Genomic DNA, 115,343 nt, shown 5'->3' on the forward strand with positions numbered 1-115,343 from the left:
GATGGTGACGTCGTCGACGATCGAGCGGTTCTGCACGACCTGAAGGTTGATGGTGCCGCTCTGCGCCGCCCAGGTCTGGACGACGATATTGAGACCGCCACGGCCAATCGTCGGGCCTTGAATTCTCCATTCCTGCAGTTGCGCATCGAGATCGCTGCACAGCTGCTGGCTCTGCTGTTCGGTGATTCCGGCTGCGCCAGAGGGGGAGGTGGCAGTGGTGGGTGTGTCCGTTGGGGTCAGGGTCGACGACGAACCGGTGGTCGTCGAATCCGTTCCGCAAGCGCCGGTAGCAGCGAACACTGCTACCGCGCCCGCAACAGAAACGACGACTCGGGTAACTCGACGAAACCTGGACTGGGCCTTTGTAGCTGAGTTCATGGCAACGAGTGTGCCATCTCGTCGGCTCCCGCAATCAGCTCACGCCACCCGAGGTGGCTCAGTAGCTGTGTTCGGGTCCCGGGAAGACACCGGAGCGCACCTCGGACAGGTACGACGAGGCTGCAGATCGCAGTTCGTCTCCGACATGGCCGAACTTCTTGACGAACTTCGCCGTCTTTCCATTGGTGTAACCGGCCATGTCCTGCCACACGAGAACTTGTGCGTCACACTCGTTGCCCGCGCCGATTCCGACGGTGGGGATGGTCAACTTGCGGGACACCTGACCGGCGATGTCGGCCGGAACCATCTCCATGACGACAGAGAAGGCACCCGCCTCTTGGACGGCGATGGCGTCGGCGACCAGTGCGTCTGCGGCATCGCCTCGTCCTTGGACGCGGAATCCGCCGAGGCCGTTCACGCTTTGCGGGGTGAATCCGATGTGTGCCATGACTGGTATACCCGCGGCAGTGATGGCAGCGATCTGATCTGTGACGCGCTCTCCGCCTTCGAGTTTGACGGCGTTGGCGAGTCCTTCCTTCATGAATCTGGTGGCCGTGGCCAGCGCCTGTTGCGGGGAGGACTCGTAGCTGCCGAAGGGGAGGTCCGCGACGACGAGTGCGTTGGGGGCTCCACGCACGACCCCGCGAACGAGGGGGAGGAGTTCGTCGATGGTGATGGGAACGGTGGTGTCGTAGCCGTAGACGACGTTGGCTGCGGAGTCACCGACGAGCAGAACCGGAATGCCGGCCTCCTCGAAGATACGAGCGCTGGAGTAGTCGTAAGCGGTGAGCATTGCCCAGCGCTCACCCTCGGCCTTCATCTGCAGAAGGTGGTGGGTGCGGGTCTTGCGAGTGAGGCCGGATACGGATGCGTCGGATCCACCGTAAATCGTGTTGTCGGACATCTTTGTCCCTTTCGGTTCCTCGAGGCCCGATTTCGGGTCCCCGGGATGGGGTTGATGACGCCCTCAGTCTGCCACCTGCGTCTACCCGACCGAAGGGAGTCGGCAGTGCAATCCGTCACACCGTGAGGCTCAGGCCACGAGTCGTGCACGGCAGACGCTTGGTTCGCCGCTGTCCTGCGTGAGCAGCGCACACGTGAAGTTCTGGCACCATCGTGGGAATGAGAACGAGTCGCACTCCGCTGGTCCGGATGGTAGCCCTGGGCGCGGCGGGATTGATGGCCGCGGCGGGATGTGCGCAGAGCTCGACGACCGAGGGCACCCCGGAAGCAGAGGGGCTTTCATCCTCCGTCGAATCTTTCGAGCCCGGGGCTGGAATCGTCCCCGACGGCCTCGCCGAGTTCTACACCCAGTCGCCCGAGTGGGGGCCCTGCGATTCCTACGACACCGACGGAACGAATTTTCGTAGCGATATGGAGTGCTCGAAGGTCACGGTTCCGCTGGACTACGAGGAGCCGACTGGAGAGAAGGCCGAGATCGCCATTTCGCGGACGCAGGCGAGCGGGGACAAGATCGGCTCGATCTTGTTCAACCCAGGTGGTCCGGGGGCGTCAGGGCTGTACACGGCCACGCAGGCGGACGGTTCCGAGTTGTCCGAACGCTTCGATCGAATCGGTTTCGACCCGCGCGGAATCGGTGCATCGACTCCGGCGGTGCGCTGCCTGACCACGCAAGAGATCGAAGAGGAGCGACGCGAGCCGGATGTCGACGTGTCGCCGGAGGGTATTGCGAAATCGGAAGCGGAACATCAGGACTACGCCGCCAAGTGTGCAGCGCGGAGCGGTAAGGATCTTCTCGAGCACGTGGGGACACGCGAGGTGGTCCAGGACATGGACGTGATCAGGTCCGTGCTTGGGGACGCGAAGCTGACCTACGTCGGCTACTCGTACGGCACCCGGATCGGCACCGCGTATGCCGAGGCGTTTCCCGGCAACGTGCGGGCGATGGTGCTCGACGGTGCGCTCGATCCAGAGCAGAGCCCCGTCGATGAGGCAGTCGCGCAGGGAGCAGCCTTCCAGGGCGCATTCGACGGCTTCGCTGCTGATTGCGCGCGAACACCGACCTGTCCGCTCGGCACCGACGTCGCCGACGCGAACCGACAGTTCCGTGCCCTTGTCGACCCACTCATCGAGCGTCCCGCCGAGACCACGGACCCGCGTGGACTGAGCTACGACGACGCTCTGACGGGGACTCAACAGGCGCTCTACTCCGAAAGCCTGTGGCGCCTACTTCGAGCAGGACTGAGCGAACTTCGGGACGGTCGCGGTGACACGCTCCTCCGATTGGCCGACTCCTACAGCGGACGGCTCGAGGACGGGTCGTACGCGAATCTCGACGACGCGTTCAATGCAATCCGGTGCGTCGATGATCCACCGGTCATCGACCGAGCCGAGGCCGACGAGGCCGACACGCGGTATCGAGAGGCCGCCCCGTTCCTCGACGACGGCCGTGGCACCGGCAACGCGCCTCTCGACCTGTGCGCGTTCTGGCCGGTACCGAACACCGGGAGTCCGCACACGATCTCGGCGGCGGGGCTACCGAAGCTCGTGGTCGTGTCCACGACTTTCGACCCGGCCACGCCGTACCAGGCAGGGGTCGATCTTGCCCGCCAGCTCGGCGCGGACCTGGTCACGTACGAGGGGACCCAACATACGGTCGCCTTCTCCGGTGAGGAATGCGTCGATGATCCGTTGATCGACTATCTCGTCGATCTGGTTCCGACAGGTAACGATCTGGTGTGCTGACGCGTGCTTCACGTCGCAGGTGTGGCCGCTGAGAAATGTCCGACGTGAGACCGAGATCACGATGTAACACAGATTTAACGCGGTTTGCTTAGTCTCGCGGACATGGATCGCCAAAAGGAATTCGTGCTTCGGACCCTGGAGGAGCGCGACATCCGCTTCGTCCGCCTATGGTTCACCGATGTTCTTGGCTATCTGAAATCGGTCGCCATCGCCCCGGCGGAACTCGAAGGTGCCTTCGACGAAGGCATCGGCTTCGACGGAAGCGCTATCGAGGGATTCGCCCGCGTCTCCGAAGCAGATACTGTCGCCAAGCCCGATCCGTCGACTTTCCAGATTCTGCCCTGGTCGAGCAGCAAGGGACATCAGCATTCGGCGCGGATGTTCTGCGACATCGCGATGCCCGACGGCTCGCCGTCCTGGGCTGATTCGCGCCACGTGCTGCGTCGCCAATTGAGCAAGGCCGCAGATCTCGGGTTCAGCTGCTACGTGCATCCGGAGATCGAGTTCTTCCTGCTCAAGGACTCTCCAGAGGACGGGTCGCCGCCCACGCCCGCCGACAACGGTGGATATTTCGATCAGGCCGTGCACGACTCGGCGCCGAACTTTCGCCGTCACGCCATCGATGCGCTCGAGTCGATGGGCATCTCCGTCGAGTTCAGCCATCACGAAGCCGCGCCCGGTCAGCAGGAAATCGACCTCCGCTACGCCGACGCACTGTCGATGGCCGACAACATCATGACCTTCCGATACCTGGTCAAGGAAGTTGCGATCGCCGAGGGCGTCCGCGCAACGTTCATGCCCAAGCCGTTCAGTGATCAGGCCGGCTCGGCGATGCACACGCACATGAGCCTGTTCGAGGGCGACACCAACGCGTTTCACAATCCGGACGACCCGATGCAGCTCTCGGAGACCGGCAAGTCGTTCATCGCCGGAATCCTCGAACATGCCAACGAGATCAGCGCCGTCACGAACCAGTGGGTCAACTCCTACAAGCGGTTGATCCGCGGTGGTGAAGCACCGACGGCAGCGTCCTGGGGACCCTCCAACCGCTCGGCACTCATTCGGGTGCCGATGTACACGCCGAACAAGGCATCCTCGCGTCGCGTCGAGATTCGTAGCCCCGACTCCGCCTGCAACCCCTACCTTGCGTTCGCAGTCCTGCTCGCTGCAGGCCTGCGCGGCATCGAAAAGGGCTACACGCTGCCACCAGAGGCCGAAGAGGACGTGTGGGCGTTGACGTCCGCCGAGCGTCGCGCCATGGGGTACAAGGAGCTTCCAGGCAACCTCGATCAGGCCCTGAACGCCATGGAAGGCTCCGAGCTCGTCGCCGAAGCCCTCGGCGAGCATGTCTTCGACTTCTTCCTGCGCAACAAGCGTCGGGAGTGGGAGGAATACCGCTCGCATGTCACGCCGTTCGAGCTGAAGGCCTACCTGGGATTGTGATCTGCGCACTGTCATCGGATGCCGGTGGAATGGGTTAGATTTTACTTCGTTCGAGTAAGAGCTAGTTCCCGCCCGCGGTGAGGTGAACCTGTGTCACGCCAGAGTCGAGGTGTTCGCTGATGGTGCGTCCACCCACATCACGTTCGATCGTCCCAGGGCCAGGACGTCTGGGTCTGGTCGAGGCCACTGCGCCCGCTGATCTACAGAAGCTCGGGTGGGTCGACGAGAACAGTCTCGAACTACTGTGGTCGTTGTCGCGTGCGGCCAACGCGGATCTTGCACTGCGAACCCTGACAAGGCTGCAGGATTTGCTCGGCGACGGCTTCTCCGAAGTCGATCAGGCCTTGCGGTCGGACAAGGGCCTTCGCGGTCGATTGTTGGGTCTCTGCGGTGCCTCGAGCGCGCTTGCAGATCACCTTGTTTCCGATCCGGATACCTGGCGTCTGCTCAGCACACCCACAGGCCGCGCCACGGGTCCGTCCGCACGAGTGGAACTACCCAGCAAGCAGCAGCTCACCGACGAACTTCTGGCCGCTGTCGACGCAAAGCCCGAGACCGGTCCGAATGCATCACCGGAGTTGTACAGGGCGGGTCTGACCGGACCCGATGCCGTTGTCGCACTCCGTAAAACCTACCGTGACCAAGTGATGGTTCTCGCGGCAGCGGATCTCGCTGCAACCGTGGAGAACGAACCTGTCGTGCCGTATCAGCTCGTCGGAAATCAGCTCTCCGACATGGCCGACGCTGCCTTGACCGCAGCGCTGGCCGTCGCTGTTGCGACAGTCTGCCCGGACGATCCGATGCCCATCCGACTCGCTGTGATCGCAATGGGCAAATGCGGTGCGCGAGAGCTCAATTACGTTTCCGACGTCGACGTCGTATTCGTGGCGGAACCAGCGGATGCGGTAGCCAGTCGGATCGCGGGCGAAATGATGCGGATCGGCTCCTCGGCGTTCTTCGAAGTCGATGCAGCGCTTCGACCGGAGGGGAAGCGTGGCGAACTGGTTCGCACCCTCGATTCGCATGTCGCCTACTACAAGCGGTGGGCCAAGACATGGGAGTTCCAGGCGCTGCTCAAAGCACGTCCGATGACCGGGGACCTCGAGGTCGGTCACAGCTACGTCGCCGCACTCAACCCGATGGTGTGGTTGGCCTCGCAGCGAGAGGACTTCGTTCCCGAGGTCCGCGCGATGCGCCGTCGCGTCGAGGAGATGGTCCCACCCGAGCTCCGTGAACGTGAGATCAAACTCGGTCGCGGAGGCCTGCGGGATGTCGAGTTCGCAGTACAGCTACTGCAACTGGTCCACGGCCGCACCGACGAAACTCTCCGAGTTCTCGGCACTGTGGACGCCCTGGTCGCGCTCAGCGACGGGGGATACGTCGGGCGCGACGACGCCGCGAATCTGACCGCGTCCTACGAGTTCCTGCGATTACTCGAACACCGTCTGCAGCTTCAGCGGATGAAACGAACCCACACTCTGCCGCCGCCGGACGACGAGGAAGCGCTGCGCTGGCTCGCCCGAGCAGCGCACATGCGTCCCGACGGCAATCGTGACGCGCTCGGAGTGCTGACCGCCGAGATCAAACGTAACGCGCTCCGGATTCGCAGGTTGCACGCGAAACTGTTTTATCGACCCCTGCTCGATTCCGTCGTACGGTTCGATTCCGACACTGTCAGGTTGACTCCGGAAGCCGCCGTCCGCCAACTCTCCGCCCTGGGTTTCGCCGCGCCTCAGAACGCGATCGGGCACCTGCGCGCGCTCGTCGGTTCGGGCTCTCGGCGTGGCCAGATTCAAGCGGTGCTGCTGCCGACACTTCTCGAATGGCTGGCCGATACCCCGGACTCGGACGCCGGTCTACTCAACTACCGCCGACTCTGCGAGGCCACCCAGGACCAAACCTGGTTTCTGCGGATACTGCGCGACGAAGGTGCCGTCGCTCAGCGTTTGATGATCGTGCTCGGATCTTCGGCATACGTGCCGGATCTGCTCATCAAAGCTCCCGAGGTCATCAGACTCTTCGCTGACGGCCCGACCGGCCCAAGGCTTCTCGACGTCGAACCCGAGGAAACGTATCGAGCGATCCTGTCTTCTTCGGGTCGGTACGATGATCCGGTTCGTGCCATCGACGCCGCGCGGGCTCTGCGTAGACACGAGCTTGCGCGGGTGGCGTCGGCCGACATCCTCGGCATGCTCGATGTGCCACAGGTGTGCACCGCTTTGTCCTCGGTATGGGCCGCTGTGATCAACGCTGCACTGGCAGCTGCCATTCGGGCGAGCGAAGCCGAACGCGGGGAGCCGGCTCCTGCCAGCCTGGCTGTGATCGGTATGGGCCGACTCGGCGGCGGAGAACTCGGCTACGGCAGCGATGCAGATGTGTTGTTCGTATGCGAACCCGTCGAGGGCTCCGACGACAGTGTCGCAGTCAAGTGGGCCAACGGTATTGCCGATCGGATTCGCAAGCTACTCGGTGCGCCGAGCACCGACCCACCGTTGGAGGTGGACACCGGTTTGCGGCCGGAAGGCCGAAACGGGCCGGTGGTCAGGACTCTCGCGTCGTACAAGGCGTACTACGCGCAGTGGGCTCAGGCCTGGGAGGTCCAGGCGCTGCTGCGGGCCCACCAGGTTGCCGGCGATCAGGATCTCGGCATCAAGTTTCTGCTCATGGTCGACAAGGTGCGATACCCAGAAGGCGGCGTCTCGCAGGAGGCCGTACGAGAGATCCGCCGTATCAAGGCGCGAATCGACTCCGAGCGTCTGCCGAAGGGCGCCGACCCCGCCACCCACACCAAGCTGGGCAGAGGCGGGCTCGCCGACATCGAGTGGACAGTGCAGCTCATCCAACTCAGGCATGCGCATGACGTGCCGTCGCTGCACAACACCTCGACCCTGCAAACTCTCGACGCAATCGGCGCGGCTGAGTTGATGAGCGAGACCGACGTCGAATTGCTGCGTGAAGCATGGATTCTCGCAACGAAGGCGCGCAACGCACTCGTACTCGTGCGTGGAAAGCCGACGGACCAACTTCCTGCACCGGGGCATGTTCTGTCCGCCGTCGCGAAGGTAGCCGGGTGGAAGAACGCCGATGCAGGGGAGTTCCTCGACAACTACCTCCGTGTGACGCGTCGCGCAAAGGCTGTGGTGGAGCGGACCTTCGGGGCCTGACCACTCCACCGCCGTTCAGCCGGTGGTGACAAAACCCTCCGAGACGAGCCAGTCGCGTGCGACGTCGGCGGGCTCTCTGCCCTCGACGTCCACCTGGCGGTTCAATTCGGTCATGACCTTGTCGTCGAGCTTCGCGGTGATCGGTGCCATGACTTCCTGCACCTCGGGATGAGCGGCTGCGAAGTCTTTCCTCATGATCAGTGACGGGTTGTACTTGGGAAAGAAGGCTCGATCATCTTCGAGCAGAATGAGATCGAGCGCGATGATGCGACCGTCGGTAGTGAACACCTCACCGAACTTGCACTGGGTTCCGTCGGCGGTGGCCTGATAGATGATGCCGGTCTGCAGTATCTGCCGAGGCGCGAGGTTCGGATCGAACTCGTACTTGGCGGCCAGTCCGGGGTAGCCGTCCTGACGAACGTTGAACTCGGTTTCGACGCAGGTCGTCGCCGCGGACGGGTCGGTTCGAACGAGGTTGGCGTAGTCCGGCAGCGTCTTGACTCCCGTTTCCTCCGCAGTCTGCTGGTTCATCGCGAGCGCGTAGGTGTTGTTCATCGGGGCCGGAGGCTCCCACACCATGTCGTTTGCTGCGAGGTCGGCGTCGCGCACTGCTTCGTACTGCTCGGTCGAGTCCGGTAGCGGTGTCTCGTTGCCGAGATAGTTGATCCACCCGGTGCCGGTGTACTCGTATGTGAGATCGATCTGACCGTTCAACTGGGCGTCACGTGTGCTGTTGGAGCCCTGAATGTTGGTCAGATCTCGGACCTCGGCACCGGCGGCGGCCATTGCGAACTCGATTATGTAGCCGAGCGTGATTTGTTCGGTGAAGTCCTTGGAACCGACGGTCATCTTGACGCCCTCGAGTTCGGGGACCGGCTGGATGCTCGCCGGCCCGACCGAAAGCGGAACCGCGCCCCCCGATTCGAGCCCGCAGCCGGCTAGAAGTGCCCCCGCCATGGCGAGAGCGAATACGGTCGTCGTCTTCTTCATCGTAATCCTTTGGGGCCCAGGAACTGCTCGGCCAAGGCGCCGAGCCAATCGACGAACAGTGCCAGGGACACAGCAAGTACGGCACCGGTTACGAGGGTGACGTTGTCGCGCAACTTGTATCCGGTGTCGATGAGAATGCCGAGTCCACCCGCACTTACCAGGAAGCACAGCGTCGCCGTTCCGACCGCGAGGACCAGGGAGGTGCGTAGGCCGGCGAGAATGTACGGCACTGCCATCGGGAACTCGAGCCTTCGGAGCACTGTCAGCGAGGACATCCCTTGACCGCGGCCGGCATCGATGAGTGTCTTGTCGACCTCCTGGTATCCCAGAATCGTATTGCGCAACACCGGAAGCAGCGAGTAGAAGGCGATGGGCAGTACGCCTATCCAGAAACCCGTCTGACGCGTTGCCAGGTAGAAGAGGACCAGCAAACCCACTGCAGGTGCAGCCGCGCCGATGTTGGCGATGCCTACGAAAAATGGTGCGAGACGGGTGTATCCGGGTCGGGTGAGCAGAGTTCCGAGCGGGACGGCGATGATCACGACGATGATCACGACCGCCGCGGTGAGCAAGATGTGCTGCCATGTGAGCGTGGCGAGGTTGCTGGCAGTAATGCTGCCCTGTTGAGTCGCGGTCAGATCACGACTGAAGGCCCAGACAAGTACGCCGACAACCAGAATCAGAACGACGGCGGGTTGCACCAGCAGGCGTAGGCGATCAGCGCGTTTGACAGCATCTCGCTCCGAGGCACCTTCGTCAGGTGCCGCGTCCATCTCGGCCGCTAGGAGACTGTCCACGGATGCGGTCATGCGGGCAACTCCCCACTGACTCCATCGGCATCGGCGTCATCGTCGTCGTGATCGTGCTCGTGGGCTTCGCGCATCTGCTGCAGATGGCCGACGAGAACATCGATCGAGATCAACCCGACGTACTCACCGCGAAGGCCGGTGACGACCGTCGACGCGGTGCTCTCGGCGAGAAGCGCTTCCAACCCATCTTGAAGCGTTGACTGAATGGATACGAGCTCGCCGATCGGTAGACCGACTCCTCGCAGCGAGGATGCGTGTGCCAAATGAGCGGGACCGACCCAACGCAGCGGCCTGTTTCGATCGTCCAGAATCAATCCCCACGGCCACTTGCGGGTCGCGATCTTCGCGCGGATCGCGTCCACAGGATCGCTTTCCTTGGCGGTCGGACACTGAATCAGGCGAACATCACGAATTCGGGTGAGCGTGAGCTGTTTCAGCGACGCATCCGCGCCCACGAATCCAGCCACCATGTCGCTGGCAGGGTTCGCCAGGATCGCCTCCGGGGTGTCGTATTGCTCGATCGTCGAGCGGTCACCCAGGACGGCAATGCGGTCACCGAGCTTGACGGCCTCGTTGAAGTCGTGCGTGACGAAGACGATCGTCTTGCCGAGTTCGGATTGCAGCCGCATCAATTCGTCCTGCAATAGGCCTCGGGTGATCGGGTCCACCGCGCCGAAGGGCTCGTCCATCAACAGCACTGGCGGATCCGCAGCGAGCGCTCGGGCAACACCGACGCGTTGTTGCTGACCGCCGGACAGCTGACGCGGATAGCGGTCTCGATAGGTATCCGGATCCAGCCCCACGAGGTCGAGCATCTCGTCCGTCCGAGCCGCGATCCGCTTCTTGTCCCACCCGATCAGCCCAGGCACTGTCCCGACGTTCTTTGCGATCGTCAGGTGCGGAAACAGCCCTGCCTGCTGAATCGAGTATCCGATTCCCCGTCGCAACTCGTCCGGGTCGATCGACAAAGCGTCTTTGCCGTCGATGGTGATTTTTCCCGACGAAGGCTCGATGAGTCGGTTGATCATGCGCATCGTGGTGGTCTTGCCGCAGCCGGAAGGCCCCACGAAGACAACGATCTCACCTGCAGGAACGGTCAACGAGACGTTCTCCACCGCTGCAGCCTTCTGGCCGGGATAGCGCTTGCTGACGGACTCGAGCACGATATCGACGCCCGAGACGTTCTGATTTTTCGCTGTTGGGGTCACGCGATGCCCTTCGAGGTTGTAAGACGGCCGACGAGAACGAGGATGCCGTCGACAATCAAGGCGAGAATGACGATCAGAACGGTGCCGACCAGTGCTTGAGGAACAGCCGTGGGGCTACCGACGCGGGACAGGCCCGAAAAGATGAGGTTCCCGAGTCCGGGGCCCTTCGCGTATGCCGCAATGGCGAGGATGCCGAAGATCATCTGCGTACTGACCCGCATGCCTGCCAAGATCGACGGCCACGCCAACGGCATTTCTATCCGAGCGAGAATACGGGCACGGTTCAAACCGACTCCGCGAGCAGCATCGGTGACGGCGGGATCGACCGCGGCGAGTCCGATGATCGTGTTTCTGACGATGGGCAAGAGTGCATACAGGACCAGTGCCGTGATGGTCGGAGCCACACCCAACCCGAGGATCGGAATCAGCAACCCGAGCAGGGCGAAGGAGGGGATGGTAAGAATCGTGCTTGCCAGGGCCGTCGCGATCGCGGATCCCGCGGGGGAGCGGTAGACAGCAATTCCCACGATGACCGCGATGATCGTGGCGATGATGATCGATTGGATGACGGCAGAGACGTGGAGATACGAATCTGTCAGCAACTGTTGTCGTCGTCCGGAGACGAAATTCCAGAGTGCGTCCATTGAAGGTAAACCCACCAACTTCCCGTATACACGGTTTCTTTGGAGAATCCGTGCCAGTCTTTCTGTTCGAGAATGGCTGATGTCACCCAGATTCAAACCCGTTTTACGCAAGTCGTTACCGTGCGTACACACAACCATGCCCACGAACAGAGCCACCCGCCCTGCTTTATTGCAAGGGCGGGTGGCTCTGGTGAAGCGAACGCTACCGGTGGATCACACGTCGTAGTACAGGTTGAACTCGTACGGGTGCGGCCGCAGGTTGATCGGAGCAATCTCCTGCTCGCGCTTGAGCGAGATCCAGGTCTCGATCAGGTCCGTGGTGAAGACGCCACCCTCGGTCAGGTACTCGTGATCGGCCTCGAGGCGGTTGATGACAGTCTCCAGCGACGTCGGTGCCTGAGGAATGTTCTTGGCTTCCTCGGGCGGCAACTCGTAGAGATCCTTGTCGACCGGAGCCAGCGGCTCGATCTTGTTCTTGATCCCGTCCAGGCCGGCCATCATCTGGGCGGCGAAGTTGAGGTACGGGTTGCCCGAGGAGTCCGGTGCGCGGAATTCTGCGCGCTTGGCCTTCGGGTTGTTTCCGGTGATTGGGATTCGGACTGCGGCAGAACGGTTCCGCTGGCTGTACACGAGGTTGATGGGGGCTTCGTAGCCCGGCACCAGACGGTGGTACGAGTTGACGGTCGGGTTGGTGAACGCCAGCAGCGACGGTGCGTGATGGAGAATGCCGCCGATATAGTGGCGAGCCAGATCCGACAGTCCGGCATATCCGGCCTCGTCGTGGAAGAGCGGCTTACCGTCCTTCCACAGCGACTGGTGCACGTGCATGCCCGAGCCGTTGTCGCCGAACAGGGGCTTCGGCATGAAGGTCGCCGATTTGCCGTTCTTCCAAGCGGTGTTCTTCACGATGTACTTGAACAGCTGCAGGTCGTCCGCGGCAGCGAGCAGCGTGTTGAACTTGTAGTTGATCTCCTGCTGACCGCCGGTGCCGACCTCGGAATGCCCGCGCTCGAGCTCGAAGCCCGCATTGGTGAGGTTCGTGGAGATTTCGTCGCGCAGATCCACGAAGTGGTCGTACGGAGCCACTGGGAAGTATCCGCCCTTGGCGCGGACCTTGTAACCAAGGTTGGGGCTGCCGTCGGCGTTCGTCTTCTTACCGGTGTTCCATGAACCCGCAATGGAGTCGAGTTCGTAGTAGGCGCCATTGATGCTCGAGTCGTAATTGACCGAGTCGAAGATGTAGAACTCGGCTTCGGCGCCGAAGAACGCGGTATCCGCGATGCCGGTGGAGAGCAAGTACTCCTCGGCCTTACGCGCGACGTTGCGCGGGTCGCGGCTGTAGGACTCGCGGGTGAACGGATCGTGAACGAAGAAGTTCATATTCAACGTCTTCGCGGCCCGGAAGGGGTCGACCTGCGCCGTCGACACGTCTGGCAGGAGCATCATGTCGGATTCGTGAATCGACTGGAAGCCACGTACGGACGAACCGTCGAACGCGAGGCCGTCTTCGAAGACATCCTGCGTGAATGCAGAAGCCGGGATCGAGAAGTGCTGCTGAATACCTGGCAGATCCGTGAAACGGATGTCGACGTATTCAATACTTTCGTCGGCGATGAATTTGATGACCTCTTCGGCCGTGCTGAACGCCACGCTGTTGCTCCTTTGTTGAGTCCGTCGACCAAACGTTATGGACCTGGTGTTGCCCGCCGATAAAGCTTGTGTTTCGCCCGTGTTACACGTTGGTTTGATCATTGCGTGCACTCGAGTGAGCCACGACACTCTCCAGGCGGGCAGAAGAAAAAGAATCGTACTCACCGCACACACTACGGTGACGGCCGATCCGCGTATTCACCTCGACGCCTATCCTGGTGTCCATGGCGCGAATGACAGGTTCTTGGTTGTCCGGACCCTCGGCTGCTCGATCCGAGGACGGAACCGAGCAAAAGTTTCCAGGAGAGCGACTCGGACTCCCAGCGGACGGCCCGGGCGCGATAGCAGGGCTCGGCCGTCGGTCCGGCGCATTGTTGCTCGACTGGTTGATGTCGATGGGAGTCTCGGCACTGATTGTCGGCGCGACCGGGGTTGCGGTTCAGGTCTCCAGCTTGACCTTGCTGGTCTGGTTCGTTCTCGGGGTCGGCTCGGTGAGTATCTTTTCGTTCACGCCAGGCCAACTGGTAGCCGGAATTCAGGTGGCGCGTGTGGATGCGCAGGCCCGCGTCGGATTTGTGCGAGCACTGGTGCGAACGTTTTTCATCATCTTTGTCGTCCCGGCCGTGATCTCGGACCACGACGGTCGCGGTATGCACGACCGGGCGACGGGCACCGCGATGGTGCGGGTTCGCTAGCGATCAGCGACGTTTGATTGCCCGCTGAACGCCCTTCATCTTGGCGCCGCCGGGGAGCGGTCCCTTCGGCATAGCGGGACCGCTCTTGGTGCCGAGTGCCGAGAGTCTGGACTCGATGGTGTCCATGCGCTTGCTGTCGATGTTCTTGGGCAGCTTCGTCAGATACTTCTGGAGACCGGACAGCGGAACCTGGTTCTCCCCGTTGCCGACGACGATGTCGTAGATCGGGGTATCGCCGACGATCCGCGCAGTCTTCTTCTTCTCTTGGGCGAGAAGTGATTTCACACGCTGCGGCGCGCCTTCCGCGACGAGAATGATCCCGGGTTTGCCGATGACGCGGTGCACTGCGTCGAGCTGAGTCGTTCCGGCAATCGCGTTGGTCACGCGCCAGGATCCCTGCAGGTTGTCCAGAGCCCACGCAGCTGCGCCCGCCTGCCCATCCGCCTTGGTGTACACCGACTTCTGGACCCGACGGCCGAAGATGATGAAGGCCACGAGCACTCCGACGAGAAGTCCGATGGGCAGTAGGAACCACTGCAGACCGAAGATCAAGCCGATGAGAAACAGCACCAGACCGATACCGACGATGGCGCCGATCATCAGCGGCAGAAGAAGCTTGTCTTCCTTGCGCTGCATGTTGAACGCCTGCCACAACTGGCCGCGACGCTCTTTCGATGCCTGCTTACGGGCAGCTTTCGCTGCCGCTTTTGCTTCTTTGCTGGGCTTACCTGCTTTGCCCGCTTTACTGCCGTTCGCCATGCTTCACAGGATACGTGTCGGCAGTGAAGTCACGTGCATCGCTAGCCGGTTCGATGCCTAGCGAGCAGCGAGACGTGCAATCAACGAACTTGCCTCCTGAGAAGCTTCGCCGCCGTTCACCAAGTGACTCATGCTCTCGGGGAGTTCGCGACCGTGATGCTGCATCGCTTGTGCGTACAGCCGCCCTGCCCGGTACGAAGAGCGGACCAACGGCCCCGCCAGAACCCCGGCGAAGCCGACCTCGGTGGCGTAGTCGGAATGCTCGACGAACTCTTCGGGCTTGACCCACCGCTCCACGGGGTGGTGGCGCGGCGACGGGCGCAGGTACTGGGTAATGGTGAGAATGTCGCAGCCTGCCTCGTGCAGGTCGCGAATTGCCTCCTGTACCTCTTCCGGCGTCTCGCCCATACCGAGGATCAAGTTGGACTTGGTTACCAGGCCGTCGTCTCGAGCTGCAGTGATGACGTCCATGGATCGCTGGTAGCGGAAAGCCGGGCGGATTCGCTTGAAGATACGTGGAACCGTTTCGACATTGTGCGCGAGAACTTCCGGTCGCGAAGAGAAGACCTCGGCCAACTGATCGGGCTTGGCATTGAAGTCGGGAATCAACAATTCGACGCCGGTGTTGGGGTTCAACTTCTTGATGTAGCGGACCGTTTCGGCGTACAGCCAAGCGCCGCCGTCTTCGAGGTCGTCGCGCGCAACTCCGGTGATCGTCGAGTAGCGCAGGCCCATGGCCTGAACGCTTTCGGCGACTCGACGGGGCTCGTCGCGGTCGAGGTCCTCGGGCTTGCCGGTATCGATCTGGCAGAAATCGCAACGGCGAGTGCACTGTTCACCGCCGATGAGGAACGTCGCCTCACGGTCTTCCCAGCACTCGTAGATGTTGGGGCAGCCGGCCTCTTCGCAGACGGTGTGCAGACCCTCGCGCTTGACCAAACTCTTGAGTTCGGTGTATTCCGGACCCATCTTGGCCTTGGTCTTGATCCAGTTGGGCTTACGTTCGATCGGTGTCTCCGCGTTTCGGATTTCGAGGCGAAGCAATTTGCGTCCGGGTGGGGCGAGTGGAGTGCTGGAGGTGAGCGAAGTGTCGGGGGATGACCCGAGGGACCGCGCAGCGTTCGAGGGGGTTTCTGGAGCCACAGTCACACGTCCGATGCTACGCGCCGAACTTCGTGGTGGTGAAGTGCGGGTTACTGGTGACTGACTCCAGCAAGGGGCGCACGACGTCGTGCTCGGTCACCGGCAATCCGCCGTCCAGAGCAGCCAGGACGGCCTCGGTGACGGCGGGTTCGACCTCCTCGACAGTGACGTCTCGTCCGAGTTCTGCGGACAATGAGGTCACACCCGCGTCGGCGATTCCACAGGGCACGATCGCGTCGAAGCCGGCCATGGACGCATTGCAGTTGAGTGAGAAACCATGCAGAGTCACACCTCGCTGAACCCGTACTCCTATGGCTGCGATCTTCCGCTCCGGCAACCACGGCCCGTCATTCGAATCGTCCGCGACACTGTGTCCTGCGGCCAACCACACACCGGAGCGGCCGTCGATGCGGCCACAAGTGATACCCATCTCGGTGCATACGAAAATCAACGCTTCTTCGATCCGGCGCACATACTTCACGACGTCGATGGGCTGTGCGAGGCGAATGATCGGGTATCCGACGAGCTGTCCCGGACCGTGCCAGGTGATCTTGCCGCCGCGATCGACCTCGATGACAGGCGCGCCGTCGCGCGGACGGTCCTCGGGCGCCGTACGCCTGCCGGCAGTGAATACCGGCGGATGCTCGAGCACAAGTAGCGTGTCGAGCCCCCGCCCCTCGGCACGCATGTCGGCGAGTTCGCGCTGACGTGCCCAAGCCTCGAGGTAGTCGATGCGACCGAGTCTTCGGATGTCGACCGGATCCGAACTCTCCCGTGCGGAGATTCCCGCGTTTGTCATGCCAGGCACGCTACGCCGAGTCAGCGACCGACAGCTACTCGCAGTGCCTCGCCGATCGTGTTGTGCGCAAAAACGAATCCGGTGTCTTCCAACACCTTCGGGATAGCGCGAGGTCCGGTCAGAATTGCTTCCTGGGCAAATTCGCCGATGACCGCTCTCAATGCGAATCCCGGTACAGCCCAGGGCGCAGGCCTATGCAGTGCACGGGCCATGGCGCTGTTGAACTGAGCGTTGGTAACGGGAGTAGGACCGACCATGTTGACCGGGCCTGATACCGACTCGTTCTCGATGCCATGGATGGTCGCCGCGATCTCGTCCTCGAGTGAGATCCAGGGAAAGTACTGTCGGCCGCTGCCGAGGCGTCCACCGAGTGCCATCAGATAGAGAGGCCTCAGCTTGTCCAGCATTCCGCCGCGTTGCGACAAGACCACGCCACTGCGCAACATGATTGCTCGGACTCCGCCGGCCGTAGCGGCCGAAGTCGCGTTCTCCCAGTCTCGACACACTTCCGCGAGAAACCCCTCGCCGACAGGTGCCGTTTCGTCGACCACCCGGTCGCCGGTATCGCCGTAGAAGTTGATCCCGCTCGCATTGACCAGCGTCGGAACCTGAAACTTTGCGCAGTTCTCCGCCAGCACCTCGGTGGGAGTTATCCGACTGTCCCGCACCTTCTGCTTGTAGGCGCCCGACCATCGCTTGTCTCCGATGCCTACCCCACAAAGGTTGACCACAGCGTCTGCACCACGCAAGGCGCGATCGTTCAACGAACCCTGCGGCGGGTCCCACTCGAACTCGTCCGGACCGACAGGTGCTCTACGAACCAATCTGGAAACCTCGTGCCCCTTGCCTCGCAACGAGGCGACCAGCGCGGTACCGATCAATCCGGAAGAACCAGCAATGACTACACGCATGAATTCGAAAGCCTCCTCGACAGAACCGGGGCATCATCCGCCAAGCGGATGATGCCCCGACACTGTTAGTTCGGTTCCCCGTTGATCCGAGGATCGGCCGAGCGCTGAACCTAGGCTCACCTGCAGTCCACAGTACAGACTGCTCGGCTTTCGACCCGGTCTAGAGTCCTAGGTCCGCTTCGAACGATGCCATCTCGAGCCGCTGCTTGATGGTGCTCAGGAAACGGCCTGCGTCCGCGCCGTCGACCAGCCGATGGTCATAGGTCAGCGGCAGGTAGCACATCGACCGGACACCGATGGACTCGTTGCCTGCGTCGTCCTTCACCACGACGGGACGCTTGACGATCGCGCCCGTGCCGAGCATGGCTGCCTGTGGCGGTACCAGGATCGGGGTATCGAACAACGCGCCCTGACTGCCGATGTTGGTGATCGTGAACGTGCCACCGGACAACTCGTCGGGCTTCAGGCCACCTGATCGAGCGCGAGTGGCGATGTCGTTGATCGCCCGGGCAAGACCAGCCAAGGAGAGATCGCCCGCGTTGTGGATGACAGGGGACAGCAAGCCCTGCTCGGTGTCCACAGCGATACCGAGGTGAACCTCGGCGTGATAAGTGATCTCCTTGGCTTCTTCGTTGATGCTGGCGTTGACATTCGGGTGGGCCTTGAGAGCCTCGACGACTGCCTTCGCGAAGAACGGCAGGTACGTCAGATTGACGCCTTCGTTCTCCTGGAACTTGGCCTTGGCCTTGGCACGCAGACCTGCTACCCGGGTGACATCGACCTCGAAGGTCTGAGTCAGCTGAGCAGAGGACTGAAGAGACTCGCGCGTCTTCTTCGCCGTGATCTGGCGAATGCGGTTCATCTTCTGCGTGGTTCCGCGTAGATGCGCCAGTTCTGGTCGCACTCCGGCAGTAGCCGGTGCAGCAGGCTTCGACTCGGCTGCCGGAGCAGCAGCGGGAGCTGCCGGAGCCTTCTTCGCCTCGGCCGCTGCAAGGACGTCCTGCTTACGGACCCGTCCACCGACACCGGTGCCCTTGACCGTGGACAAGTCCACGTCGTTGTCCGTCGCGAGCTTACGAACCAGAGGCGTGACGTAAGGGGATGCGTCTGCGGAGGGAGCCTTCGCAGCTTCCTGCTTGGGAGCTTCCTGCTTGGGAGCTTCCTGCTTGGGTGCCTCCTGCTTGGGTGCTTCCTGCTTGGGTGCTTCCTGCTTGGGTGCCTCCTGCTTGGGAGCTTCCTGCTTGGGAGCAGGCTTTGCCGGCTCCGGAGCCTTGGCAGCAGGGGCGCCCGTGCCGATCACGGCCAACTGGCCGCCGATTTCGACGGTGTCGTCTTCTTCGGCGCTGATCTCGAGGAGCGTTCCCGCCACCGGGGAGGGAATCTCGGTGTCGACCTTGTCGGTGGACACCTCCAGCAGAGGCTCGTCCACGGCGACCTCGTCGCCTACGGCCTTCAGCCAGCGCGTGACAGTGCCTTCGGTGACCGACTCACCCAGCTCCGGCATCTTGATCGGGGTACCCGAAGAACTGGAGTCGGAGCTCGCGGCCGGAGCACTCTGTGCCGGTGCTTCTTCCTCCGCCTGCGGCTCCGGTTCTGCAGCAGCCACAGGTTCGGCGGCGGGCTCTGGCTCGGCGGCGGGTTCTTCGGCAGCAGGCTCGGGCTCGGAAGAGGACCCGGAAGCCTCACCGGCTTCGCCGATCTGTGCGAGCTCGGCGCCGATTTCGACGGTGTCGTCTTCCTGAGCCACGATCTTCGTCAGAACACCAGCAGCGGGGGACGGGATTTCAGTGTCGACCTTGTCGGTCGACACTTCGAGCAACGGCTCGTCGACCTCGACGGTGTCGCCCTCCTGTTTGAGCCACCTGGTGACAGTTCCCTCGGTGACGCTCTCACCAAGAGCTGGCATCTGGACGGAGAAGGCCATGTCTGTTGACTCCTCGACAGTTGTGTGCGGGTAATTTAGTTCTTACGACTTGTGGTCGTAGACCATTGTGCTGGCGTTGCAAGGTTCGCGGACGATACTTGCGGTAATTGCGATCTTCGGCGCTGTCTGTGTCCGCGCCGAATCGAAGAAAACGTCTTTCCACGATCCACGGACTTTTACTGCAGACACGTAGACGCCCTTTCGACGAGACCGGAAATCGTTCTCTACAACGAGAGAGTTGAACCCTCTATCTTCATCCTTCCATCCTTGGAGTTCCCACGTTCCCCGAGGGGCTGCCCTCGCGCTGGCAAACTCATGAGTAACAAGGCTTGTGCGAACGCGAAGGTCGATCTTCACGCACCCGAGACAGGAGTGGTTCAGTGAGCTTGTTCGATCGTCTCACTCGACGCAGTGGCAAAGGTAGAGGCCCTCGAGAGGGGTCGGTAGCGCAGTATCTCGCGGACTGGACGGCGGCGAGAATCGGCGTCGAAGCATTCGTGGAGCCGAAGACGACAGTGACTCCTGTCACCGTCGTTCTGGTGGCAAACGATGGTGAGTGGACTCGGCGCGTCGTGGATGAGAAACACATCAGAAAGCTTGGACCCGACCTGAAGATCCCCGTCTACGACGTCCGAAAGACGGGCTATCCCCAGCGGATGCGAGATCACGATGCTCGACAGCGAATCCTCAAGCGCAGGGCCACCGAATAGCGGTGGATGATCCGAGCGCCCCCCGGCGCACTCGGATCATCCACATGGTGTGACGCGTCTAACCGTTCTCGACGATGTCTTCGAGAACGGCGAACATCGTGCGGACCGGTACTCCGGTTCCGCCCTTGCCGATATAGCCGAAAGGGCCTCCGGTGTTGAATGCCGGACCGGCGACGTCGATGTGCGCCCACTGAACGCCGTCTGCGACGAACTCCTTCAGGAACAATGCCGCGGCCAGCATCCCGCCCGCACGTCCGTTGGTGACGTTGGCGAGATCGGCGACTCGCGAGTCCAACTCGCGTCGAATCTCACCTGGGAGAGGCATGGCCCAAGCGTCTTCGCCCACGGCCTGCGAAATCGCGGCGACGCGGTCGCGGAACTCGTCGGTGCCCATGACTCCCGGCGTCCTGTTGCCGAGTGCGACGACCTGCGCACCCGTCAGCGTTGCGGTATCGATCAGGTAGTCGGGATCGTCTTCGCATGCACGCACGATGGCGTCGGCGAGTACCAGTCGTCCTTCGGCGTCGGTGTTGATGACCTCGACCGTGATGCCGCCGTACTGCGTCAGTACGTCGCCCGGCCGTTGTGCAGTGCCGGACGGCATGTTCTCCGCCATGGGAACCGTGGCGACGACATCGAGTTCGAGACCCACCTTGGCAGCGAGAATCACGGTCGCGATCACGGCTGCCGCACCGGCCATGTCGGAGGTCATGTTTTCCATGCCGGCAGCAGGCTTGATCGAGATGCCGCCGGTGTCGAAGGTGATTCCCTTCCCGACCAACGCCACCTTTTTGGACTTCCGTCTACCACCGGAGTGCGTCAGACGCACCAACCTGGGCAGACGTGAGGAGCCCTTGCCGACGCCGTGGATTCCGCCGTAGCCGCCCTTCTCCAAAGCCTTGTCGTCGAGAATTTCGACCTTCAGTCCGGCATCGGTGCCCAGTGCCTTCGCGCGTGCGGCGAATTCCTCCGGGTACAGGTGGCTGGGTGGGGTGTTCACGAAGTCGCGGGCGATCGCGACGGACTCGGCAATGGCAACCGAACGGGTCAGCTCGTCCTTGGTCTCACGTGCGCGTGGGTCCGCTACGAGCAGTTCTACGCGCCCGAGGGGTCCGGCTTCCGGAGCAGGTGCCGACAGTGCAGATCTGAACTCGGTGAAGGTATAGGCACCGAGGAAGAATCCTTCTGCCGCGGCGCCCAAGTCGAGGGCAGAGAGCGTCGTCGCCGCGATCGCAGTTCCCGACAGCGCGCGAGCTGCAGTTCCGGCGGACCGGCGGATGCGTTCGGTGTCGATGTCGGCCGACTTGCCCAGCCCGACTGCGAGGACACTCGTCACGTCCAGCGCTGAAGGGGCGGGAATGCGGGTGATCTCGTCAGCCTTGCCTGTTGCACCGACAGCCTCGAAGGCATCGAGCAACTCGGCGGCGAGCGCATCTCCGGAGATGTCGTCGGTGATGACGAGTTCCAGTCCGTCTTCACTTGTACTGAGTGCGACGACGAGAACGTCGACATCTTTTCCGAGGCGGCCGGCCAGCACCAGCTCGGGTCCGAGAGTGCGGGGTGAAGTCGATGGCACGTGGCAGCTCCTGAAGGATTGATTGTTCTCGGTCGTACACGATCGTAGTGACTCGGGCCCGACGGGCGGCCGTCCGCTAGCGTTGGCCGCTATGAGTGCAGAAGAACTTGCTCGCGGACCCGTACACGCCGTCCACGCCGAACTGGGAGCGACGTTCGCGCCTTTCGGTGGATGGGAGATGCCTGTCTCCTACGTCGGTGTCGTAGCGGAGCACAAGGCGGTCCGTGCCTCCGTCGGCGTCTTCGACGTCAGTCATCTCGGGAAGGCGTTGGTCGAGGGACCCGGTGCGGCGGACTTCGTCAACTCCACGCTGACCAACGACCTCACCCGGGTGGGCCCAGGGAAGGCGCAATACACGTTGTGTTGCAACGCGTCAGGGGGAGTGGTGGACGATTTGATCGCCTACTTCGTCTCGCCCGAAGAGGTCTTCCTGATTCCGAACGCCGCCAACACTGCGTCGGTCGTTGCAGCGTTGACCGCCGAGGCTCCCGAAGGCGTCGTCGTTCGCGACCAGCATCGTGATTTCGGCGTGTTCGCGGTGCAAGGGCCTGACTCTCGAGCTGTGGTCGAGCAGTTGGGTCTCCCAGTGGATTTGGAGTACATGGCTTTCGTCGACGCGCAGTGGTCCGACGCCGAAGGCAACGAGGTGCCGGTGCGGGTGTGCCGCACGGGTTACACCGGTGAGCACGGATACGAACTGGTCTGCTCCTGGAACGACGCCGAGGCGCTGTTCCGTACCCTCGTCGACGTCGTGAAGCTTTACGACGGTCAGGTAGCCGGCCTCGGTGCGCGAGATACCCTGCGTACCGAGATGGGTTACCCACTCCACGGTCATGAGCTCTCGCTGGACATCTCGCCGCTCCAAGCCCGATGTGGTTGGGCTATCGGATGGAAGAAGGACCGATTCTGGGGCAGGGACGCTCTGCTTGCAGAAAAGGCGGCGGGTCCGGCGCGAGTGCTCCGTGGCGTCAAGGCTCTCGACCGCGGGGTACTGCGGCAGGGACAGAACGTAGTGGTGGACGGCGGCGTGGTCGGCGTCACGACGTCAGGGACGTTCTCGCCCACGCTCGGGGTCGGAATTGCGCTTGCACTAGTGGACGCCACAGCGGGGGTGGCGCCGGGTGACATCGTCGAGGTCGATGTCCGTGGCCGGGCACTGCGATGTGAGATCGTCGCCCCGCCTTTCGTTGCAGCGAACACCAAGTGAGCGGGCTTCGACGCGTTCGATAAGCTCAGTGCATGACAGGCTTTCCCGAATTCACCCGTGTGCAGCATCCTTCTCCGGCTCCTTCGGAGGTCAGAGAAGAAGTATTGGCTGCGCCCGGGTTCGGGAAGTTCTTCACCGATCACATGGCAGTGATCGACTACACCTCGGAGAAGGGCTGGTACGGCGCGACCATCGCGCCGTACGGGCCGATCGAGTTGGATCCGGCTGCGATGGTCCTGCACTACGGACAGGCGATTTTCGAAGGGTTGAAAATTTACCGTCAGCCCAACGGGGATCTCTCCTCGTTCCGCGTCAATGCCAACGCCGAGCGGTTCAAATCCTCGGCACGGCGGTTGGCGATGCCAGAGCTTCCCACGGAGCTGTTCATCTCCTCGATCGAGGAGCTGCTTGCCGTGGATCGCGAGTGGATCCCGGCGGCCGGTGGCGAGGACGCCCTCTACCTTCGCCCGTTTATGTTCTCTACCGAGGCGGGGCTCGGTGTCCGGCCCGCCGACGCTTACCGGTACATGCTCATTGCCTCCCCTGCCGGGGCGTACTTCCCTCGTGGTGTCAAACCGGTCAGCGTGTGGCTTTCGACCGAATATGTACGCGCCGCTCCCGGTGGTACCGGAGCGGCCAAATTTGCCGGCAACTACGCGGCATCGCTGCTTGCGCAGGCGCAGGCCAGCGATCAGGGCTGTGACCAGGTTGTCTGGCTGGACGCGATCGAGCGTCGCTTCGTCGAGGAAATGGGTGGCATGAACCTGTTCTTCGTCTTCGGCTCCGGTTCCGACGCACGTTTGGTCACCCCCTCGCTCTCCGGGTCCTTGCTCCCTGGAATAACCCGCGATTCACTCCTGGCGTTGGCGACCGACTCCGGAATCCCGGTGGAGGAGCGACGAATTTCGACCGATGAGTGGCAGAAGAAAGCCGAGTCCGGCGACATCACCGAGGTATTCGCCTGCGGAACCGCGGCAGTCATCACTCCCGTCGGCAGCGTCAAATCAGCGGACGGTGAGTTCACGATCGCCGACGGCGAACCGGGCAACATCACGCTCGCCCTGCGCGATACCTTGACGGGCATTCAGCGCGGCACCTTCGCCGACACTCATGGGTGGATGACCAAGCTCGGCTGAGTTCAGGATCCGATCAGCAAACCCACCACGGTGAGGGTGGTGGTGATTTCCAGAGCTGCGCCCAGCACGTCGCCGCTGAGACCGCCGAACCGTCGGACACAGTGGCGCACGAGAACTACGCCGATCGTCAACACAGCTGCTACGACTGCGGGGCCTTGCCACCAACGACCGTCCACGCAGCCGGTCGCTGCGACAAGCGCTGCGGCACACCAGAGACCGACCACCATGCGGCCTTGGGTGCCGGCAACGAGTGCGCCGAACCCATGGTCGACGGCTGGAAGCGTCCCACGTCGGCACGCGAGTACGACAGCGACACGACCTACCGCGACGGCCAGCACTATCGAGGAGAAAGCCTGCTGCTCCGCCAGCAGACCGAAGCCGGTGGCCTGAATTGCGAGGGTGAGGACGAGTGCAGCGACTCCGAACGGCCCGGCGCTTCCACTCTGCATGACTTCACGAGCTCGCTCGGGCGGGCCGTAGCAACCGAGACCGTCCGCCGTATCGGCAAGCCCGTCGATATGCATTCCGCGTGTCAGCAGGGCAAGCGCGCCGACGCCGAGCAGTCCGCCGAGCAGTCCGCCGAGCGAGAGCGCGTCCGCACACCAGACGGCGCCTGCCGCGAACACCCCGAGCAACAATCCGACGACAGGGGCGGACGACATGGCTTTGCGGGCAGCATCCCGATCGATGTGGTGCGGCCCCCGAACTGGAAGGACTGTCAACCAGGACAGGGCCAGGCGAGGGCCCACCCATATCGAATGCACTTTTCAGGCCTCGGACGGCGCTTCGGGCTTGGCGGCTCGGGTACTCACACCTGCATCTGCAAAGGTCGACATGTCCTTCAGCGCGGCGATGGCCGCGTGCACCAACGGTAGTGCGGCGAGAGCGCCCGAGCCCTCGCCGAGTCGCATGTCGAGCTCGAGCAGGGGTTCGATTCTCAAGTGGCGCAACGCAATCGAGTGCCCAGGTTCGGACGAGCGATGTCCGGCGATCCACCATTCGCGGGCCCCTCGCGCCGACTCCTCCGCAACCAACGCGGCCGCCGTGACGACGAGCCCATCGAGAATCACAGGCGTACGACGGTGTGCAGCTTGGGCGAGAAACCCGGCCATGGCGGCAAGATCCGCTCCACCGGCAACGCGAAGCAGCGCAACGGAATCCTTCACGACCGGACGGGCACGCCGCATGGCATCACGAATCGCCGCCGTCTTGCGGATCCAACCGGCATCGTCGACGCCGGTGCCGCGACCTACTGCGGCCACCGGTTCGGTGTCGGTGAGTACTGCGATCAATGTCGTTGCCGGAGTAGTATTTCCGATTCCCATGTCACCGGCGATCAGCAAGTCGGCACCGCTGTCGATTTCCTCGTCGGCAATTGCACGACCGGCCTCGATCGCAGCCAGAACCTCGGACTCCGACAACGCATCCTCACGGTCGATCGAACCACTCGACCGTCGGACCTTGTATCGGCTGATCGTGATATCGGTATCCGCGTCGACAGCGATATCGACGACACGGACCGTTGCGCCCGCCCCTGCGGCCAGTGCATTGACCGCCGCGCCACCGGCCGCGATGTTGGCCACCATCTGAATGGTCACCTCGGCGGGATAGGCCGAAACCCCGTGCGCCGCAACACCGTGGTCTCCGGCAAACACAACTACCCTGGGTCGGACCAGCGCGTGGGGCGGACATTGATCTTGGCACGCCGAAATCCACTCACCGATCTCCTCGAGTCGACCGAGACTGCCGGCAGGTTTGGTCAACGACTTCTGTCGTTCCGACGCCGCAGAGCGGGTCTGCGGCGACGGCGGAGCGACCGGGCGCAAAGGCGTCGAGTTCTCGGTTGTTTCGGACGTCACGGTTGCTGCTCAGCCTTTCGGAAAGGTGGAACCCCGGCACACTTGAGTGCGAGGGGAAGGCCGGCCACGACGAGTACGACGTCGTCGCAGACCTCGGCAAGCCGGGAATTGAGTATGCCGATCTCGTCTTGGAACAGTCTGCCCGCCCGAGTGTGTGGGATCACCGACAACCCCACTTCGGGAGTGACCAGCAAAAGGGTGCCCGTGCACTGCGCGACGGCGTCGACGAGCGCGTCGATCTCCGCCGCGATCGTGCCGCGCGGGCTGTCCCAGGCCGACCGGTCGTCGATGGTGTGGGTCAGCCAGGTGCCGAGATCGTCGACGAGCGTGACACCCGGTGTCTCGTCGACGATCAGCTGGGGCAGGTTCGTGGTCGCTTCCACGGTCATCCATGTTGCCGGCCGTCGAACTCGATGTTCTTCTATCCGCGCGTCCCAATCGGCGTCACCAGGGCGTCTTCGGCCGGTTGCGACGTATCTGACCGGTCCTGTCGTAGCCGCGAGGTGTTCTGCGTGGCTGGACTTGCCCGATCGCGCGCCACCGAGCAGCAGTGTGCGCTTGGGCAGCGTCATATTGTCAGACAGCTGCGCCGCGGTTGACGCGTGGCTGAGGGGCACGCATCTTGCGGATTTGCGAAGCACGAACGAACGCGTACCAGCCGAGCTTGAATCCGCCGTCGGTGGTGTCGGGGAAGCGAGCGCGAACGCGATTGTTGATCTGGCGGCCGATGAAGATTCCCTCGCCGACCATGAACAGCATCATCACGAACATCGCCAGCGTGACATACGCCTGAACGGCCGGATCGAGGAAGAGCGCGAAGATCAACAGAAGCGCGAGCGGCATGAACAAACCGACCAGATTCCGGCGGGCATCCACGAGATCACGGGCGTATGCCCGAACGGGGCCCTTGTCCCGCGGAAGTAGGAACTTGTCCTCGCCTGCGAGCATCCGCGCGCGGCGGTCGGCTGAGGATGCTCTGCGCTCCTCGGATGCCTTCTTGCGGTCGACTTTGGTTCCCTTATTCGCCTTACGACGCTCGCGGGCCTCTTTGCTCGTCATCGGCGGCGGCGCGACCGGACCGCGGCGTCGGGCTTCGGCCTCACGCCGTTTCGGCGTGGGGCGACCTTTGCCGACGATCTCGTTCGGCGGCGACACATCCGTCGCTGCCGACTCGACCGAGGCCGAATCGTGCTTGTCCGAATTGTCAGAGTTCCCGCGGCGTAGCAACTTCACTCACCCAGGCTATGGGATGGAACCGAATAGGTGAACATCGGCCACACCAACCCACGTCCTCGAAGCCTCCTCGAGCACGGCGGCCTCCACATGCAGCATCTCCACTGTCGACCTAGACTTTCGACGATGCGAGTGATGATTGCGCCTGATTCGTTCGGAAACACACTGAGCGCGAACGAGGCGGCCGACGCAATCGCCAGGGGTTGGCGACTCGGACGTCCGGGGGACGAGCTCGTGTTGGCGCCCCAATCGGACGGCGGTCCGGGATTCGTCGATGTGTTGGCCGTCAATCGTGGCGAAGTGCGCGAACTCGACGTGGACGGACCACTCGGGAAGCGGGTCAGGGCGCGGTGGCTGCTCGACGGCCGGACAGCGTTCATCGAAGCCGCCCAAGCATGTGGCTCGAGCCTCATCGATGGTCCACCGACCAATCGCAGTGCATTGCGGGCAAGTAGCGAGGGCGTCGGCCAGCTGATCGTTGCCGCCCTGGGTGTCGACGGCATCGAGAGGGTGTTCGTCGGTCTCGGCGGCAGTAGTTGTACCGACGGCGGACGGGGGATGGTCCGTGCACTCGGTGGACTGGCCGATGCCGCCGCACGACTGCAGTCGGTCGAACTGGTCGCGGCCACCGACGTCGAGAACCCGCTACTGGGCGAGCACGGCGCGGCACATGTCTTCGGGCCACAGAAAGGCGCGGATGGCGCGACGGTCGATGTTCTCGAAGAGCTCAACAGCGAGTGGGCCGCGACGTTGAAACGCGAGGCAGGAGCCGACGTCGCCGAGCTGCCGGGTGCGGGCGCTGCCGGAGGCATCGGTGCGGCACTGTTTGCGCTGGGCGGGCGGCGCGAGTCCGGTGCGGCCGTGGTGGCCGAACTCACCGACCAGACCGATCTACTGGAGTCGGTCGATCTCGTCATCACCGGTGAAGGCAAGTTCGACAGTCAGTCCCTTCGGGGCAAGCTCGTCACCGAACTTGCATCCGCAGGCGTGCGATCCGGAGCGCCGACGATAGTCCTTGCAGGTCAAATAGCTCTCGAGACCGCACAGTGGAAAGCCGCAGGTGTTTCCCGGGCGTATTCCGTAGCCGAATTCGCGGGTTCGGTGGACAAGGCGATGACCGATGCCGGGCCACAACTCGAGCTTTTGGCAGAGTACGCAGCACAACAGTTCGATCAAGGTACTGGAACATTACGCGGCGGGCTGTGAGGAATACATGTGTGCGGAGTACGGTTGAGTCGTTCACGGGTTGAGTACGACTGATAGGGAGAGCCCATGACCGTCTCGAACGAAACCATCACGCACAAGGTCACGATGACTGAAGCTGCATCATCGAAGGCCAAGGCGCTGCTGGACCAAGAAGGACGCGACGACCTCGCGCTTCGCGTTGCTGTGCAGCCCGGTGGCTGTGCGGGCCTGCGCTATCAGCTCTTCTTCGACGATCGCAGCCTCGACGGCGACCTCGCAGTGGACTTCAACGGAGTCACGCTGGCTGTCGACCGGATGAGCGCTCCATACGTCGAGGGTGCATCCATCGACTTCGTGGACACCATCGAGAAGCAGGGCTTCACGATCGACAATCCGAACGCAACGGGCTCATGCGCCTGCGGCGATTCGTTCAACTGATCTGAACCACCAACTCTGACCGGTACTGCATTTGCAGGTACCGGTCATAGTTGTGTTTGCACCAAGTTCTGGGGCGCCGCGCATTAGCATGGATCTCGCTCCGACCACCATCGAAAGGCTCAAGCACGTGACTCTCGCGGTATCGGGATCGATAGCCACCGATCATCTGATGCGGTTCCCGGGCAAGTTCGCCGAGCAGTTGGTTGCAGACCAGCTCTCCAACATCTCGCTGAGCTTCCTCGTCGACGATCTGGTAATCAGAAAAGGTGGAGTCGGCGGCAACATCGCCTACGCACTGGGTGTGTTGGGCGGATCCCCGCTCCTGGTGGGTGCCGTAGGGCCGGACTTCGGTGAGTATCGGTCTTGGCTGGAGTCCAACGGAGTCGATTGCACCGCAGTACGCGTGTCGGCGACGGCCCACACTGCGCGCTTCGTCTGCACCACCGACGTGGACATGGCTCAAATTGCGTCGTTCTACCCAGGTGCAATGAGCGAAGCGCGCGAAATCTCGATCGAAGAGCTGTCCGCAGAACGAACGCTGGAACTGGTATTGGTCGGCGCCAACGATCCTGACGCGATGATCGCCCACACTCAGCAGTGCCGATCGCTGAACATTCCTTTCGCCGCAGATCCGTCACAGCAACTCGCGCGCCTGACCGGTGAACAAGCGGTCGATCTCATCGAGGGTGCGGCATACCTCTTCACCAACGAATACGAGTGGGGACTGCTGCGTCAGAAGTCGGGCCTGTCCGAGACGGAGATCGCGGCCAAGGTGGGAATTCGGGTCACGACGCTAGGCAAGTCCGGCGTCGAGATCGTCACTCCCGACGGCGTGCGCACGCACGTGGATGTGGTTCCCGAGAACAGCAAAGTGGATCCGACCGGAGTGGGCGACGGCTTCCGGGCCGGCTTCCTCATGGCACATCTCGCCGGCGCTTCCGTCGAGCGGGCAGCGCAGCTGGGCTCCTATGTGGCGGTCCTCGTCCTCGAGACCACCGGCACTCAAGAGTGGACTTTCGTTCGAGACGACGCACTCAAGCGTCTGAGCTCCGCCTACGGAGCTACCGCGGCCGAGCAGATCGGCGCGCTGCTCCCGGCTTAGCCTGGCGTTGATCGCACAGAAAGGGACCGTCACAACCGTCTGCACGGTTGTGACGGTCCCTTTCTGTAATCCAGCGGAACCTGTGTCCCGAGAGATCAGATTTCGACCGGGTAGGTCGGTTCGCTGATCTTCGGAACGATGCGCTTCTCCACGAAAATCCCGTGCCAGATCATGAAGATGAGAACGGTCCACAGCCGACGGCTGTGATCGGACCTGCCGTCGCGATGTTCGTTCAGCATTGCGGTGATCGCAGCCTTGTTCAGGATGTGATCCGTCTCGGACTCGGCGATTTGTTGGTGCGCCCAGTCGAACAATTCGGGACCCCGAAGCCAATGCCGGAGCGGAACAGGGAACCCCAGCTTGGCGCGATTGAGAACATGCCCCGGGACAATGCCCTGCAACGACTTGCGCAGTGCGTACTTCGTCGTGTCCTTGGTGATCTTCTGATCGAGCGGCAACCTCTCGGCTACGGCAAAAACCTCGGAGTCCAAGAATGGGACGCGCAATTCCAGCGAGTTGGCCATCGTGATCTTGTCGGCCTTGACCAAAATGTCGCCACGTAGCCAAGTGAACAGATCAAGATGCTGCATACGCGCAACCGGATCCCAGCCTCGGGTCTGCGCGTAGATCGGTGCCGTCACATCGGTGTGGGTCCACTCCGGACGGAAATCCCGCAGAACTGCACGGAGCTGAGCGTCGCCGAAGCTTCGGGCATTCCCGTAATAACGATCCTCGAGCGTCATGGATCCGCGATGAAGCAAACTCTTGCCGCGCGTACCGTCGGGAATCTTCTCGCTGAGAGCGCCTGCCGCGCGACGCAATCCGCGTGGAAGATACTCGAAAGGCTTGAGGGACAGTGGCTCTCGATAGATGGTGTAGCCGCCGAACAATTCGTCCGCGCCCTCACCGGAGAGTACGACCTTCACATGCTTTCGGGCTTCCTTGGCCACGAAGTAGAGCGGCACCAGTGCAGGATCGGCCACCGGATCGTCGAGGTACCAGACGATCTCGGGAATAGACGATGCGAACTCTTCCGGTCCGACGACCTTCACGACGTGTTTGGCACCGATCGCCGCAGCGGACTCGGCGGCTACATCTACCTCGGAATAGCCGTCGCGCTCGAATCCGGTGGTGAAGGTGATCAGATTCGGATTGTGGCGGATCGCCAGTGCTGCGATCGCTGTCGAGTCGATCCCGCCGGACAGGAAAGCGCCGACCGTGACATCCGCGCGCATGTGCTTGGCAACGGAGTCCTCGAGTGCGTCGGTGATCTCTTGATACCTCGCCGTCTCCGAACCGGCCACGAACGGCTTCACCGGGAACTTCGGAGTGAAGTAACGAGTGATCTTCGGCTGTGTGCCGGGGGAGAGGGTAGCCGAGCAGCCCGATTCGAGTCGCCGGATCTCTCGATGCAAAGTCTCGGGCTCCGGAACGTACTGGAGGACGGTGTAGTGCTGGATCGCTCGCGGGTCGAGTTCGGTACCGATACCGATCAGATCGGTCAGTTCGAGAAGACTCTTCTTCTCGCTCCCGAAGGCAGTACCGCCGGGCCCGGTGGCGATGAACAGTGGCTTGATGCCGAACGGATCTCTGGCCAGGAACATCGTGCGAGTCTCGGTGTCCCAGATCGCGAAGGCGAACATTCCGCGCAATCGGCGCAGCGCGTCGTGACCCCAGTAGTGGAATGCTGCGACGATCGACTCGCCGTCGCCCTCGGTGAAGAAGACAGCGTCGTGCTCGCGCGTCAACTCCTCACGTAGTTCCAGGTAGTTGTAGATCTCCCCGTTGAACGTCATCGCATAGCGAGTCGGATTTTCGGCGGGCCCCCAGCGAAGTGGCTGATGCGAATGCTCGATATCGATGATCGACAGTCGGTTGAATCCGAAAATTACGTCTTCGTCGTGCCAAGTGCCAGGTTCGTCAGGCCCGCGGTGACGCATGCAATGCATGGCGGAACCGACGAGGTCGACTCCTGCGTCGTCCGTGCCGGCCGACGTGAGCAGGCCTAGTAGTCCACACACAGAGTCCACTACCTCTTTTCCAATTAGGGATCGGATCAACCGACACTCGCCCGACGGGGGTCGGTAGTCGTAAGGCGAGCGCCCGGTCCGAGTATGCCGCAGACGCGACGCGCTCGAAGGAAGTGACCCAACAGTGGTCTTGCGCCAGCTTTGGTCTACGCTGCGTAGTACTAGGGCATCTCCATGTGGAAGCCCTTATTCTTCAGTGGTGGGCGATCAGGAAGGCGTGAACGTGGCGCAGAGTCGGATCCTTCGGCGAGCCGGGCTGACAACAGTTCTTGGCTTAGCCGCTGTGCTCTTGTCGGGGTGTTCCATCGACAGTGAAGTCTTGCGCTTCGGTTTTCCGTCGGGCATCACTCCTCAGAGCACACGTATTCGTGAATTGTGGACTTGGTCCGTGGTCGCGGCGCTTGTCATGGGCATCATTGTCTGGGCATTGATCTTTTGGGTGGTCATCTTCCACCGTAAGAAGAAGGACTCTCCGGAGTTCCCTCGGCAGACGGCGTACAACGTGCCATTGGAGCTGTTCTACACAGCCGTGCCGTTCGTCATCATCGCCGTGCTCTTCTACTTCACCGTGGTCGTGCAGAACTACGTCGGTGACAAGCAGTCGGATCCCGACGTCACCGTCGACGTGACCGCATTCCAGTGGAACTGGAAGTTCGGATACCAGACCATCGACCTCAAGGACGGCGTCGTCAAGTACGAGGGTACCGACCTCGAGTCGCAGGCGGCCGCGGAAGCTGCAGCCTCCCCGCCCGAGGGCGAAGCCCAAGGCAGCGAAGACGGCGAGATCGTTCCGGGAGCCATCCACGGTGTGAGCCCGCAGGATCTGTCGTACCTGCACTACAACAAGATCGAGACAGTCGGCACCAGCGACGAGATCCCTGTTCTCGTGCTTCCGACCGGCAAGCGTATCGAATTCGTATTGGCCTCGTCCGATGTCATTCACGGCTTCTGGGTCCCCGAGTTCCTGTTCAAGCGCGACGTGATGCCGAACCCGAAGGAAAACCACTCCGATAACGTCTTCCAGATCTCGGAGATCGAACGAGAAGGATCCTTCGTCGGTCGATGCACCGAAATGTGCGGCACCTACCACGCCATGATGAACTTCGAAGTCCGTGCGGTATCCCCGGACGACTTCCAGCAGTACATCGAGTCGCGTAAGCCGAAGAGCGAAGGCGGTAAGGCTTTGACGAACGCGCAGGCGCTGGAGGCAATCGGGCAGTCACCGGTCTCCACCAGCACCATCCCGTTCACTACCGACCGTACGCAGAAGTCTGAATCCGTTGCCGACGGCAAGTGACCAAGGAAGAATGCTGATATGAAAATCGAAGCCAAGATCTTTGAGATCCTGACTGTCTTCTTCCTTCTCGTCGGGATTGTGTACGCGGTCTTCACCGGGTTCTCCCGCACCGGCGTCGAGTGGGCAGGTGTCACCGCAATTGCTCTGTCGTTCGGCCTGACCCTCATCATCGGTACGTACTTCCGATTCGTCGCTCGACGCTTGGACACACGTCCGGAGGACTTCGACGACGCGGAGATCAGCGACGGCGCCGGCGACTTGGGCTTCTTCAGCCCGGGTAGTTTCTGGCCGATCGTCCTTGCAGGCGCTGCAGCAGTCACGGCCGTCGGCTTTGCGTTTTTTATTGCGTGGCTCATGGCGTTGGGCGTCGCACTGGTTATCGCCGCAGCGGCCGGACTGGTATTCGAGTACCACATCGGACCAGAGAAGCACTGACCAGTATTTAGTCACTCACGCGACTCCAGCCAAGGCGCTGATCGTCCCTACCGGGGCGGTCGGCGCCTTGCTTTGTGTCGACCCACAGACGAATCTGGTGCGTGGTTCCGGTGAATACGAGGGACGCCACCCAGCGGCTCGTCCGCCAGTCGGCGAAACACTGTAGTACGAAGCCCTGTTATACGAAGCTCGCCAGCTTGATGAGCCCCACCGCACTCCGTCAAGTCTGCGAGATCATTCATTGCGGCGCCGGGCCCGGGTGTTCCTACCGTCCTGTCACGAGTAAGGCGAGCGACCCCCCGGTTCGGGCGGATATTCAGGCATCGACGTCGACGGAGGTGTGCTGGTCCGCGGGGCCGGGATTCTGTCGGAGTTGCTGGCTAGGTTGTCTGCCATGACAGAGACCACAGACAACGACACCGGACCGGATGAGACGATGACGGCTATCGCCGTGGCGATGCAGACCGCGGGAGTGGTCGAGCAGCGCGACCGGCTTGTCGCGCTGTGGGAGCGCGTCGGTGCCGGCGGGGACCCGTTGCATCGCTGCACGATCGGCCACTACGTGGCCGACTTGTGCGAAGACGCCGCTGAGGCGCTGACCTGGGATATCCGTGCGTTGGATGCCGCGGTTATGTTGACCGACGAACGCGTCAAGGCGCACCATGCGTCGTTGAGTGTGGCCGGGTTCTATCCCTCACTGCACCTCAGTGTGGCCGATAACTATCGCCGGCTCAGTTCGTTTGCCGCTGCCGCTCTGCACTTGGAGGAGGCGAAGCGTCGGCTGGGCGTGCTGCCCGACGACGGCTACGGCCGGACCGTGAGGGATGGTATCGACCACTTCGCGGCTGCCTTGGTCACTGGTTCGACCGAACGGTTGCCGAGTCACTGACTACCTCTAGCATCGAAGTGACTCGAACAGGGTGTAGTCGGCGCTCGAGCAGCTGGAGCAACGACGGCGGGTGCGCGGTATAGCTTCCTGGCTTTGCAGCGTTTCGTCGAGCACATCGCGGCGGCGCAGGGTGAGGCAGATGAGTGCGGCGTTGCAGTTTTCAGAACCCGATAACGCCGTGGGAACTCGATGTTTCGGGTGTGCAGATGGATCTACGCCCGGCGGGGGAGGGGAGGGGTGCGTCTGATCAGGTCTGCACGGACTTGCGACTTGCACACCGGTATATGACGCGAAAAAGGGCGGCACCCGATGGGTGCCGCCCTTTTAATATTCGTCGAGAACCCTTAGGTCTCGCTCTCACTGTCTTCGCGGTCTACAGCATGTTTCGCGGAACTGTTGCCGTTTCCGTTGGCATGACCGTTCGAATGACCGTTGGTTCCGTTGCCGTTGGTTCCATTGCCGTTCGAATGACCATTGAGCTGGAGCTGATAGTTCTTCAGCATGTTCAGCTGCTCGACCTCGCCGTGGTGGAGAGCTTCTTCCAGAGCCTTGCTCTCGGCAACCGGATCTGGTCGGAACAGTGAACCTGATCCTGGCTTTCCAGCAGAGCCGAGCTTGTTCATCTTCTTCGGAATTGCTGCACCCTGGTACTCGAGCGGAATCGGGTGTCCGTGGCTGTCGACCGGTCCGAGTGGCTGGTGAACCTCGACGTACTGGCCATGAGGCAGACGCTTGATGATGCCGGTCTCGATGCCGTGATCGAGAACAGTGCGGTCACTGCGCTGCAGCCCGATGCAGAACCGGTATGCAACGAAGTAAGCGATCGGAGGCAGGATCAGCATCCCAATTCGCCCGATCCACGTCATCGCGTTGAGCGAGATGTCGAACTTGTAAGCGATGATGTCGTTGACGCACGAGATGGTCAGAACGAGATAGAACGCCAGGACCATCGCGCCGATCGCAGTACGGACCGGCACGTCGCGCGGACGCTGAAGCAGGTTGTGGTGTGCCCGATCGCCGGTGAGACGCTTTTCGATCCACGGATACATGATCATCACAGTGAAGACCAGACCCATGATCAGCGCGACAGCGAAGACTGCGGGAATCGTGTAGCGGCCTGCAATGTAGATGTCCCACGCGGGCCATAGTCGTGCCAAGCCGTCTGTCCACATCATGTAGAAGTCGGGCTGAGAGCCGGCCGAGACCTGAGATGGGTTGTACGGTCCGATATTCCAGACCGGGTTCACCTGGACGAGGCCACCCATGAGTGCAAGTACACCGAACGTGACGGCGAAGAACGCACCGGACTTGACGGCGAAGACCGGCAGGATCCGGACGCCGACGACGTTGGTCTCGGTACGGCCGGGTCCGGGGAACTGCGTGTGCTTCTGGTACCAGACGAGAGCCAGGTGAGCTGCGATCAGCGCCAAGATGATGGCGGGGAGCAACAGAACGTGCGCTACATACAGGCGAGGAATGATGATCGTGCCGGGGAAGTCTCCGTCGAACACCAACCAGTGCAACCACGTTCCGATGACAGGGACACTCATCGAAATACCGGAGAACGCGGCACGAAGGCCGGTGCCGGACAACAGGTCGTCGGGAAGCGTGTAACCGAAGAAGCCCTCGAACATCGCCAAGATGAGAAGCAAGCAGCCGATGACCCAGTTGGCCTCACGCGGCCTGCGGAACGCACCGGTGAAGAAGATGCGCATCATGTGAACGATGATCGAAGCTGCGAACATCAGTGCTGCCCAGTGGTGAATCTGCCGCATGAACAGACCGCCGCGGACCTCGAACGAGATGTTCAACGCTGTTTCGTATGCCCGAGACATCGTGACGCCACGGAGCGGCTCGTAGATGCCGTTGTACTCGACCTCGCTCATCGACGGGTCGAAGAACAACGTCAAGAACGTGCCCGAGATCAACAGGATCACGAAGCTGTAGAGCGCGATCTCGCCGAGAAGGAATGACCAGTGAGTCGGAAAGACTTTGTTGATCTGACGACGTATGCCCGGTGCCAGGTGGTAACGACTGTCGACGTCGTCGGCCTGCTTGGCAGCGAGGGCTTGCAGTGAAGGACTCATGAATCAGTCTCCGGTCTACGCTCCCAGAAGGCGGGTCCGAGGGCTTCGATGTAATCCCCGTCCGCTACTAAGAAACCTTCTTCGTTAACGGTGATTGGCAGCTGCGGCAGAGCGCGAGCAGCCGGTCCGAAGATCGGCTTGGCATACTCGAGTGCGTCGAACTGCGACTGGTGGCACGGGCACAGAATCCGATTGGTCTGCTGCTCGTACAGCGACGTCGGGCAACCCAGGTGGGTACAGATCTTCGAGTAGGCGAAGTAATCGCCGTAGTTGAAGCTTTCCTGGTTCTTGCGCTTGATGACCTTGGCCGTGTCCTCGGAGCGGAGACGGATAAGCATGGTCGCGTTGCGGATTCCACGAAGCGATTTGAGCAAGGCGTGATCGTCATCGCGGTCGGCCTCACGGAACGGAAATACTGTCTCCATGGCTCCGGCATCCATATCCTCTGGGCGGACCAGAACGACGTCATGAGGACGACCGGTATCGCGCCGAAGGTAAATCGTTTCTCCAGGGTAGCGCGGAGTCCAACCGGACACCCATAGAGGAGATTTGTCACCCTCGGCCCACGGGTTCTTGACCAGGCCACCGAGGGGAAGAATGGCCATGATTCCGAGCGCGCCGCCGCCGAAGAACAACGAGCGCTTGATCACCTTGCGTCGACCGATGGTCGACGTATCGAGCGAATCACTCAGCTGGGCAACGACAGTCTGTCGATCCACCTCGGAAGAAGATCCGTCGTGGCGATCCTGAATAGACACCTCTTCAGGAATGAACTTCTTGGTGAACTGGACCGCACCGACACCTACACCGAGGATCGCGAGACCCATGGTCAGTCCGATCAGCGGGGTGTAGAGCGTGTACTTCCAGTAGCTCTCTTCACCGAGTCCGGCATATTCCCAAGGCCAGAACAGATAGATCGCGATAAAAGCGACAGCAGAAACGCCCGAAAGCGCAAACCAGAACGCAACATTGCGTTCAGCGCGCTTCTCGGCGCGTGTGCCCTGTACTGCCCAACGATCTCTACGGAATGCAACATCGACGTGGTCGAGATTGGTACCCAGCGTCACCAGCTGGTCACGCGTCATTCCGGCGAGTTCCTCGTCGGTGTACTTCTTGTTCACGTCCACTTTGTTCCCGCCGGTCTGCCCGGCGTCCGCGCGTCCGGAATCACCGTCACTCATGACCTTGCTCCGATCCACAACGTTGCGCCGACGACGGCACCGATTCCGATGATCCAGATTGCCAGTGCCTCGGTACCCGGGCCGAAGCCGCCGAGTCCCCAGCCACCTGGCGCAGTCGTATCCTGCGCTGACTTCACGTAAGAGATGATGTCGATCTTTTCTTCTTGCGTCAGTTGACGGTCCGAGAACTTAGGCATGTTCTGCGGGCCCGTGACCATGGCCGTGTAGATCTCCTGCTCAGAAGCTGGTCCGAGGGAAGGTGCGTACTTGCCCGAGGACAAAGCGCCGCCCTGACCGGTGAAGTTGTGGCACGACGCGCAGTTGAGCCGGAATAGCTCGCTGCCGCGGGCAATATCACCGCCGGAAAGCGAAGACTGTGCTACTTCACCGTTGCTGTCGAGGAGCAGGGTGGGGCCGCCACCGTTGGCCTGGATATATGAGCCCAGCGCGTCGATCTGCTTGTCGTCGAACTTTGCCGGCTTGCGTTCAGCCTGCGCTTCGTTGCGAACCGCTGGCATCCGACCTGTCGATACCTGGAAGTAGACAGCGGCTTCGCCGACACCGATCAGGCTGGGTCCACGGTCCTGAACACCCTGCAGGTTCACTCCGTGGCAGGTGACACAGGACGTGTCGTACAACTGCTTACCTTCGCGGATCAATGCGGCTGAATCCTGATCGGCCGTCGCCACCTGTGGGGTGGGAGTCAAAGCCGACGCAAGAAAGCCCGCGCTGATGAGACCCATCATGAGTACTACTGCGCCTGTCACACGGCGGCGAACCTTGCGCTGCCGCCGACTCTTCACTGCTGAAGGAGAACCGGCTGACGTCGTATCTGTGTTGTCGCCGGGTGATGCTGGGGGAGATGAGCTCATCTTCTATCCCTTGTCGTGTCGGGACGGACTGAACGCCTGGGGCTGATTCCCGACGTTCATTGTTGTCGACGAAATCGAAACACTTGCTTCAACGATATTCATCAGCGGATGAAGTAGATGGTGGCGAACAGCGCAATCCAGACGATGTCGACGAAGTGCCAGTAGTACGACACGACGATCGCAGCTGTTGCCTGAGCGGGCGTGAACTTACTGACCAGCGTTCGCGTGATCAGGAATACGAAGGCGATGAGTCCACCGATCACATGGAGGCCATGGAATCCGGTCGTTATGTAGAAGACCGAGCCATAGACGCTCGAAGAGATCGTGGTGCCCTCTTCCACCAGGTGGTAGTACTCGTATCCCTGGCCGGCGACGAACAACGTCCCCATGATCAACGTGATGATGTACCAGCGTCGCAGTCCGAAGACGTCACCACGCTCAGCGGCGAATACGCCTAGCTGGCAGGTGAAGGAGGACGCGATCAGAACGGTTGTCACCGGTACCGCGAGACCGAGGTTCAGCTCGGTCGGTTCCGGTGGCCAGATGCCGTTTGCCTGCGCCCTCGCGACGAAGTACATCGCAAAAAGTCCAGCGAAAAACATTAGTTCGCTCGACAACCACACTATGGTGCCGACGCTGACCATATTAGGACGGTTCAGCGAGTGCACGCGTTGGGTGATTGCCGATCCTTGTGTCCCTACAGCGCTCGTCACAAAGAGAAGTATGACTGCCCGTAGTACCGATTGCCTACCCGGGTCCTGTGTTGGCGCGTCGCGACCATCGGCGCAGGCTCTTTCCCCAGTAGAGGCGCTGGTCGGCGGCACCGGTCACGCTCAGGTGAGGGCGTCGTGGAAGGGTTGCCTCATGTCAACGAACGGTAAGACGGGTTGGTTCCGACGGTGGTTTTCTCGGGCTCGGTCGATCCCACTCGACCCCGCCAGAACCGATTTGCTCGTCGTGGCATCTTCCTTCGACGACGCCGAGCCATGTTCTGCGGCGTTGGAACGCGGTACACAACAGAATGCCTGGGTGGAGGACGAGGAAATCGTCCTTCGGCACCACCTGATGCTGCCGCCGGACACGATCGACGACGCGGCGGCGATCGCTGCCCAAGACGGGTACGAGCGGGCCCCCGGCTCGATGACGATGGAGTCGCCCGAGATCAACGGCTACCAGCCCGCCGTCTATGGAGGCGTTCCGATCATCCTGCAGCGCGTACAAGTGCTGGACGCGCTGCATTGCTCACAAGAGCGTTCTCGCATGGCTGGGCTCGCGCAACGCCGCGGTGGAATCGTGCTGGGCTGGGACGCCTTACAGCCTGCTTCCGACGCAGGCCGTGTCGCTGACTAAGCTTTCGCCACATTACGACCTATGACGTAGTGCAACCGCGTCTTAGGTTCGGTCGGGCCACACCGGTGCCGAAGATACGGCCGTCAGTTCAGGAAGGCACGGGAAAAGATGACCGCACCGATCAACGACGAGTCGAGCAGGACCTGGAAGAGCATTCTGGGGGCCTTGACGTCGTGGGTCGATTTGTCGAGTGCCGATACGGCCTGGGCGATGGACGAGATCATGTCCGACCACGCCACTGCCGCGCAGATTGCCGCCTTCGGGGTGGCCCTCAAGATGAAGGGGCCCACTCCTGCGGAGGTGGGAGGACTCGCCGACTCGATGCTCGCGCATGCTTCCCTCGTCGACAGTGAACCGAATTCGGTGGACGTCGTCGGTACCGGTGGCGACGGCGCAGACACGGTGAACATCTCGACTATGGCCGCGATCGTGGCGGCGGCAGCTGGTGCTCCAGTGGTCAAGCATGGGAATCGAGCGGCATCGTCACAGAGCGGTACGACCGATGTTCTGGAAGCACTGGGAGTCAAGTTCGGTCTGGGACCGAGTGGAGTTGCCGAAAGCGTTCGCGATGTCGGTATCGGGTTCTGTTTCGCCCCGGTATTTCATCCCGCCCTGCGATTCGCGGGCCCGCCGCGCAAAGAGATCGGCATTCCGACGGTTTTCAATATCCTCGGCCCACTCACCAATCCCGGTCGGCCACGATCAGGGTTGATCGGGTGCGCATTCGAGGCACTGGTGCCGGTTGTCGCGGGGGTGTTCGCCGGCCGTGGCACGAGCGCTCTCGTGGTTCGAGGTGACGACGGCCTCGACGAGATAACGATGTCCACCACTACCAGCGTGCACGTCGTCTCCGGAGGCACGGTCACTGCAACGACGATCGATCCGAAGGACTTCGGGTTCGACTACGTACCGCTGTCGGCGCTCAAAGGCGGTGACGCCGCGTTCAACGCGAAAGTGGTGCACGCTGTTCTAGCCGGAGAGACCGGCCCGGTGCGCGACGCAGTTCTATTGAACGCGGCGGCCGCGCTGACTGCTTATGCCGGAATATCCGAAGGAATCGATGCCGGCGACATCATCGGTGCTCTCTCTGCAGGGTTGTTGCGCGCAACGAAGGCAGTCGACTCCGGTGCGGCAGCCACACTGCTGGCTCGATGGGTGAGCCGGTCGAACGAGCTGGATTGATCCGACCGGCTTCGGCGCGGAAGTGCTTTACTCTCCGATCGAAAACCCGGCGTCGATATCGGCGCTCGAATACGACTGGAACGCAATGTGCGTCGCGGTATTCAGGACGCCGGCCACCTTGTTGATCCGTTGTGTCACAACCTCGGCGATCTGCTGATGATCGCGGACCTTGACGATGGCGATCAGGTCGACATCTCCGGCGCACGAATAGACCTCGGACACACCGTCGACGTCCGCCACTGCTTGCGCGGTCTCGGGGATGGCGCTTGCCTCGGCGTCGATCATGACAATGGCGTGGATCATGGGTCTCCCTCATTCGATGCGCGAACACGCGTACGTTGCGACTCCCCGCGAGCTTAGAGGGCGTACCGGTCGGAGAACGGCGACGCGCTGTACTCGTGGCGGGATGCGGCGCGAGAAATGCTGCACCATTTTTTCCACGCCCCCGCGCCGTATGCCGGTTCGGCGTACCCGTCGGTGGTCCTCACTATGCGGACGCCCTCGGAGTCCAGCCACCGGGCAATGAGACCTACCTCCTCTGGCGATGCGCCGCGCAGCGGAGTGGTGTCCGGGATGACGGTCTCGGCGGCGGCGGTGATGGCCTCCACGGCCGGCATCGGGTGTACGCGACGCGCAGTGGTAGCCGCCCCCGCCAGCCGACCGTTGCGAATCACTGCGAGTTCCCACCCTCCGTCCGTAGTTTTCCTGGCGGCCACGAGTTCGGTGATGGCTGCGATCGCGGCGAGACGGTGCATTCTTCGGACCATGTCGGCGAGAACGGTGAGTCGATCACGCAGACGGGCTGCCGATTCGAAAAGCTCGGCGTCGGCGAGTTGTGTGACCCGTACTCGCGCCGCATCCAACATGGAGTTGTCGACGCCGTCGATCAAAGCGTGGAATCGCGCGGGATAAACCGAGTAGTCGTCGGGCGAGAGCACACCTGCCGTCGCCGCCGCGCAACCGCCCACCGCGGTCGGTAGGCAATTCTGTCCGTGTGTGCCGGTGCGCGGGATGCGATTGGAGCAGGTGCGAATCGAACCGAATTCGGAGATGAGCGCCGCGGCGTCCGCGGCATCACTTCGCGCTGTGAAGGGCCCGAGTGAGTTGGTCGTCGGTGTCCTGACGACGGAAAGCCGTGGAAACGCTTCGACTGTCGTGGTGATCCACCATCCTTTTTTGGGGAACTTCGATCGGCGGTTGTACGGCGGGATGTGCGCGCTCAACAACCGGAGTTCGCGTACACCTGCTTCGAGACCGTGAGCACACTCGACGTAGTCGACATCGACAGCAAGGCCGACCATCTCCTTCATCCGGCCGCGAGTTTCCGAACCGGTGAAGTAGTTCCGGACTCGACGTTGCAGATTGGTCGAGGTACCGACGTACAGAACCTCCTTGCCCGGACCCTTGAACAGGTATACCCCCGGGGTCCGGGGGAGGTGGGCGGCGAGGGATCGCTTCGCGCGCTGTCCGGCTGAGACATTTGGGAGATAGTCGACGAGTTCGGCGTAGCTGTGCACACCCTGATTTCCGACACGCTCGATCAGCGCGTGCAGTACATCTACCGTCGCGCGAGCGTCGTCCAAGGCGCGGTGAGTCGGTGTCGTGCCGACGTCGAACAACGATGCGAGTGCCGACAATTTCACTGATGGGGCCTCGTCACGGGTGAGTACACGCCGCGCCAGTTTGACGGTGCACAAAACTTGGAACTTGGGCCAGGCGATGTCCAGTCGGCTGGCGGCGGCCCGGAGAAAACCGGTGTCGAACCCCGCATTGTGGGCGACGAGTACTGCGCCCCGAGCGAATTCCAGGAAGCCGGGAAGTACACGCTCGATGCGCGGTGCGTCGATCAGCATCGCGGAGGTGATTCCGGTCAGTTCGACGATGAAAGGCGGAATCGATCGGCCTGGATCGACGAGTGTGGCGAACTCTCCGATCACCTCACCTCCGCGGACTTTGACCGCCCCGATCTCGGTGATCGCTTCGGTATCGGCGCTGCCGCCCGTCGTCTCCAAATCGACGACCACGAAAGTCGTCTGATGTAACGGGGTGTCCAGTTCATCGAAAGTCAGCTGGATCGGAAGGGTCACAGGACAGGACGGTAGATGGCGGTACCGACATAATCCTGTGTTGCCGTTTTCGTGGAAGGCGTGTCGTACCTTGCCGATAAGTTCGCCCGAAACGAGTCGGAATTTCGGGCTGAAACACAAAAGAGACGAGGATCACATGATTGTGGATTGCAGTGATTGCAGGGTTAGAGACATCGCGTGCGGAGACTGTGTCGTGACCGTCCTTCTGGGGGCTCCGGGAATGGCAGGTTCGGCGGGTGTAGACGTCGGGTCTGCAGCGTCGAAAATAGACATCGACCAGGCGGAACTAGGTGCTATCGGGGTTCTGGCGGAGGTCGGTCTCGTCCCACATTTGCGTTTGGTCGTGGAGAACAACGACGCCCCCCGGACTGCTTCGTTACCGTCCTGTGATTCAAGCGCGGATCTACGTGCGATGTAGTCCGGTTTCCAGATATTCGAGCCTCTTCGGCGCGTCGGGGTCGACACGGAGGGATGCCATTTCGTAACCTTCCTGAGACCTTGCGGAGTCTCGCCAGTCCAGACAGGAGTGGCGTCGCAAGTCACCGCCTAATCGGGCACTCGTCAGAGTGGCCGTACCGGGAACCCGATTTCTACTGGGGTGAATCCCGCCGGATCGCTTTATGCGAACGGTGGGTAGGGCTGATCTTCCCAGCCCGAACCCGTCAGCTAACTCGGTCGGCGGATGAGTGGAAGAAACGGAGCACAACCTCTCGTGGCGTCACATACTTCAACCCGCCAATTGCGTCGAATCCTCGTAGCCGGTGCGATTACTGCCGGCGCGGTCATTTTGCCCGCTGCCCCCGCAATGGCGGCTCCCATCACGATCCCGGGTGTCGGTACGTTCGAAATACCAGAGATCCCGGGCTTGCCCCCGCTGCCGGCCGTCCCCGGACTCCCCGGCGCGCCGGCACCCATAGCTCCCCAGGTCACTCCGGCTGCGAAGGCCGTGCAGGCCGCCGAGTCCAAGGTCGGGTCCCCGTACGTCTACGGTGCATCCGGTCCTGACTCGTTCGATTGCTCCGGTCTGGTGCAGTGGGCATACAAGCAAGCCGGTGTCAGCTTGCCCCGTACGAGCTACGACCAGGCGTCCGCTGGTGTTCCGGTATCCCAGTCCGATCTCCAGCCGGGAGATGTCGTCTCCTTCTACGGTGGATCGCATTCGGGTATCTACGCAGGCGGCGGCAACGTAATCCACGCATCCACCTCAGGTGTTCCCGTCAAGGTTGCACCGGTGTCGTCGATGCCGTTCGACGGAGCTCGTCGATACTGACTCGTGTGATCGGTACGCAAACAGCATCAGGGCCCGGTCGTATCGGCCGCGGACCTGGTGCTGTTTCGTCGTTTCGCCGGGCCGAGGCGTGCGTGTCCGCCCCTCGATCCGGTCCTGGTTGGACACTGGCGTGACGATTCCGTAATCTTTCCAAGTCTTGATGGGACAAATATTCCAGTCGCTCGGATAAATCCGAATTATCCGACGCGATTTCCGACCATTGGCTGATACTCATGGGTAGAGTTTGTTTTCAACCCTGCACTGATGCAGCGATATCGCAGCGAAGGTCCACTGCGTCGTAGCTCCATCGACACACCTGCAAGAACGGAGAGTCACCTTCTGTGGCGACACCGACAGTCAAGAACGTTGCTCGATCCAAACGCAGCGTCCTCGCCGCTGCAGCTTGTGCGCTGTGTCTTCTCGTGGCTCCGGCCGCAACAGCCCAGGCGCAGCCGGGAATAGATAGTGCATCCGATGCGCAGACGCGGTTGGCGGACCTCGCTCGTGAGTCCGAGCAAACGACCGAGGCTTTGCACAACGCGCAAATAGATCTCGATGCCAAGACCGCAGTGCAGCGCGAAGCAGAGTCCGCCGTCGAGGCTCATCAGAGCGCTCTCGCGGTCGCCGAGGCGGCATTGGCCGAGCTGAAGCCCGCCGTGGACAAAGTGGCCAACGTCAACTATCAGGGTGGTCGAACGAACAGGCTGTTCGCCGTGATGGTCAGCGATTCACCCCAGCAACTGTTGGACCAGATGTCGGCCCTCGACATCATTTCTGCGGAGACTTCCAGGCAGGTGGGGCAGTTCAAGCAGGCAACGACCGATGCCGCTGCGGCCGAGGAAGCGTCCCGTAGCGCTGCAGACGCGGCGCGCGCGGCTGCAGATCAAGCCAAAATGGTCAGCGACGATCTGCAGGCCAAGCAGAGCGAACTTCAAGGGCAAACGGCAGAAGTGATGGCGGCGTTCAGCGCGCTGTCCGGCGCCGAACGGAGTGACTACGCAGGCAGTCCGCTACCTCCAGGATTCGACCTGTCGAAGATCATCGCAGGATTGGTTCCGGGATCGGGGTCCGGTGCTCTGCAGGCAGGTTTGACACAGATAGGTAAACCGTACGTGTGGGGCGCTACAGGGCCCGATGGCTTCGACTGCTCAGGGCTGGTCGTGTGGGCCTACAAGCAGGTCGGCAAGACGCTCCCGCGGTCCAGCCAGGCGCAGGCTGCCGGCGGAACCCCAGTCGATCAGAAGAGCCTCCAGCCAGGCGACGTCGTTCTCTTCTATCCGGATGCCTCGCATGTCGGCCTGTATGCCGGTAACGGAAACGTGCTGCATGCTTCGACGTTCGGGGTGCCGGTGAAGGTTCAGTCGATGGCGTCGTTCCCGTTCTACGGTGCGCGCCGGTACTGATAGCTCCAGCTTGGTTCACTCGATGACTGCCCGCCGCTCTTCAACGGCGGCAGTTCTCGTCGGCGCTCTGGTATGGGTGTCGGGATGTACAGCGTCCGGCCCGCTGGTCGAGTCGACGACACCGATGCCCTCGAATCCGTACGAGGACCAGCGCAGGGCGGGCGTCGAACAGCTTCTCGTGGATTGGGCGGATGCGGTCTCCTCCAACGACGATGCTGAACTGGCGGCTCTGGTCGACCCGGCAGCGTCGCCCGAATTCCTGCAATCGCTGATCAGCACCGCATCGAACCTCACGGATGTGCCGCTGTCCGAGTGGGGCTACGAGATCGTGGACGAGCCTGAAACGCCCGTTTCTTCCGAAATTGCCGAACGTGTGGGGGCCGCAGACGTGTGGGCGCCGTCGGTGGTTCTTCGGTATGGCATCGACGGGCCGGATGACCTACCGACCCGCAGACCGATCTCGTTGCTCGTGGCCGAGCGTGACGATAGATGGCGACTGGTGTCCGACACGGACTTACCAGGTATCGACCGACATACCTGGCGGGGACCGTGGGACTTCGGGCCGGTAACGGCCACGCCGATCACGACGGCCGGGGGAACATCGATGGTGCTGGGCAAACGAGAGCAGGACCTGCTCACCTCTCGGCTTTCCACCGAGTTGCCGGCCGCGGTCGAGGCAGTTGCGGACTTCGTGGGTGACGACTGGCCGCGCAAGACGCTGATAGTGACGACAAGTTCCACAGATGAGTTCCTCGCGTCGGCAGGGGGAGTTGCAGGCCCGGACGTGGCGGCTGTGTCCGTCTCTGATGTCGTTGTACCCGGCGATCCGGTGACTGGGCAGCGTGTCGTCTTCTCTCCCTCCGCTGCTGAGCGATTGACCGAGTTCACTACTCGCTCGGTCCTGCGTCACGAACTTACGCACATTGCTGCTCGCGCGAACACCGTCGACGGATCGCCGACATGGATGCTCGAGGGGTTCGCGGATTATTCGGGATACCGCGGATCGGGTGTCGACTTCGCCACGCTGGCTCCGACCCTGAGTCGTGCAGTCGGGGTGGGCGGGCCGCCGACGGTTCTCCCGGCAGACTCGGATTTTTCGGCAGGCGGGCTCCGTTCCACCCTCGCGTATGAATCTGCATGGTCCCTCGCAGCGTTCATCGCTGAGCGATACGGTGAGTCGGTGCTGCGAGATCTTTACGCGCAGTTGGCAACCGGTCCGCAAACAGACGCCGAGATCAGTGCGGGTCTCGAAGCGACTGTCGGGTCGAGAACCGACACATTCATCGCGGACTGGGGGGCTTGGGTTGCGCAGAATGCGAGCTGACCTACGGTAGTGCAATGGGTCGGACGCTCTTGGTAACGAATGACTTTCCCCCGCGTCCCGGAGGTATCCAGTCCTATCTCCAGAGCATCGCGGATAGATTCCCACCCGAAGAGTTGGTGGTATATGCCCCCCGGTGGCGGGGCGATAGTCATCTCGCGTTCGATGCACGCCAGTCGTATGAAGTGGTCCGGCACCCCACGACGCTGATGCTACCGACACCGCTGGTGGCGCGAAGAGCTGCGCGGCTTGTGAAGTCGCACGATTGCGACAGTGTGTGGTTCGGTGCGGCAGCGCCGCTCGCTGTGATGGCTCCAGTGGTCAGACGTGCAGGGGCAGAGACGATCATCGCCAGCACCCATGGACACGAAGTGGGATGGTCGATGATTCCAGGTGGTCGCGGAACGCTGCGAGCGATCGGCAACTCCGTCGACACAGTGACGTACGTAAGCAAGTACACGCGAGGACGGTTCGCGTCGGCCTTCGGTCCACAGGCCGCGCTCGAGCATGTGCCGCCGGGTGTCGACACCGATAAGTTCAAGCCGGATTCCGGCGCGCGAGCAGAACTTCGGGCCCGCTACGGGTTGGGGGATCGACCGACGATTCTGTGTCTGTCGCGCTTGGTACCGCGGAAGGGACAGGATTTTCTCATCCGGTCGATGCAGGGGATCAGAGAAGCGATCGACGGTGCGATTCTGGTTATCGTCGGTGGCGGGCCGTACGAGGGCACCTTACGCGCGCTGGCCCGCAGCTGCGGCGTGGAAGATCACGTGATTTTCACTGGCACAGTCCGTTCGGCGGAGCTGGCCGCGCATCACACGATCGCGGACGTCTTCGCGATGCCGAGCAGAACTCGCGGCTGGGGGCTCGACGTCGAGGGTCTGGGGATCGTCTACCTCGAAGCGTCGGCGTGCGGCGTGCCGGTCGTCGCCGGCATGTCCGGTGGCGCACCGGAGACGGTGCGGCAGAACGAAACCGGACTTGTAGTCGATGGTCGTTCGGTCGACCAGATCACCGAGGCGATCGTCCGAATTCTGTCCGATGCGACGCTCGCCGCATCGATGGGCGCGGCTGGACGTGAGTGGGTCGAAAAGAACTGGCGCTGGGATACTCTCGCGCACAAGCTGCGCAGCCTGCTCTGATCCGCGCCCTGTTCCCTTGTGCGTGTGGTCGGCACAAGGGAACAGGCCGGTGACTACCTGGAGTAGATCGCTTCGACGTCGTCCGCGTAGGTCTTGGTGATCACATTGCGTTTGAGCTTCATCGTCGGTGTCACCTCGCCGGCCTCCTCGGTGAAGTCGTTCGGCAGGATCCGGTACTTCTTGATCCCTTCGGCGTGTGAGACCGACTTGTTTGCCTCATCGATCGCCGCATCGATCTCTGCGATCAGGTCCGGGTCGGTTGCCAGGTCTGCAGCAGACAAATCTGCGGGTTTGGAGTTGCGCGCCTTCCAGCCGGTCAGAGCGTCGGCATCGAGCGTCACCAATGCGCCGATGAACGGCTTCTGATCGCCGACAACGATTGCTTGACTGATCAGGGCATGCGCGCGCAGTTGATCTTCCAGACCTGCGGGAGAGACGTTCTTTCCGCCGGCGGTGACGATCAATTCTTTCTTGCGGCCGGTGATCGTGATGTACCCGTCGGCGTCGAGCGAACCGAGATCGCCGGTACAGAACCATCCGTCATCCAGGGACTCGGCAGTCGCTTCTTCGTTACGCCAGTAGCCGGCGAACACAACAGGGCCGCGCAGTTGAATTTCGCCGTCGGGGGCGATACGGACGGTATTGCCGGGGAGAGGTCGACCGACACTGCCGACGTGTTGATGGCCGATGGTATTCACCGCAAAGGCTGCGCTGGTCTCGGTCAGTCCGTATCCCTCGTAGATCGGTACCCCGATTCCGCGATAGAAGTGGCCGAGTCGTGCGCCGAGCGGAGCGCCGCCGGAGATCGCCAGCTTGCAGTTACCGCCTAGAGCCGCACGGAGTTTCGAGTACACGAGCTTGTCGAACACTGCATGCTTGACTCGAAGTACGACTCCGGTGGAGCCTTCGTCCTTCGACTGGCTCCACGCGACAGCTGTGTCGGCGGCCGCGTCGAAAATCCTTCCCTTGCCGTCGGCATGTGCCTTCTGTCGGGCAGTGTTGAATACTTTCTCGAACACGCGGGGCACCGACAAGATGAAATCTGGCTTGAACGACCCGAACGTGGCAACGAGGTTGGGGATGTCGTTCGTGTGGCCGACAGTCGTCCCCGCATCGAAGGCTGCAATCGTGACGGCGCGGGCCAACACGTGCGCGAGCGGCAGGAACATCAGGGTCCGCGTGCCACCTCTCAGCAGTGACTTCAGCGACGTCTCGCGGATTCCCTTGGACTCCGCAAGGAGATTGGCATGGGTGAGCTGCACGCCCTTGGGACGGCCAGTAGTGCCCGAGGTATAGATGAGGGTCGCCGGATCGGACGAACGTAGGGCAGCGACACGTGCTTCGACCACGCTGTCGGCAGTGGCCGCACCGAGTTCGATCAATTCGTGGATCGCGCCGGTATCGGCGGTTGTGCCGTCCACCTGGAACGTCCTACGTACCGTCTTCGAGGCTGCGACGACATCGGCGGCTTCGTCGCGATGCTGCTTGTTTTCCAGCACGAGCAGAACCGGCTCGGCGTCGGACAGGATCCACTCGACCTGATTGGCAGATGATGTCTCGTAAATCGGAACTGTAACGCCGCCTGCGGCCCAGATCGCGTAGTCGAGCACCGACCATTCGTAGCGCGTCGAGGACATCAGTGCGACGCGATCACCCTGCTCGACTCCGGAGGCAATCAGGCCTTTGGCAACCGATACGACCTGAGTCGCGAACTGCTCGGCAGTGACGTCGGTCCAACTGCCGTTCTCTTGGCGGAGAAACGCCACCGACTCGGGTGCCGTAGCCCGGCGGGTGAAAACGGAATCGACTGCCGATTCCCCGTCCTCGACTTTGAATCGGGCGGGCACAGTGAACTCACGCACGGGGGTACCTCCAACAACGGATCGGTTAGCTCTACTCACGAGTAGCTCGGATTGTTTGTACTGTAGTCCGGCATTCTGGAGCAGTTCGACCGCCTCAGGTGCGGCGCCGCGAAAGATATATGTGAAGCTCTTTCGATGAGCAGTATCCATGTAGCGGATCAAACCTTCATTGCTGTCCCGGGCGCGCGCGTCTCCGAGGCGATGGCGCCGAGAGATCGTTGGCGGTCGTGGTGGCCTGACCTGCGGATCGAGGTGTCCGAAGATCGTGCCGACAAAGGCATCCGTTGGACGATCGACGGAGCGCTGACGGGGACGATGGAAGTGTGGCTCGAGGAAATCCCGGTCCTCGACGGCGTTATCGTCCATTATTTTCTGCACGCAGAACCACCAGCTGGGCGAGAGGGACTCGACCTTGTCGGCGAGAACCGCAGGCGAAGGATTGCCGGAAAGTCGATGGCATTCGCGCTCAAGCGTGAATTGGAGGCAGGCCGCGCTGCGGGCGAGCGTCCGGATCACGCGCGAACCTAGAGGCGAAGGCGCGCTCTCTTGCGGTCCCCGTTGTGCGGACCGTAGGCGATCGTGTGTGATGAGGGGCGTCGACGGCGTGCGCCGACGCCCGGCGAGAGAAGTCCATCGACAACAAATGAGAGAGGAAGCGGACCAACAGCATGGCCGAGAAAACTCAGAGGTCGATTACTGTCGACGCTCCGTCCGCACAGGTAATGGACGTGATCGCAGACTTCGACGCGTATCCGTCCTGGGTCTCGGCAGCGAAGTCCGTGGAGGTGCTCGCTACCGGCTCGAACGGTCGAGCGGACCGCGTGAAGTTCGTCCTGGACGCTGGAATGGTCAAGGACACCTACGAACTTCGTTACGACTGGGCGCCGGATGGAATGGCGGTGGCGTGGGAGCTCGTATCGGGTGAAATGCAGAAGTCGCAGTCGGGGTCGTACACGTTGAAGGACGCCGGCGAGGGACGGACCGATGTCGTCTACGAGTTGACGGTAGATCTGAATATTCCGATGATCGGGTTGTTCAAGCGCAAAGCGGAGAAGGTCATCACCGATACCGCGCTCAAAGAGCTGAAGAAGCGAGTCGAAGGCTGAGCGAGGCTCGCGCCGACGCCCGCACCAAGGTCCGACTGTTCGTCGGCAAGGGCGGAGCGGGCAAGACGACGCTTGCTGCCAAGGCGGCGATCGAGGACGCCAGGTCGGGGCGTCGAGTGCTGGTGGTGTCTTTCGATCAGGCACATTCGCTGCTCGATGTTCTCGGACGCCCAGCCCTGGATGGTTCGACGCCACCGGTCGTCAACAGGCCCCGATCTGTGGCCGAGAGACTCGATGTTCTCGAGATGAATACTTTGGCGCTACTGGAGGCGAGTTACCGATCGATCTCTGCCATGGCGTCGTTGGCAGGAACGGGTCACGAACACGGCGTCCGCTTCGGCGGTATCGACCCTGAAGAGATTGTCGGCGCGCCCGGAGCCCAGGACCTCCTAGGGTTGCATCGGCTGGTCGAACTGGTGGACGAAAGAACCTGGGACACAATATTCGTCGACCTTCCGGCAACCGCTGATGCATTGCGTACCCTGGCGCTTCCAGACCTGCTGTGTGGCTATTTGGAACGCCTCTGGCCCCAACACGATCGGGTCGTCGCGGGGACCGGAACGGACCCACGTCTGACTGTTCTGGTCGCGGTGATGGAACGCGTCCTCGCAGACGCTGACGCAGTTCGTGAGCTGTTGTTCGATCACCGGCGAACGACGGCGACAATCGTTCTCACACCGGATTCGGTCGGGGTCGCGGAGGCCCGTCGGACCATGTCCGCGGCTGCATTGATGGGGTTGCCGGTCGGCGAGGTGATCGTCAACAAGGTTCTGCCCGAGCTGAATTCGTCGTCGATCGGGCTTGTAGGTGTGCACCCGGCGGTATTCTGGTTCGAGAGTTGGCGCGAAGCCCAGCAGGCCTGCCTTGCCGACGTCGAGCAGCTTGCCCAGGATTGTTCGTTGCTGATCGTGGAACAAAGTGCAGAGGAACCGGTAGGGTTGGCATCTCTCGGCGCGCTGGAAACTCGGGTGGGTGTCGTCACAATCTCCAACCAAGCGGGGTCCAACCAAGCGGGGTCCAACCAAGCGGGTGGGACAGGTGCCGCACGCCAGTTCGAGAAACCAGTGGTGGCGCACGAGTCGGGATCGGGGCTGGAGTCGGTGTACACGATGACGATGCGTCTACCGGTCGTGGACCCGTCGACGGTCAGTCTCGGGCGAGTGGAGGACGACGTGATCATCGGTGCCGACGGAACCCGCAAGCGAGTTCGCCTGGCTTCGGTTCTGCGTCGTTGTGTAGTTCTCGGTGCCGAGTTCGAATCCGGTAATCTCGTGGTCCGTTTCCGGCCCGATCCGGCCTTGTGGCCGGCCTGAAAGGTGACGCTGTAGATGACCACCGAGCATTCCGACGTCGCAGCCGAGCTGTGGGCGTTGGCAGAAACTGTGCTCACACGCGTCGAGCCGATGCTTCGCCAAGCCGTCACCGATCAACAGGACCGCCCACGTCAGGGATGCAGTTGGTGCCCGGTGTGTGCACTGTCTGCGTTGATCAGGGGCGAGCAGCACGATCTACTCACCGTGCTCGCGACCGAGGGTGCCACCGTCATCGCAATGATCCGGCAATTGGTTGCCGAGCACATGGATGGTCCGGCGTCGCAAGCGACGCACGCCTCGACAGCGACAACCCAGGACCCAGGAGCTGACACCGACACCGGCGGGCATGGTCAGGATCACCCGACGGGTCAGGCTGATGCACAGGACACGGAAGAGCCGGTAGTTCGACGAGGGGGATTCGTACCGATTACCGTCACTGTCAAGGATCCGATGTAGTCCGATCGGGACAGCTGCGGGATTCGAGAACTGGAAGATCCGGTGGGAGTCGGTAAAGAGCGTCGATGTCGATTTTCGGGGGCTGGGCGGCACTGGAAAGGTCAGCAATGAAGCGGCATCGGGAATTGCTCACCATCGGCATCGATGTCGGTGGTACCAGCCTGCGTGCCTCCGTCGTCGACTCGTCCGGTCAGGTCATCGATTCCGCCCAGTCGCCGACGCCTCATTCGGCCGCCGCTCTCGAGCACGGTCTCGATCGAGCTGTCCAGGAACTGGCTGGCCGACACTCTGTTTCCGCGGTAGGGCTTGCGGTCGCCGGGTTCATCGATTCCGACCGAACCTCGGTACGATTCGCGCCGCACCTGCCGTGGATCGACACTCCGGTGGCCAGTCAGATGAGCGAGCGCATTGGGTTGCCGGTTCTTCTCGAACACGATGCCAATGCGGCCGCATGGGCCGAATATCGTTTCGGTGCGGCGGCAGGCGGTCGGAACGTGGTGATGGTGTCGATAGGGACGGGAATCGGAGCCGCACTCCTGATCGATGGTCGCATCTATCGAGGTAGCTATGGTGTCGCACCGGAGCTGGGGCACATCCAGGTCGTTCCCGACGGTCGCGCCTGCCCGTGCGGAAAGCGCGGATGCTGGGAACGGTATTGCAGCGGAACTGCGCTCGTCGATACTGCCGTCGAGTTTCTTGCTTCGGACCAAGCGTCGTCCACAATCTTGGCACGCGAGGTTTTTCTCGATCCGGGATCACTGACCGGCCGCCGGATCGCGTCCGCTGCGCAGGACGGTGACGAGATCGCGCGGCGCACGATGGCCGACTTCGCACGTTGGCTCGGGGTCGGTCTTTCCCTGGTCAGCGACGTCTACGATCCGGATTTGATCGTCATCGCAGGCGGGGTAGCGACTTCGTCGAGTCAGTTCTTGGATGAGGCGCGGGGCCACCATGCGCGACTTGTCACCGGTGCAGGTCACCGGCCGCTTGCGCGGATCGCGAGCACACAGCTCGGTGAGGCCGCAGGCATGATCGGTGCGGCGGACCTTGCACGTTCGGAATTTCTGGTCGATGCGCGTTAGCTGCGTGTGACCTCTGTCGCGGCGTCCGAGTTGTTGTGGCTGGCACCATAACGGGTAGGTAGAGTCAACCTCGAATCCGCAGCGAAGACTCGAATCAGGAAGGACGCCATGTGGTACTGGCTGTTCAAGTACGTATTCATCGGTCCTATCCTGATTGCGATGGGCAGACCTACAGTCGAAGGCGCCGAGAACATCCCGGCCCGAGGACCGGTAATTCTGGCCAGTAACCACCAGGCAGTTCTCGATTCCTTCTATCTCCCGTTGAAGGTGCAGCGACGAATCACGTTCCTGGCCAAGAGTGAATACTTCACAGGTTCGGGACTCAAGGGCGCATTCCAGAGGTGGTTCTTCACAGCGGTCGGTCAGGTTCCGATCGACCGGACGGGTGCCGATGCTGCACAGGATGCGCTCAATGCCGGCGCTCGGGTAATCGCCAAGGGCAAACTGCTCGGCATCTATCCGGAGGGCACACGCTCACCGGATGGAAGGCTGTACAAGGGCAAGACCGGTATGGCCCGACTGGCGCTGGAGACCGGAGTACAGGTGGTGCCGGTCGCGATGATCGGAACCGACAAGATGAATCCCATCGGTTCGAGGATCTGGAAGCCGTCGAAAGTCACCATCAAGATCGGTAAGCCGATCGATTTTTCTCGCTTCGAGGGTATGGCGGGTAATCGGTTCGTCGAGCGAGCGGTGACCGACGAAGTGATGTACGACCTGATGTTGCTGTCCGGTCAAGAGTACGTCGACGTCTACGCCGCATCCCTGAAGAATGCCCCGGTAGCGCCCGTGGCCGGCATCGACCCCGAGCGCGTCCCGGACTCCAAAGCGAGCTGAGCTCGCCGACGTCAGTCGGCCGGTGTCGGCTCGGTCGGCGGGAGTTCGTATGAGCTGCTCGTGGCCTTCCTCTGTGAGGTTTTCCAGGTAGAGAAGGCCACAGTGGCTATTGCTGCGATTCCCCACCAAACGTACGAGGACGCTGCCAGCTGGTCCCATAACGGCCACCCGAGGCCGGAGGTGCGACCTGGCGCGAGGCGCCAATGCGGCGCGAAATGGAACAGTACGAGGCCGATGCCGACCAGGAACGCCAGCCAGGTGCTTCGCTGACGGTAGGCATAGGTCGCAAGTGCAACGAGGAACGGCACGACCCACACCCAATGGTGCGACCACGAGATCGGCGAAACAAGCAGCCCGAGAACGGCGTTCACTCCGAGTGCGATGGCCGTGAGATCGGCCTGGAACGCTTTCCGCATAGCGAGCGCGGTAAGTACGAGCGCACCGAACGACAGCGCGATCCACAGCGCCGACCTCAACGAGTCGTCGAGTCCGAGCCGTGCAAGAACTCCGGTGATGCTCTGGTTCGCTGGGTAGGCAGGTTTTCCGATTCGGTCGGAGTCGATCAGGGTGTGGGTCCAGTATTCGACCGAATCGGACATTGTCGCCAGAAAGCCGATGGCTGTGAATGCTGCAAAGCTCACGCCCGCTACGACGGCAGCCCGAAAGTCTTTCCGGATCAGGAAGAAAAGGACGAATACAGCGGGCGTCAGCTTCACGGCTGCGACGAATCCGATGAGGACACCACGAGGCCATGGAGTCTTCTTCGGCAGACAATCCGCGGCAACGAACACCATCAGAATGATGTTGATTTGTCCGTAGTCGAGTGTGGAGAAGACGGGCTCGAGAATCATCGACACCGCGAAGACTGCGCCGGCTGTCCACACCAACAAGGCTTTGGGTGAGTACCCGAGAGACACCAGCGTCAGCACGATTGTGGTCACCAGCAGCGCCAAAGACAGTGCAGTTACCACGATGCCGGCCCAGTAGAGCGAAATCATCGACAATGGGCTGAAAAGGACCGCAGCAATCGGGGGATAGGTGAACGGGAGAGTGTTCCCCAGCGCGGTGGCGGGCATCTGACCGTACAGCGGTGATCCCGAGGCGAAGATGCCGCCGCCGATCCGATAGACGTCCAAATCGATTCTGTAGTAGTCACCCAGAACGTCGAGCCCACGAAGGCCGGGCAGCGCGAACAAGTTGTAGGCGATTCCCGCAGCGATGCCCGCAGCGACTGCGATGCACGAGATCACCACGGCTGTCGTTCGGGCAACCGAGGCCGTGGATCGGACTCCGTTCGCCGGCGTGGCGGTGCCGTCGACGCCGGTATCGATCGGGTTGGAGGTCTCGGGAGGTGTCAACGGGAGTTCCTTCTGACGGCGGGCGATCTTTGTCGGCGCTACCGCCGGGTCTAGTGTGTCCTGCGTGCGCTACTTCTACGACACCGAGTTCATCGAGGATGGTCGCACAATCGAGCTCGTCTCGATCGCTGTGGTCTCCGAGGATGGCCGCGAGTTCTATGCAGTCTCCTCCGAGTTCGATCCCTCCCGCGCCGGCAAATGGGTTCGGCGGAATGTCCTGCCCAAGCTGCCACCGTACTCGTCGCCGCTGTGGAAGGGCAGGTCCCGAATTCGCGACGAACTGCTCGAGTTCCTGGTGCCGTACCCGGGTGCCGAGGTGGAGTTGTGGGCCTGGGTGGCTGCCTACGACCACGTCGCACTGTGCCAACTCTGGGGATCGATGACCGAACTGCCGAGGTCGCTGCCGAGATTCAGCCGCGAGCTCCGGCAACATTGGGAAGATCGAGGAAGCCCGGTATTGCCTGCGGTCCCCGATGACGCCCACGACGCACTTGCCGACGCGCGGCACAACCTCGCGAAGTTCATCGCTATCGAGGCCGCGTCGGCCTGATTCGGACTGGATATGTGTTCTCGGCGGTCCGGACGGGCAACCCGTCGGAGACCACGCTGCGGTCAGCGAATATCCTAGGTACGTGAACTGGACTGTCGACGTACCCATCGACCGCTTGCCCGAACTTCCTCCGCTGTCTCCGACGTTGCGCTCTCAGTTGGACGACGCGCTGGCCAAGCCAGCGGCGCAACAGCCGCAGTGGGACCCGGAGCAGGCAGCCGACATGCGCAAGGTGCTCGAGAGCGTCCCGCCGATCACTGTTGCGGGCGAGGTCGAGGCGTTGTCTGAAAAGCTGGCCGCCGTCGCGCGTGGTGAGGCATTCTTGCTGCAGGGTGGCGACTGCGCGGAGACTTTCGCCGACAACACCGAGCCGCACATCAAGGGCAATATCCGTACGCTCCTGCAGATGGCCGTCGTCCTCACCTACGGCGCGAGCATGCCCGTGGTGAAGGTGGCGCGAATCGCGGGACAGTACGCAAAGCCGCGGTCGGCCAATACCGACGCACTCGGACTGCTGTCCTACCGCGGAGACATGGTGAACTCGTTGGTAGCCGACGAGGCAGTGCGAGGCCACGACCCATCGCGACTGGTCCGTGCGTACGCAAACGCAAGTGCTGCGATGAACCTCGTGCGAGCGCTGACCGGTGCCGGAATGGCGGATCTGCACAAGGTCCACGACTGGAACCGTGAATTCGTCGCCAACTCGCCGGCAGGTGCGCGCTACGAAGCCCTCGCAGGCGAGATCGATCGAGGCCTGCGCTTCATGGACGCATGCGGCGTAAAAGACCCGAACCTGCACACCGCGCAGATCTATGCGAGTCACGAAGCGCTGGTGCTCGACTACGAGCGCGCGATGCTACGGCTCGACAACACCGACGATCACCCCAAGCTCTACGACCTATCGGCGCATTTCTTGTGGATCGGCGATCGCACGCGGCAACTCGACGGTGCCCACATCGCACTGGCAGAACTCATCTCGAACCCCATCGGCTTGAAGATCGGGCCGAGCACTACCCCCGAGATGGCCGTGGAATACGTCGAACGACTCGACCCCACGAACAAGCCGGGACGGCTGACTCTCATTTCGCGCATGGGCAACGGCAAAGTGCGCGATTTGCTGCCCCCGATCATCGAGAAGGTGCAAGCAACAGGGCACCAGGTCATCTGGCAGTGCGATCCGATGCATGGCAACACTCACGAGGCGTCGACCGGATACAAGACACGTCACTTCGACAGGATCGTCGACGAGGTTCAAGGATTCTTCGAGATCCACAACGGGCTCGGCACACATCCCGGCGGTATTCACGTCGAACTGACCGGTGACAACGTGACCGAATGCCTCGGTGGCGCACAGGATATCTCCGACCTCGACCTCTCCGGCCGTTACGAGACAGCATGTGATCCCCGGCTGAACACACAGCAGTCGCTCGAGCTTGCGTTCCTGGTGGCGGAGATGTTGCGCGGCTGAGGCCTCGCGTGATCGTCTCCACTCTCACCTTGCGATCAGGGGAGGGAGACGACCGACACCGACGAGCCCGGGGCCACTCTGGACCCTGGGCTCGGGTTCTGTGTGATGACCAGCGAGCCGTCGGTGTCGACTACTTGCCGAACCTGGACACCGAGTTCGAGCCGTTCGAGCGTGCCCCGAGCAGATCCCACCGAGCGCCCGAGTAGCGACGGGACGGTGATCGCATTGGATACCTTCAGCGTCACCGTGCTGCCGGCGTTGACGGTCCCCCCGATCGCAGGGTCGGTGGCAATTACCTTCCCGCCGTCGGTCGCCTTGTCGAAGGCCAACTGGGTCGCCGAGACGGATATACCGACGGTGGCCAGCTCGGCAGTTGCCTCCTCCGCAGACTTACCGGCGACGTCCGGAATCGTCACTGGGGGAGCGCCTTTCGATCGCAAGACCTTGACGGTGTCGCCGACGGACAGGACGGTGCCAGGTGAGGGATCCAGCGCCGCGACGGCACCGACCGGCACGGTCGTGCTGAACGTTTCGCCTCCGTCGGCGGGCACGAAGGTGCGATCGCGGAGCTGGCGCTGCATATCGCCGACAGCGGTGTTCGGAGCGACGTCGGGGACGGTCGGCGCCCCGAGGGAGACGAGTAGAAAAACTTCCTCACCCTTGGTGAGGCGTGAGCCGGAGCCAGGATCTGTTCCGATGAGGGTGTCGAGCGGCGCACTGTCGGAATACGTGCCGCGAGTAGTGCTCGTCAACCCTGCGGATTCGAGCGTGTTCGCGGCGGCTGCGATGTCCAACCCCTCCACGACGGGTACCGAGGTGTACCGTCCGGACCCCATCCACCAGCCACCGAACCCGACCAGTACCGCCAGCAACGCCACGATGGTGAGCCAGATGATGATCGTTCTTCGTGACCGTTGCTTGTCCGCGTCGAAATCTGGAAACTGGTATTGGCGACGGCCTACCGGAGCGGGCTGCGGGGTGTCGTCGTGGTCGTACTCCGGCCTCGAGGTCGGGGCCGTCTGGACGCGGGTGTGATGGACACCGTCGGCCTGCGGTAGGGCTACTACCTCCGTGGCAGGGGCCTGCGGCTCGTGACGCGCTCCGGCGAATGTGGTCGGAGCACCCATCGCGGCTGCGCTGCTGTGTTCGGCAGAGCGCCTGGGTGCGGGAACCCGATACGAAGGCAGTTCGAGCCGTGCGCAAACGCTCGCCAACGCGCGGGCCATCTCGTCGGCGTTCTGGAATCGACCCGCCGGATCGCGGACCGTGGCGTGGCGGACCAGATCGTCGAATTCTTCAGGTACCCCCGCGATGATCTCGCTGGGGCGGGGGACGTCGTTGTCGATGCGTTGGTAGGCAATGGAGAGCGAGGTGTCTCCAGTGAAAGGCGTCCGGCCGGTAAGTAGCTCGAACAGCACAACCCCGACACCGAAAACGTCGCTGCCGGCATTGGCCGAACCGGTGGTCACCTGCTCGGGGGACAAGTAGGCCGCAGTGCCGAGAATGACACTGCTGGACGTCGTATTCGACGCTGCGACGGCTCGAACGAGCCCGAAGTCGGCGATCTTTACGTCACCGGAGTCCGAGATGAGGATGTTCTCGGGCTTGACGTCGCGATGGACGAGTCCGGCGCGATGCGCTGTTCCGAGCGCCTCGAGCACCGGCCGTACGACGGCAGCTGCGGCATGCGGGGGCATCGGGCCGCGTTCACGGAGCAGTTCGCGCAGCGTTCCGCCTTCGACCAACTCCATGACGAGAAATGCGAACTCGCCGTCGCGTCCGTGGTCGTAGACGGCGACGAGGCCCGGATTGGTCAGCCTGGCCACCGCTCGTGCCTCGAACTCGAAGCGGGCGACGAATTGAGGATCCGCGGCGAACGCGGGATCCATTATCTTCACTGCCACCGGCCGATCCAAGCGTGTATCGAGCGCTCGGTACACCGTCGACATTCCACCGCGGGCGATCGGTGCGTCGATTCGGTAGCGCCGGTCCAGCAACGAACCTACCGACACGGACCCTCCGGTCATCACCGTGGAGCACCTCATTTCACTTTTCTTCAAGACGGAATCGATGATAAACAGCGTAGATATCGACACTGTCTCGCAGCACGACGTGTCGCCTAGCGGGATTCTCTGCGGGCGCCGGTCCTGCAGCAGTGCTTTTCGTATACGAGCTCGAACCCGTTAACGTTACCGGAGTGAGCACAATCCCTTATTCCGACGATGTCCTCGACCCGTCCGTCTCCCTGCTGCAGCTGGCGGATGTCAGCAAGGTTCTCGAAGTGCCGAAGGCCAGAGTCGAGCAGATGCTCCGCGACCGCCAGCTCCTCGCAATCAAGCGGAACAGGGTTCCCGGTGTCCCCGAAGTATTTCTCGACGCCCGTAACGGTCAGATCGTCAAAGGTCTGCCGGGGCTCCTGGCGGTATTGCACGATGGCGGGTATCAGGACGAGGAAATTTTGAAGTGGCTGTTCGAGGAGGACCCGAGTCTTCCCGGAACTCCCGCCGAAGCACTGCACGGGGATTTGATGCGAGAGGTCATCAGGCGCGCTCAAGCGATGGCCTTCTGAGCCGCGCCCTTTCGCGAACCACGTTCCATCCGGTGGCGGCCAATCTCGGCGCCGCAACCGATATTCGACGCCATTGCGGAACCCGGGCGCGTTCGATGAGCACCCGGTAGCCGCCATCTTCGACTTCACGAAGGATCCCTCCGTACAGCAGCAAGGCCGTGCGCATTCCTGGCTGGACGGAGGGTGCCAACATGTCGATTCCTGGTTCGGCGTCCCGATAGACCGCCCGGGTGTGTGCGATGAGGTGGGCCAACGCTCGATCTACCCGGGCGTCGGTTCGACCTGATTGCCGACACGCTCGCAGTAGCTCCTCGTCGACGCCGAACGCTTCCAGTTCGTCTGTCGGAAGGTAGATCCGGTCGCGATCGAGATCCTCGCCCATATCGCGAATGAAGTTCGTCAGCTGGAAAGCTTCACCGAGTGCTGCAGCAGGGCGTACCGCGTCGGCGATGTTTGTCGAGGTGCCGAGGATCGGAAGCATCTCCAGACCGATTACTGCGGCGGAGCCGTACATGTATTCGTCCAGCTCGGCCATCGTCCGATAGCGGGACTTGAACATCGGTGTGCCCGGGATGTCCATGCGCATGGAGTGGAGAAACGCAAAGTAGTACTCGTGCGGGATGGAGTATCGAGCTGTGGTGTCCGCCAACGCTTGTAGCACTCTGTCCGATCGGCTCGATCCCAAGACGGCGCCGCCGAGAGCGTTGCGGACCCGCTGCTCGAGGACATCGAGCTTGGCGGCGGCATCGCGATCGGATTGTGACACCGTGGTCCCGATCGGGGCGGCGGCGGGCGCCTCGAGCTCGACGTCGGCCGAGTTCACGTCCACATCGACGATATCGTCGACCATTCGAGCAAAGCCGTACAGCGCGTGCACTCCTGCCCGCTTGTCGCTGGGAAGCAGGCGCGTGGCGAGGAAGTAAGTCTTTCCGTGCTGCGCGTTCAGGTCACGGCACAGGCGATATGCGTCGTGCAGGGCCGGGTCGATAGCGTCTAGTTCACCCATGGTCCGCTTTGCTCACTTCGGTGTTCTCGGCTGGAGTGTCCGATTCGATCGTGGGTGTGTGGTCGGTGTGTCCGGCACGCAGTCGCAGGGGGTCGACTCGGGTGAGGGAAAGCCCTGCCACTATAGCTGCGAACGTTGCGAGCGCGACGTGAGCGAAAGTGTAGAGGCCGATCGATCCGTCGGGCCTGAATACGAGCATCAGCCACGTCGATAGCCCGACAAGGATCATCAGGGTTCGTGTCGACAGTGCGAAACCTGCTGCAAGCGCCAACGGCCACGAGTAATACCAGGGCAGTGCGGCAGGGGAGAGCACGACGATTGCAACGAGCGCGATGACGATTCCCTTGACGGCATCACGCTCGGTCTTGCGGTACAGCCACCAGGTACCGACGATGATGACAGCAAGGGCGATGGCGCACAGCATGCGAGTCACATCGAGGACAGGCCCGAGGCGAACATCGAGGAACCAGGACGTGCTGATCGTGGTGAGATGAGCCAGAATCGTAGGCAGCGACAGCCAATTGATGATTTTCGCGGAACCGGACAGTGCGGTGAGCCAGCCTATTCCAACGCCGGCGATGGCGGAGGTGATGACGAAGACTGCTGCAAAGACAGCGGCGCCGATCCCTGCGGTCTTCGCGAATGCTGCGATCGGTGACAGCGGCGTCCGATTCTCTTGGATCGCCCGCTCGCGCTCGTGAATCATCCAGATCCACACCATGAATGGCAATGCAAGACCTGCCGTGGCCTTGATGGCAACGGCCAAGGCGACAAGTGCAACACCACCGACGTGATGCCGCTCGAGAACCAGCACGATGCCGGCGGTCATCAAGCCGACCATCAGCAGCTCGTTGTGGACACCGCCGATCAAGTGGACCAGAACGAGAGGATTGAGTACCGCCAACCACAGAGCCAGCGGTGCCGAGCCGCCGAGGTGACGGGCGAGTCGTGGGACAGCCCATACCATCAGTGCCAGACCAGGGAGCATCGTGATGCGGAGCAGCATCGTGCCGGCAATGACGTTGTCACCGGTGATGCTGGTGATCGCCTGACCGAGGAGGAGAAACAGCGGCCCATAAGGAGCGGTCGTCGTGGTCCAGACGTTACTGACGTTGTCCAGGAGAATGCCCGGGTTGGCTACGGGCCCGACGCCATAGGGGTCGAATCCGTCGCGCAGCAGGGCGCCTTGCGCGAGGTAGGAAAATGCGTCTCGGCTGAACATCGGCACCGCGAACAGAAGAGGGGCTGTCCAGGCGGGGACGATCCAGCGGAGCTCTCCCAAGGTGGTGCGACCGCCGAGTGTGGCACGTCCCAGACGGACCCACGCGATGATCATCAGCAGGACGCCGATCCAGACGATGATGCTCGACAGGACTAGGCCGTGGCCGAATCGAAGCCAAGACAAATGCATCGACTCGAGCAGTGGATCGCGTCTTCGCACGCTGCCTGCACCGAACCCACCGAACGTGATGAGCACTGAACCGACCAAACCCAGGACGGCCGAGTGTCCTTCTGGACTCCGCAGGAACAGCGTCACCGTCCGAAGACGAGAGGTATGCAGTCCGGTGCCGACACGGACCGTGTCGGCTGAAGATTGCTCAGTTGCTGCGGGATCTTCTCCCGCGGTACCCGAGGCGGTGGAACTCGACGAGACCGAAGACATGAGTCGGGTCACTCTCCTCTCGGGGACGAAATTGCCGGCGTGGCGGGTGCGAACGCTGAATCCGCGATGGACCGGAGTCAGTTTAGAGCGTCGGCGGCTGTGTTCCGAACTACGGCCGATCCAGCCGACGCGTCGGCTGGGGTTCCCAGGATGCGTTCGGCCGCAAGTTTGCCTGAAACAAGAACCGTGGGCACACCGACACCCGGGGTGGTTCCCGACCCGGCCAACACCACGTTGTCGAGCCCTGCCACGAGATTCTTTCGTCGGAACGGGCCCGTCTGCCTGAACACGTGTGCCGAGGAGAACGGACTGCCGTGCAGCATTCCTTTATCGGCCCACGTCTGCGGAGTGTCGACATGGTCGATCGTCATGTCTGCGGTGAGACCCCGGTAGCCACGTCGTTCCAATTCGCCCTGCAATTCGCGCACATACGGCATAGCCAACGCGGCCCAGTGCAACGGCGCACCGTCGAGGTTCGGGCACGGTGCCAGTATCGACACCGGTTCGCACTGCACACCGTCACGGACCATCTGTAGTGATGGGTCGCTGACCCCCGGACGGGTGATGAGCAGTGACGGATCCTCCATCAGCTTTCCACGTCCACTGCGCGCGGTGATTCGCTGGAACGTGCTCGCCCACTGGGCTCCGAAATCGATCGTGTGATGTGACCTACTCGGCCACGATTCGGTGGACGAGATCGGGACGGTGCCGTGGAAGACGACCGCCGAAGGTGACACGACACCGTAGCCGCGTGATCTTCCCTTGGAGGTAACTCCCGCTCGATCCAGCAGTGCGTCCACGACAGGTAGATCCGGTGTGAGAACCACGGCGTCGCACTCGTAGGTTTCGCCGTCCGCAGTTTCGACGCCGGTGACTCGGCCACCGGCGACGATCAGAGCCGATACTTCTGCGCCGGTGCGAACCGAACCGCCGTTCCGGGAAAGTGCATCGGCCATCGACGCGGCGATCGTGGACATCCCGCCGACCGGGAAGTAGACGCCGAGCGAGGTATCCATATGTGCGATTGCGCCGTAGACAGCGAGAGCCTTCGCCGGAGCCATGCCTGCATAGAGTGCCTGGAAAGTGAACACCCGTCGAAGTCGCTCGTCTTTCAGGAACGATTCGACGCGGGGTCCGAGTCGACCGAAGCCACCGAGCCTGGTGAGGGTGGCCGTGTCTCGGAGTGCCGCTCTCGAGGACACCAGATCGAGCGGCGAATCGAAGTTGGAGTCGATGAACCGGTCGAACTCGGCCTCGAAGATGGAGGCGAGCCACTGTCGTAGTCGGAGATAGCCTGCCGCTTCCGTCGATCCGCACGTGCGCTCGACCTCTGCTGCCATCGCGCTCGGATCGGCAAACACGTCGATAGCGGTGCCATCGGCGTAGCGGGAGTGGTAGCTCGGAGACAGCGCGCTCAGCTGTATCGCCGGCGTTGTCGATTCGAAGGACTCACCGACCGCCGCCAACGCGTTCTCGATCAGGTTGGGCATCGTCAGGACACTCGCACCATTGTCGATGTCGTAGAGACGACTCCCGTCGGTGTCGCGGACCGTATAGGTCCCCACTCGGCCCCCGACCGAATCCTCGCGCTCCAAGACGATCACCTTTTTGCCTGCGCCGGCGAGATGCAGAGCAGCAGACAACCCCGCAAGTCCTGCGCCGACCACCACGACGGTCTCGACTGGGCCCGGTACGGTCCGGAGGCGATTTCGGTTGCGTGGCTGCTGAGACAATGTTCTCTACCGATCTAGTAGGTGCGCTGCGTTGCGGCTATGGACATTGCGCGTAATTGCGCGGCGGCGTGCGGTTCGACCGCACTCGTCTTCAGCGTGTCGAGTGCGCGGTTCGTGAGTTCGGAAATTCGGCGTTCGACATCCGCGACTGCTCCCAGTTCGATCAGCACCGTACGGATGATTTCGATGGTGTCCTCGGTCAGATCGACGACTCCGAGGCTCGACCTGAGCAGTGATCCCGCATCCGGCCTGTCTCGATCGGCGAGCTGTAAGGCCACTGCCATCAGGACTGTGCGTTTACCTTCTCGGATGTCGTCGCCGGATGGCTTGCCGGTGACTGCGGGATCGCCGAAGACACCGAGGAGGTCGTCACGAAGCTGGAAGGCGAGGCCGATGTCGGTGCCGAAGGATCGATATGCGTCGACGAGGCTCTCCGGTGCACCGGCCAACACGGCACCCAGCTGGAGTGGGCGTTCGACGGTGTACGCCGCGGTTTTGTAGCGATTGACCTGCATCGCTGCCTCCACGGATTCGTCGAGACCGGCTTCGGCTTCGATGTCGAGCAACTGACCGCCGAGCACTTCGGTGCGCATGGCCGACCACACCGGAGACACTCGCCCCATCGCTTCGTGTCCGATTCCGGATTCGCGAAGCATGTCGTCGGCCCAGCACAATGCCAGATCGCCGAGCAGGATCGCGGCAGATTCACCGAAGCGCTCGGAGGAGCCGGACCAGCCCGCCGCACGATGCCTCTCGGTGAAGCCGACGTGCACGGTGGGAAAGCCGCGGCGGGTGAGCGAAGCGTCGATGATGTCGTCGTGAATGAGCGCGCACGCTTGTATCAATTCCAGAGATGCGCAGGCACGGAGCACGGACGCGGCCTGCGGGCTGCGGTGATCGCCGCCTGCTCCGAGCCATGCCATCCAGCCGAACGAGGGCCGGATTCGCTTTCCACCACGCAATACGAAGGCTTCGAGGTCCGCGACGGCAGAACGGTAACCGCCGCCGACCCGGGCCACCTGGTCGCGTCGGGAATGGAAGAACTCGGCCAACGCGGACTCGACGAGTGCGACCGGCGCAGTGATCGCTTCGCGTAGGGCTGGGTCGGGGTCACTCGTTCGACGGGGCGCGGGAAGAGTCGAGTCTCTGGACAGGGGATCCTCCAGTCGAGTGCGGGGTGTGGGTGTATCACTTTCACACTAGCCGTCACCGATGATCGATCTCCCTATCGTGAGCCTCCTGTCACCGGAGTTTCCGACGAAACTATGATGTGCCCGTGACATCAGATGCCGTCAGGGGGCGGTCGAGTGAGGGGTGGGTCACCCGAACCCCATCGATAGTCGATCGTCTACGGACATCGACGGAGTCGAAGATTCCATTTTCGGTCGAGTTCTCCCCACCGCGGGACGAGGCCGCGGAGGCGAGGCTGTGGCGTGCAGTCCGCGAATTCGAGCAGATGCAGCCGGCGTTCGTGTCCATGACGTACGGCGCAGGCGGTTCGACCCGAGACCGCACCGTCCGAGTAACGGGAGATATCTCCGAAAACACGACGCTGCTGCCGGTGGCGCACCTGACCGCGGTGTCTCACAGTATCGACGAACTTCGATCGATGGTCGGCGCTTACGCAGACCGTGGGATCTCCAACATACTGGTGCTGCGCGGCGATCCCCCGGGGGATCCGCTCGGCGATTGGACCAAGCACCCCCAGGGTGTCGAATATGCAGAGGAGCTCGTCAGCCTCGTCCGTGAGCTCGGAGATTTTCACGTCGGCGTCGCGTCGTTCCCCGAGGGGCACTACCGGGCAGTCGATCTCGAACAGGACACGCGTGTCCTGGTGAACAAACTTCGCGCCGGGGCCGAATACTCGATAACGCAGATGTTCTTCGACGTCGAAGACTATCTGCGGTTGCGCGATCGCGTTGCGGCGTTCGACCCCGAGCAGGCGTGCAAGCCCATCATTCCCGAGATCATGCCGATCACCTCGCTCCGAACGGTCCGTCGGGCTCTGTCCCTGTCGGGTTCGGCGCTTCCCAGCGATATCGACGATCGCTTCACCAGAGCGGCCGGGACCGGTGCCGAAGAAGACCGAGCTGCGGTTCGCGAAGTCGGAATCGAATTGGCGACGTCGATGTGCGAGCGTCTCATCGCCGAGGGCGCGCCGGCACTGCATTTCATCACTCTGAACTTCGCGCGTGCGACGCGGGAAGTGCTGACCAATCTGGGACTGTGCGCAGCGCGCGTGTGACCTGGATCTGCAGCCGGTCGGCTTCTAGGAACGTCCCTCGATCGCCGGGGATTCTTCCTCGGCGATCAGTGGGCGCTGCTTCCACATCAGGTTTCCGCGCCTGTGCGACCGATGCGAATCGATCGTGAGCCAGAGATAGCCGGCCACGGACAGCGGATGGGCGCTCGACTCGACAGCACAGCGAAGAACGTCGGTCGATCGGCCGGGCATGTCTGCAGATTCGACTTGTGCGGCAGCGAGTCTCGACAGCACTGCTGCGCCGTAGCCGATCCTGCCCCACCGCCGAACCGCACCCGATCCCACCAGAGCTGCGACCGGTGGAAGCAAGTACATCACCGAGACCGCGGACAGCACTGCGATCGAGCCTCCGGTACCACCGAATGCGTTCCACAGCCAGCGTGAATATCCTGCGCGGAGATCGTTCACACCGTCGTACATACGGCATTCGACCAGACCGGCCCCCGAGACGAGAATTGTGCCCCGTCCGCTGCGACGCAGGGCGCGAGCAATATCGAGATCCTCGGTCACGCTTGCTGCCACCGACTCGTGCCCACCGATGTCGCGGTACGCAGCCGCGTCGAACATCATGAACTGTCCGCACGAAACGGTAGTCGACGGACGGAGCGAACCGTTGGCGAGCCGAATCGGTAGCGTCGACATCCACGAGAAGCCGAGTAGCGGTTGTACCAGATGTTCGACGACGCTTTCGCTGATCTGCTTCGGCCATGGACATACCAATGCAGCGTCGTAGCGACGCAATGTCGACGCTGCTGCCGCGATCGCGTCCTCGGCGAGACGAACGTCGGCGTCGACGAACACGATCGCGTCGAGATGATCGCTCATCTCGAACGCGAGACCGGCAAGGGTCCGGCACGCTGCCGCCTTGCCTGTCCACCCAGGAGGTGGCTCGGCACACGATTCGACGACGTGGACTCGGGCGTCGTCGCCGGCAGCTGCTCGGGCTGCTGCGAGGGTGTCATCCGACGAACCGTCGTCGAGTATCAGAATCCGAAGATCACGGCACCGTCGCTGAGCCCGGAGGTCCGCAATGAGCAAGGGGAGTTGTTCTTGTTCGTTGCGGGCGGGAACGCAGACCACGATCGATTCGTGGACGTCGGAATCGGTTGCGCGGGACAGGCGAGGCACTGTGACGGCGTTGAAGACCGAGATGGCCGCCGTCGATACCGAGAGCACCGCGCCGACAGCAGTCGCTCCGGCGATCACTCGGCCGGCGGTAGTCACGATCGATTCCTTGCTGACAACGATGCTCACGGTGCGGCGTTCAGCCTGCGGCCTACTTCTTCGACTCGACGAGGCGCACCGGAGGGTTCCTGGTCACCCAGGCCATGGCTCCGACGATCGCTGCGATACCCACAGTGACGCCCCCCACGATGCCGGCCCAGCCCGCGAAACTGCGGGTGTTGGGATCGGGATAGTTGACCTCGGCTCGCATGCTCGTCACCTCGCCCGCGGGCAACTTCCAGGTGATGATGTTGTCCCCTTCACGGGTGCCGTTGGTCGTCCCGATTCGAGCGGGAAACGCGATGGTGAACTGAACATCGGTGCCCTGCTTGGGGACCGTCTGCAAATCGGCCTTGCCTTCGAGCGTCACGGTGTCGCCCGCTCGCTGCATCACCAGCTGGTAGCTCCCCGTCGCTTGATCCGACATGGAACCGAGGGTTTGAAGGTCGCCGAAGGAGAGATCGCTGAAACGTGCTTGGCTGCCGACGTATCCGTCCTGCTTGTATTCCGCGACCCGGATCTTGCTCGCGAGCGAAGACGGAGGCGTGAGCACCGGGCCGGTGTCGGTATCGGATGTCGGTATCGTCGCGGCCACGATCTGCCCCGACACGCGGTCGTCGGCAGAGACACCCATCGACACCTGTACCCGGAGGCAACCGGCCAACATCGGCGCTACGAACAGCGCTAATGCGAGGGCGGACATAATTCGACGGTTACGGGTACCTGCACGGAATGTCGACTGCACGTTCGACATCGTGCCAGACGTACGACGCCGTCTGTGCCAGGGAGCCGAAAGAACGTCACCGAGTCCGCGTGCGACCTCGAGGTTCGGTGGTCGGTTTTCTCGAAGTTGTCCATCTCGAAGTCGCCCAAGTCCATACGAGCGGAACTCCGACGACGCCCATCGCGAAAAATCCGTAGACGGCCGAGTATCGAAGTTCCGGTCCGGTCAGAAGCGCAGCGTGAGCAAGCGCCGAGCCGAGCCACGTCCAGGCGAACAGCACCAGAGGAGCGGTGTCGGAAATCGGTGACAGCGTGGTGCGGTCAGCTCGGAACCGGCGCCCCAGAGTATCGACGATCAGCGCCATGACGGCTGCGGTGACAAACCACCCTAGATAGTTGCTCACCGGAATCGAGGGGATTCCGGGTAGTCCGGCGATCGGAGACGTCCAGGTCCACTGCCCATCGGTCACCATCTGCGTGTCGAGGTAGAGATCCCATCCGACCATCCCGACGGCGGTGATCACGACGCGGTGAATTCTTCGACGCTCCGGAGAGATCGACGATCGTTGCAATACATAGGAGACCGCGCACCAGATCGGATAGAACCCTGCCGTCCACGCAAGTGGGACCACCGCGGGCACGCCCACGATGTCGGGGCCCAGTCGATCTGTTGCATATCCATAGCTTCCAAAAGGAAACCCCGTTGCAGTTCCGACTATTTCGGCGATCAGGCCGAGCCCGGCAGTAGTCGCGAACAGCATCAGAGCCCACCCGACACCGCGTGACAAGGCGGCGTGTACGAGCGCGGACGACGCGAGGAGGACGACGACGGCGACGGTGACGACATCGCGTCGCGACCCGGTCACGAGGGGGTACGAAATCTGGGCCAGTATTGCGGCACCCGCGAGTGCCATGACGAACCTGTTCATCGTCTTCGGTTCCCGATCCAGCGGCGGAGTCTGCCGGCCCGTGCGTCGGCCAGGGCGATTCGGGCCGCACTCCGCCCGCTCGCCGCGGATACGCCGCCACCCGGGTGGGTCGAGGCACCAGTCAAATACATTCCTGGAGCTCCAGGCACTCGGTATCCGGCGAGCTGGGGGACCGGTCGCCACATCATCATCTGATCGAGTGACATCTCGACGTGCATGATGTTTCCCCCGATCAAACCGAGCTCCCTTTCGATATCGACGGGTGACTGGACATGTCGGTCGAGCACGGACGCGCTGAAGCCCGGTGCGTAGGACTCGAGCTCGGCGACAATTCGGTCCGCCTCTAGCTCGGCGAGATCGTCGGCACGTACCTGGTCCGATTTACGCCACTGGCGTCCTCCGGACAGGGTGTGGGGCTGCCACTGTGACCACAGTGAAATCTGATGTTGACCTGCGGGTGCAACGGTGGGATCGATCGCGGTGAACGACATGCCGAGTACCGCAGGCCTCGGTGGGAGTTCACCTGCAGATGCAGACCCATGGGCCAGACGCAGATGTGCACGGTCGCGAACCAACATCTGTAGACCCGTTGTCGCGTCGGAATCGGCCGCTGCGCTCGAATACTGCGGCAGCGAGTCGGTGGCGAGACGGACTGCCATCCCGATACCGGGGCCGACCCGAATGTGTCGGCGCCAGGCTTCGATCGCCCGAGGATCGTGGCCGCCTGCCGCAAGAAGATCGAGGGTCGTCAGAATGTGACAGCCTGCGATGACCATTCGGCTACGGATCGATCGTCCAGAAGATGTCGTGGTGGTCCACTGCCCATCTCTCGGCGACACTGCCTCGACCGCGTCGCCGAGGGCCACCGACCCGCCCGTAGCTGTCAGCCGAGCAACGAGGGCCTCGGTGAGTGCGCCGCTTCCGCCGATCGCACGCCCGGGCGGAAGTGTGTGCATCAAGGCCGCAAAGCCCACCATGGGGGCAGTGCCGGGCTCGGACATGGGTGGTCCAGATTGCGCTCCGAACCACGCCAGCGCAGCTTTCAGGCGTTCACTGGTGAACAACGCATCGAGCAGAGCGTCACCGGTAGTGAGAAATTCTCGAGACAATGCGCTTCCGCCGTCGGGGGCGTCGAGACCCCAGAAGGAGCGAAGCAAGCCTGGGCCGGTGGGTGGGGAGGAGAACGCACGCATGGTCCTCGCGCTTCGTGGTCCCCACACTGCAACGAACTGCCGGTAGGCGATCGCATCGGCGGTCCCGCAGGACCGAGCGATCGACTCGCATGTTCGGTCGAGGTCGCGATGGAAGACCAACGCTTCCTCATTGGAGTTCGGGGCTCCTGGAGCGAAAGCCCACGGATCACACTCGGCGTAGCGCAGGCCGTAACTGGCGAGATCGAGTTCTTCGATTACTCCGGTATGACGCACCATGATGTGCGCAGACGACCCGCGGTCCACGCGGTGTCCTGGGAATCTCTCCACGGACGACACCGCGCCGCCGGCGATCGTGTCTCGTTCGAGCACCTCGACGGACAGCCCAGCTGCAGCGAGATAGCAAGCCGAGGTCAAAGCATTATGGCCGGAGCCGACTACCACAGCGTCGATCACCGGTCCAGGCTATAGGTCGTCCTTCATTCGAACGGCAGTGCGTGACCCAGCACGGCGAACGGCCGTCGATCGCCAGAAAACATGAAGTCGCGCAGCACATCCTCGAATCCGAGTCGCCGGTACAACCGCCAGGCGCGGTTTTCCTCTTGCTCGACCTCTGGGGTGGACAGAAGCACGCTCTTTTCGGGTCGATCCTGTAGAAGTCTGCGCGTGAGTGCGCGGCCGAGTCCATGGCCCTGGGCACTCGGTGCGACGTGCAGTTCTGTCAACTCGAAGTAGTCGTCGAGTACTCCGTCGATGTACTCGTCGGTGTGCCCGGATCTGTGCAGCCCGTCGCGCACCTGTTGATGCCACCAATGATTTCGAGCTCCGTGATAGCCGTATGCCACGGCGACCAGGGGTGCATCAGGGGTGGGGAGCACTGCTCCGACTCCCCGCCAGCCGGGCCGCGACAGATGCTCGATCCACATGGGAGCGCGGTGGTACTCGGTGCCTTGGGGGTAGCCCATGGCCGCTACGTAAATGGCCAGAGCTTCGGGGAGGCGGCGACGAATTTCCTGAGGGGAAAGGTCGACGAGATAGGGGGTCGTTTCCGCATCGGTAGCGACTGTTCTCAACCTTTCCTTGACTACTTGTCGGTGGGCGCAGTTATATTGAATATGTCGAACGAATGTTCGATGTCGGCGATCCGGCGAAGAGCTCGAGGGAAGCGAGACTCGCCGGGTTCCGACCTTAGAGCTTCATCGTTGTCCGGGCGTGTCGGTGGTACCTAATCCGTACCACCGAATCCGAAGTACCCGATCGGACGACCGCGTGAGGCGAATCGAACGGGAGGTGTTCGAGTATGGCTGCCAAAGTTCTCCGTGCTGACGTACGTCCGCCGGTATCGCCTCGCGCCAGAGCGTTGCTCGGTCGAGCGGATGCGCTGCTGTCCGGGTCGGTGGGCGCCGCGGATGCCACCGAGATGTTTCTCGACTGCTATATGGCGGCTCTGCGCGGCGCGGCAGCGGTACTGGAGGCCACCCCGATCGCCGCATCGCGAGTGCGCTCGCGAAGTGCCTGGGTGCTGATGGCAAAGGCGGCGCCCGCCCTCGATTCCTGGGCCGAGTACTTTTCCGGCTTCTCGGCGACCAGAGCGGCCGTCCAGGCGGGCTTGCGCCGATCGATCGACGAGAACGACACCGACGAGTTCTACCGCGAAGTAGGTCGATTCCTTCAGGTAGTGGAGGAGTACATCGGAGCCGATTCACGACTCGACAGACAGGAAGTCCGTCCGCATTCGATGTCTGCTTGAGCGCGGTGTTCTTCGTCGGTCGGCCTCTGGCGCCTGCCGCAGCTACTGCAGATCTGCGACTTCCGAGTGCCGATTGTGGCGTTGGGCTGGGGAACTTCGAACATTCTCAGGAACACATATCGCGAGTAGGTGGTAAGCAGGCGATTCTGCTCGTATTATCGACAGTAGGTAGCCGCCAAGGTCAGCTTCCCGTCGTTTCGGACCCGAAATGACTTTCAATTTCTGTTCAGGGGGAGGTACCGTGCCACTCTCCGAGCACGAGCAGCGCATGCTCGATCAAATCGAGAGCGCTCTCTACGCCGAGGATCCCAAATTCGCCTCGCACGTACGAAGCGGACGCATGCGTACGGCATCGAGCAAACGCCGTTTTCAAGCGGCCGCATTGTTCGCGTTGGGGCTTGTTCTTCTGATCGCCGGGGTGGCTCTGCCATTCAAGCCCGGCGGTTTTCCTGTGATAAGCCTCGTCGGCTTCGTTCTGATGTTCGGGGCAGGCGTGCTGTTTCTTCTCGGCGGATCACGCAAAGCTGCAACGCCGTCCAACGGCGACGCATCGAGTGTGAGCGGATCCAATTCCGGGTCCGGTCCGAGGAGCTCGGGGCAGAAGTCCAAGTCTGCCCGTAAAGGCGGAGGCTTCGCGTCGCGCATGGAAGATCGGTTCCGGCGGCGGTTCGAGCAGGAGTGAACACTGTGCGCGCGATTGCAGTCTGATGGACTCGATCGTTGCCCGCAGCGGTTGACGACACAGAACGCGCGGCACCAGAACGCGTGATGCTGAAGAACGCGAAAGCGGTGTTCCATCGAGAGGTGGGGCGCCGCTTTTTTGCTGCCTACATCGCTTTCGCCCCACGGGCCGAGGCTGAACCTGTGAATCCCCACTTGGCCCCACCGCCACCCGTTCGGCGATTCGTACACCTCGGGACATGGATCCGAACTGCAGTTTCGTTGGTTCAGCTCACGCAGAAGAGTCCTGGATCCGAGCCAGGCGCGCCGACGGCATAAATCCTCCCCACAGCCATCCACCGCTTTGAGCTGCGCTTTTGTGCGGACGATGACAAATGAATCCTCGTCAGGGATTGATAGTGGGGGGAAGTGGGGTAAAGTGGTGGACAGCGAAGGGTTCAGGTAGGAGGTGTCGAGTGTTCCTCGGTACCTACACGCCAAAGCTCGACGACAAGGGTCGGTTGACATTGCCCGCGAAGTTCCGCGAAGCGCTTTCTGGAGGTGTGATGGTGAGCAAAGGTCAGGATCACAGCCTCGCTGTCTACACCCCGGAGGAGTTCTCCGAGCGGGTTCGCAAGCTCACCGAAGCCTCGCGCTCGAATCCCGTCGCACGTGCGTACATAAGGCAGTTGGGTGCCGGCACCGACGAGCAGCAGCTCGACGGGCAGGGGCGGATCATGATCAGCGCCGATCATCGGCGCTACGCGAATCTTGGGCGCGAAGTCGTCGTCAACGGTTCCATCGAGTTCATCGAGATCTGGAACAAAGAGTCCTGGACTCGTTACTCGGCGGAAAGCGAGCAGAGCTTCTCCGACGCCTTCGACGAATCCCTCGGAGGGATTATGTAGCGCCACTAATTCACCGCCGAGTGCCGCGAGGCCTCTGCCCGATCAGAACCCTGACGTTCTTCCCCAACGCCAGGTTTCACAGATCAGGATCCTGACGTTCTTCCCCAACGCCAGGATCCCTATCGGACAGGGACCTCGAAGCATTCGACACAGTTCATCTCTTCGATCCGCTCGCCGAGCACAAGGTGCGCCAAGCAAGACCGGGAGGAATCATTGTGGAAGGCGAGTCTCAGCCGCCCGCCCCGGACAACCTTCCTGACGGCCCTGGAAATACAGCAGGACCGTCGCAGGGATCCAATGCATCGAGTACCCCTCGTGCCAAGCATATTCCGGTTCGATTAGGCCGAGCCGACGAACTGCTGGGTCCAGCGTTGACCGCAGTAGGCCCCGGTGGAGAAGGCAGCGTCATGATCGACGCCACCCTCGGGCTCGGTGGCCACTCCGAACACTTTTTGCGAACCTATCCCGGTGTCCGTCTTATCGGTCTCGACCGGGATCCGGCCGCTCTCGAACTCGCGAGTCGGCGCCTGTCCGAATTCTCCGACAGGACAACGTTCGTACATACGACGTACGACGGAATCGGTGCCGCGCTCGAAGAGGCAGGTCTTCCCGAGTACGAGTCCGTACATGCCATTCTCTTCGATCTCGGTGTTTCGTCGATGCAGTTGGACGAGGCCGAACGTGGATTCGCCTACTCGATAGACGCGCCTCTGGACATGCGCATGGACTCGACGGTGGGAATTACCGCCGCGGACATCCTCAATACCTACAGCCATGGCGACATCGCGCGGGTGCTCAGTACCTATGGTGAAGAGCGGTTCGCGGGTCGTATCGCATCGGCGATCCTTCGTCGTCGGGCGATCACACCTTTCACCACGAGCGGTGCCCTGGTGGAACTTCTCTACGAGTCGATTCCGGCAGCGACGCGTCGCACGGGCGGGCATCCTGCCAAACGCACCTTTCAAGCTCTGCGCATCGAGGTCAATGGTGAGCTGGATTCGCTGGAGAAGGCAGTGCCTGCCGGTCTGGATGCTCTCTCGATCGGCGGACGAGTGGTCTTCATGTCCTACCAGTCGCTCGAAGATCGAGTAGTGAAGAAAGAGCTTGCTCCTCGGGTCAAATCTCGTAGCCCAGAGGGCCTTCCGGTGGAGCTCCCCGGGATGGGTCCTGAGTTCGCACTGCTCACCCGAGGTGCCGAACGCGCCTCGGAACAAGAAATCGAAGACAACCCGCGTTCGGCGCCTGTGCGCCTACGTGCAGCCGAGCGCATCGCAAGGAGAGCGGCATGACAATCACCGCGGGTTCGGCAGGAACTCGACGTACGCGTCGAACACGAGCGACCTCGACGGAGACTGGTGCTGCACGCTCCGGTGCTGCCTTGCGCGCCTACGAGCGTCGTCAGCAGCGAGCCACGGTGCACTCCGGGGACGCCGCGACTACCAGTCACGGCGCTGCTCGTTCATCTCTGTCCGGGGCGTCGATGACGGCCCGCATTCCGTTCGTCGCTCTGATAATCGGACTGTTGTCGCTCGGGCTCGGCCTGACGCTGCTTCTGACGACTCGGTCGGCGGGGGATTCCTATGACCTGTCCGACGCCAAGGCGTACAACGAGGGACTCGTGCAGGAGCGTGCCTCGCTTCAACGCGACGTCGAATTGGCAGACTCGGCACCGGAACTCGCTAGGCGTGCCGCTGAGATGGGGATGGTACCGGCGGGGAATGTTGCACGTCTCGTCGTGGCGCCCGATGGTTCCGTGCAGGTGATCGGGACGCCGGCTCCAGCGGAAGGCAAGCCGGTAGCGCCCTTGGATCCGCCGGATTCGCAAAGTGTTTCGCCTACACAGTCACCCCCCTCGGTCACTCCGCGTTCGGCTTCTTCTCCCACACGTCCGACACCCGCCACGCCGAACACATCCATTGACGCTCGTGCCGGGGCTCTCGGTGAACAATTGGTTCCCATGAGTACCCAGTCGGAAAGTCCGTCGCCGGATAACGCGTCGGGTAGTCGGCAGTGACACGGCCGACCACCGGAACAGCTGGACGTCCACGGCCGACACGTCGAGCACCGGGGGTCGGCGCACGAGACGGCGCCAGGAGGCCCGCGACTCGATCATCAGGGTCGTCCCTGCCGCCTCGGAACCCTCGCCGCGGGCGCTTCGACGCGTCTTCCTTCGGTTTTCGGAGCGGGTTCGGTCGAGTTCTGATGTTCGGTGTGCTCGCACTCGTTGCGCTGCAACTCTTGTGGATCATGGGGGTCGATGGGACTCGGTTGTCGGCAGAGGCGGCTTCGCAACGCACGACGACGCTTGTCGATCCTGCGACCAGAGGCGCAATCACTGATCGCAACGGCAAGCCGATCGCGTTCACGATGGAGGCCAAAGCGCTGACGTTCCAGCCGGTTCGTGTTCGGAAGGAATTGGACGAGGCGCGAGCGAAGGATCCGACCGAGCCCGAAACCGACGATCGGTTGAAGGCCATTGCTGCCGGACTTCATGATGAACTCGGTGACATTGCGAGCGAGAAGGACATCCTCGCGAAGCTGAAGAGCAACGACACCTTCACTTACCTCGTGCGTGGAGTCGATTCGACGGTCGCAACCAAGATCAGCAAGGAATTCGAAGAAGTAGGACTGGAAAGACAGGACATCCGTGAATACCCGGGTGGATCGCTCGCCGCGAACATGGTGGGGGCAACGGGTTACGACGGACACGGTCTGCTGGGGCTGGAAGATTCGCTCGATTCCACTCTCGCAGGAACCGATGGATCTCAGACGTACGACCGCGGGTCCGACGGCGCGGTCATTCCGGGCAGCTGGCGTGACAAGCAACCCGCCGTGAACGGCTCGAGCGTCGAATTGACGATCGACGCCGATCTTCAGTACTACGTGCAGCAGCAGGTGCAGTTGGCGAAGGATCTGTCCGGTGCGAAGGATGCTTCCGCTTTTGTGCAGGATGTGCGCACCGGTGAGGTTCTCGCCATGTCGAACGACAACACCTTCAACCCAGGTATCGGGGTCGGCAACAACGACAAGAACAAGCAGATGGGCAACCTCCCGGTCACGACCCCCTTCGAGCCCGGTTCGGTGAACAAGATCATCACTGCGGCGGCTGCGATCGAATACGGTCTGACAACGCCGGACGAGGTTCTGCAGGTACCTGGAAATATCTTCATGTCCGGCGTCTCGGTCAAGGATGCGTGGGAGCATGGGGTAGCGCCTTACACGACGACAGGCGTGTTCGGGAAGTCTTCCAATGTCGGGACTTTGATTCTCGCGCAACGTGTCGGCGAAGATCGATACGCGGACATGTTGTCCCGCTTCGGCTTGGGGCAACGTAGCAACGTCGGTTTACCGTACGAAAGTGCCGGCAGCGTCCCGAGCCGCGACCAATGGTCGGGCGGCACATTTGCCAACCTTCCTATTGGACAGGGTTTGTCCATGACACTGCTCCAGATGACGGCCATGTATCAGGCCATCGCCAATGACGGGGTGCGGATCCCACCACGAATCATTCGTTCGACGACGGGTCCGAGCGGAGACACTACCGAGACCGAGCAGCCGGAGGGCGTGTACGTCGTCAGTCCGCAGACGGCATCGACCGTCCGTGACATGTTTCGCTCCGTCACACAGGACGACACCGGCAATCAACGGGGAACCGGGGTCGCGGCCGGTGTGCCCGGCTACCAGATCAGCGGCAAGACCGGTACGGCGCAGCAGGTCGACCCGGAGTGCAAGTGCTACTCGAACTCGAACTACTGGATCACGTTCGCGGGGATCGCGCCCGCCGATGATCCTCGGTACGTGATCGGAATCATGCTCGACGCACCGTCCCGGAGTGCCGACGGATCCGGTGGTCAGTCTGCCGCGCCGCTTTTCCACAACATCGCTAGCTGGATGCTTCAGCGTGACAGCGTGCCACTGTCGGCCGATCCCGGACGCAAACTGGTTCTGCAGGCCGACTGACATGATTACCTTCTGCTCTGTGATCGCGATCGACGAATCGGACCAACTCCCGATTCGGGTCCGGGTGCACTCGCCGGTAACCTAACTCGTCGGCCTCTTCCGCACATTCGGGGGTTTTGGATATCCGTGTCGACGACCGCGCCCCCGGCGGACCCGAGACATCCTCGCAGCCGGGCAGAAAGGAGCACAGTGACTGTGCCAGAAGTGCCGCAGCCTGCTCCGACGGCGTTTCGCCCGTCGAAGCCGCCCCACACGTCGGTCGAGGACCTTGCCGACGCGTCGAACGCGGTGGTCGTAGACGATGAGGTGACGCAGCGAATTGCTGTCACCGGCATCGACCTGCGCGCACAGGGCATCGAGCGCGGCGACCTTTTCGCAGCGCTCCCTGGATCGTCCGTACATGGTGCGACGTTCGTCGAGGATGCGCTGGAACGGGGTGCGGTCGCGATCCTCACCGATTCCGAGGGCATGGACATCGTCCGTGGTAAGTATCCGCAGTTGCCGGTGCCGGTTTTGCTGCACGAGAGCCCGAGGATGATTCTCGGCACCGTCTCGGCACTCGTCTACGGCAATCCTTCCGAGAACATGACCGTCATCGGCATTACCGGCACGTCCGGAAAGACGACGACGGCGTATCTCCTCGAGGCTGCGTTGGTCGCGGCAGGCAGGGTGACGGGGTTGATCGGGACCATCGAGACGAAGATCGCTGGTTCCCGAGTCCCGAGTGCCCTCACCACTCCTGAAGCGCCTCAATTGCACGCGTTGTTCGCGGTGATGCTCGAGCGCGGCATCGATACGGTGGTCATGGAGGTGTCCAGTCATGCCTTGGCGCTCGGCCGCGTCGACGGCACGGTGTTCTCGGTCGGCGCCTTCACCAACTTGTCGCAAGATCATCTGGATTTCCATGATTCCCTCGAGGACTACTTCCAGGCGAAGAGTCGACTGTTCACTGCCGAGTCGCGCGTCCGAAGCCGCTCGGCCGTCGTGTGTATCGACGACGATTGGGGAAAGCGGATGGCCGACATAGCTCGTGCGGCCGGGACGAGTGTCTTGACCGCCTCGGTCGCTGCGCACTCCGATTGGACGATCGCAGACTGGTCGAAGGAAGCCAACGGCACACAGACTTTTTCGATCGTCGAGCCAGGTGGTGCGAGCTACCCCGCCGAGATTCGACTACCCGGCCGATACAACGTCGCCAATGCGGTACTGGCCGCTGCAGCATGTTCGGCGGCAGGGGTGGATGTCCGCCGCGCGATCCGCGGTATGTCCGAGGTCGACGTCCCCGGCAGGGTGCAACGCATCGTTCGTGGCCAGGACTTTCTGGCCGTGGTCGACTACGCACACAAGCCTGCCGCAGTGGAAGCCGTTATCGAGACATTACGAGAACAGACCTCGGGGCGGATTGCTGTCGTCCTCGGTGCAGGCGGAGACCGAGACAAGGCGAAGCGCCCGTTGATGGGTGCCGCCGGAGCACGCGGGGCGGACCTGCTGGTGATCACCGACGACAATCCACGCTCGGAGGATCCGTCGGCGATCCGGGACGCGATGTACGAGGGGGCGTTGGCCGTCGACCCGCAGGCGCGCGGTGAGGTCCGAAATGTGGCCGGCCGAGAATCCGCCATCATCGAGGCTGTGAAGTGGGCCAGTGCGGGCGATGTCGTTCTGGTCGCGGGCAAGGGCCACGAAACCGGACAGGATATCGCGGGTGTGAAGTATCCATTCGATGATCGGGTGGTTCTTGCGGCCGCCATCGACAGCAGGATCGACTCAGAAGCAGGAGATCCATCGTGAAAGCGTTGACACTCGCCGAGATCGCAAACATCGTCGGCGGAACCCTGCACGACGTGCCGGACCCGTCACGGATCGTCGACGGGTCGGTCGAGTTCGATTCCCGCAAGGTAAATCCGGGAGGTCTGTTCCTGGCGTTGCCGGGAGCGAAGGTCGACGGACACGACCATGCAGCGGCAGCAGTGGCCGCTGGTGCCGTGGCCGTCCTGGCGGCCCGTCCCGTCGGGGTGCCCGCAATCGTCGTCGAACCGGCTCCGCACGACAGTCGAGCCATGGCTCTCGAGCACGATCGCGATGGATCAGGCGCCGCGGTTCTCGGCGCGTTGGCTGCATTGGCTCGTGCCTCTGTTGTCGACCTGGCGAATACGACCTCGCTGACGGTCGTCGGCGTGACCGGATCCTCGGGAAAGACGTCGACGAAGGATCTACTGGCCTCGGTACTGGCTCCGCTGGGTTCTGTTGTTGCGCCGCCCGGGTCGTTCAACAACGAACTGGGCCATCCCTGGACGGCCCTTCGGGCCGACGAAACCACGAAGTTCTTGGTTCTCGAGTTGTCGGCGCGAGGTGTGGGGCACGTGGCCGCTTTGGCTTCGATCGCGCCTCCGCGAATCGGCGTCGTTTTGAACGTCGGAACGGCCCATCTCGGCGAGTTCGGATCGAGAGAGAAGATTGCACTTGCCAAAGGTGAATTGATCGAAGCGCTTCCGAATGCCGCGAACGGCGGTGTTGCGATTCTCAACGCGGACGATCCGCTGGTGTTGTCGATGAGGTCACGGACGTCGGCTCGAGTGGTCACAGTCGGGCATTCTGTGGAAGCCGATGTTCGAGCAACGGACGTCGAACTCGACGCCGACGCGCGCGCGAGCTTCACTCTTGTCACCTCTACCGGGAGCATCGGCATCGCTCTCGCAGTCCACGGTGAACATCAGGTAGGCAACGCACTGGCCGCGGCCGCTGTGGCCCTCGAATGCGGCGCGAGCCTCGAGATGATCGCGACCGCGCTTGCCGGTTCCAGTGCCACCTCGGTTCGTCGGATGGATGTTCGTACCCGTCCCGACGGGGTGACCGTCGTCAACGATTCGTACAATGCCAATCCCGATTCGATGCGGGCTGCGCTCAAAGCACTGGTTTCGATGTCGCGCTCGGGTAGCGGGCCGCGTCGACGGACGTGGGCCGTATTGGGTGAAATGGGCGAACTGGGTCCAGAATCAGTCATCGAGCACGACGCGATCGGAAGGCTGGCCGTGCGACTCGATGTGAGTCGTCTGGTGATCGTCGACTCCGGTCGTCCGACACGAGCGCTCCACCAGGGCGCGGTGATGGAGGGGTCGTGGGGTGAGGAGTCGATGCTCGTGTCCGGCGATGCGGAGGCAATCGCGGTTTTACGACGCGAGGTGCTGCCCGGTGACATCGTCCTGGTGAAGGCTTCGCAGTCGGTCGCGTTGTGGTCGGTGGCCGAGGCGTTGCTGAAAGCGCCGAACGAGGCAGATGGAGAGAACGAGACGATGACACCGGAGGAATCGCAGTGAGACAGATCCTCTTCGCCGGAGGTATTGCACTCGCTGTGGCGATCCTGCTCACGCCTGTGCTGATCAAGGCGTTCTCGAAGCAAGGATTCGGGCAGGAGATTCGGGTCGAAGGGCCTGCAAGTCACCAGTCCAAGCGCGGGACTCCGACCATGGGCGGTGTTGCGATCCTCGCCGGGTTGTGGGCCGGGTACTGGGGTTCGCATCTCATCGGCATCGGTTACGAAGCGGACGGGCCGTCGGCTTCGGCTCTTCTAGTTCTGGGTTTGACCACGGTGCTGGGCCTGGTGGGTTTCCTCGACGACTTCATCAAGATTCGTAAGCAGAGAAATCTTGGTCTGAACAAGACTGCCAAGCTGGTGGGTCAACTTTTCGCCGCTGTAATCTTCGGCGTGCTTGCCCTGCAGTTCCGTGGGCCGAACGGGCTTACCCCCGGAAGTACCCAGCTGTCCTATGTGCGCGACATCGCCACCGTCAGCATGGGTTCGATCGTGTTCATCGTGTGGTGTTACTTCTTGGTGACGGCCTGGTCCAATGCAGTCAATCTCACCGATGGTCTCGACGGTCTGGCGGCGGGCTCGATGACATTGGTACTCGGCGCTTACACGGTCATCACGTTCTGGCAATACCGCATGGCGTGTTCCACGAACCCAGGGCCAGGCTGCTACGACGTTCGCGATCCGCTCGACCTCGCCCTCATCTGTGCGGCCGCGGCGGGTGCATGTATCGGATTCCTATGGTGGAATGCAGCGCCCGCAAAGATATTCATGGGGGACACCGGCTCATTGGCACTGGGTGGTCTGCTTGCCGGATTGTCGATCGTGACAAGGACCGAGCTGATCATGGTGGTCATCGCTGCACTGTTCGTTGCCGAGGCAGCATCGGTCGTGATCCAGGTTGCGGTGTTCCGCTCCAGTCGACGACGAGTATTCCGAATGGCCCCGTTCCATCATCACTTCGAGCTCGCCGGGTGGGCGGAAACCACGGTAATTATCAGATTCTGGCTTCTGGCCGCCATCGCGTCGGCCGTGGGGCTTGCACTGTTCTACAGCGAATATCTCGCTGCAATCGGAGGGTAGATACACGTGTCCGAGACTGCTGACGCGACCGGATACGACGAAGATTTGACCTGGCTTCGGGGACGGACCGTCCTTGTCGCAGGCGCTCGTGTGTCCGGCTTGGCGACGGTGCAGCCGCTGCTCGAATTGGGAGCGGACGTTCTGGTCACCGACTCGGATCCGGGAGCGCTGGACAACGCCCGCGCACTCGGGGCAGGTGTCGTGTTGCAGGACGAGTTACTCGCTGACACCGATCGAATCGGTGCAATCGCACTGGTGGTGACGAGCCCTGGATTACGAGCTGATTCGCCGGTGCTGGCGGAGGCCGCGAACCACGGTGTTCCCATCTGGGGCGACGTCGAGTTGTCGTGGCGGATCGATCGTGCCGGAATCTACGGCCCGCCGACGAGATGGCTGGTCGTCACCGGTACAAACGGCAAAACCACGACAACCTCGATGTTGGCCTCGATATTGAAGTCCGCAGGGATCGACAGCGTCGCGTGCGGGAACATCGGTCTGCCGATACTCGACGCCCTTCGACTCTCGCCGCATCCGCGGGTATTGGCCGTCGAACTGTCGTCTTTCCAGTTGTTCTGGGCTCCGTCGGTGCGCCCCGCTGCGGGTGCTGTGCTCAATATCGCGGAGGACCATCTCGATTGGCACGGTGGTATGGATGGATACATCGAGTCGAAGGCCCGGGCGCTGAACGGTGATATCGCTGTGGTCGGTCTCGACGATGCCCGCGCCGCCGCGCTCTCGGCGACGTCGACGGCGGACCGCGTGATCGGATTCCGATTGTCCGAGCCTGCGGCCGGTGAGTTCGGCATCATCGGTGATTTTCTGGTGGATAACGCGTTCGCCGACAGGGAGCAGATCGTGCCGGTGTCGGCGGTGGTGCCCGCCGGTCCCGCCGGGTGGATGAACGCGCTTGCAGCCTCTGCTCTGGCTCGCGCGATAGGCGTCGGTGCGGACCATGTGGCCGACGGTATCCGTACTTATCAGGTCGGGCCGCATCGCGGCGCCGTGGTTCGCACGACGAACGAAGTGACGTTCGTGGACGACTCGAAGGCCACGAACCCGCATGCTGCGCGGTCTTCGCTCCTCGCATATCCCCGCGTCGTATGGATCGCCGGGGGACTGTTGAAGGGCGCTGCCATCGACGAACTCGTCGTCGAAATTGCTCCGCGTCTCGTCGCCGCACTTGTCATCGGTCGCGATGGGACGCAGATCGCAGAGGCGGTGGCGCGACACGCACCGGATGTTCCCGTTGTGCGGTATCCGGCGGGAGACGATGCTGATGTGACTCATGTTGCTGAAGATGCTGACGTAGTGATGCGGGCGGTCGTCCAAGAGGCAGCACGTCGAGCGCATCCCGGCGATACCGTGTTGCTCGCCCCGGCTGCGGCGTCTCTCGACATGTTCGTCGACTATGGGCATCGCGGTCGCAGCTTCGCCGAGGCCGTAGTCGATCTCGACGCCGCGGATATCGGCAACGCCATCGGGCCGGTGTCGTGAGTACCGCTTCCGGTCGATCTCGACCCGGCGCTGGTCCTTCCACCAGCGGACCACGGACCAGAATCGGCTTGTGGATGCGCCGACCCCTTGCGTCGTTCCATCTGATCGTCACCATTGCGGCACTACTCACCATCCTCGGGCTGGTCATGGTGCTGTCCTCTTCGGCCGCCGAGGCCTATGCGACGGACGGCTCCGCCTACTCACTCTTCACGCAGCAGTTGATCGGTGTCGCCCTCGGTGTCGTAGCGTTCTACATCGCGCTGCGCATGTCGGTTCGGATGCTTCGAAAGCTGTCGTTCCCGCTGTTCTGCATCTCGGTGGTCATGCTGATGCTCGTCTTGATTCCGGGTGTGGGGTCCGAAGGCGCAGATGGTGCACGTCGATGGTTCAACATCGCTGGGATCTCGTTCCAGCCCTCCGAACTCGCCAAAGTCACGCTCGTCTTGTGGGGCGCACATCTTCTGGCCTCGCGGCGTAGCGAGCACGCCAGCTTGAAGTCACTCCTTATCCCGTTGGTACCTGCATCGTTGCTGATGTGCGCGCTGGTAGTGCTGCAGCCGAACTTGAGTACGGCCATCGCCATCGGCATCATCCTCGTCTCGCTTCTATGGTTCGCCGGGCTCAATGCTCGCTTGTTCGGAATTCTGGTCGTCGGCGGAATCGGCGCCGCAACCGTACTGGCATTCACTGCGGGCTATCGCTCGAACCGGATCAAAGGTTGGCTCAACCCGGGGGACGATCCGCAGGGTCTGGGATATCAGTCCAAGCAAGCGAGATACTCCCTGGCCGACGGCGGACCCTTCGGCGTCGGACTCGGTCAGAGCCGCGCCAAGTGGAGCTACCTTCCCAACGCGCACAACGACTTCATCTTCGCGATCATCGGCGAGGAACTCGGCTTCATCGGGTGCCTGGCAGTGTTGGGTCTTTTCGCCCTGTTCGTGTACACCGGCCTCCGCATTGCCATGCGATCCGTCGACCCGTTCCTTCGTCTGCTGGCCGCCGGTTCGACGACCTGGATCTTCGCCCAGGCGATGATCAATATCTGCTACGTGGTCGGGCTGCTTCCGGTGACGGGTCTGCAGTTACCGCTGGTGTCCTACGGTGGATCATCGACCGCGATCACGCTCCTCATGTTCGGTATCATCGCCAACGCCGCGAGACACGAACCCGAAGCGATCGCGGCATTGCACGCCGGCAGGGACAGCAGGCTCGATCGGATACTTCGGCTCCCGATGCCCGCGTCGTTCTCACCTCTGCGTGCAGCCGCCGCTCGATCCAAATCAACCAGGCCTGCCCTCGACCAGGAGGCCCGCCGCAGGCTTGCGGCACGTGCAGAGAGCGGTCGTTCGGCCGCGCGTGAACACGCACAGGTGGGCGGCGCACCTAATCGAGCACGTCGTCAAGCCCCAGGTGAGCAACGGTCCGATCCTCGCCGGCGAGTGCCGAGGCAACCCGGCGCGCGACGCAACCACCCCGATGGGCAAGGATATCGACGGTGAATGCACGAACTCGACCGCCGGTCACCAGAGCACTGTCCGTCGTCGTAGCGGGCGGAGGAACTGCAGGACACATCGAGCCTGCCCTCGCTGTCGCCGACGCACTACGCGCTCTCGATCCCGAAATCCGGATTACCGCGCTCGGAACCGAACGCGGTCTCGAGACCACTCTCGTGCCGGCACGCGGGTATCCGCTCGCACTGATTCCTCCCGTTCCGCTGCCGCGCAAACCGACACTCGACTTGCTGCGATTGCCGGCAAAACTGGTTCGATCGGTGCGGAGGACCAAGAAAGTGTTCGCCGAGACCGAAGCGGACGTGCTCGTGGGATTCGGCGGATACGTCGCTCTCCCCGCGTACATCGCGGCGCGGTGCGCTCGTGACAGTCGACGCATACCGATCGTTCTGCACGAAGCCAACGCCAGTGCAGGGATTGCCAACAAGGTCGGCGCCCGTCTGGCTACTCGGGTGCTGGCGGCCGTGCCGGGCTCCGGCGTATCCGCTCGCGGTGCGCAGGATGCGGAGGTAGTTGGAATACCCGTCCGACCTACGATCACCGGGCTGGACAGAGCTTCTCGTCGTGGAGAAGCGCGAGCATATTTCGGGTTGCCCGCGGACGGCCCCGTGTTGCTGGTGTTCGGCGGATCGCAAGGTGCACGCTCGCTGAACGACGCAGTGTCCGGCGCCGCTGCCGAACTCGCCGCCGCGGGGGTCTCGGTCCTGCATGCGCACGGCCCGAAGAACACCATCGACGTAGAGCCGATCGAAGGCACAAAGACTGCGTACATTGCTGTTCCGTACCTCACCCGCATGGAGCTGGCCTATGCGGCCGCAGATCTGGCGATGTGCCGCTCCGGTGCCATGACCGTCGCCGAGGTGTCGGCGACGGGGCTGCCCGCTGTGTATGTACCGTTGCCGCACGGCAACGGTGAGCAAGAATTGAACGCTCGGCCCGTCGTCGATGCGGGGGGCGGGATACTGGTGCAGGACGCGCAGATCGACGCGGCGTACGTCGGTAGCACGATCGTCGAATTGATCACCGATACCGAGCGCATCGCTGCTATGTCCATCGCAGCGGGGAGCGCGGGTCACCGCGACGCTGCAGCTACGGTTGCGGAGATCGTGGTAGACGTCGCCTCGGCTCGACCAAACGAAGCGTCACTGTCGTGACGGGTGAAAGGATGGACATGTCCGAGCTTCCAGCCGAGCTCGCGAGAGTGCACATGGTCGGCATCGGCGGTGCCGGTATGTCGGGCATTGCACGTATTCTGCTGGCTCGTGGTGGCCAGGTCTCCGGGTCGGATGCCAAGGAGAGTCGCGGTGTTCTTGCGCTTCGGGCACGTGGTGCCCAAGTCCGAGTCGGGCACGACAGTTCCGCTTTGGACATGCTGCCGGGTGGACCCACCGTCGTCGTCACGACGCTCGCCGCGATTCCGAAAGACAATCCCGAACTCGTCGCTGCCGAGGAACGTGGTATTCCGATCGTGCTGCGGCCTGCCGTGTTGTCCTCGTTGATGGACGGGTATCGCGCCCTGCTGGTGTCCGGGACCCATGGAAAGACCTCTACGACGTCGATGCTCGTGGTTGCGTTGCAGCACTGCGGATTCGACCCCTCCTTCGCCGTCGGTGGTGAGCTCAACGAGTCCGGCACCAATGCGCACCACGGCAGTGGCGACGTATTCGTAGCGGAAGCCGATGAGAGCGACGGATCCCTGCTGCAGTACAGCCCGAACGTCGTGATCGTCACCAATATCGAGGCCGATCATCTCGACTACTTCGGCACGACCGAGGCCTACGTGCAGGTCTTCGACGATTTCGCGGCCTTGCTCGAGCCAGGTGGTGTGTTGGTCGCCTGCATGGACGACCCGGGGTCCGCCGCACTCGCTCAGCGAATCCACGCACGCGCACTGCCAGGGGTTCGGGTGCTCGGTTATGGATCGGCGAACGTCGATACGGGCGAGGTCGAGATGGCGGTCCGACTTCTGAGTTGGGAACCCGAGGACGTCGGGGGTGTGGCCCAATTGTTGGTCGAGGGTGAGCTGAAACCGCGGACGTTGCGCCTGGGGGTTCCCGGACGTCACACAGCGCTCAATGCTCTTGCCGCGTTCAGCGCAGGGTGTCAGGTAGGGGCCGGGGTCGACGAACTACTGGCCGGTCTCGCCGGTTTCGGTGGCGTTCATCGCCGGTTCCAGCTCCGTGGGCGCGAACACGGTGTTCGCGTCTTCGACGACTATGCGCACCACCCGACGGAGGTTCGTGCGGTGCTGACTGCGGCACAGCAACTCGTCGCTGGAGTCGCAGGCCCAGACGAGCGTGGACGGGTGATCGTGGTCTTCCAACCGCACCTGTATTCGCGGACCGAAACTTTCGCTTCCGAGTTCGGTACGGCGTTGAGCCTTGCCGACGAGGTGGTCGTACTCGATGTGTACGGCGCACGCGAAGAACCGCTCCCCGGGGTTACGGGTGCTCTGGTGGCAGCGGCGGTGACCGTTCCGGTCAACTATCAGCCGGATCTATCTTTGGTGGCCAAGCAGGTTGCCGCGCTGACCGCCCCCGGAGACGTGGTCATCACCATGGGCGCCGGCGATGTCACGATGTTGGCCGGACCCATTCTCGATGCGTTGCGGTCGAAGACCGACTTCAGGATCGGGCAAGGTCGGGCATCGGAGTGACCGGTCGGCCCGAGCGGGGGAGTCGACGCCGTACCGCCAAGCCTGATCGCACGTCCAAGGCAAGACCGAAATCCGCGGTGACACCGAAGAATGGCGAATCCACCGGAAGGTCGACGGCCGGTGTGAATTCGGCGGCCGCATCGCACGAGGCGAAGGATCGCGAGCGCAGGCGTGAGGCTCGAGAAGCGGAACGTCTGCGTGTCTCGCAGTCGCGTCGCAAGCTCGGACTGATCGCGGCGGTGGTGGTGGCTGTGATCGTGGCGGGATTTGCCCTGGTGTACCTCACCCCTGTGTTGTCGGTCCGCAAGGTCGAGGTCACCGGAAACGTGACTGTGTCCGAGGAAGAAATTGTCGCCGACCTCGACATCTTGCTGGGGGAGAAGCTCGTTCGGGTCGATGTTGGATCAGCTGCACAGCGTGTCGCGGCTATCCCGGCAGTGGCGTCGGTACGTGTTCAACGGATGTATCCGTCCACCGTGCGGGTGACGGTGACGGAGCGAGTGCCCGTGGCGTTCGTGGACGAGCCGGACGGAACTCACTTGCTCGACAAGGACGGCGTCGACTTTGCGGTCGGTCCGCCCCTGCCGGGAGTCGTGCGCTTGGTGACCGATACACCCGGTCCAGGGGATGCAGCTACGACAAGCGGACTGGCCGTACTGGATTCGATGCCTGACGCTCTTCGTGGTCAAGTCGGCGAGGTTCGCGCGACGTCAATATCGGAGGTGTCTCTTTTGTTGCTCGACGGGAGGACGCTCGTGTGGGGAAGTAGCGACAATTCGGAGCGCAAATCTGCTGTGGCGCTTACCTTGTTGTCTCAGCCTGGACAGGTTCTGGATGTATCGAGCCCAGATCTACCCACCATCAAGTAGCTGTTCGAGCGACCGACAGGTACGGTCTGAAGCAAAATCTTTTCGCGGTGCCCGGCGCGCCTAATGGCAGAAGCTTGCACCGATCAATAGCGTTCATCAAGTCGAGTACTTGACATAACTCTAAGCCTATGGTTCAGGTTGAGACTCTTCCCGTACCTGACAGTCCAGACAACAACCACGGAAGGCGAGAGCCCATGACGCCCCCGCACAACTACCTCGCCGTAATCAAGGTCGTCGGCATCGGCGGCGGCGGCGTTAACGCGGTCAACCGCATGATCGAACAGGGACTCAAGGGAGTCGAGTTCATCGCGGTCAACACCGATGCTCAAGCACTTCTCATGAGCGACGCCGACGTCAAACTCGATGTAGGTCGCGAGCTGACTCGCGGACTCGGTGCCGGAGCGGACCCCGAAGTGGGTCGCCGCGCGGCAGACGATCACAAAGACGAGATCGAGGAGGTCCTCAAGGGGGCCGACATGGTTTTCGTCACCGCAGGTGAAGGCGGTGGCACCGGTACCGGTGGCGCGCCCGTCGTCGCCAATATCGCCCGCAAACTCGGTGCTCTGACTGTCGGAGTCGTCACACGACCGTTCTCGTTCGAGGGCAAGCGTCGCGGCGGCCAGGCCGACACCGGAATTCAGCAGCTTCGCGAATCCTGCGACACGTTGATAGTGATCCCCAACGATCGGCTACTGCAGTTGGGAGATGCGGCCGTCAGTTTGATGGATGCATTCCGAAGTGCGGACGAGGTACTGCTCAACGGCGTCCAGGGAATCACCGATCTCATCACGACTCCAGGGTTGATCAACGTCGACTTCGCAGATGTGAAGGGTGTCATGTCCGGCGCCGGTAGTGCCCTGATGGGAATCGGATCCTCACGCGGTGAGGGTCGGGCCATCAAGGCGGCGGAATCTGCCATCAATTCACCGTTGCTCGAAGCGTCGATGGAAGGCGCCCGAGGCGTACTGCTGTCGATCGCCGGCGGGTCCGACCTGGGTCTGTTCGAAATCAACGAGGCTGCGTCGCTGGTGCAGGAAGCCGCTCACATCGACGCCAACATCATCTTCGGCACGGTCATCGACGACTCGCTCGGTGACGAGGTGCGGGTCACCGTGATCGCCGCCGGTTTCGACGGTGGCACCCCCACCCGTCGACCCGTGGAAGCTGCGCCCGGAAATGCGCGCGGATCCGTCGGTTCGGCCCGATCCGGCGAAGTGTCCTCGTCGAGGCCATCGGATTCGACCAGTTCGGCGGGAGTTTTTCGTGATTCCGCAGGTGCTCCGAGTGGAAGTAGTCTTCCGCCGCTGCCGAATTCGGAGTCACGCAACGCGCCGTCGAACGGTGTGCCCGGGACTGGGCGACGTGTACCGGTGACCGAAGAAGAGGGCGAAGACGAGGTCGACGTACCGTCGTTCATGCGTCGCTGATCCGAACATCCAGAGAGGGATTGCACCTACCGAGAGGAATGTCGCGCTGAACGGCAAAGTCCGCAGGGTTACCACCACCAGAGCGGGTGGTGTGTCGGCGCCGCCGTTCGACACTTTCAATCTCGGCGACCATGTGGGTGACGCTCCGGTGGCGGTCGCGGCAAACCGCGAACGACTGGGACGGGAACTGGGCCTGGGCGTCGACCGCTTGGTGTGGATGGAGCAGGTGCATGGTCGCACCGTCACGGTGGTGGACGGTCCGGTCTCCGAGCCCGTACCGGTCACCGACGCAATCGTGACGACCGTTCGCAATCTCGGCCTGGTGGTACTGACTGCAGATTGTGTTCCGCTTCTGCTGTCCGACGACGAGGCAGGAGTGATCGCTGCAGTCCATGCAGGGCGGGTGGGTGCCCGAATCGGCATCGTGCCCAAGGTGCTGGAGGCGATGGTGTCGCTAGGTGCGGACCTCGGACGTGTCGGTGCTTTTCTGGGTCCGGCAGCAAGTGGCCGCCAGTACGAAGTGCCTGCGCATATGCGGGCCGACGTCGAGCGGCATTTACCCGGTAGTGCAACCACGACGGTTCGTAAGACGCCGGGCCTCGATATCCGAGCGGGCATTCGTAGGCAACTCGAGGCTTCCGGTGTATCGGCGGTGGTGGTAGATCCTCGGTGCACCATCGAGGACAGAACCCTGTTCAGCCATCGGCGGGAAGCACCGACCGGCAGGTTTGCCAGCGTGATCTGGATGGACACCGAGCCTGCTTGACTGTTGCCATGACTATCGCAAGTGATAGAGCCGTAGAGATAGAGAACGCACTGCTGTCGGTGCGAGATCGGCTGCGTGCGGCGTGTATCTCCGCCGGCCGCGCCGAAGAGGACGTGACCCTGCTTCCGGTCACCAAGTTCTTCCCCTCGAGTGACGTCGAAATTCTCTATCGACTGGGTTGCCGTGAGTTCGGTGAGTCGCGGGAGCAGGAAGCAACGGTCAAGGCGCACGAGACGGCCGAGCACTTTGCCGACTCTCCCGCGAAATGGCACATGATCGGGCATTTGCAGAGGAACAAGGCGAAGTCGGTTGCGAAGTGGGCCTATTCGATCCATTCGGTGGACAGCGCGCGGTTGGTTCAGGCGCTTCAGAACGCAGTGCAGCGAGCGCTGGGCGAGGGCGAGCGGACAACCCCTCTGCGGGTGCTGATTCAAGTGAGTCTCGATGGCGATGTTCATCGGGCCGGCATCGAACGCGAACAACTGGACGAACTGGTTCACCTCGTCGCATCGGCAGAGGATCTCTCACTTGCGGGATTGATGGCGGTCCCGCCGATCGAAGCCGACCCCGATAGTTCGTTCGCCGATCTTGCCGAACTGCACCGGCGTGTTCTGGTCGATCATCCAGAGGCGGTCGAACTGTCTGCGGGCATGACCGGCGACCTGGAAGCGGCTGTGCGACACGGATCGACGTGCGTGCGTGTCGGTACCGCAATACTCGGTTCGCGGCCGATAACCTCGCTGTAGAGACCAGGGTTCACATCAGTCACAACTGACCCAATGTGAACCTGGAGACGACACGCTGAACACCCGCCCGGGAGTGAAGCCCGAATGGCCAGTTTTGAAGGAAGGCAAGGATCGATGAGCACCCTGCACAAGTTCAAGGCGTACTTCGGAATGGTTCCACTCGCGGACTATGAAGACGACTACCTCGACGAACCCGATACTCATCGTGTTTCGCGGGGCCGCGACCCGTACGCCGAACTCGACGAGCGCGGCGACCGTGAATTCGGCGGCCCCAGCTTTACTTCTCGACGGCCCGCGCATGCCAATCTGGACGACGCCGAAGACTACGACGACTTCGAGGCGCCTCGGTCGGCTCCCACTCTGGCACCGATCGGGGGCAGGAGTTCGCGCGGTACATCCGGCGGCGGTGCTCGGCCGGCGGCGACGCGCGGAAACCTCGCCGTCGATACCAGGATGGATGTCCGGGCAGAAACTCGTCGAAGCCCAATCGTCGACGACGGAGGCCCCTTGTCCAAGATCACCACGTTGCAGCCACGCGACTACAGCGAGGCGCGCACCATCGGTGAGCGCTTTCGTGACGGCACTCCCGTCATCATGGATCTCGTCGAGATGAGCAATGCCGACGCGAAGCGTTTGGTGGACTTCGCCGCGGGACTGGCGTTTGCACTGCGCGGCTCCTTCGACAAGGTCGCGACGAAGGTGTTTCTCCTCTCGCCCGCTGATGTCGACGTATCGCCTCAGGAGCGTCGCCGGATCGCCGAAACCGGCTTCTACAGTCAGCAATGACTCAGACGAGTTGTGCGATAAGTCCGCGGCTCGATCGGGCGTCGGGGGTCTCTGACCTGGTCGCTTTGATCGAGCCGCTTTTTTCGGGCACAGTATGAGACGTGGCCTTGTTTGCGGTTCTCTATTTCGTACTTTTCATGTTCTGGCTGCTTCTCATCGGCCGCATCATCGTCGAATTCATCAGAACGTTCGCCCGCGACTGGCGTCCCACTGGAATTGTGGTGATACTGCTCGAAGCGATTTTCACGGTGACCGACCCGCCGGTCAAGCTGCTTCGCAGACTGATACCGCCGGTGAATCTCGGCGGAGTTCGACTCGACTTGTCGATCATGGTGTTGCTCTTCGGGGTGTTCATCCTGATGACTGTCGTGAGAGGGCTGGGATCGTAGGGTTCGATACTTTGGTACAAGACTTCGGGGACGCGGGCGACCAGCGCGACCGATGTGACAGAATGGACGCCAGTTACAGTTTGATTGTTCCGGACCGTATGGAATGGGATATAACTGAATGCTTGCTCTACCGCCTCAAGACGCGTGAAGGGATCCTTCCATGCCGCTGACTCCAGCTGATGTGCACAATGTCGCGTTCAGTAAGCCGCCGATCGGAAAGCGCGGCTACAACGAAGACGAGGTAGATGCATTCCTCGATCTCGTCGAGCAAGAGCTGTCGCGACTGATCGAAGAAAATGCTGATCTGCGCCAGCGAGTGGGCGAGCTCGATCAGGAGCTGTCCGACTCCAAGAGTTCGGCGCGACAGTCAGGCTCGGGCCAGTCCGGTTCCGGCCAATCTGCACCCGTTCCGCAGAAGGCGCCAGAGCCTCAGCGACCTCCGGAGCCGCAACGCCCGGTCGAGCCTCCCAAGCCTGCACCTGTGGTGGCCCCAGCTCCGGCCCCCGTTGCCGCGTCGCAAAGCGCCGATTCCAACATGCAGGCGGCCAAGATCCTGGGTCTCGCTCAGGAAATGGCAGATCGTCTGACGAGCGATGCGAAAACCGAGTCGGAGCAGTTGCTCGGCAACGCGCGGACCAACGCCGAGCGCCTCGTCACCGATGCGCGTACGCGTTCGGAGGCAATGGTCACGGATGCTCGTCAAAAATCCGAGTCGCTATTGTCGGATGCACAGACAAGGTCGGAGACGCAGCTCAGGCAGGCGAAGGAGAAGGCCGACGCACTTCAGGCCGATGCCGAACGCAAGCACACCGAGATAATGGCGACGATCAACGAACAGCGATCTGTTCTTGAAGGTCGTATCGAGCAGCTCAAGACGTTCGAGCGCGAGTACCGGGTCCGTCTCAAGTCGTACCTGGAATCGCAGCTCGAAGAGCTGGAGAATCGCTCCTCGGCCCTGCCTGTGGACAATGGCAAGGACGGCTTCAACCAAGAGGGACAGTCCTCCGGGTACAGCCAGTCGTACGCCAAGGGCAACAACTAAAGGTTGTTCGCTTCACGCATGGCGCGCGACCGCTCGCTCCGGACCTGACGATCGCTTGCCGGGGCATCTGGAACGAGGTGTGTTGTGCTTGTACTGACGCTGTGTGCGGCGGCAGTGGGGTTTGCCTTGCTGGTCATCGCTTTGATGACCGGCTCGGTGATCTGGGCTTGGGGCTGTATCGCAGTATGTGTAGTTGGTGCGGTTCTGTTGCTGGTGGGCGCGTTGGCCGGTAGGAAGTCTCCTCCCGATCATCTTTCTCCGCCCAAGCATCAGTCCTGAGCACCAGCCAGTCTGGAAGTTCGATCGAAAGAAGTCAGGCGTCGATCCGGCAATCACCGGGGAGTCTTCGGAAGAACGGCGAGCCTGCAACGGGCCTGCTCAGTAGAACCGAACGGGTGGGCCCGTTACAGCCCGTGTGAGTGGCATCGGATCGTCCTGTGAGGGCGAATCCGATGCAAACGGGGTGGTACCGCGGTACCGACGTAAAGAGACGTCGGACATCGTCCCCGTGCCGACTACGTTCCGCTCACACGAGCGGATGGCACGAGGAGTCATCATGACCGACGATCACACATCGACACGCGATTCCTACCCGCTTGTCGACATCTACGGCACGAAAGCCGGCAGCGTATCGTTCCCCGATCTCGAGAAAAAGGTCCTCGACGCGTGGGCCGCGGATGGAACCTTCCGCGCCAGTGTGGACAACCGTGAAGGCGCCGAAGAATTCGTCTTCTACGACGGCCCTCCGTTCGCCAACGGACTGCCGCACTACGGCCATCTTCTGACCGGATATGTCAAGGATCTCGTACCGCGCTTCCAGACGATGCGGGGCATGAAGGTCGAGCGACGGTTCGGCTGGGACTGCCATGGGTTGCCGGCCGAACTCGAAGCCGAGAAGCAACTCGGGATCAAGGACAAGTCCGAGATCGACGAGATGGGGTTGGCGAAGTTCAACGCTTACTGCAAGCAGTCGGTCCTGCAGTACACCGACGAATGGCGCGACTACGTGACCCGTCAAGCACGTTGGGTCGACTTCGACAACGACTACAAGACCCTCGACCTCGACTTCATGGAGTCGGTCATGTGGGCATTCAAGACGCTCCACGACAAGGGGCTCATCTACCAGGGCTTCCGAGTTCTTCCGTACTCCTGGTACGAGCAGACACCGCTGTCGAACCAGGAGACCCGTCTCGACGACGCATACAAGATGCGTCAGGATCCTGCCGTCACCGTGCGAATGGCGCTCTCTGCGCCTGGGTCGCCCCTCGACGGCGCCGATGCTTTGATCTGGACGACGACTCCGTGGACCATCCCGTCGAATCTCGCGATGGCGGTGCGTCCGGACATCGACTATGTACAGGTCGAGGACGGTGAAGGCGGACGCGTCGTACTCGCACGTGATCGAGTGGCTCATTACGCCCGGGAGCTGGGGGAGAACCCGACGGTGTTGTCCGAGCACACCGGTGCCGATCTCGTCGGGCTGAAGTACACGCCTCCGTTCGACTTCTTCATCGGACATCCCAACTCGCATCGCGTACTGTCCGCCGACTACGTGACTACCGATTCCGGTACCGGAATCGTGCACTTGGCGCCCGCATTCGGTGAAGAGGACATGGACGTAGCGACTGCCAACGGTATCGAGGTGGTGCAACCGCTCGATCCGGGTGGAAAGTTCACCTCGATGGTGCCGCCGTACGAGGGCCTGATGGTGTTCGATGCGAACCCCGTCATCATCAAGGATCTGAAGGCATCGGGACGGTTGCTGCGTCACGAGACGATCGAGCACTCCTACCCGCATAGCTGGCGGAGTGGTCAGCCGCTCATCTACATGGCGGTTCCGTCGTGGTTCGTGGCGGTGACCAAGTTCCGCGATCGCATGGTCGAGCTGAACCAGGAGATCACGTGGGTCCCCGAACACATCAAGGACGGGCAGTTCGGTAAGTGGCTCGCGGGCGCGCGGGACTGGAACATCAGCCGAAACCGCTACTGGGGTAGTCCTATTCCGGTGTGGACCTCTGACGATCCGGCGTATCCGAGGCTCGACGTCTATGGCAGTCTCGATGATCTCGAGCGTGATTTCGGTGTGCGACCGACCGATCTCCATCGTCCCTACATCGACGATCTGACGCGGCCGAATCCCGACGACCCGACCGGCAACTCGACCATGCGTCGTGTTCCGGAGGTGTTGGACTGCTGGTTCGAGTCCGGTTCGATGCCATATGCCCAGGTGCACTTTCCGTTCGAGAACGAGGAGTGGTTCGCCACTCACAACCCCGGTGATTTCATCGTCGAGTACAACGGTCAGACACGCGGATGGTTTTACACGCTGCATGTGTTGGCGACGGCTCTGTTCGATAGGCCGGCGTTCAAAACTGTTGCAGCACATGGGATCGTCCTCGGTGACGACGGCTTGAAGATGAGCAAGTCGAAGGGGAACTATCCGGATGTGAAGGAAGTGTTCGACAGGGACGGTTCCGATGCCATGCGTTGGTTCCTGATGTCTTCGCCCATCCTTCGAGGCGGAAATCTCGTCGTGACCGAGCAGGGCATCCGCGAGGGTGTTCGTCAGGCCTTACTGCCGATCTGGAACGCGTGGAGCTTTTTGCAGTTGTACGCGGAGAAGCCGGGCGTGTGGCGTACCGATTCGCCGCATGTTCTCGATCGGTACGTGCTTGCGAAGCTGGCTGCGACTCGCGATGCGATCACCGATGCGTTGGAGGGAAACGACATCGCAGGTGCGTGCGACGAACTCCGCGTGTTCTGTGATGCTTTGACCAATTGGTATGTGCGACGCTCGCGTTCGAGGTTCTGGAGTGAGAACGTCGATGCGATCGACACGCTCCACACGGTATTGGAAGTTCTGACGCGGATCGCGGCTCCGCTTCTGCCGTTGATCAGTGAAGTCGTGTGGCGTGGTCTTACCGGCGGGCGCTCGGTGCACCTGATGGACTGGCCTGACGCGGGTGAGCTGCCTTCCGATCCCGAACTCGTCGAGTCCATGGATGAGGTTCGAACCATCTGCTCCACTGTTCTCGGCCTACGTAAAGCGCAGAATCTTCGAGTGCGTTTGCCGCTGCCCGAGGTCACCGTCGCTGCCGAGAACGCGGAGCGGTTGCGTCCATACGCCGACATCATCGCGGACGAGGTCAATGTCAAGAAGGTGGATCTGACCGACGATGTCGCTGTGCACGGCAAGTTCGAACTTGTCGTCAACGCTCGGGCGGCAGGCCCCCGCATCGGCAAGGACGTTCAGAAGGTCATCAAGGCCGTCAAAGCTGGGGAATGGTCCGAGGACGCGAACGGTGTGGTCAGCGCTGCTGGGATCGAGCTGCTGCCCTCCGAGTACACCCGCAAATTGGTTGCTGCCGAACCGGATTCGACGGCTGCGTTGCCCGGAAACGCAGGACTGGTCGTGCTCGATTCGAATGTCACAGCTGAACTCGAAGCCGAGGGTTGGGCGAAGGATCGCATCCGTGAATTCCAGGATGCACGCCGTAACCTCGGGCTGGAGGTGTCGGATCGAATCGATATCGTCGTCGAGGTACCGGCTGATCGACGCGACTGGCTCGACACCCACCGGGAACTCATCAAGGGTGAGGTCCTTGCGCTTACCTTGGTAAATGGGGATCCGGGCCCGGACGCGATCGAGTTGGGCGAAGGCGTGCGCGCGTTGGTGAGCCGGGCGCGATGACGGCAGCCGCATCGATGGAAGACGCTGTCCGCGAGATTCTCTCCTCGGCTCGCGGTGGCGTCGTCCCGATCATGGTCGTCGGTGAACCGGTGCTTCGGGCTTCGGCCGCGCCGTTGATCGATCAACTCGAGGTCCGAACACTCGAGCGGCTCGTAGAGGTCATGCGGGCGACGATGCACGATGCGCCGGGCGTCGGATTGGCTGCTCCGCAGATCGGTATTCCGCTGCGGATAGCGGTGATCGAGGACATGTACGAGGTGGACGCGGAGATGGCGGAGGCGCGCGAGCGCACCCCGCTGCCGTTTCGGGTTGTCGTCAATCCCACATACACCGCTATCGGAGATGCTCGACGCTCGTTCTTCGAAGGGTGTCTGTCGGTGCCCGGGTATCAGGCAGTCGTTTCGCGTCCTGCGGCCGTTCGGCTCGAATGTGTCGATTCGAACGGCAATGAGATCGACGAGATCGTCCGCGGGTGGCCGGCACGGATCGTGGCGCATGAAACCGATCACCTCGACGGCACGGTCTATATCGACAAGGCTGTCACCAGATCCCTGGCAGCGAACGAGGTCTACGGCGAACTGTGGCGCGATCCGTCACCACAGCGGGCGGCAGCATCGTTGGGCTTCGAGCTCAGCCAAGAGTGAGAGACCAGCCGGGGGAGACAACGGTGGAGTGTCGTGATCCGCGCGAGGTTCATCGGTCATGACGAATTCTCGCAGCGCGCGGTGGGTTCTGCATCTCGACATGGATGCGTTCTTCGCATCCGTCGAGCAGCTGACCCGTCCCACGTTGCGGGGTAGGCCGGTCCTGGTGGGTGGGGCCGGTGGACGCGGGGTCGTTGCCGGATGCAGCTATGAAGCGCGAGTTTTCGGCGCTCGCTCGGCGATGCCCATGCATCAGGCGCGACGTCTCGTCGGGGGAGGTGCCGTCGTGTTGCCGCCTCGTGGTTCCTTGTATCAGGCGCTCAGTCGCCGAGTGTTCGACGCTCTACGTACTCCGATGCCGATCTTGGAACAGTTGTCGATGGACGAGGCGTTCGGGGAGCCGTCCGAGCTTGCGGGTGCGACGTCGGCAGAGGTACTCGACTTCTGCGAGTCACTGAGGACTCTGGTGCGGGCGGAAACCGGCTTGGTGGCGTCGATCGGCGCGGGTACCGGAAAGCAGATTGCGAAAATTGCATCCGGGCTGGCCAAGCCGGATGGTGTCAAGGTCGTCACTCCGCACGAGCAGACGGAGTTGATGGCGGCATTGCCCGTGCGCAAGCTGTGGGGGATAGGTCCGGTGGCGGAGGAGAAGCTTCGCAGGCTCGGGATCGACACGATCGGCACCTTCGTCTCCACTTCGGAATCGGAGGTTGCCTCGATTCTCGGGGCGACGGTCGGACCGAGCCTGCACAGACTTGCGCGGGGAATCGACGATCGCGCGGTGGCCGAGCGAGCCGAAGCGAAGCAGGTCAGCGCCGAAACTACGTTCGCACATGATCTGGTAACGCTGGCCCAACTGCGCGCTGCGGTGGAATCGAGTGGCGACGCCGCCCACCGCAGGTTGTGCAAGGACGGCCGAGGCGCTCGAACTGTCGTCCTGAAATTACGTAAAGCAGACATGAGTATCCTCACGCGCTCGGTGACCCTTCCGTACGCAACCGTCGACAAGCAGACGATCGTTGCCGCGGCCCAGCGACTGGTGCTCGACCCGGTGGAACTGGGCCCGATTCGCTTGGTAGGAGTGGGTTTGGCCGGGTTGTCGACCGTGCAGCAGGGGTCGCTCTTTCCTGAACTGGACTACCACTCGGACGATGTTCTCCACGATGCGACGACCACACCGGACCCAGCGCCTATCGCAACGGAACCGAACCCGAGGTGGCACCCCGGGATGGATGTAAGGCATCCTGAGTACGGACACGGATGGATACAGGGGGCAGGCCATTCCGTGGTGACGGTTCGTTTCGAGACCCGATCTTCCGGACCGGGTAGGGCTCGTACTTTTGCGGAGGGCGACGAAATGCTCCTCGCGGCGGATCCGCTCGACAGTCTCCAGTGATGCAAGTTCCTACCGGTCGGTACCCGAATCTGGCCGTGCGAGATTTCGGATGGCATAGTGGGGCACCCGAGACGAACTATGACAAGTTGACCCCGCAGTGATCGACAGTGATCGCTGGCGATCAGAGTGAAAAGGACAAGCACTTGAAGCTTCGTAACACCCGCAAGGCCATGGTTGCAGGCATCGCGATTGCCGCAGCGTTCACGATGACCGCGTGCGGATCGGACGATGAAGGCAAAACCGCAACAACCACCACTGCTTCGGCATCTTCCGCTTCAGCCGCACCCGACGCGAGCGGCGACTACCCGCCGGTTCCGACACCGGAGGAACTCAACGCGGAACTGCTTCGCGGGCTCGACCCAGCGGTGCCGGTGGAGGAGAAGGCTCAGCTCATCCAGGGCGCCGAGGCAGATCCCGACCTCATCAACCAGGTCGCGGCCGCAGCCGTACAGAACGGTGCAGCGATTCAGCTCACCAGCGTCGACGACTTGGGTGACGGCACGCTCAACGCAGGCGCAACGCTGACCATCAACGGTCAGGCCAACCCCGGCAACTTCACCTTCGTCGCCGAAGACGGAAAGTGGAAGCTGTCGAAGGAGAACGCGTGTGGCCTCGTGCAGCTCGCGCAGCTGACTTCGCCCGCGTGCGCTTGATCTCGTAGCACTCGATCGGATAGATGCCGGTGTCGTCCCACACGGGGCGGCACCGGCATTTGCGTGTCCGGGATGAGGTGCTCGAGAAGGTAGCGCGCACGCGTCGTCTCATACGCCTCGGTCGGCGCCTCTGATGCGATCTACCGCCGTAGTGGCCAACTCGGTCACGACTGCGGGATCGAACGCATCCTGGCCGGTCCCGACAAGTTGCACGATCGTCGAATCGACGACGGCAACGACGACGTCCGAGACCAGTGTGTAACCGCCACTGTCGATGGTCAGACGAACCGAGACCGAAGCGTCGCCGATTGTGTTCTGCTCGCGACCTTCGAGTCGATAGTCCACGCGCACGCCGTCAGCGTCGGTGCCGGAGTACTCGGTGCACTCCGCGAAAGTGTTTTGAAGTGCAGTGAAGGCCTCTGCTGCCCCGCGGCCGGGGTAGCTCGCCGCGTCCTCGTCGAGCGAGGAGAAGTTCGGACCCGAGTAACGCACGTCGGCCACCGCAGATGCACCGGGCAGTTGTTGCTCGATCGGTGCGAGGACGTCGCCGCAGGCTTTCGGATCGGTGCCCGACCGGTCCGGTGCGTCGTACTCGGGAGCCGGATCCATGCCGAGATCACGGACCGGGTCGGGAATCGGCGCAAACCCTTCGGGGAGTAGATCCATGGTGAGCATCGCGGACTGTAGCGCCGCAGAATCGCTGATCGGCGATCCCAACAAGGGATCGGGTGCGGCGACAAGCGGGCCGAGTCCGACCTTCGGTGCGTCATCGGGCGCGGTCTCGGACCCACCGCACGCGGCGGCCGACAACGCCGTCGCGACGGCCAGTGCAGTGAGCAGCAGTGGCCGCGAGCTCATGGCGTGGTCCATCGAACGGTGTCGCTGATGTCCTGACGCAGCACGGTCGATCCTTCGGGGTCGCTGTACTGCTGTTTGCCACCGACGGTGACCTCGCCCGACAACGGAAGTGGTTTGCCGGCGTCGACCTCGAGGGTTCCCGTTCCCGTCATGGTGTAGGAATCGATGGCCAGCGAACCGGCGTTGTCGGGCAGCTCCAGCGTGGTCGACTCGGGCGTCTGGTCTATCCGCAGGTCGATGGTCAGGCGGTCGCCGTCCCGCGATCTCAGCGTTGCGGTCGTCACCTGGTTGAGCGTCACTCCGCTGATGACCTGTTGTTCCACGGTCCACACCGCGCCGACGCCGATCTCGGCGTCCGGATACGAGACCGACCGGTACACGGCCTGGTTCAGCGCCTGCTCGATGGCCGCACGTGCTGAATCCTGTGACTCGTCCGACGGAGTGATCGTCAGTGCAGTGACCGCCCCGGCATCGGTCATGGTCAAGCCGGCAGCCGAACCTTCCGCCGGCGCCAACGCGTCGGTGAGTCGTTGGTCTGCTGATGTCGCCTTGCCGACGCGAAGGTTCACCGTGTCGGAGGAGCCCATGTCCGTCGCGGTCAACGGCAGGGTGAGCTCGGGGGTGGAGAAGTCCTGCACTGCCTGATCGTCGATCTGCTGAGTCACTGCCGAACGGGTGGAGAGCTGAACCGTCTGATCGCCGCTTCGCACAGAGGTCACGGTCGATCGTGGTTCCACACCCGGGTCCAACAGGGTTGTCGTCACCGGGGTGACGGGCAGCGATACGCCGGAGGTAGGGGACGAGCTCATTGCCGCCGACGTGTCCTCCCCGGAGGAGGTGCATGCCGTCATGAGAGCGGCGATAGCGGCGACGGCGGCAAGACCGCGTAGACGTCGTGCGGAGGTTTCGGAAGTCGAGATCACGGCACCCAGATTACGGACACGGCACCCGCGAGAGTGGTCGCCACCGGTCCGGATGTGTGGTGCGAGGTCCCGATGCGACATGATGGGGGTGTGAGTGAAGACCGCCCGACCGATCCGACCAGCCCCGACAGTACTACCGAGACGCCCGACGCCGCGCACGTAGGCGCCCATATTCCTGCGGAATCCACGAAGTCGGACGGCGTGCCCGACAAGCCGCTGCGTACCCGGATGCTCGTTGTGATCGCGGTGGTCGTGCTCGCGTTCGACCTTGCAACCAAGATCGCCGTCGTCCATTGGATTTCGCCGGGCAGACCGGTCGAGATTTTCGGCGATGTCGTCACCTTGCGCGTGGTGCGCAACCCCGGCGCCGCGTTCTCGATGGCAACCGGGATGACCTGGTTGCTCACCATCGTGGCGGTGTGCGTCGTGATCGGCGTGATTCGGATCGGACGAACGTTGCGTTCGCCCTGGTGGGCCCTCGGCCTCGGTCTCGTTCTCGGTGGCGCGCTCGGAAATCTCATCGATCGCTTCTTTCGTTCCCCAGGTCCGTTGCAAGGGCACGTGGTCGATTTCGTGTCGGTGGGGTGGTGGCCGGTGTTCAATGTCGCCGACTCCTCTATCGTGTGCGGCGCAATTCTTCTGGTCGCGTTGAGCCTGTTCGGGCTCGAACCGAACGGTAGACGTACCGAGTCGAAGAAGAACACCACAGCGACGACGGCAGTGGAAAAATGAGGGAATCACGTTCGATGCCGGTTCCCGACGGACTCGACGGCATGCGTGTCGACGCAGGCGTCTCTCGGCTGCTCGGCTTCTCCAGGACGGTGGTGGCCACGCTCGCCGAAGAGGGCTCGGTGGTTGTCGACGGTGCCAAGGTCGGTAAATCCGACCGCCTGTCGGCAGGCACGTGGCTCGAGGTCGAACTGCCCGAGCCCGCCCGTGAGTTGACGGTCGTGGCGCAGCCGGTCCCGGGAATGGCCATTCTCTACGCCGACGACGATATCGTCGCGGTGGACAAGCCGGTCGGAGTGGCTGCGCATGCGAGCGTCGGCTGGACCGGACCTACCGTGATCGGTGGACTGGCTGCTGCCGGGTATCGAATCTCGACGTCCGGGTCGCACGAGCGTCAGGGCATCGTGCATCGCCTCGACGTCGGTACCTCGGGTGTGATGATGGTTGCTACGTCCGAGCGCGCGTACACGGTCCTCAAGCGCGCGTTCAAGGAGCGCACCATCTCCAAGCGGTATCACGCTCTGGTGCAAGGACATCCGGACCCGAGCAGCGGGACGATCGATGCCCCGATCGGGCGTCACGGCAGCAACGATTGGAAGTTCGCTGTACGTGCCGACGGCAAAGCCAGTGTGACGCACTACGACACGATCGAGGCTTTTCAGGCTGCGAGCCTGTTGGACGTGCACCTCGAGACCGGTCGCACTCATCAGATCCGGGTGCATTTCTCGGCGCTCCGGCATCCTTGCTGTGGCGACCTGACGTACGGTGCGGACCCGAAACTCGCAGCACGGCTCGGGCTCGAGCGTCAGTGGCTGCACGCCAAGTCGTTGGGGTTCACGCACCCATCCGACGGACGGTGGGTCGAGATCGAAAGCGAGTATCCCGCTGATCTTCAGCACGCGCTGGAGGTATTGCGCAAGGCATGAGACGGTTCGGCGGGGTACTCGAGGCCGGCGTATTGCTGGCAGTCGTGGTGGGACTGCTCTGGTTGGTCGGGGCGATGAATCCGCTTCCACGACCCGGGGTGAACACCGATCGACTCGGGCCGGACAACGGCGAGGTGGTGTCGGATTACCTCGACATGGCGCGGGGGACCCTGCGCGGTGTCGATGACGGCAATCCGCGTTGGGCTCTCGTTTCTTTCGACTCGCCTCTCTCCCCGCAGCGGCTGGTTGCAGTTGCCGACGGCGAACGGATTGCGCGGGTACTTCTGCGAGTGCCGATGGACCGTGTGCAGAGTCAGGTGATCGACATCGGTGTCGCGGGGAGCGAGCAATCCGTGCTGGGGGCAGAGAGCCTCGCTGCGTCGCGTCTCGGCATGAGCGCCGGCCAGTGGGACCGTCAATCTCAGATCGACGCCGCATCGGCCGCGCGGCTCGGCTCCGGCTGCGATTGTGTCGTCGGCGCGGTACTCCGTGCCACTCCATCGGCGTTGCTTTCCATCGAGAACACCGAGGGAGTACGGGCGGTCGAAGCGCTGCCCGCCGACGCGATTTCCGGGCGCTTCGCGGTGCGAGTGCTGCTTCCCGAATTCGTTTCCGTCGTGGGCCCCCTTCCCGACGACGGGCCCGTGCCGCCGCCACGATGACGTGTCGCTGATCCTCTCGAGGTCGAGGCGGGTCGATCGACTTCCGTCTCTTTCGTCACACCTGTCACGAGAGCTGCAGGACACGGTCATCGTTCTCTCAGGACACACCGACAGCATGGAAAATCTGTCGGTTCGAACGCTTAGAGTGGGTGAGCTTCGGTATAGATCTTTCCCGCTGGCGCGATGGGCACTGCCCGAGAACTTCGACCGAGATTCACACACAGTTCGACCTTCAGGAGACATGTTCGTGGCTGACTCGTTCGTTCATCTGCATAACCACACCGAGTACTCGATGCTCGACGGGGCCGCGAAGATCGCGCCGATGTTCGCCGAGGCCGGACGCTTGGGGATGACCGCGGTTGGGATGACCGACCACGGCAACATGTACGGCGCGAGCGAGTTCTACAACGAGGCCAAGAAGGCGGGCATCAAGCCGATCATCGGCATCGAGGCGTATGTCGCGCCCGAGTCGAGATTCAACAAGAAGCGTGTGCTCTGGGGCGACCGTAGTCAGAAGTCCGACGACGTGTCCGGCAGTGGCGCGTACACCCACATGACGATGGTCGCCGAGAATGCCACCGGTCTGCGCAACCTGTTCAAGTTGTCCTCGCTGGCATCCATCGAGGGCCAATTGGGCAAGTGGGCACGGATGGACGAAGAGCTCATCGCCACACATGCAGAAGGCATCATCGCCACCACCGGGTGCCCGTCGGGTGAGGTACAGACGCGACTTCGGCTCGGTCAGGACCGCGAGGCGATGGAGGCTGCCGCCAAGTGGCAGGAAATCTGGGGCCCGGAGAACTTCTTCGTCGAGTTGATGGACCACGGGTTGTCGATCGAGCGCCGAGTCCGTGAAGGTCTGCTCGAGATCAGCAAGAAGCTCTCGATCCCGCCACTCGCCACGAACGACTGCCATTACGTCACGAAAGATGCAGCGGTCAATCACGAGGCGCTGCTGTGCATTCAGACGGGCAAGACTCTCAGCGATCCCACCCGCTTCAAGTTCGACGGCGACGGTTACTACCTCAAGTCTGCGGCAGAGATGCGCGAACTATGGGACGACCAGGTTCCTGGCGCCTGCGACAGCACGCTTGCCATTGCCGAGCGCGTCCAGCCTTACGACGACGTGTGGGCGCACCGTGACCGTATGCCGATCTTCCCTGTCCCCGAAGGACACACCCAGGGAACGTGGCTTCGGCACGAGGTCATGACCGGGCTGGACCGTCGTTTCCCTGACGGCCCGACCGAGGAATACCTCGCCCGGGCCGAATACGAGATCGGCGTCATCCTCGAAATGGGGTTCCCCGCGTACTTCCTCGTCGTCGGAGACCTCATCAACCACGCAAAGGCCGTCGGCATCCGAGTAGGGCCCGGCCGTGGCTCGGCTGCAGGCTCGCTCGTGGCGTACTCGATGGGTATCACCAATATCGATCCGCTTCCGCACGGACTGTTGTTCGAGCGGTTCCTGAACCCTGAGCGCGTGTCGATGCCCGATATCGATATCGACTTCGATGATCGCCGGCGCGGTGAGATGGTCCGCTATGCAACCGAGAAGTGGGGCAGCGACCGCGTCGCTCAGGTCATCACCTTCGGAACCATCAAGACGAAGGCCGCGATCAAGGATGCCGCGCGTGTTCAGTTCGGGCAGCCAGGGTTCGGTATCGCCGATCAGATCACCAAGGCGCTTCCACCTCCCATCATGGCCAAGGACATCTCGGTTGCCGGAATCACCGATCCGGCGCACGAGCGATACAAGGAAGCCACCGAAGTCCGTGCACTGATCGATTCCAATCCCGACGTCGCGACGATCTACAAAACGGCCAAGGGTCTCGAAGGGCTGATCCGTAACGCCGGCGTGCACGCCTGCGCGGTGATCATGTCCTCCGAGCCGCTCACCGACGCGATCCCGGTCTGGAAGCGTGCGCAGGACGGCGCGATCATCACCGGCTGGGACTACCCGTCGTGTGAGGCGATCGGCCTGCTCAAGATGGACTTCCTCGGCCTGCGAAACCTCACCGTCATCGGTGATGCAATCGAGAACATCAAGGCCAACAGGGGTATCGACATCGATCTCGATGCGTTACCGCTCGATGATCCGGCGACGTTCGAATTGCTTTCGCGCGGTGACACTCTCGGTGTGTTCCAGCTCGACGGCAGTGCAATGCGAGACCTGCTCCGACGCATGCAGCCCACCGGATTCGAGGACATCGTCGCAGTTCTCGCGTTGTACCGCCCGGGCCCGATGGGTATGAACTCGCACAACGATTACGCAGATCGTAAGAATGGTCGACAAGAGGTCAAGCCCATCCACGCCGAACTCGAAGAACCACTCAAAGTGATTCTCGGCGAGACCTACGGACTGGTCGTGTACCAGGAGCAGATCATGCAGTTGGCGCAGAAGGTGGCCGGGTACTCGCTCGGCCAGGCCGACCTGCTGCGTCGGGCGATGGGTAAGAAGAAACTTTCGGAGCTGGAGAAGGCGTATGCCGGTTTCCGGCAGGGCATGCTGGACAACAGTTTTTCCGAGGCAGCTATCAAGGCGCTGTGGGATACGGTTCTGCCGTTCGCCGGATACGCGTTCAACAAGTCGCACTCCGCCGGTTACGGTCTGGTGTCCTACTGGACGGCGTATCTGAAGGCGAACTACCCCGCCGAATACATGGCAGGGCTTCTTACCAGTGTCGGCGACGACAAGGACAAGGCAGCGCTGTATCTGGCCGACTGCCGCAAGCTCGGTATCACCGTATTGCCGCCGGACGTCAACGAATCCGAACTCAACTTCGCCTCCGTCGGCACGGACATTCGTTTCGGTCTCGGCGCAGTGCGTAACGTCGGCACCAACGTCGTGGCCTCCATTCTTCGTGCGAGGTCGGAGAAGTCGAAGTACACCGATTTCTCCGATTATCTCCAGAAGATCGATGCGGTTGCATGTAGCAAGAAGGTCACCGAGTCGCTCATCAAGGCGGGCGCCTTCGATTCACTGGACCACCCTCGAAAAGGGTTGATGCTCATTCACGCCGACGCTATCGATGCGGTGATGGGTACCAAGAAGGCCGAGGCGATCGGGCAGTTCGATCTCTTCGGCGGCGAGGACGCCGACGAGTCGATCTCGGCGGTGTTCAATGTGCGTGTTCCGGACGAGGAGTGGGATTCGAAGCATCGGCTGGCACTCGAACGAGAAATGCTCGGTCTGTATGTGTCCGGTCACCCGCTGTTGGGTGTTGAGCACATGTTGAATGCGCAGTCGGACACCAACATTCCGGCGATTCTCGAAGGCGATGTCAAGGACGGCACTCAGGTCACCATCGGCGGAATTCTCGCCTCGGTCAACCGGCGCGTCAACAAGAACGGCCTTACCTGGGCATCGGCGCAACTGGAAGACCTCGTCGGCGGCATCGAGGTGCTGTTCTTCCCACAGGCGTATTCGGTCTTCGGCGCAGATGTGACCGAAGATTCCGTGGTGCTGGTCAAGGGTCGAGTGTCGGTGCGTGACGATCGGATTTCACTGATCGCCAACGATCTCGCGGTACCGGACCTCTCGGCTGTCGGAGTTGCGAAGCCATTGGCCGTCAGTCTTCCGACCCGTCAGTGCACGGCGGACAAAGTCGGTGCACTGAAGAAGATATTGATGTCTCACCCGGGTACTTCGGATGTGCATCTGCGTCTGGTCAGCGGAGACAAGGTGACCGCAATGAAGCTCGACGACAGTCTGCGGGTTACCCCGACGTCGGCGTTGATGGGTGATTTGAAGGCACTGTTCGGTCCTGGCTGCTTGGCAGGCTGACCGCTTCTGCGAGCCTCAGGGACCACCAGGCGAGGACCGTGACGCATGCGCTGCCGAGCACGGCTACCTGCAGGGAAGTAGTCAGTGTTAGTGCGCCGAGGAACACCAGAACGCCTACAGCTAGAGCTTCGAGCTTGTACACCGGCCACGGTGTGCCGGCGATATCCACAGTGCGCAAGCGCGTGCGCGTACCGGCTGTCGTCTCGGCGTGTGACATCTCGTTGCTCCAATCGGAGGTAGCGCATTCTTGTTCAGGTTATACGTACCCAAGGTTTCGGGCTACCGAACTTCGGTGTCGGGTATTCCCTGTCATCGCGCAACCGGGAAGAAAGTCGGCACTGGTGGCATGGGGGCCCGAGTAGGTGTTGACTGGACGCCATGCCGTTGACAGGGGAATACGAACCGAGCACCTCCGACTGGGCCCGTAAGCAGGCCGAACTTGTCGAGGAATCGGGGGGCACGCAAGGCACATCCATGAATGGAATGCCGGTAGTTCTGCTGACCACCAAGGGGAACAAGACGGGCAAGCTCCGTAAAACACCGTTGATGAGGGTCGAGCACGACGGTGAGTACGCCGTCGTTGCGTCACTGGGCGGAGCTCCGAAGCATCCGGTTTGGTACTACAACGTGGTGGCGAATCCGAATGTCGAATTGCAGGACGGTACGGACAAGGCCGACTACTTAGCGCGGGAAGTCACCGGCGAGGATAAAGCGGTGTGGTGGGAACGCGCTGTTGCCGCGTACCCCGACTACGCGGATTACCAGAAGAAGACAGATCGCGAAATACCGGTCTTCGTTTTGAGTAAGGCCTGACAGGTACTGAGTAAGGCCTGAGAGGCGTCTGGGGTGAACTCGCTCCCAACGCGACTGCCGGTGTCTCGAGGGTCACACCCTAGCAGGTCTCGGTCATCGGGAACGCGTCGTTCTCACGGTGCGAGACGACGTATCGTCTATTTGTGAACCGCAACCAAACCTTCCCGCACCTTCTCGCCTCCGGGACCATCGGTCCTATGACCGTTCCGAACCGCGTCGTTCTTCCGGCAATGGACATGAACCTCTGCGAAGACGGTGAAATCGAAAAGGGCGACATCGACCACTTCGTCGCTCGCTCTGCCGGTGGCACAGGGCTGATCATCACCGGGTGCTGCGCTGTCGCCTACCCGGTGGGATGTGCCAGTACCAAGGAACCCGGCCTGTCCGAAGATCGGTTCATCCCAGGCCTCAAGGCCCTCGCCGACGCCGTGCACGACACCGGAAGCAAGCTGTGTGTCCAGATGACGCACCACGGCCGGATCGCGCGGATCGACACGATCAACGACCGCCCGATGTTGGTCCCGTCGACGCCTGAGGCGCCCCGCGACATGTCCGCTCTGGCGGACAACACCCCCGCAGAGCTACAGAGGATGGCGGCGGTCTCCGGTGGCAAGGCGCCCACTTACCACGAGGCCACCCAGGACGACATCGACTGGCTGGTGCGCTGCTTCGCAGAGGCCGCGGGTCGTGTGAAGGCGGCGGGCGGCGACGCCGTCGAGATTCATTGCGCGCACGGCTATGTCCTCGGCGGATTCCTGAGCCGGGCAGACAACAAGCGCACCGATGGATACGGCGGTTCGCTCGAGAATCGGGCACGGTTGGCGGTCGAGGTCATCCGCGCGGTAAGGGCGGAGGTCGGCGATTCGTTGGCGATCCTGATTCGCGTCGCAGGACGGGAGTTCGGTGAAGACGACGGTTTGACCACCGAGGAAGCTGTAGCTGCGTCGAAGCTGTTCGAGGCTGCCGGCGCCGACGCCATCCATGTCACCGGTTGGGGCCGCAACGCCTTCTCGAACTTTACCGACGGCCCGCTGCCCGACAAGGTCGGTGCCTATGTCGAACTGGCAGGCGAGGTCAAGAATGCTGTATCCATCCCGGTGATCACGGTCGGCCGGGTGCTGCCTGAGGTCGGCGAGAAGGCAATCGCCGAAGGTAAGGCAGATTTTGCGGCGATGGGTCGCCAGTTGCTCGCTGATCCGGATTTGGTGAACAAGCTCGCGGCCGGAACGCCCGAACGTGTCCGCCCGTGCATCAATTGCTATGTGTGCGTTCAGGAAAACTTCTGGGATGACACGCCGCTGTGTGCGGTCAACCCGGCTCTCGGTGACGAAACACTGCTTCCGTTGGTGCGCACCGCCACCCCGAAGCATGTGGTCGTGGTCGGGGCAGGTCCCGGTGGACTCGAAGTCGCCCGTGTCGCAACTGAGCGTGGACATCGAGTTACGGTCGTGGACAAGGCCGATCGGCTCGGCGGCACGCTGTGGTTCTCCAGCCTCACGACCCCGGACAACGGGCGTCTACTGAAGTGGCTCGAATCGGAGACCTCGCGGCTGGGCGTCGATATCCGGTTGAACACCGAGGCGACGGTCTCTTCCATCAAGGCGCTCGACGCCGACGTGGTCGTCGTTGCCACCGGTGCTGTGCGTGAGCGGCCCTCCGTTCCCGGTGGCGATCTCCCACACGTGCATACCGGTGATACGTTGCGTGCCTTGATGACCGGTGCCGGTGACACTTCCCAGGTGCCGCCGTTCCTGCGGACGATGGCCAAGCTGGGTAAGTTGTCCGGCATCACCAAGCGACCTGCTCTCATCCGCGCCGTGACACGCAAGTTCCTGCCGATGGGCAAGAACGTCGTAGTGGTCGGTGGCTCGCTCGTGGGGCTCGAGCTCGCGGAGTTCTTGGCCGAGCGTGGACGGAATGTGACGTTGCTCGAAGAAGGCCAGCAGCTCGGTGTGCCGATGGCGATGCCGCGTCGCTGGACTGCGGTTCGCCATGCGAAGGAGCACGGTGTGGTGATCCATCGCAACGCGACGGTTCAGCGAATCACCAAGGACCACGTCGAGTTCCGAGTCGGCGACGAGACGTTGACCGCGCCGGCCGCCATGGTCGTCGTCGCTTCGGGTGTCTCGGCGCAGGCACCGCTCGCCGAAGCGCTGGCGGGTGTGGTTGCCGATGTGCAGGTTGTGGGTGACGCGGTCTCGGTCGATTACATCGAGGGTGCGATTCATACTGCCTGGAAGGTCGCCACGGCTCTGTAAGCCACAGGCTGCGGCCGACCCCGAGGCGATCGGGGTCGGCCGCAGCAGGTCTTCGGTAGCGCAATGTATGCCCGGTTCGAATCGGGAACTGTGCTGGTGGCAGCATGGACGAGTGTCCAACTCGTCTGATGTAGTCGTATCTGCCAGTCACACGTTCGCAGTCACTGCGGACGATATCGACACGGCTGCGCGACGAATTTCGGGCGTGGTGTCCGCGACGCCGTTGCAATACTGCGAGCGACTCTCTGCTGTTACCGGTGCGCAGGTGTATCTCAAGCGCGAGGACCTGCAGATCGTTCGCTCGTACAAGATTCGTGGTGCCTACAATCTGATGGCGCAGCTGAGCCCCGAGGAATTGGCGGTCGGGGTAGTGACTGCCAGCGCCGGGAACCACGCGCAGGGTGTGGCGTTCGCGTGCCGTTCGATGCAGGTGCACGGCCGGATCTATGTTCCTGCCAACACTCCCAAACAGAAGCGTGACCGTATCCGCGTCCATGGTGGCGAGTTCGTCGAACTGATCGTCACGGGGGACACGTTCGATGCTGCCAGTGCTTCTGCCGCGGCCGATGTCGCGCGAACAGGCGCAACGATGGTTCCACCGTTCGACGATGCGCGGACAGTAGCAGGGCAGGGAACAATCGCAGCCGAGATCATCGAGCAGCTCGGTGCTGCTCCGGACACCGTGGTCATGCCGGTGGGTGGTGGTGGCTGTATCGCAGGCATCTCGACGTACCTGCGCGAGCGCTCACCGGCGTCCGCCTTGGTCGGGGTGGAGCCCTCCGGAGCCGCATCGATGACGGCCGCTCTTGTCGCAGGCGGGCCGGTGACGCTGGCGGAGATCGATCCCTTCGTCGACGGCGCCGCAGTCCGTCGGATCGGTGACGTGCCCTACGCGGCGCTGCAGAACCTGGGTGCCGAGGTTGTCTCGCATGCTTCGTTGCCGCTCATGGCTATGCCTGCTTTTCGGCCGGGAACCCTCGAAGCCGGTCCGTTTCTCGTCACGCAGATCGACGAGGGGGCCATCTGCACGGCCATGCTCGATCTGTACCAGAACGAGGGTGTAATTGCCGAGCCGGCCGGCGCATTGAGTGTCGCTGCGCTGCATCAGATTTCGGTCGCGCCCGGCAGTACCGTGGTGTGCTTGATCTCGGGTGGCAACAACGATGTGTCGCGATACGGCGAAATACTCGAACGTTCCCTCGTGCACCTCGGACTCAAGCACTACTTCCTCGTCGACTTTCCGCAGGAGCCAGGCGCACTTCGTCGTTTTCTCGACGACGTTCTCGGCCCGGACGACGACATCACCCTGTTCGAGTACGTGAAGCGAAACAATCGTGAGACCGGCGCGGCGTTGGTCGGTATTCAACTCGGGGTCGCGTCCGGACTCAGTTCGCTTCTCGAACGTATGCGTTCGTCTCATCTGCAGGTCGAGCAGCTGGAGCCCGGAACACCCGCATATCGCTATTTGACGTGATCGGATCCGAGTAGCCGTTCTACGACCTGTTGGTGCAGTGTCGGATCCACCGGCGGCAGATTCAATAGCGCGCCCAGGTAGATGCCGTCGCCGACGAGTCTCACGATCTCGGCGTGCACCGGGTCGTCGATCTCGGCCTGGAGGCTCTCGTCCCAGAGTCGCATCATGTCGATGACGGCTTGTTGTATCTCTCCAGGCTTACCGTCGACGCTGCGCAGTACAGCGAGTGTCGAACGGTAGAGAGCCGTCTCTTTGTCGGAGATCGTTCCCGGTGGCTGCAGATACCAGTGGGCGACGGTGGATCCTCCGCGTTCGGCTTCGGCCCTTTGTGTGTCCGAACGCTCGCCGAGTCTGCGGACCATGGCGGCGATCATCGCGTCTTTGGTATTGAAGTGATAGAGCAATCCGCCCTTCGAGACCCCGGCCGATGCGGCGACACTCTCGAGTGTCACTTTCGTGGACCCTTCGTCGAGTAGCAGCATCTCGAGGGCGTCGAGTATTCGATCACGTGTGTCAGACGACATATCCAGCACTGTACCGACTGGACGGTGAACTGCTAACCTGGACTACTGTACCGTCTGGACGGTCTAGTCGAACAATGTCGAACCGAGGAGAATCTCGTGAACGAGTCGAGCATGCTCAGCATGCAGTCCGCCGCCGGCCGGCGGGCGACCACCAAAGATTGGCTGGGGCTGGTGGTGCTCGCATTCGCGGTGCTTCTGATATCGGTCGACGGCACAGTGCTCGACCTTGCGCTGCCGTTCATCAGCTCCGACCTCGCGCCGACCAGCAATCAATTGCTTTGGATCATCGACGTCTACTCGTTCGTGTTGGCCGGACTGCTCATTACGATGGGCACCCTCGGTGACCGGATCGGACGTCGTCGGCTGTTGCTCATCGGCGCTGCCGGATTCGGTATCGCATCGATCATCGCTGCTTTTTCCGTCAGCCCCGAGATGCTCATCGCCGCCCGAGTTCTTCAAGGCGTATCCGGTGCGACATTGATGCCCGCGACTCTCGGCCTCATCCGGACGATCTTCACCGATTCGCGTCAACGGATCATGGCGATCGCGGTGTGGGGCGCAATGGCGGGCGGTGGTGCTGCCGCTGGTCCGCTCGTGGGTGGGTGGCTTCTCGAGCACTTCTGGTGGGGATCGGTGTTCCTCGTCAACATTCCGGTCATGCTGTTGCTGATCGCTTTGGGCCCGCTGGTGATCCCGGAGTCGAAGGATCCGAACCCTGGCAAATTCGACCTCGTGAGCTCGGCGTTGTCCTTGGCTGCTCTCGTTCCTCTGGTTTTCGCAATCAAGGAGACCGCGACCCATGGTTTCGATACGGTCAACGCCGCTGCTGCAGCCATCGGTATCGCTGCAGGTGTCGCGTTCGTGAGGCGTCAACGCACCCTGGAATCTCCGATGATCGACCTTCGTCTCTTCGCGAAGCCGGCATTCTCGACAGCGGTGTTCACCAACTTCCTGTCGGTGTTCGCACTTGCCGGAGTTCTGTTCTTCGGTGCTCAATATCTACAACTCGTCTTGGGCAACAGCCCGCTCGAGGCCGGTCTTCTCTTACTCCCGGGTACCGTCTCGAGCATCGTGGCCTCGTTGGCAGCGGCCTACCTGGTTCGTATCTGGTCGCCGGGGACGGTGCTCGGAACCGGATTGGCC

The 115,343-nt window shown here is 62.3% G+C and carries 102 protein-coding genes and 1 riboswitch (2 of these 103 running past the window's edge); of the genes, 63 read left to right on the top strand and 39 right to left on the bottom strand.

Annotated elements, in window-relative coordinates:
- Positions 1-378 carry the 5' portion of a hypothetical protein gene (locus H2510_RS10705; protein ID WP_186628306.1) on the bottom strand. Its footprint begins 81 nt before the window's first position, so the window shows 378 of its 459 coding nt (coding positions 1-378); it begins with the start codon at positions 376-378; its stop codon lies off the left edge, out of view.
- A gap of 58 nt (positions 379-436) precedes the next feature.
- Entirely contained in the window at positions 437-1,282 is an 846-nt protein-coding gene (gene panB / locus H2510_RS10710) for a 3-methyl-2-oxobutanoate hydroxymethyltransferase (protein WP_186628307.1), read from the bottom strand.
- 218 nt (positions 1,283-1,500) lie between these two features.
- On the opposite strand from panB, the gene H2510_RS10715 reads away from it, so the two are divergent.
- The 3 genes from H2510_RS10715 (at position 1,501) to H2510_RS10725 (ending at position 7,691) form a co-directional block, all read left to right on the top strand.
- Positions 1,501-3,084, top strand: coding sequence for an alpha/beta hydrolase (locus tag H2510_RS10715; RefSeq protein ID WP_261392855.1), 1,584 nt, complete (start codon positions 1,501-1,503; stop codon positions 3,082-3,084).
- Between the two features lie 102 nt (positions 3,085-3,186).
- Complete coding sequence (gene glnA, locus H2510_RS10720; RefSeq protein ID WP_186628308.1) at positions 3,187-4,527, top strand: type I glutamate--ammonia ligase; 1,341 nt, start codon at positions 3,187-3,189, stop codon at positions 4,525-4,527.
- A 119-nt stretch (positions 4,528-4,646) separates the two neighbouring features.
- A complete protein-coding gene (locus tag H2510_RS10725; RefSeq protein ID WP_186628309.1) occupies positions 4,647-7,691 on the top strand; it encodes a bifunctional [glutamine synthetase] adenylyltransferase/[glutamine synthetase]-adenylyl-L-tyrosine phosphorylase in 3,045 nt (1,014 codons plus the stop codon).
- Between the two features lie 15 nt (positions 7,692-7,706).
- Here the strand turns inward: H2510_RS10725 and H2510_RS10730 are convergent, their stop codons facing one another.
- The 5 genes from H2510_RS10730 to glnA (H2510_RS10750) form a co-directional block, all read right to left on the bottom strand.
- The gene (locus H2510_RS10730; protein WP_186628310.1) at positions 7,707-8,681 is read right to left on the bottom strand and encodes a glycine betaine ABC transporter substrate-binding protein; all 975 of its coding nucleotides are present in this window, start codon (positions 8,679-8,681) and stop codon (positions 7,707-7,709) included.
- Positions 8,678-9,454: an ABC transporter permease gene (locus H2510_RS10735; RefSeq protein ID WP_261392886.1), complete on the bottom strand. Its 777-nt coding sequence runs from the start codon at positions 9,452-9,454 to the stop codon at positions 8,678-8,680. The genes H2510_RS10730 and H2510_RS10735 overlap by 4 nt, the downstream gene beginning before the upstream one ends.
- 32 nt (positions 9,455-9,486) lie before the next feature.
- The gene (locus tag H2510_RS10740; RefSeq protein WP_186628312.1) at positions 9,487-10,698 is read right to left on the bottom strand and encodes an ATP-binding cassette domain-containing protein; all 1,212 of its coding nucleotides are present in this window, start codon (positions 10,696-10,698) and stop codon (positions 9,487-9,489) included.
- The gene (locus H2510_RS10745; protein WP_084346664.1) at positions 10,695-11,342 is read right to left on the bottom strand and encodes an ABC transporter permease; all 648 of its coding nucleotides are present in this window, start codon (positions 11,340-11,342) and stop codon (positions 10,695-10,697) included. The genes H2510_RS10740 and H2510_RS10745 overlap by 4 nt, the downstream gene beginning before the upstream one ends.
- Positions 11,343-11,555: 213 nt before the next feature.
- On the bottom strand, positions 11,556-12,992 hold the full coding sequence (gene glnA, locus H2510_RS10750) for a type I glutamate--ammonia ligase (RefSeq protein WP_186628313.1): 1,437 nt from the start codon (positions 12,990-12,992) through the stop codon (positions 11,556-11,558).
- Between the two features lie 224 nt (positions 12,993-13,216).
- On the opposite strand from glnA (H2510_RS10750), the gene H2510_RS10755 reads away from it, so the two are divergent.
- Positions 13,217-13,687, top strand: coding sequence for an RDD family protein (locus H2510_RS10755; RefSeq protein WP_186628314.1), 471 nt, complete (start codon positions 13,217-13,219; stop codon positions 13,685-13,687).
- Between the two features lie 3 nt (positions 13,688-13,690).
- Here H2510_RS10755 and H2510_RS10760 read toward each other — a convergent pair whose 3' ends face one another.
- The 5 genes from H2510_RS10760 to sucB all read right to left on the bottom strand — a co-directional run bounded on the left by H2510_RS10760 (position 13,691) and on the right by sucB (position 19,223).
- Positions 13,691-14,446, bottom strand: a complete 756-nt coding sequence (locus H2510_RS10760) for a DUF4191 domain-containing protein (RefSeq protein ID WP_186628315.1) — start codon at positions 14,444-14,446, stop codon at positions 13,691-13,693.
- 57 nt (positions 14,447-14,503) lie between these two features.
- Positions 14,504-15,490 (bottom strand): lipoyl synthase, encoded by a 987-nt coding sequence (gene lipA, locus H2510_RS10765; protein WP_186628491.1) that lies wholly within the window; start codon positions 15,488-15,490, stop codon positions 14,504-14,506.
- Between the two features lie 115 nt (positions 15,491-15,605).
- Positions 15,606-16,388, bottom strand: a complete 783-nt coding sequence (lipB, locus tag H2510_RS10770; protein ID WP_186628316.1) for a lipoyl(octanoyl) transferase LipB — start codon at positions 16,386-16,388, stop codon at positions 15,606-15,608.
- Between the two features lie 20 nt (positions 16,389-16,408).
- Entirely contained in the window at positions 16,409-17,299 is an 891-nt protein-coding gene (locus tag H2510_RS10775; RefSeq protein ID WP_186628317.1) for a TIGR01777 family oxidoreductase, read from the bottom strand.
- A 160-nt stretch (positions 17,300-17,459) separates the two neighbouring features.
- Positions 17,460-19,223 (bottom strand): 2-oxoglutarate dehydrogenase, E2 component, dihydrolipoamide succinyltransferase, encoded by a 1,764-nt coding sequence (sucB, locus tag H2510_RS10780; RefSeq protein ID WP_186628318.1) that lies wholly within the window; start codon positions 19,221-19,223, stop codon positions 17,460-17,462.
- Positions 19,224-19,603: 380 nt separating this feature from the next.
- On the opposite strand from sucB, the gene H2510_RS10785 reads away from it, so the two are divergent.
- Entirely contained in the window at positions 19,604-19,933 is a 330-nt protein-coding gene (locus H2510_RS10785) for an oxidoreductase (RefSeq protein WP_186628319.1), read from the top strand.
- A 58-nt stretch (positions 19,934-19,991) separates the two neighbouring features.
- On the opposite strand, the gene H2510_RS10790 is transcribed toward H2510_RS10785, so the two are convergent.
- A complete protein-coding gene (locus tag H2510_RS10790; protein ID WP_186628320.1) occupies positions 19,992-21,509 on the bottom strand; it encodes a leucyl aminopeptidase in 1,518 nt (505 codons plus the stop codon).
- Positions 21,510-21,600: 91 nt separating this feature from the next.
- On the opposite strand from H2510_RS10790, the gene gcvT reads away from it, so the two are divergent.
- Positions 21,601-22,716 carry a glycine cleavage system aminomethyltransferase GcvT gene (gcvT, locus tag H2510_RS10795; RefSeq protein WP_186628321.1) on the top strand — a complete coding sequence of 372 codons (1,116 nt, stop codon included), beginning with the start codon at positions 21,601-21,603 and terminating at the stop codon, positions 22,714-22,716.
- A gap of 32 nt (positions 22,717-22,748) precedes the next feature.
- Positions 22,749-23,852 carry a branched-chain amino acid aminotransferase gene (locus tag H2510_RS10800; RefSeq protein ID WP_186628322.1) on the top strand — a complete coding sequence of 368 codons (1,104 nt, stop codon included), beginning with the start codon at positions 22,749-22,751 and terminating at the stop codon, positions 23,850-23,852.
- A 2-nt stretch (positions 23,853-23,854) separates the two neighbouring features.
- On the opposite strand, the gene H2510_RS10805 is transcribed toward H2510_RS10800, so the two are convergent.
- Genes H2510_RS10805 through H2510_RS10820 form a run of 4 tightly spaced genes read right to left on the bottom strand, consistent with a single transcriptional unit; the run spans position 23,855 to position 26,944 of the window.
- Positions 23,855-24,607 carry an adenosylcobinamide-GDP ribazoletransferase gene (locus H2510_RS10805; protein ID WP_186628492.1) on the bottom strand — a complete coding sequence of 251 codons (753 nt, stop codon included), beginning with the start codon at positions 24,605-24,607 and terminating at the stop codon, positions 23,855-23,857.
- Between the two features lie 12 nt (positions 24,608-24,619).
- On the bottom strand, positions 24,620-25,711 hold the full coding sequence (gene cobT / locus H2510_RS10810; RefSeq protein WP_186628323.1) for a nicotinate-nucleotide--dimethylbenzimidazole phosphoribosyltransferase: 1,092 nt from the start codon (positions 25,709-25,711) through the stop codon (positions 24,620-24,622).
- Positions 25,708-26,283: a bifunctional adenosylcobinamide kinase/adenosylcobinamide-phosphate guanylyltransferase gene (gene cobU, locus H2510_RS10815; protein WP_186628324.1), complete on the bottom strand. Its 576-nt coding sequence runs from the start codon at positions 26,281-26,283 to the stop codon at positions 25,708-25,710. Before cobU ends, cobT begins: the two co-directional genes overlap by 4 nt.
- 4 nt (positions 26,284-26,287) lie before the next feature.
- Positions 26,288-26,944, bottom strand: coding sequence for a DUF3043 domain-containing protein (locus H2510_RS10820; protein WP_136171993.1), 657 nt, complete (start codon positions 26,942-26,944; stop codon positions 26,288-26,290).
- 126 nt (positions 26,945-27,070) lie between these two features.
- Here H2510_RS10820 and H2510_RS10825 point away from each other — a divergent pair, with 126 nt between their 5' ends.
- The 3 genes from H2510_RS10825 (at position 27,071) to H2510_RS10835 (ending at position 29,669) form a co-directional block, all read left to right on the top strand.
- Positions 27,071-28,150 (top strand): glycerate kinase, encoded by a 1,080-nt coding sequence (locus tag H2510_RS10825; protein ID WP_186628325.1) that lies wholly within the window; start codon positions 27,071-27,073, stop codon positions 28,148-28,150.
- A gap of 66 nt (positions 28,151-28,216) precedes the next feature.
- Complete coding sequence (locus tag H2510_RS10830) at positions 28,217-28,567, top strand: iron-sulfur cluster assembly accessory protein (protein WP_084346648.1); 351 nt, start codon at positions 28,217-28,219, stop codon at positions 28,565-28,567.
- A 127-nt stretch (positions 28,568-28,694) separates the two neighbouring features.
- Entirely contained in the window at positions 28,695-29,669 is a 975-nt protein-coding gene (locus H2510_RS10835; RefSeq protein WP_186628493.1) for a carbohydrate kinase family protein, read from the top strand.
- Between the two features lie 95 nt (positions 29,670-29,764).
- On the opposite strand, the gene asnB is transcribed toward H2510_RS10835, so the two are convergent.
- Positions 29,765-31,690: an asparagine synthase (glutamine-hydrolyzing) gene (asnB, locus tag H2510_RS10840; RefSeq protein WP_186628326.1), complete on the bottom strand. Its 1,926-nt coding sequence runs from the start codon at positions 31,688-31,690 to the stop codon at positions 29,765-29,767.
- Between the two features lie 226 nt (positions 31,691-31,916).
- On the opposite strand from asnB, the gene H2510_RS10845 reads away from it, so the two are divergent.
- From H2510_RS10845 to H2510_RS10855, 3 genes are all read left to right on the top strand, one after another.
- The gene (locus tag H2510_RS10845) at positions 31,917-32,996 is read left to right on the top strand and encodes a cytochrome c oxidase subunit II (RefSeq protein WP_186628494.1); all 1,080 of its coding nucleotides are present in this window, start codon (positions 31,917-31,919) and stop codon (positions 32,994-32,996) included.
- Between the two features lie 18 nt (positions 32,997-33,014).
- Complete coding sequence (locus H2510_RS10850) at positions 33,015-33,431, top strand: cytochrome c oxidase subunit 4 (RefSeq protein ID WP_186628327.1); 417 nt, start codon at positions 33,015-33,017, stop codon at positions 33,429-33,431.
- Between the two features lie 394 nt (positions 33,432-33,825).
- Positions 33,826-34,320 carry a hypothetical protein gene (locus tag H2510_RS10855; protein WP_186628328.1) on the top strand — a complete coding sequence of 165 codons (495 nt, stop codon included), beginning with the start codon at positions 33,826-33,828 and terminating at the stop codon, positions 34,318-34,320.
- Between the two features lie 344 nt (positions 34,321-34,664).
- On the opposite strand, the gene H2510_RS10860 is transcribed toward H2510_RS10855, so the two are convergent.
- The 4 genes from H2510_RS10860 to H2510_RS10875 form a co-directional block, all read right to left on the bottom strand.
- Positions 34,665-36,407 (bottom strand): cytochrome bc complex cytochrome b subunit, encoded by a 1,743-nt coding sequence (locus H2510_RS10860; RefSeq protein ID WP_186628329.1) that lies wholly within the window; start codon positions 36,405-36,407, stop codon positions 34,665-34,667.
- Entirely contained in the window at positions 36,404-37,588 is a 1,185-nt protein-coding gene (locus tag H2510_RS10865) for a ubiquinol-cytochrome c reductase iron-sulfur subunit (protein ID WP_186628330.1), read from the bottom strand. Before H2510_RS10865 ends, H2510_RS10860 begins: the two co-directional genes overlap by 4 nt.
- A complete protein-coding gene (locus H2510_RS10870) occupies positions 37,585-38,460 on the bottom strand; it encodes a c-type cytochrome (protein ID WP_186628331.1) in 876 nt (291 codons plus the stop codon). Before H2510_RS10870 ends, H2510_RS10865 begins: the two co-directional genes overlap by 4 nt.
- Positions 38,461-38,561: 101 nt before the next feature.
- On the bottom strand, positions 38,562-39,173 hold the full coding sequence (locus tag H2510_RS10875) for a heme-copper oxidase subunit III (RefSeq protein ID WP_136171998.1): 612 nt from the start codon (positions 39,171-39,173) through the stop codon (positions 38,562-38,564).
- 151 nt (positions 39,174-39,324) lie between these two features.
- On the opposite strand from H2510_RS10875, the gene H2510_RS10880 reads away from it, so the two are divergent.
- Together H2510_RS10880 and trpD are read left to right on the top strand one after the other, a co-directional pair.
- Positions 39,325-39,810 (top strand): hypothetical protein, encoded by a 486-nt coding sequence (locus tag H2510_RS10880; RefSeq protein WP_186628332.1) that lies wholly within the window; start codon positions 39,325-39,327, stop codon positions 39,808-39,810.
- 108 nt (positions 39,811-39,918) lie between these two features.
- Positions 39,919-40,992: an anthranilate phosphoribosyltransferase gene (gene trpD, locus H2510_RS10885; protein ID WP_186628333.1), complete on the top strand. Its 1,074-nt coding sequence runs from the start codon at positions 39,919-39,921 to the stop codon at positions 40,990-40,992.
- Between the two features lie 27 nt (positions 40,993-41,019).
- On the opposite strand, the gene H2510_RS10890 is transcribed toward trpD, so the two are convergent.
- Both H2510_RS10890 and H2510_RS10895 read right to left on the bottom strand, forming a co-directional pair.
- On the bottom strand, positions 41,020-41,295 hold the full coding sequence (locus tag H2510_RS10890) for an Lrp/AsnC family transcriptional regulator (RefSeq protein WP_084346641.1): 276 nt from the start codon (positions 41,293-41,295) through the stop codon (positions 41,020-41,022).
- Between the two features lie 53 nt (positions 41,296-41,348).
- Entirely contained in the window at positions 41,349-43,079 is a 1,731-nt protein-coding gene (locus H2510_RS10895) for a DEDD exonuclease domain-containing protein (RefSeq protein ID WP_186628334.1), read from the bottom strand.
- A gap of 193 nt (positions 43,080-43,272) precedes the next feature.
- On the opposite strand from H2510_RS10895, the gene H2510_RS10900 reads away from it, so the two are divergent.
- The 5 genes from H2510_RS10900 (at position 43,273) to H2510_RS10920 (ending at position 48,215) form a co-directional block, all read left to right on the top strand.
- A complete protein-coding gene (locus H2510_RS10900) occupies positions 43,273-43,497 on the top strand; it encodes a hypothetical protein (RefSeq protein WP_261392856.1) in 225 nt (74 codons plus the stop codon).
- A 115-nt stretch (positions 43,498-43,612) separates the two neighbouring features.
- A riboswitch (cyclic di-AMP (ydaO/yuaA leader) is annotated at positions 43,613-43,773 on the top strand.
- 18 nt (positions 43,774-43,791) lie between these two features.
- Positions 43,792-44,349 (top strand): C40 family peptidase, encoded by a 558-nt coding sequence (locus tag H2510_RS10905; RefSeq protein WP_247598618.1) that lies wholly within the window; start codon positions 43,792-43,794, stop codon positions 44,347-44,349.
- 341 nt (positions 44,350-44,690) lie between these two features.
- Positions 44,691-45,752, top strand: coding sequence for a C40 family peptidase (locus H2510_RS10910; protein WP_186628337.1), 1,062 nt, complete (start codon positions 44,691-44,693; stop codon positions 45,750-45,752).
- A gap of 22 nt (positions 45,753-45,774) precedes the next feature.
- Positions 45,775-47,076, top strand: a complete 1,302-nt coding sequence (locus tag H2510_RS10915; protein ID WP_186628338.1) for a peptidase MA family metallohydrolase — start codon at positions 45,775-45,777, stop codon at positions 47,074-47,076.
- A gap of 14 nt (positions 47,077-47,090) precedes the next feature.
- Entirely contained in the window at positions 47,091-48,215 is a 1,125-nt protein-coding gene (locus H2510_RS10920; protein ID WP_186628339.1) for a glycosyltransferase family 4 protein, read from the top strand.
- 53 nt (positions 48,216-48,268) lie between these two features.
- Here the strand turns inward: H2510_RS10920 and H2510_RS10925 are convergent, their stop codons facing one another.
- On the bottom strand, positions 48,269-50,077 hold the full coding sequence (locus H2510_RS10925) for a long-chain fatty acid--CoA ligase (RefSeq protein ID WP_186628340.1): 1,809 nt from the start codon (positions 50,075-50,077) through the stop codon (positions 48,269-48,271).
- 135 nt (positions 50,078-50,212) lie between these two features.
- Between H2510_RS10925 and H2510_RS10930 the strand changes: the two genes are divergently transcribed.
- From H2510_RS10930 to H2510_RS10955, 6 genes are all read left to right on the top strand, one after another.
- On the top strand, positions 50,213-50,605 hold the full coding sequence (locus H2510_RS10930) for a polyketide cyclase / dehydrase and lipid transport (RefSeq protein ID WP_186628341.1): 393 nt from the start codon (positions 50,213-50,215) through the stop codon (positions 50,603-50,605).
- A gap of 140 nt (positions 50,606-50,745) precedes the next feature.
- Positions 50,746-51,183 (top strand): SRPBCC family protein, encoded by a 438-nt coding sequence (locus H2510_RS10935; protein WP_088945641.1) that lies wholly within the window; start codon positions 50,746-50,748, stop codon positions 51,181-51,183.
- On the top strand, positions 51,180-52,496 hold the full coding sequence (locus tag H2510_RS10940) for an ArsA family ATPase (protein ID WP_186628495.1): 1,317 nt from the start codon (positions 51,180-51,182) through the stop codon (positions 52,494-52,496). Before H2510_RS10935 ends, H2510_RS10940 begins: the two co-directional genes overlap by 4 nt.
- A 15-nt stretch (positions 52,497-52,511) precedes the next feature.
- Positions 52,512-52,952: a hypothetical protein gene (locus H2510_RS10945; protein ID WP_186628342.1), complete on the top strand. Its 441-nt coding sequence runs from the start codon at positions 52,512-52,514 to the stop codon at positions 52,950-52,952.
- 107 nt (positions 52,953-53,059) lie between these two features.
- Positions 53,060-54,034, top strand: coding sequence for an ROK family protein (locus H2510_RS10950; protein ID WP_186628496.1), 975 nt, complete (start codon positions 53,060-53,062; stop codon positions 54,032-54,034).
- A 108-nt stretch (positions 54,035-54,142) separates the two neighbouring features.
- Positions 54,143-54,871, top strand: coding sequence for a 1-acyl-sn-glycerol-3-phosphate acyltransferase (locus H2510_RS10955; protein ID WP_186628343.1), 729 nt, complete (start codon positions 54,143-54,145; stop codon positions 54,869-54,871).
- An 11-nt stretch (positions 54,872-54,882) separates the two neighbouring features.
- Here the strand turns inward: H2510_RS10955 and H2510_RS10960 are convergent, their stop codons facing one another.
- Entirely contained in the window at positions 54,883-56,124 is a 1,242-nt protein-coding gene (locus H2510_RS10960; protein WP_397517351.1) for a glycosyltransferase 87 family protein, read from the bottom strand.
- 169 nt (positions 56,125-56,293) lie between these two features.
- Between H2510_RS10960 and H2510_RS10965 the strand changes: the two genes are divergently transcribed.
- Together H2510_RS10965 and H2510_RS10970 are read left to right on the top strand one after the other, a co-directional pair.
- Positions 56,294-56,779, top strand: coding sequence for a polyadenylate-specific 3'-exoribonuclease AS (locus H2510_RS10965; protein WP_186628344.1), 486 nt, complete (start codon positions 56,294-56,296; stop codon positions 56,777-56,779).
- A gap of 82 nt (positions 56,780-56,861) precedes the next feature.
- The gene (locus H2510_RS10970; protein ID WP_186628345.1) at positions 56,862-58,247 is read left to right on the top strand and encodes a class II 3-deoxy-7-phosphoheptulonate synthase; all 1,386 of its coding nucleotides are present in this window, start codon (positions 56,862-56,864) and stop codon (positions 58,245-58,247) included.
- Positions 58,248-58,282: 35 nt separating this feature from the next.
- Here the strand turns inward: H2510_RS10970 and pknB are convergent, their stop codons facing one another.
- A complete protein-coding gene (gene pknB, locus H2510_RS10975) occupies positions 58,283-60,274 on the bottom strand; it encodes a Stk1 family PASTA domain-containing Ser/Thr kinase (protein WP_186628346.1) in 1,992 nt (663 codons plus the stop codon).
- Positions 60,275-60,444: 170 nt separating this feature from the next.
- Here pknB and H2510_RS10980 point away from each other — a divergent pair, with 170 nt between their 5' ends.
- The gene (locus H2510_RS10980; RefSeq protein ID WP_186628347.1) at positions 60,445-60,816 is read left to right on the top strand and encodes an Rv2175c family DNA-binding protein; all 372 of its coding nucleotides are present in this window, start codon (positions 60,445-60,447) and stop codon (positions 60,814-60,816) included.
- On the opposite strand, the gene H2510_RS10985 is transcribed toward H2510_RS10980, so the two are convergent.
- The 4 genes from H2510_RS10985 to H2510_RS11000 form a co-directional block, all read right to left on the bottom strand.
- Positions 60,788-61,822 carry a phytoene/squalene synthase family protein gene (locus H2510_RS10985; RefSeq protein WP_186628348.1) on the bottom strand — a complete coding sequence of 345 codons (1,035 nt, stop codon included), beginning with the start codon at positions 61,820-61,822 and terminating at the stop codon, positions 60,788-60,790. The genes H2510_RS10980 and H2510_RS10985 overlap by 29 nt on opposite strands.
- The gene (locus H2510_RS10990; protein WP_186628349.1) at positions 61,815-63,485 is read right to left on the bottom strand and encodes an alpha-(1->6)-mannopyranosyltransferase A; all 1,671 of its coding nucleotides are present in this window, start codon (positions 63,483-63,485) and stop codon (positions 61,815-61,817) included. Before H2510_RS10990 ends, H2510_RS10985 begins: the two co-directional genes overlap by 8 nt.
- A gap of 77 nt (positions 63,486-63,562) precedes the next feature.
- Positions 63,563-65,152: a phytoene desaturase family protein gene (crtI, locus tag H2510_RS10995; protein WP_186628498.1), complete on the bottom strand. Its 1,590-nt coding sequence runs from the start codon at positions 65,150-65,152 to the stop codon at positions 63,563-63,565.
- Between the two features lie 80 nt (positions 65,153-65,232).
- Positions 65,233-66,303 carry a polyprenyl synthetase family protein gene (locus H2510_RS11000; protein WP_315901344.1) on the bottom strand — a complete coding sequence of 357 codons (1,071 nt, stop codon included), beginning with the start codon at positions 66,301-66,303 and terminating at the stop codon, positions 65,233-65,235.
- Positions 66,304-66,494: 191 nt separating this feature from the next.
- On the opposite strand from H2510_RS11000, the gene metF reads away from it, so the two are divergent.
- Positions 66,495-67,463: a methylenetetrahydrofolate reductase [NAD(P)H] gene (metF, locus tag H2510_RS11005; protein ID WP_186628350.1), complete on the top strand. Its 969-nt coding sequence runs from the start codon at positions 66,495-66,497 to the stop codon at positions 67,461-67,463.
- A gap of 24 nt (positions 67,464-67,487) precedes the next feature.
- Here metF and H2510_RS11010 read toward each other — a convergent pair whose 3' ends face one another.
- The 5 genes from H2510_RS11010 to H2510_RS11030 all read right to left on the bottom strand — a co-directional run bounded on the left by H2510_RS11010 (position 67,488) and on the right by H2510_RS11030 (position 72,581).
- Positions 67,488-68,705: a glycosyltransferase family A protein gene (locus H2510_RS11010; protein WP_315901327.1), complete on the bottom strand. Its 1,218-nt coding sequence runs from the start codon at positions 68,703-68,705 to the stop codon at positions 67,488-67,490.
- 52 nt (positions 68,706-68,757) lie between these two features.
- On the bottom strand, positions 68,758-69,408 hold the full coding sequence (locus H2510_RS11015; RefSeq protein ID WP_176224994.1) for an LppM family (lipo)protein: 651 nt from the start codon (positions 69,406-69,408) through the stop codon (positions 68,758-68,760).
- Between the two features lie 97 nt (positions 69,409-69,505).
- Positions 69,506-70,357: a carotenoid biosynthesis protein gene (locus H2510_RS11020; RefSeq protein ID WP_186628352.1), complete on the bottom strand. Its 852-nt coding sequence runs from the start codon at positions 70,355-70,357 to the stop codon at positions 69,506-69,508.
- Positions 70,354-71,964, bottom strand: coding sequence for an NAD(P)/FAD-dependent oxidoreductase (locus tag H2510_RS11025; RefSeq protein WP_186628353.1), 1,611 nt, complete (start codon positions 71,962-71,964; stop codon positions 70,354-70,356). Before H2510_RS11025 ends, H2510_RS11020 begins: the two co-directional genes overlap by 4 nt.
- 23 nt (positions 71,965-71,987) lie before the next feature.
- Positions 71,988-72,581 (bottom strand): N-acetyltransferase, encoded by a 594-nt coding sequence (locus tag H2510_RS11030; RefSeq protein ID WP_186628354.1) that lies wholly within the window; start codon positions 72,579-72,581, stop codon positions 71,988-71,990.
- Between the two features lie 227 nt (positions 72,582-72,808).
- On the opposite strand from H2510_RS11030, the gene H2510_RS11035 reads away from it, so the two are divergent.
- From H2510_RS11035 to H2510_RS11155, 25 genes are all read left to right on the top strand, one after another.
- Entirely contained in the window at positions 72,809-73,258 is a 450-nt protein-coding gene (locus tag H2510_RS11035) for an SAV_6107 family HEPN domain-containing protein (protein ID WP_186628355.1), read from the top strand.
- A 241-nt stretch (positions 73,259-73,499) separates the two neighbouring features.
- The gene (locus tag H2510_RS11040) at positions 73,500-73,940 is read left to right on the top strand and encodes a DUF3040 domain-containing protein (RefSeq protein WP_186628356.1); all 441 of its coding nucleotides are present in this window, start codon (positions 73,500-73,502) and stop codon (positions 73,938-73,940) included.
- 454 nt (positions 73,941-74,394) lie between these two features.
- Positions 74,395-74,826: a division/cell wall cluster transcriptional repressor MraZ gene (gene mraZ, locus H2510_RS11045; RefSeq protein ID WP_136172025.1), complete on the top strand. Its 432-nt coding sequence runs from the start codon at positions 74,395-74,397 to the stop codon at positions 74,824-74,826.
- 326 nt (positions 74,827-75,152) lie between these two features.
- Positions 75,153-76,115 carry a 16S rRNA (cytosine(1402)-N(4))-methyltransferase RsmH gene (rsmH, locus tag H2510_RS11050; protein WP_315901345.1) on the top strand — a complete coding sequence of 321 codons (963 nt, stop codon included), beginning with the start codon at positions 75,153-75,155 and terminating at the stop codon, positions 76,113-76,115.
- Positions 76,112-76,840, top strand: coding sequence for a hypothetical protein (locus tag H2510_RS11055; RefSeq protein ID WP_261392857.1), 729 nt, complete (start codon positions 76,112-76,114; stop codon positions 76,838-76,840). Before rsmH ends, H2510_RS11055 begins: the two co-directional genes overlap by 4 nt.
- Before the next feature lie 110 nt (positions 76,841-76,950).
- Positions 76,951-78,786, top strand: a complete 1,836-nt coding sequence (locus tag H2510_RS11060; protein WP_261392889.1) for a penicillin-binding protein 2 — start codon at positions 76,951-76,953, stop codon at positions 78,784-78,786.
- A 189-nt stretch (positions 78,787-78,975) separates the two neighbouring features.
- Positions 78,976-80,577, top strand: a complete 1,602-nt coding sequence (locus tag H2510_RS11065; protein ID WP_186628359.1) for a UDP-N-acetylmuramoyl-L-alanyl-D-glutamate--2,6-diaminopimelate ligase — start codon at positions 78,976-78,978, stop codon at positions 80,575-80,577.
- Positions 80,574-82,103, top strand: coding sequence for a UDP-N-acetylmuramoyl-tripeptide--D-alanyl-D-alanine ligase (murF, locus tag H2510_RS11070; protein ID WP_186628360.1), 1,530 nt, complete (start codon positions 80,574-80,576; stop codon positions 82,101-82,103). Before H2510_RS11065 ends, murF begins: the two co-directional genes overlap by 4 nt.
- On the top strand, positions 82,100-83,179 hold the full coding sequence (mraY, locus tag H2510_RS11075) for a phospho-N-acetylmuramoyl-pentapeptide-transferase (RefSeq protein WP_088945618.1): 1,080 nt from the start codon (positions 82,100-82,102) through the stop codon (positions 83,177-83,179). The genes murF and mraY overlap by 4 nt, the downstream gene beginning before the upstream one ends.
- 6 nt (positions 83,180-83,185) lie before the next feature.
- The gene (gene murD / locus H2510_RS11080) at positions 83,186-84,673 is read left to right on the top strand and encodes a UDP-N-acetylmuramoyl-L-alanine--D-glutamate ligase (RefSeq protein ID WP_186628361.1); all 1,488 of its coding nucleotides are present in this window, start codon (positions 83,186-83,188) and stop codon (positions 84,671-84,673) included.
- Positions 84,674-84,747: 74 nt separating this feature from the next.
- A complete protein-coding gene (gene ftsW, locus H2510_RS11085) occupies positions 84,748-86,172 on the top strand; it encodes a putative lipid II flippase FtsW (protein WP_186628362.1) in 1,425 nt (474 codons plus the stop codon).
- Positions 86,160-87,338 carry an undecaprenyldiphospho-muramoylpentapeptide beta-N-acetylglucosaminyltransferase gene (gene murG, locus H2510_RS11090; RefSeq protein WP_397517352.1) on the top strand — a complete coding sequence of 393 codons (1,179 nt, stop codon included), beginning with the start codon at positions 86,160-86,162 and terminating at the stop codon, positions 87,336-87,338. Before ftsW ends, murG begins: the two co-directional genes overlap by 13 nt.
- A 17-nt stretch (positions 87,339-87,355) precedes the next feature.
- The gene (gene murC, locus H2510_RS11095) at positions 87,356-88,840 is read left to right on the top strand and encodes a UDP-N-acetylmuramate--L-alanine ligase (protein ID WP_186628363.1); all 1,485 of its coding nucleotides are present in this window, start codon (positions 87,356-87,358) and stop codon (positions 88,838-88,840) included.
- 77 nt (positions 88,841-88,917) lie between these two features.
- On the top strand, positions 88,918-89,709 hold the full coding sequence (locus H2510_RS11100) for an FtsQ-type POTRA domain-containing protein (RefSeq protein WP_315901329.1): 792 nt from the start codon (positions 88,918-88,920) through the stop codon (positions 89,707-89,709).
- A gap of 194 nt (positions 89,710-89,903) precedes the next feature.
- Positions 89,904-91,136 (top strand): cell division protein FtsZ, encoded by a 1,233-nt coding sequence (gene ftsZ / locus H2510_RS11105; RefSeq protein WP_186628364.1) that lies wholly within the window; start codon positions 89,904-89,906, stop codon positions 91,134-91,136.
- A gap of 46 nt (positions 91,137-91,182) precedes the next feature.
- Positions 91,183-91,902, top strand: a complete 720-nt coding sequence (pgeF, locus tag H2510_RS11110; protein WP_186628503.1) for a peptidoglycan editing factor PgeF — start codon at positions 91,183-91,185, stop codon at positions 91,900-91,902.
- An 8-nt stretch (positions 91,903-91,910) separates the two neighbouring features.
- Positions 91,911-92,648, top strand: coding sequence for a YggS family pyridoxal phosphate-dependent enzyme (locus tag H2510_RS11115; RefSeq protein ID WP_186628365.1), 738 nt, complete (start codon positions 91,911-91,913; stop codon positions 92,646-92,648).
- 114 nt (positions 92,649-92,762) lie between these two features.
- Positions 92,763-93,434, top strand: coding sequence for a cell division protein SepF (locus H2510_RS11120; protein ID WP_186628366.1), 672 nt, complete (start codon positions 92,763-92,765; stop codon positions 93,432-93,434).
- Positions 93,435-93,535: 101 nt separating this feature from the next.
- A complete protein-coding gene (locus H2510_RS11125; RefSeq protein ID WP_084346610.1) occupies positions 93,536-93,823 on the top strand; it encodes a YggT family protein in 288 nt (95 codons plus the stop codon).
- A gap of 160 nt (positions 93,824-93,983) precedes the next feature.
- Positions 93,984-94,865 (top strand): DivIVA domain-containing protein, encoded by an 882-nt coding sequence (locus H2510_RS11130; RefSeq protein ID WP_186628367.1) that lies wholly within the window; start codon positions 93,984-93,986, stop codon positions 94,863-94,865.
- 84 nt (positions 94,866-94,949) lie between these two features.
- Positions 94,950-95,144 (top strand): hypothetical protein, encoded by a 195-nt coding sequence (locus H2510_RS11135; RefSeq protein WP_186628368.1) that lies wholly within the window; start codon positions 94,950-94,952, stop codon positions 95,142-95,144.
- A 277-nt stretch (positions 95,145-95,421) separates the two neighbouring features.
- On the top strand, positions 95,422-98,556 hold the full coding sequence (gene ileS / locus H2510_RS11140) for an isoleucine--tRNA ligase (RefSeq protein ID WP_186628369.1): 3,135 nt from the start codon (positions 95,422-95,424) through the stop codon (positions 98,554-98,556).
- Complete coding sequence (locus tag H2510_RS11145) at positions 98,553-99,200, top strand: peptide deformylase (RefSeq protein ID WP_186628370.1); 648 nt, start codon at positions 98,553-98,555, stop codon at positions 99,198-99,200. Before ileS ends, H2510_RS11145 begins: the two co-directional genes overlap by 4 nt.
- A 58-nt stretch (positions 99,201-99,258) precedes the next feature.
- Positions 99,259-100,596: a DNA polymerase IV gene (locus H2510_RS11150; protein ID WP_186628371.1), complete on the top strand. Its 1,338-nt coding sequence runs from the start codon at positions 99,259-99,261 to the stop codon at positions 100,594-100,596.
- 143 nt (positions 100,597-100,739) lie between these two features.
- Positions 100,740-101,249 carry a hypothetical protein gene (locus H2510_RS11155; protein ID WP_186628372.1) on the top strand — a complete coding sequence of 170 codons (510 nt, stop codon included), beginning with the start codon at positions 100,740-100,742 and terminating at the stop codon, positions 101,247-101,249.
- A gap of 108 nt (positions 101,250-101,357) precedes the next feature.
- On the opposite strand, the gene H2510_RS11160 is transcribed toward H2510_RS11155, so the two are convergent.
- Positions 101,358-102,107 carry a hypothetical protein gene (locus tag H2510_RS11160; RefSeq protein ID WP_261392858.1) on the bottom strand — a complete coding sequence of 250 codons (750 nt, stop codon included), beginning with the start codon at positions 102,105-102,107 and terminating at the stop codon, positions 101,358-101,360.
- The gene (locus H2510_RS11165; RefSeq protein WP_261392891.1) at positions 102,104-102,958 is read right to left on the bottom strand and encodes a hypothetical protein; all 855 of its coding nucleotides are present in this window, start codon (positions 102,956-102,958) and stop codon (positions 102,104-102,106) included. The genes H2510_RS11160 and H2510_RS11165 overlap by 4 nt, the downstream gene beginning before the upstream one ends.
- Positions 102,959-103,102: 144 nt before the next feature.
- Here H2510_RS11165 and lspA point away from each other — a divergent pair, with 144 nt between their 5' ends.
- The 7 genes from lspA (at position 103,103) to ilvA (ending at position 113,676) form a co-directional block, all read left to right on the top strand.
- The gene (gene lspA / locus H2510_RS11170) at positions 103,103-103,762 is read left to right on the top strand and encodes a signal peptidase II (RefSeq protein WP_397517349.1); all 660 of its coding nucleotides are present in this window, start codon (positions 103,103-103,105) and stop codon (positions 103,760-103,762) included.
- Positions 103,759-104,685, top strand: a complete 927-nt coding sequence (locus H2510_RS11175) for an RluA family pseudouridine synthase (protein ID WP_088945607.1) — start codon at positions 103,759-103,761, stop codon at positions 104,683-104,685. The genes lspA and H2510_RS11175 overlap by 4 nt, the downstream gene beginning before the upstream one ends.
- Entirely contained in the window at positions 104,682-105,347 is a 666-nt protein-coding gene (locus tag H2510_RS11180) for a hypothetical protein (protein WP_186628374.1), read from the top strand. The genes H2510_RS11175 and H2510_RS11180 overlap by 4 nt, the downstream gene beginning before the upstream one ends.
- A gap of 247 nt (positions 105,348-105,594) precedes the next feature.
- Positions 105,595-109,131, top strand: a complete 3,537-nt coding sequence (gene dnaE, locus H2510_RS11185) for a DNA polymerase III subunit alpha (protein ID WP_186628375.1) — start codon at positions 105,595-105,597, stop codon at positions 109,129-109,131.
- A 378-nt stretch (positions 109,132-109,509) separates the two neighbouring features.
- Complete coding sequence (locus H2510_RS11190; RefSeq protein ID WP_186628376.1) at positions 109,510-109,944, top strand: nitroreductase family deazaflavin-dependent oxidoreductase; 435 nt, start codon at positions 109,510-109,512, stop codon at positions 109,942-109,944.
- Between the two features lie 197 nt (positions 109,945-110,141).
- The gene (locus H2510_RS11195) at positions 110,142-112,202 is read left to right on the top strand and encodes an FAD-dependent oxidoreductase (RefSeq protein ID WP_186628506.1); all 2,061 of its coding nucleotides are present in this window, start codon (positions 110,142-110,144) and stop codon (positions 112,200-112,202) included.
- 112 nt (positions 112,203-112,314) lie between these two features.
- The gene (gene ilvA / locus H2510_RS11200) at positions 112,315-113,676 is read left to right on the top strand and encodes a threonine ammonia-lyase IlvA (RefSeq protein WP_315901331.1); all 1,362 of its coding nucleotides are present in this window, start codon (positions 112,315-112,317) and stop codon (positions 113,674-113,676) included.
- Here ilvA and H2510_RS11205 read toward each other — a convergent pair.
- Positions 113,664-114,200, bottom strand: coding sequence for a TetR/AcrR family transcriptional regulator (locus H2510_RS11205; RefSeq protein WP_186628378.1), 537 nt, complete (start codon positions 114,198-114,200; stop codon positions 113,664-113,666). The two genes, ilvA and H2510_RS11205, sit on opposite strands and share 13 nt — an antisense overlap.
- 111 nt (positions 114,201-114,311) lie before the next feature.
- Between H2510_RS11205 and H2510_RS11210 the strand changes: the two genes are divergently transcribed.
- Positions 114,312-115,343, top strand: the 5' portion of a protein-coding gene (locus H2510_RS11210; protein WP_186628507.1) for an MFS transporter. The gene runs 489 nt beyond the window's last position; the window shows 1,032 of its 1,521 coding nt (coding positions 1-1,032); its start codon is at positions 114,312-114,314; its stop codon lies beyond the right edge, outside the window.

Source organism: Rhodococcus sp. BP22 (genome assembly GCF_014281965.1).
Classification (GTDB): domain Bacteria; phylum Actinomycetota; class Actinomycetes; order Mycobacteriales; family Mycobacteriaceae; genus Rhodococcoides.

Excerpts from the sequence above, each read along its gene's own strand:
- H2510_RS11205 (WP_186628378.1), bottom strand. The coding sequence starts at position 114,200 with ATGTCGTCTGACACACGTGATCGAATACTCGACGCCCTCGAGATGCTG.
- H2510_RS11180 (WP_186628374.1), top strand. The coding sequence starts at position 104,682 with ATGAGACGGTTCGGCGGGGTACTCGAGGCCGGCGTATTGCTGGCAGTC.
- H2510_RS10950 (WP_186628496.1), top strand. The coding sequence starts at position 53,060 with ATGAAGCGGCATCGGGAATTGCTCACCATCGGCATCGATGTCGGTGGT.
- H2510_RS10800 (WP_186628322.1), top strand. The coding sequence starts at position 22,749 with ATGACAGGCTTTCCCGAATTCACCCGTGTGCAGCATCCTTCTCCGGCT.
- H2510_RS10830 (WP_084346648.1), top strand. The coding sequence starts at position 28,217 with ATGACCGTCTCGAACGAAACCATCACGCACAAGGTCACGATGACTGAA.
- H2510_RS10735 (WP_261392886.1), bottom strand. The coding sequence starts at position 9,454 with ATGGACGCGGCACCTGACGAAGGTGCCTCGGAGCGAGATGCTGTCAAA.
- H2510_RS11190 (WP_186628376.1), top strand. The coding sequence starts at position 109,510 with ATGCCGTTGACAGGGGAATACGAACCGAGCACCTCCGACTGGGCCCGT.
- pknB (WP_186628346.1), bottom strand. The coding sequence starts at position 60,274 with ATGACCGGAGGGTCCGTGTCGGTAGGTTCGTTGCTGGACCGGCGCTAC.
- H2510_RS10725 (WP_186628309.1), top strand. The coding sequence starts at position 4,647 with ATGGTGCGTCCACCCACATCACGTTCGATCGTCCCAGGGCCAGGACGT.
- H2510_RS10915 (WP_186628338.1), top strand. The coding sequence starts at position 45,775 with ATGACTGCCCGCCGCTCTTCAACGGCGGCAGTTCTCGTCGGCGCTCTG.
- ftsW (WP_186628362.1), top strand. The coding sequence starts at position 84,748 with ATGCGCCGACCCCTTGCGTCGTTCCATCTGATCGTCACCATTGCGGCA.
- H2510_RS10715 (WP_261392855.1), top strand. The coding sequence starts at position 1,501 with ATGAGAACGAGTCGCACTCCGCTGGTCCGGATGGTAGCCCTGGGCGCG.
- ileS (WP_186628369.1), top strand. The coding sequence starts at position 95,422 with ATGACCGACGATCACACATCGACACGCGATTCCTACCCGCTTGTCGAC.
- ftsZ (WP_186628364.1), top strand. The coding sequence starts at position 89,904 with ATGACGCCCCCGCACAACTACCTCGCCGTAATCAAGGTCGTCGGCATC.
- panB (WP_186628307.1), bottom strand. The coding sequence starts at position 1,282 with ATGTCCGACAACACGATTTACGGTGGATCCGACGCATCCGTATCCGGC.
- H2510_RS10745 (WP_084346664.1), bottom strand. The coding sequence starts at position 11,342 with ATGGACGCACTCTGGAATTTCGTCTCCGGACGACGACAACAGTTGCTG.
- H2510_RS11150 (WP_186628371.1), top strand. The coding sequence starts at position 99,259 with ATGACGAATTCTCGCAGCGCGCGGTGGGTTCTGCATCTCGACATGGAT.
- H2510_RS11020 (WP_186628352.1), bottom strand. The coding sequence starts at position 70,357 with ATGAACAGGTTCGTCATGGCACTCGCGGGTGCCGCAATACTGGCCCAG.
- H2510_RS11115 (WP_186628365.1), top strand. The coding sequence starts at position 91,911 with ATGACTATCGCAAGTGATAGAGCCGTAGAGATAGAGAACGCACTGCTG.
- H2510_RS10985 (WP_186628348.1), bottom strand. The coding sequence starts at position 61,822 with ATGGGTGAACTAGACGCTATCGACCCGGCCCTGCACGACGCATATCGC.
- gcvT (WP_186628321.1), top strand. The coding sequence starts at position 21,601 with ATGAGTGCAGAAGAACTTGCTCGCGGACCCGTACACGCCGTCCACGCC.
- H2510_RS10955 (WP_186628343.1), top strand. The coding sequence starts at position 54,143 with ATGTGGTACTGGCTGTTCAAGTACGTATTCATCGGTCCTATCCTGATT.
- cobU (WP_186628324.1), bottom strand. The coding sequence starts at position 26,283 with ATGACGCTGCCCAAGCGCACACTGCTGCTCGGTGGCGCGCGATCGGGC.
- lipB (WP_186628316.1), bottom strand. The coding sequence starts at position 16,388 with ATGACAAACGCGGGAATCTCCGCACGGGAGAGTTCGGATCCGGTCGAC.
- trpD (WP_186628333.1), top strand. The coding sequence starts at position 39,919 with ATGACCGCACCGATCAACGACGAGTCGAGCAGGACCTGGAAGAGCATT.
- H2510_RS10850 (WP_186628327.1), top strand. The coding sequence starts at position 33,015 with ATGAAAATCGAAGCCAAGATCTTTGAGATCCTGACTGTCTTCTTCCTT.
- H2510_RS11055 (WP_261392857.1), top strand. The coding sequence starts at position 76,112 with ATGACAATCACCGCGGGTTCGGCAGGAACTCGACGTACGCGTCGAACA.
- H2510_RS10755 (WP_186628314.1), top strand. The coding sequence starts at position 13,217 with ATGGCGCGAATGACAGGTTCTTGGTTGTCCGGACCCTCGGCTGCTCGA.
- H2510_RS11195 (WP_186628506.1), top strand. The coding sequence starts at position 110,142 with ATGACCGTTCCGAACCGCGTCGTTCTTCCGGCAATGGACATGAACCTC.
- H2510_RS11160 (WP_261392858.1), bottom strand. The coding sequence starts at position 102,107 with ATGAGCTCGCGGCCACTGCTGCTCACTGCACTGGCCGTCGCGACGGCG.
- lspA (WP_397517349.1), top strand. The coding sequence starts at position 103,103 with ATGCGACATGATGGGGGTGTGAGTGAAGACCGCCCGACCGATCCGACC.
- sucB (WP_186628318.1), bottom strand. The coding sequence starts at position 19,223 with ATGGCCTTCTCCGTCCAGATGCCAGCTCTTGGTGAGAGCGTCACCGAG.
- H2510_RS10990 (WP_186628349.1), bottom strand. The coding sequence starts at position 63,485 with ATGTCTTCGGTCTCGTCGAGTTCCACCGCCTCGGGTACCGCGGGAGAA.
- H2510_RS10775 (WP_186628317.1), bottom strand. The coding sequence starts at position 17,299 with ATGCGTGTAGTCATTGCTGGTTCTTCCGGATTGATCGGTACCGCGCTG.
- H2510_RS11175 (WP_088945607.1), top strand. The coding sequence starts at position 103,759 with ATGAGGGAATCACGTTCGATGCCGGTTCCCGACGGACTCGACGGCATG.
- H2510_RS10865 (WP_186628330.1), bottom strand. The coding sequence starts at position 37,588 with ATGAGTGACGGTGATTCCGGACGCGCGGACGCCGGGCAGACCGGCGGG.
- H2510_RS10825 (WP_186628325.1), top strand. The coding sequence starts at position 27,071 with ATGCGAGTGATGATTGCGCCTGATTCGTTCGGAAACACACTGAGCGCG.
- H2510_RS10930 (WP_186628341.1), top strand. The coding sequence starts at position 50,213 with ATGAGCAGTATCCATGTAGCGGATCAAACCTTCATTGCTGTCCCGGGC.
- H2510_RS10855 (WP_186628328.1), top strand. The coding sequence starts at position 33,826 with ATGACAGAGACCACAGACAACGACACCGGACCGGATGAGACGATGACG.
- H2510_RS10870 (WP_186628331.1), bottom strand. The coding sequence starts at position 38,460 with ATGAGCTCATCTCCCCCAGCATCACCCGGCGACAACACAGATACGACG.
- H2510_RS10860 (WP_186628329.1), bottom strand. The coding sequence starts at position 36,407 with ATGAGTCCTTCACTGCAAGCCCTCGCTGCCAAGCAGGCCGACGACGTC.
- H2510_RS11130 (WP_186628367.1), top strand. The coding sequence starts at position 93,984 with ATGCCGCTGACTCCAGCTGATGTGCACAATGTCGCGTTCAGTAAGCCG.
- H2510_RS10730 (WP_186628310.1), bottom strand. The coding sequence starts at position 8,681 with ATGAAGAAGACGACGACCGTATTCGCTCTCGCCATGGCGGGGGCACTT.
- H2510_RS11035 (WP_186628355.1), top strand. The coding sequence starts at position 72,809 with ATGGCTGCCAAAGTTCTCCGTGCTGACGTACGTCCGCCGGTATCGCCT.
- H2510_RS11165 (WP_261392891.1), bottom strand. The coding sequence starts at position 102,958 with ATGACGGCATGCACCTCCTCCGGGGAGGACACGTCGGCGGCAATGAGC.
- H2510_RS11145 (WP_186628370.1), top strand. The coding sequence starts at position 98,553 with ATGACGGCAGCCGCATCGATGGAAGACGCTGTCCGCGAGATTCTCTCC.
- murC (WP_186628363.1), top strand. The coding sequence starts at position 87,356 with ATGTCCGAGCTTCCAGCCGAGCTCGCGAGAGTGCACATGGTCGGCATC.
- H2510_RS10890 (WP_084346641.1), bottom strand. The coding sequence starts at position 41,295 with ATGATCCACGCCATTGTCATGATCGACGCCGAGGCAAGCGCCATCCCC.
- H2510_RS10880 (WP_186628332.1), top strand. The coding sequence starts at position 39,325 with ATGTCAACGAACGGTAAGACGGGTTGGTTCCGACGGTGGTTTTCTCGG.
- H2510_RS11120 (WP_186628366.1), top strand. The coding sequence starts at position 92,763 with ATGAGCACCCTGCACAAGTTCAAGGCGTACTTCGGAATGGTTCCACTC.
- H2510_RS11015 (WP_176224994.1), bottom strand. The coding sequence starts at position 69,408 with ATGTCCGCCCTCGCATTAGCGCTGTTCGTAGCGCCGATGTTGGCCGGT.
- H2510_RS10760 (WP_186628315.1), bottom strand. The coding sequence starts at position 14,446 with ATGGCGAACGGCAGTAAAGCGGGCAAAGCAGGTAAGCCCAGCAAAGAA.
- glnA (WP_186628308.1), top strand. The coding sequence starts at position 3,187 with ATGGATCGCCAAAAGGAATTCGTGCTTCGGACCCTGGAGGAGCGCGAC.
- H2510_RS10935 (WP_088945641.1), top strand. The coding sequence starts at position 50,746 with ATGGCCGAGAAAACTCAGAGGTCGATTACTGTCGACGCTCCGTCCGCA.
- H2510_RS10945 (WP_186628342.1), top strand. The coding sequence starts at position 52,512 with ATGACCACCGAGCATTCCGACGTCGCAGCCGAGCTGTGGGCGTTGGCA.
- H2510_RS10920 (WP_186628339.1), top strand. The coding sequence starts at position 47,091 with ATGGGTCGGACGCTCTTGGTAACGAATGACTTTCCCCCGCGTCCCGGA.